At 60.6% G+C, this 109,546-nt stretch carries 121 protein-coding genes (2 of these 121 running past the window's edge); 68 read left to right on the top strand and 53 right to left on the bottom strand.

What is annotated here, in order from left to right; translation table 11 throughout:
* Together ACR0KW_RS14170 and ubiA are read right to left on the bottom strand one after the other, a co-directional pair.
* Positions 1-1,300 carry the 5' portion of an OmpA family protein gene (locus tag ACR0KW_RS14170; protein ID WP_480805554.1) on the bottom strand. Its footprint begins 617 nt before the window's first position, so only the first 1,300 of its 1,917 coding nucleotides appear in the window; its start codon is at positions 1,298-1,300; its stop codon lies beyond the left edge, outside the window.
* Between the two features lie 64 nt (positions 1,301-1,364).
* Complete coding sequence (gene ubiA / locus ACR0KW_RS14165; RefSeq protein ID WP_480805553.1) at positions 1,365-2,327, bottom strand: 4-hydroxybenzoate octaprenyltransferase; 963 nt, start codon at positions 2,325-2,327, stop codon at positions 1,365-1,367.
* 12 nt (positions 2,328-2,339) lie between these two features.
* On the opposite strand from ubiA, the gene ACR0KW_RS14160 reads away from it, so the two are divergent.
* The 8 genes from ACR0KW_RS14160 (at position 2,340) to pheT (ending at position 11,089) form a co-directional block, all read left to right on the top strand.
* Entirely contained in the window at positions 2,340-3,065 is a 726-nt protein-coding gene (locus tag ACR0KW_RS14160; RefSeq protein ID WP_480805552.1) for a 16S rRNA (uracil(1498)-N(3))-methyltransferase, read from the top strand.
* Positions 3,062-3,910, top strand: a complete 849-nt coding sequence (locus ACR0KW_RS14155; protein ID WP_480805551.1) for a GNAT family N-acetyltransferase — start codon at positions 3,062-3,064, stop codon at positions 3,908-3,910. Before ACR0KW_RS14160 ends, ACR0KW_RS14155 begins: the two co-directional genes overlap by 4 nt.
* On the top strand, positions 3,907-4,434 hold the full coding sequence (locus ACR0KW_RS14150; RefSeq protein ID WP_480805550.1) for a hypothetical protein: 528 nt from the start codon (positions 3,907-3,909) through the stop codon (positions 4,432-4,434). Before ACR0KW_RS14155 ends, ACR0KW_RS14150 begins: the two co-directional genes overlap by 4 nt.
* 65 nt (positions 4,435-4,499) lie before the next feature.
* The gene (locus ACR0KW_RS14145) at positions 4,500-5,870 is read left to right on the top strand and encodes a glutamate--cysteine ligase (RefSeq protein ID WP_480805549.1); all 1,371 of its coding nucleotides are present in this window, start codon (positions 4,500-4,502) and stop codon (positions 5,868-5,870) included.
* A 70-nt stretch (positions 5,871-5,940) separates the two neighbouring features.
* A complete protein-coding gene (pheS, locus tag ACR0KW_RS14140) occupies positions 5,941-7,014 on the top strand; it encodes a phenylalanine--tRNA ligase subunit alpha (RefSeq protein ID WP_170327268.1) in 1,074 nt (357 codons plus the stop codon).
* Between the two features lie 35 nt (positions 7,015-7,049).
* A complete protein-coding gene (locus ACR0KW_RS14135) occupies positions 7,050-7,586 on the top strand; it encodes a hypothetical protein (protein WP_480805548.1) in 537 nt (178 codons plus the stop codon).
* Between the two features lie 233 nt (positions 7,587-7,819).
* Positions 7,820-8,614, top strand: coding sequence for a CE1 family esterase (locus ACR0KW_RS14130; RefSeq protein WP_480805547.1), 795 nt, complete (start codon positions 7,820-7,822; stop codon positions 8,612-8,614).
* A gap of 78 nt (positions 8,615-8,692) precedes the next feature.
* The gene (gene pheT / locus ACR0KW_RS14125; RefSeq protein WP_480805546.1) at positions 8,693-11,089 is read left to right on the top strand and encodes a phenylalanine--tRNA ligase subunit beta; all 2,397 of its coding nucleotides are present in this window, start codon (positions 8,693-8,695) and stop codon (positions 11,087-11,089) included.
* A 76-nt stretch (positions 11,090-11,165) separates the two neighbouring features.
* Here the strand turns inward: pheT and ACR0KW_RS14120 are convergent, their stop codons facing one another.
* Positions 11,166-11,675, bottom strand: a complete 510-nt coding sequence (locus ACR0KW_RS14120) for a hypothetical protein (protein WP_480805545.1) — start codon at positions 11,673-11,675, stop codon at positions 11,166-11,168.
* Positions 11,676-11,888: 213 nt separating this feature from the next.
* Here ACR0KW_RS14120 and ACR0KW_RS14115 point away from each other — a divergent pair, with 213 nt between their 5' ends.
* Together ACR0KW_RS14115 and ACR0KW_RS14110 are read left to right on the top strand one after the other, a co-directional pair.
* On the top strand, positions 11,889-12,338 hold the full coding sequence (locus tag ACR0KW_RS14115; RefSeq protein ID WP_480805544.1) for a YtoQ family protein: 450 nt from the start codon (positions 11,889-11,891) through the stop codon (positions 12,336-12,338).
* Positions 12,339-12,514: 176 nt separating this feature from the next.
* Positions 12,515-13,321, top strand: a complete 807-nt coding sequence (locus tag ACR0KW_RS14110; protein ID WP_480805543.1) for a mechanosensitive ion channel family protein — start codon at positions 12,515-12,517, stop codon at positions 13,319-13,321.
* 192 nt (positions 13,322-13,513) lie between these two features.
* On the opposite strand, the gene ald is transcribed toward ACR0KW_RS14110, so the two are convergent.
* Positions 13,514-14,629 (bottom strand): alanine dehydrogenase, encoded by a 1,116-nt coding sequence (gene ald, locus ACR0KW_RS14105; RefSeq protein ID WP_480805542.1) that lies wholly within the window; start codon positions 14,627-14,629, stop codon positions 13,514-13,516.
* 137 nt (positions 14,630-14,766) lie between these two features.
* Here ald and ACR0KW_RS14100 point away from each other — a divergent pair, with 137 nt between their 5' ends.
* Positions 14,767-15,225: an Lrp/AsnC family transcriptional regulator gene (locus ACR0KW_RS14100; protein WP_170327260.1), complete on the top strand. Its 459-nt coding sequence runs from the start codon at positions 14,767-14,769 to the stop codon at positions 15,223-15,225.
* A 3-nt stretch (positions 15,226-15,228) separates the two neighbouring features.
* Here the strand turns inward: ACR0KW_RS14100 and ACR0KW_RS14095 are convergent, their stop codons facing one another.
* Positions 15,229-16,068, bottom strand: a complete 840-nt coding sequence (locus tag ACR0KW_RS14095) for a CPBP family intramembrane glutamic endopeptidase (protein WP_480805541.1) — start codon at positions 16,066-16,068, stop codon at positions 15,229-15,231.
* Between the two features lie 283 nt (positions 16,069-16,351).
* Between ACR0KW_RS14095 and ppk2 the strand changes: the two genes are divergently transcribed.
* Positions 16,352-17,269, top strand: a complete 918-nt coding sequence (gene ppk2, locus ACR0KW_RS14090) for a polyphosphate kinase 2 (protein ID WP_170446355.1) — start codon at positions 16,352-16,354, stop codon at positions 17,267-17,269.
* A gap of 143 nt (positions 17,270-17,412) precedes the next feature.
* On the opposite strand, the gene ACR0KW_RS14085 is transcribed toward ppk2, so the two are convergent.
* Both ACR0KW_RS14085 and rpsU read right to left on the bottom strand, forming a co-directional pair.
* Positions 17,413-18,450 (bottom strand): CAP domain-containing protein, encoded by a 1,038-nt coding sequence (locus ACR0KW_RS14085; protein WP_480805540.1) that lies wholly within the window; start codon positions 18,448-18,450, stop codon positions 17,413-17,415.
* Between the two features lie 294 nt (positions 18,451-18,744).
* Positions 18,745-18,951, bottom strand: a complete 207-nt coding sequence (gene rpsU, locus ACR0KW_RS14080) for a 30S ribosomal protein S21 (RefSeq protein ID WP_005614280.1) — start codon at positions 18,949-18,951, stop codon at positions 18,745-18,747.
* A 111-nt stretch (positions 18,952-19,062) separates the two neighbouring features.
* Here rpsU and ACR0KW_RS14075 point away from each other — a divergent pair, with 111 nt between their 5' ends.
* Together ACR0KW_RS14075 and ACR0KW_RS14070 are read left to right on the top strand one after the other, a co-directional pair.
* Entirely contained in the window at positions 19,063-19,755 is a 693-nt protein-coding gene (locus ACR0KW_RS14075; protein WP_170327255.1) for a COQ9 family protein, read from the top strand.
* Between the two features lie 56 nt (positions 19,756-19,811).
* Positions 19,812-20,798 (top strand): NAD(P)H-quinone oxidoreductase, encoded by a 987-nt coding sequence (locus tag ACR0KW_RS14070; protein WP_480805539.1) that lies wholly within the window; start codon positions 19,812-19,814, stop codon positions 20,796-20,798.
* Positions 20,799-20,832: 34 nt separating this feature from the next.
* Here the strand turns inward: ACR0KW_RS14070 and ACR0KW_RS14065 are convergent, their stop codons facing one another.
* Complete coding sequence (locus ACR0KW_RS14065) at positions 20,833-21,690, bottom strand: DUF2189 domain-containing protein (protein WP_480805538.1); 858 nt, start codon at positions 21,688-21,690, stop codon at positions 20,833-20,835.
* Between the two features lie 192 nt (positions 21,691-21,882).
* On the opposite strand from ACR0KW_RS14065, the gene ACR0KW_RS14060 reads away from it, so the two are divergent.
* Complete coding sequence (locus ACR0KW_RS14060; RefSeq protein ID WP_480805537.1) at positions 21,883-22,866, top strand: quinone oxidoreductase family protein; 984 nt, start codon at positions 21,883-21,885, stop codon at positions 22,864-22,866.
* A 51-nt stretch (positions 22,867-22,917) separates the two neighbouring features.
* Here ACR0KW_RS14060 and ACR0KW_RS14055 read toward each other — a convergent pair whose 3' ends face one another.
* From ACR0KW_RS14055 to ACR0KW_RS14015, 9 genes are all read right to left on the bottom strand, one after another.
* Positions 22,918-23,451, bottom strand: coding sequence for an outer membrane protein (locus ACR0KW_RS14055; RefSeq protein WP_480805536.1), 534 nt, complete (start codon positions 23,449-23,451; stop codon positions 22,918-22,920).
* Positions 23,452-23,720: 269 nt separating this feature from the next.
* Positions 23,721-24,194, bottom strand: a complete 474-nt coding sequence (locus ACR0KW_RS14050) for a YHS domain-containing (seleno)protein (RefSeq protein ID WP_480805535.1) — start codon at positions 24,192-24,194, stop codon at positions 23,721-23,723.
* 195 nt (positions 24,195-24,389) lie between these two features.
* Positions 24,390-24,659 carry a hypothetical protein gene (locus ACR0KW_RS14045; RefSeq protein ID WP_170327249.1) on the bottom strand — a complete coding sequence of 90 codons (270 nt, stop codon included), beginning with the start codon at positions 24,657-24,659 and terminating at the stop codon, positions 24,390-24,392.
* Positions 24,656-25,261, bottom strand: coding sequence for a glycerol-3-phosphate 1-O-acyltransferase PlsY (gene plsY, locus ACR0KW_RS14040; protein WP_480805534.1), 606 nt, complete (start codon positions 25,259-25,261; stop codon positions 24,656-24,658). The genes ACR0KW_RS14045 and plsY overlap by 4 nt, the downstream gene beginning before the upstream one ends.
* The gene (pyrC, locus tag ACR0KW_RS14035; RefSeq protein ID WP_480805533.1) at positions 25,261-26,541 is read right to left on the bottom strand and encodes a dihydroorotase; all 1,281 of its coding nucleotides are present in this window, start codon (positions 26,539-26,541) and stop codon (positions 25,261-25,263) included. The genes plsY and pyrC overlap by 1 nt, the downstream gene beginning before the upstream one ends.
* Complete coding sequence (locus tag ACR0KW_RS14030; protein WP_480805532.1) at positions 26,538-26,924, bottom strand: hypothetical protein; 387 nt, start codon at positions 26,922-26,924, stop codon at positions 26,538-26,540. Before ACR0KW_RS14030 ends, pyrC begins: the two co-directional genes overlap by 4 nt.
* Positions 26,909-27,427, bottom strand: coding sequence for a hypothetical protein (locus tag ACR0KW_RS14025; RefSeq protein ID WP_480805531.1), 519 nt, complete (start codon positions 27,425-27,427; stop codon positions 26,909-26,911). Before ACR0KW_RS14025 ends, ACR0KW_RS14030 begins: the two co-directional genes overlap by 16 nt.
* Complete coding sequence (locus ACR0KW_RS14020; protein WP_170327245.1) at positions 27,424-28,359, bottom strand: aspartate carbamoyltransferase catalytic subunit; 936 nt, start codon at positions 28,357-28,359, stop codon at positions 27,424-27,426. The genes ACR0KW_RS14025 and ACR0KW_RS14020 overlap by 4 nt, the downstream gene beginning before the upstream one ends.
* Before the next feature lie 59 nt (positions 28,360-28,418).
* On the bottom strand, positions 28,419-29,045 hold the full coding sequence (locus tag ACR0KW_RS14015) for a scavenger receptor class F, member 2 (RefSeq protein ID WP_480805606.1): 627 nt from the start codon (positions 29,043-29,045) through the stop codon (positions 28,419-28,421).
* 88 nt (positions 29,046-29,133) lie between these two features.
* Between ACR0KW_RS14015 and ACR0KW_RS14010 the strand changes: the two genes are divergently transcribed.
* The 6 genes from ACR0KW_RS14010 (at position 29,134) to ACR0KW_RS13985 (ending at position 36,631) form a co-directional block, all read left to right on the top strand.
* Complete coding sequence (locus ACR0KW_RS14010) at positions 29,134-29,898, top strand: uracil-DNA glycosylase (protein WP_480805605.1); 765 nt, start codon at positions 29,134-29,136, stop codon at positions 29,896-29,898.
* On the top strand, positions 29,898-30,497 hold the full coding sequence (locus ACR0KW_RS14005; RefSeq protein WP_480805604.1) for a metallophosphoesterase family protein: 600 nt from the start codon (positions 29,898-29,900) through the stop codon (positions 30,495-30,497). The genes ACR0KW_RS14010 and ACR0KW_RS14005 overlap by 1 nt, the downstream gene beginning before the upstream one ends.
* Entirely contained in the window at positions 30,494-31,114 is a 621-nt protein-coding gene (locus ACR0KW_RS14000; RefSeq protein ID WP_480805530.1) for a LysE family translocator, read from the top strand. Before ACR0KW_RS14005 ends, ACR0KW_RS14000 begins: the two co-directional genes overlap by 4 nt.
* Positions 31,115-31,120: 6 nt before the next feature.
* Positions 31,121-31,663 carry a molybdenum cofactor biosynthesis protein B gene (gene moaB / locus ACR0KW_RS13995; RefSeq protein ID WP_170402870.1) on the top strand — a complete coding sequence of 181 codons (543 nt, stop codon included), beginning with the start codon at positions 31,121-31,123 and terminating at the stop codon, positions 31,661-31,663.
* 106 nt (positions 31,664-31,769) lie between these two features.
* Complete coding sequence (locus tag ACR0KW_RS13990) at positions 31,770-33,224, top strand: efflux RND transporter periplasmic adaptor subunit (RefSeq protein WP_480805529.1); 1,455 nt, start codon at positions 31,770-31,772, stop codon at positions 33,222-33,224.
* Between the two features lie 5 nt (positions 33,225-33,229).
* Positions 33,230-36,631 (top strand): efflux RND transporter permease subunit, encoded by a 3,402-nt coding sequence (locus ACR0KW_RS13985; RefSeq protein WP_480805528.1) that lies wholly within the window; start codon positions 33,230-33,232, stop codon positions 36,629-36,631.
* Here ACR0KW_RS13985 and ACR0KW_RS13980 read toward each other — a convergent pair.
* Both ACR0KW_RS13980 and ACR0KW_RS13975 read right to left on the bottom strand, forming a co-directional pair.
* On the bottom strand, positions 36,628-37,047 hold the full coding sequence (locus ACR0KW_RS13980; protein ID WP_480805527.1) for an NUDIX hydrolase: 420 nt from the start codon (positions 37,045-37,047) through the stop codon (positions 36,628-36,630). The two genes, ACR0KW_RS13985 and ACR0KW_RS13980, sit on opposite strands and share 4 nt — an antisense overlap.
* Before the next feature lie 3 nt (positions 37,048-37,050).
* Entirely contained in the window at positions 37,051-37,863 is an 813-nt protein-coding gene (locus ACR0KW_RS13975; RefSeq protein WP_480805526.1) for a protein-disulfide reductase DsbD domain-containing protein, read from the bottom strand.
* 146 nt (positions 37,864-38,009) lie between these two features.
* Here ACR0KW_RS13975 and ACR0KW_RS13970 point away from each other — a divergent pair, with 146 nt between their 5' ends.
* On the top strand, positions 38,010-38,564 hold the full coding sequence (locus ACR0KW_RS13970; protein WP_480805525.1) for a YqgE/AlgH family protein: 555 nt from the start codon (positions 38,010-38,012) through the stop codon (positions 38,562-38,564).
* Here ACR0KW_RS13970 and ACR0KW_RS13965 read toward each other — a convergent pair whose 3' ends face one another.
* Positions 38,565-39,515: an L-threonylcarbamoyladenylate synthase gene (locus tag ACR0KW_RS13965; protein WP_480805524.1), complete on the bottom strand. Its 951-nt coding sequence runs from the start codon at positions 39,513-39,515 to the stop codon at positions 38,565-38,567. It abuts the gene before it with no gap.
* Positions 39,516-39,653: 138 nt separating this feature from the next.
* Between ACR0KW_RS13965 and ACR0KW_RS13960 the strand changes: the two genes are divergently transcribed.
* The 7 genes from ACR0KW_RS13960 to ACR0KW_RS13930 all read left to right on the top strand — a co-directional run bounded on the left by ACR0KW_RS13960 (position 39,654) and on the right by ACR0KW_RS13930 (position 46,167).
* A complete protein-coding gene (locus ACR0KW_RS13960; protein ID WP_480805523.1) occupies positions 39,654-41,357 on the top strand; it encodes an acyl-CoA dehydrogenase family protein in 1,704 nt (567 codons plus the stop codon).
* Positions 41,357-42,403, top strand: coding sequence for an MBL fold metallo-hydrolase (locus tag ACR0KW_RS13955; protein ID WP_480805522.1), 1,047 nt, complete (start codon positions 41,357-41,359; stop codon positions 42,401-42,403). Before ACR0KW_RS13960 ends, ACR0KW_RS13955 begins: the two co-directional genes overlap by 1 nt.
* Before the next feature lie 4 nt (positions 42,404-42,407).
* Entirely contained in the window at positions 42,408-42,860 is a 453-nt protein-coding gene (locus ACR0KW_RS13950) for a DUF6173 family protein (protein ID WP_170446306.1), read from the top strand.
* Positions 42,861-42,924: 64 nt separating this feature from the next.
* The gene (locus ACR0KW_RS13945; RefSeq protein ID WP_480805521.1) at positions 42,925-44,763 is read left to right on the top strand and encodes a glycerophosphodiester phosphodiesterase family protein; all 1,839 of its coding nucleotides are present in this window, start codon (positions 42,925-42,927) and stop codon (positions 44,761-44,763) included.
* Positions 44,750-45,301, top strand: coding sequence for a hypothetical protein (locus ACR0KW_RS13940; protein ID WP_480805520.1), 552 nt, complete (start codon positions 44,750-44,752; stop codon positions 45,299-45,301). Before ACR0KW_RS13945 ends, ACR0KW_RS13940 begins: the two co-directional genes overlap by 14 nt.
* 68 nt (positions 45,302-45,369) lie before the next feature.
* Complete coding sequence (locus tag ACR0KW_RS13935; RefSeq protein WP_170385673.1) at positions 45,370-45,504, top strand: aa3-type cytochrome c oxidase subunit IV; 135 nt, start codon at positions 45,370-45,372, stop codon at positions 45,502-45,504.
* A 30-nt stretch (positions 45,505-45,534) separates the two neighbouring features.
* Entirely contained in the window at positions 45,535-46,167 is a 633-nt protein-coding gene (locus tag ACR0KW_RS13930) for a hypothetical protein (RefSeq protein WP_480805519.1), read from the top strand.
* On the opposite strand, the gene ACR0KW_RS13925 is transcribed toward ACR0KW_RS13930, so the two are convergent.
* Together ACR0KW_RS13925 and ACR0KW_RS13920 are read right to left on the bottom strand one after the other, a co-directional pair.
* A complete protein-coding gene (locus ACR0KW_RS13925; protein WP_480805518.1) occupies positions 46,156-46,488 on the bottom strand; it encodes an AzlD domain-containing protein in 333 nt (110 codons plus the stop codon). The two genes, ACR0KW_RS13930 and ACR0KW_RS13925, sit on opposite strands and share 12 nt — an antisense overlap.
* Positions 46,485-47,201 carry an AzlC family ABC transporter permease gene (locus ACR0KW_RS13920; RefSeq protein WP_480805517.1) on the bottom strand — a complete coding sequence of 239 codons (717 nt, stop codon included), beginning with the start codon at positions 47,199-47,201 and terminating at the stop codon, positions 46,485-46,487. The genes ACR0KW_RS13925 and ACR0KW_RS13920 overlap by 4 nt, the downstream gene beginning before the upstream one ends.
* On the opposite strand from ACR0KW_RS13920, the gene ACR0KW_RS13915 reads away from it, so the two are divergent.
* The 6 genes from ACR0KW_RS13915 to ACR0KW_RS13890 are packed head-to-tail and all read left to right on the top strand — an operon-like array spanning position 47,200 to position 52,456.
* A complete protein-coding gene (locus tag ACR0KW_RS13915; protein WP_480805516.1) occupies positions 47,200-48,138 on the top strand; it encodes a formate dehydrogenase accessory sulfurtransferase FdhD in 939 nt (312 codons plus the stop codon). The genes ACR0KW_RS13920 and ACR0KW_RS13915 overlap by 2 nt on opposite strands.
* A gap of 5 nt (positions 48,139-48,143) precedes the next feature.
* The gene (locus ACR0KW_RS13910) at positions 48,144-48,665 is read left to right on the top strand and encodes a hypothetical protein (RefSeq protein ID WP_480805515.1); all 522 of its coding nucleotides are present in this window, start codon (positions 48,144-48,146) and stop codon (positions 48,663-48,665) included.
* Positions 48,662-49,306, top strand: a complete 645-nt coding sequence (mobA, locus tag ACR0KW_RS13905) for a molybdenum cofactor guanylyltransferase MobA (protein WP_480805514.1) — start codon at positions 48,662-48,664, stop codon at positions 49,304-49,306. The genes ACR0KW_RS13910 and mobA overlap by 4 nt, the downstream gene beginning before the upstream one ends.
* The gene (gene mobB, locus ACR0KW_RS13900; protein WP_480805513.1) at positions 49,303-49,794 is read left to right on the top strand and encodes a molybdopterin-guanine dinucleotide biosynthesis protein B; all 492 of its coding nucleotides are present in this window, start codon (positions 49,303-49,305) and stop codon (positions 49,792-49,794) included. Before mobA ends, mobB begins: the two co-directional genes overlap by 4 nt.
* Positions 49,791-51,866 (top strand): molybdopterin-binding protein, encoded by a 2,076-nt coding sequence (locus ACR0KW_RS13895; RefSeq protein ID WP_480805512.1) that lies wholly within the window; start codon positions 49,791-49,793, stop codon positions 51,864-51,866. Before mobB ends, ACR0KW_RS13895 begins: the two co-directional genes overlap by 4 nt.
* Positions 51,863-52,456, top strand: a complete 594-nt coding sequence (locus ACR0KW_RS13890; RefSeq protein ID WP_480805511.1) for a GNAT family N-acetyltransferase — start codon at positions 51,863-51,865, stop codon at positions 52,454-52,456. Before ACR0KW_RS13895 ends, ACR0KW_RS13890 begins: the two co-directional genes overlap by 4 nt.
* On the opposite strand, the gene ACR0KW_RS13885 is transcribed toward ACR0KW_RS13890, so the two are convergent.
* From ACR0KW_RS13885 to ACR0KW_RS13875, 3 genes are all read right to left on the bottom strand, one after another.
* On the bottom strand, positions 52,453-53,445 hold the full coding sequence (locus ACR0KW_RS13885; protein WP_480805510.1) for a hypothetical protein: 993 nt from the start codon (positions 53,443-53,445) through the stop codon (positions 52,453-52,455). The two genes, ACR0KW_RS13890 and ACR0KW_RS13885, sit on opposite strands and share 4 nt — an antisense overlap.
* 13 nt (positions 53,446-53,458) lie before the next feature.
* A complete protein-coding gene (gene greA / locus ACR0KW_RS13880; RefSeq protein ID WP_170327221.1) occupies positions 53,459-53,929 on the bottom strand; it encodes a transcription elongation factor GreA in 471 nt (156 codons plus the stop codon).
* A gap of 140 nt (positions 53,930-54,069) precedes the next feature.
* On the bottom strand, positions 54,070-54,450 hold the full coding sequence (locus ACR0KW_RS13875) for a VOC family protein (RefSeq protein ID WP_170402806.1): 381 nt from the start codon (positions 54,448-54,450) through the stop codon (positions 54,070-54,072).
* Between the two features lie 87 nt (positions 54,451-54,537).
* On the opposite strand from ACR0KW_RS13875, the gene soxR reads away from it, so the two are divergent.
* The 4 genes from soxR (at position 54,538) to ACR0KW_RS13855 (ending at position 59,403) form a co-directional block, all read left to right on the top strand.
* Positions 54,538-54,993 (top strand): redox-sensitive transcriptional activator SoxR, encoded by a 456-nt coding sequence (soxR, locus tag ACR0KW_RS13870; protein WP_480805509.1) that lies wholly within the window; start codon positions 54,538-54,540, stop codon positions 54,991-54,993.
* A 135-nt stretch (positions 54,994-55,128) separates the two neighbouring features.
* The gene (locus ACR0KW_RS13865) at positions 55,129-56,775 is read left to right on the top strand and encodes an electron transfer flavoprotein-ubiquinone oxidoreductase (RefSeq protein ID WP_170546295.1); all 1,647 of its coding nucleotides are present in this window, start codon (positions 55,129-55,131) and stop codon (positions 56,773-56,775) included.
* 104 nt (positions 56,776-56,879) lie between these two features.
* On the top strand, positions 56,880-58,592 hold the full coding sequence (locus tag ACR0KW_RS13860) for a tetratricopeptide repeat protein (RefSeq protein ID WP_480805508.1): 1,713 nt from the start codon (positions 56,880-56,882) through the stop codon (positions 58,590-58,592).
* Positions 58,582-59,403, top strand: a complete 822-nt coding sequence (locus tag ACR0KW_RS13855; protein ID WP_480805507.1) for a 4-(cytidine 5'-diphospho)-2-C-methyl-D-erythritol kinase — start codon at positions 58,582-58,584, stop codon at positions 59,401-59,403. The genes ACR0KW_RS13860 and ACR0KW_RS13855 overlap by 11 nt, the downstream gene beginning before the upstream one ends.
* Here the strand turns inward: ACR0KW_RS13855 and ACR0KW_RS13850 are convergent.
* The gene (locus tag ACR0KW_RS13850; RefSeq protein WP_480805506.1) at positions 59,396-60,394 is read right to left on the bottom strand and encodes a polyprenyl synthetase family protein; all 999 of its coding nucleotides are present in this window, start codon (positions 60,392-60,394) and stop codon (positions 59,396-59,398) included. The genes ACR0KW_RS13855 and ACR0KW_RS13850 overlap by 8 nt on opposite strands.
* A gap of 56 nt (positions 60,395-60,450) precedes the next feature.
* Here ACR0KW_RS13850 and ACR0KW_RS13845 point away from each other — a divergent pair, with 56 nt between their 5' ends.
* The 3 genes from ACR0KW_RS13845 (at position 60,451) to ACR0KW_RS13835 (ending at position 61,722) form a co-directional block, all read left to right on the top strand.
* Positions 60,451-60,666: a putative signal transducing protein gene (locus tag ACR0KW_RS13845; protein ID WP_170327214.1), complete on the top strand. Its 216-nt coding sequence runs from the start codon at positions 60,451-60,453 to the stop codon at positions 60,664-60,666.
* Entirely contained in the window at positions 60,663-61,436 is a 774-nt protein-coding gene (locus ACR0KW_RS13840; protein ID WP_480805505.1) for a tRNA1(Val) (adenine(37)-N6)-methyltransferase, read from the top strand. Before ACR0KW_RS13845 ends, ACR0KW_RS13840 begins: the two co-directional genes overlap by 4 nt.
* 121 nt (positions 61,437-61,557) lie before the next feature.
* On the top strand, positions 61,558-61,722 hold the full coding sequence (locus tag ACR0KW_RS13835; protein ID WP_170327212.1) for a YdcH family protein: 165 nt from the start codon (positions 61,558-61,560) through the stop codon (positions 61,720-61,722).
* Here the strand turns inward: ACR0KW_RS13835 and yddG are convergent.
* The 10 genes from yddG to ACR0KW_RS13785 form a co-directional block, all read right to left on the bottom strand.
* Positions 61,719-62,585: an aromatic amino acid exporter YddG gene (yddG, locus tag ACR0KW_RS13830; protein WP_480805504.1), complete on the bottom strand. Its 867-nt coding sequence runs from the start codon at positions 62,583-62,585 to the stop codon at positions 61,719-61,721. The two genes, ACR0KW_RS13835 and yddG, sit on opposite strands and share 4 nt — an antisense overlap.
* Positions 62,582-63,529: a transcriptional regulator GcvA gene (locus ACR0KW_RS13825; RefSeq protein WP_480805503.1), complete on the bottom strand. Its 948-nt coding sequence runs from the start codon at positions 63,527-63,529 to the stop codon at positions 62,582-62,584. Before ACR0KW_RS13825 ends, yddG begins: the two co-directional genes overlap by 4 nt.
* Positions 63,530-63,827: 298 nt before the next feature.
* Positions 63,828-64,550 (bottom strand): acetoacetyl-CoA reductase, encoded by a 723-nt coding sequence (gene phbB, locus ACR0KW_RS13820; RefSeq protein WP_480805502.1) that lies wholly within the window; start codon positions 64,548-64,550, stop codon positions 63,828-63,830.
* Positions 64,551-64,736: 186 nt separating this feature from the next.
* Complete coding sequence (locus ACR0KW_RS13815; protein WP_480805501.1) at positions 64,737-65,912, bottom strand: acetyl-CoA C-acetyltransferase; 1,176 nt, start codon at positions 65,910-65,912, stop codon at positions 64,737-64,739.
* A gap of 183 nt (positions 65,913-66,095) precedes the next feature.
* Positions 66,096-66,929 carry an EAL domain-containing protein gene (locus tag ACR0KW_RS13810; RefSeq protein WP_480805500.1) on the bottom strand — a complete coding sequence of 278 codons (834 nt, stop codon included), beginning with the start codon at positions 66,927-66,929 and terminating at the stop codon, positions 66,096-66,098.
* Between the two features lie 91 nt (positions 66,930-67,020).
* The gene (locus ACR0KW_RS13805) at positions 67,021-67,209 is read right to left on the bottom strand and encodes a hypothetical protein (protein WP_480805499.1); all 189 of its coding nucleotides are present in this window, start codon (positions 67,207-67,209) and stop codon (positions 67,021-67,023) included.
* Between the two features lie 92 nt (positions 67,210-67,301).
* The gene (locus tag ACR0KW_RS13800) at positions 67,302-68,273 is read right to left on the bottom strand and encodes a sterol desaturase family protein (protein WP_480805498.1); all 972 of its coding nucleotides are present in this window, start codon (positions 68,271-68,273) and stop codon (positions 67,302-67,304) included.
* Positions 68,270-68,656, bottom strand: a complete 387-nt coding sequence (locus ACR0KW_RS13795) for a hypothetical protein (protein WP_480805497.1) — start codon at positions 68,654-68,656, stop codon at positions 68,270-68,272. The genes ACR0KW_RS13800 and ACR0KW_RS13795 overlap by 4 nt, the downstream gene beginning before the upstream one ends.
* 59 nt (positions 68,657-68,715) lie before the next feature.
* On the bottom strand, positions 68,716-69,045 hold the full coding sequence (locus ACR0KW_RS13790; protein WP_170327203.1) for a hypothetical protein: 330 nt from the start codon (positions 69,043-69,045) through the stop codon (positions 68,716-68,718).
* A gap of 92 nt (positions 69,046-69,137) precedes the next feature.
* Positions 69,138-69,704 (bottom strand): TlpA disulfide reductase family protein, encoded by a 567-nt coding sequence (locus ACR0KW_RS13785; RefSeq protein ID WP_480805496.1) that lies wholly within the window; start codon positions 69,702-69,704, stop codon positions 69,138-69,140.
* Between the two features lie 21 nt (positions 69,705-69,725).
* On the opposite strand from ACR0KW_RS13785, the gene argH reads away from it, so the two are divergent.
* The 5 genes from argH (at position 69,726) to ACR0KW_RS13760 (ending at position 75,438) form a co-directional block, all read left to right on the top strand.
* Entirely contained in the window at positions 69,726-71,114 is a 1,389-nt protein-coding gene (gene argH / locus ACR0KW_RS13780; protein ID WP_480805495.1) for an argininosuccinate lyase, read from the top strand.
* Entirely contained in the window at positions 71,111-71,296 is a 186-nt protein-coding gene (locus ACR0KW_RS13775) for an argininosuccinate lyase (protein WP_480805494.1), read from the top strand. The genes argH and ACR0KW_RS13775 overlap by 4 nt, the downstream gene beginning before the upstream one ends.
* 81 nt (positions 71,297-71,377) lie before the next feature.
* Positions 71,378-71,527, top strand: a complete 150-nt coding sequence (locus tag ACR0KW_RS13770; RefSeq protein WP_480805493.1) for a hypothetical protein — start codon at positions 71,378-71,380, stop codon at positions 71,525-71,527.
* 65 nt (positions 71,528-71,592) lie between these two features.
* Entirely contained in the window at positions 71,593-72,858 is a 1,266-nt protein-coding gene (gene lysA / locus ACR0KW_RS13765) for a diaminopimelate decarboxylase (RefSeq protein WP_480805492.1), read from the top strand.
* A 36-nt stretch (positions 72,859-72,894) separates the two neighbouring features.
* Positions 72,895-75,438 (top strand): TIGR02302 family protein, encoded by a 2,544-nt coding sequence (locus ACR0KW_RS13760; protein ID WP_480805491.1) that lies wholly within the window; start codon positions 72,895-72,897, stop codon positions 75,436-75,438.
* Between the two features lie 18 nt (positions 75,439-75,456).
* Here the strand turns inward: ACR0KW_RS13760 and ACR0KW_RS13755 are convergent, their stop codons facing one another.
* Complete coding sequence (locus ACR0KW_RS13755) at positions 75,457-76,251, bottom strand: zinc-ribbon domain-containing protein (RefSeq protein WP_480805490.1); 795 nt, start codon at positions 76,249-76,251, stop codon at positions 75,457-75,459.
* Positions 76,252-76,434: 183 nt separating this feature from the next.
* Between ACR0KW_RS13755 and ACR0KW_RS13750 the strand changes: the two genes are divergently transcribed.
* The 4 genes from ACR0KW_RS13750 to ACR0KW_RS13735 are packed head-to-tail and all read left to right on the top strand — an operon-like array spanning position 76,435 to position 79,340.
* A complete protein-coding gene (locus ACR0KW_RS13750; protein ID WP_480805489.1) occupies positions 76,435-77,112 on the top strand; it encodes a cell division ATP-binding protein FtsE in 678 nt (225 codons plus the stop codon).
* Positions 77,109-78,008 carry a cell division protein FtsX gene (locus tag ACR0KW_RS13745; protein ID WP_480805488.1) on the top strand — a complete coding sequence of 300 codons (900 nt, stop codon included), beginning with the start codon at positions 77,109-77,111 and terminating at the stop codon, positions 78,006-78,008. Before ACR0KW_RS13750 ends, ACR0KW_RS13745 begins: the two co-directional genes overlap by 4 nt.
* Positions 78,008-78,748: a lysophospholipid acyltransferase family protein gene (locus ACR0KW_RS13740; RefSeq protein WP_480805487.1), complete on the top strand. Its 741-nt coding sequence runs from the start codon at positions 78,008-78,010 to the stop codon at positions 78,746-78,748. Before ACR0KW_RS13745 ends, ACR0KW_RS13740 begins: the two co-directional genes overlap by 1 nt.
* On the top strand, positions 78,735-79,340 hold the full coding sequence (locus tag ACR0KW_RS13735; protein WP_480805486.1) for a pyridoxamine 5'-phosphate oxidase family protein: 606 nt from the start codon (positions 78,735-78,737) through the stop codon (positions 79,338-79,340). Before ACR0KW_RS13740 ends, ACR0KW_RS13735 begins: the two co-directional genes overlap by 14 nt.
* A gap of 1 nt (position 79,341) precedes the next feature.
* On the opposite strand, the gene ACR0KW_RS13730 is transcribed toward ACR0KW_RS13735, so the two are convergent.
* The 12 genes from ACR0KW_RS13730 to mdh all read right to left on the bottom strand — a co-directional run bounded on the left by ACR0KW_RS13730 (position 79,342) and on the right by mdh (position 92,816).
* Entirely contained in the window at positions 79,342-80,190 is an 849-nt protein-coding gene (locus tag ACR0KW_RS13730; RefSeq protein WP_480805485.1) for a tellurite resistance TerB family protein, read from the bottom strand.
* A 161-nt stretch (positions 80,191-80,351) separates the two neighbouring features.
* Positions 80,352-81,740, bottom strand: coding sequence for a dihydrolipoyl dehydrogenase (gene lpdA / locus ACR0KW_RS13725; protein WP_480805484.1), 1,389 nt, complete (start codon positions 81,738-81,740; stop codon positions 80,352-80,354).
* Positions 81,741-81,813: 73 nt separating this feature from the next.
* Entirely contained in the window at positions 81,814-82,083 is a 270-nt protein-coding gene (locus ACR0KW_RS13720) for a hypothetical protein (RefSeq protein WP_170327189.1), read from the bottom strand.
* 2 nt (positions 82,084-82,085) lie between these two features.
* Positions 82,086-83,594, bottom strand: coding sequence for a 2-oxoglutarate dehydrogenase complex dihydrolipoyllysine-residue succinyltransferase (gene odhB, locus ACR0KW_RS13715; protein WP_480805483.1), 1,509 nt, complete (start codon positions 83,592-83,594; stop codon positions 82,086-82,088).
* A 3-nt stretch (positions 83,595-83,597) separates the two neighbouring features.
* The gene (locus ACR0KW_RS13710; RefSeq protein ID WP_480805482.1) at positions 83,598-86,555 is read right to left on the bottom strand and encodes a 2-oxoglutarate dehydrogenase E1 component; all 2,958 of its coding nucleotides are present in this window, start codon (positions 86,553-86,555) and stop codon (positions 83,598-83,600) included.
* Positions 86,552-87,094, bottom strand: coding sequence for a DUF805 domain-containing protein (locus ACR0KW_RS13705; RefSeq protein ID WP_480805481.1), 543 nt, complete (start codon positions 87,092-87,094; stop codon positions 86,552-86,554). The genes ACR0KW_RS13710 and ACR0KW_RS13705 overlap by 4 nt, the downstream gene beginning before the upstream one ends.
* Positions 87,091-87,687, bottom strand: coding sequence for a DUF805 domain-containing protein (locus tag ACR0KW_RS13700; RefSeq protein WP_480805480.1), 597 nt, complete (start codon positions 87,685-87,687; stop codon positions 87,091-87,093). Before ACR0KW_RS13700 ends, ACR0KW_RS13705 begins: the two co-directional genes overlap by 4 nt.
* A gap of 103 nt (positions 87,688-87,790) precedes the next feature.
* On the bottom strand, positions 87,791-88,672 hold the full coding sequence (sucD, locus tag ACR0KW_RS13695) for a succinate--CoA ligase subunit alpha (RefSeq protein WP_480805479.1): 882 nt from the start codon (positions 88,670-88,672) through the stop codon (positions 87,791-87,793).
* Positions 88,673-88,714: 42 nt separating this feature from the next.
* Entirely contained in the window at positions 88,715-89,104 is a 390-nt protein-coding gene (locus ACR0KW_RS13690; RefSeq protein ID WP_480805478.1) for a hypothetical protein, read from the bottom strand.
* A 6-nt stretch (positions 89,105-89,110) separates the two neighbouring features.
* On the bottom strand, positions 89,111-90,304 hold the full coding sequence (sucC, locus tag ACR0KW_RS13685) for an ADP-forming succinate--CoA ligase subunit beta (protein ID WP_480805477.1): 1,194 nt from the start codon (positions 90,302-90,304) through the stop codon (positions 89,111-89,113).
* 221 nt (positions 90,305-90,525) lie between these two features.
* Positions 90,526-91,713, bottom strand: a complete 1,188-nt coding sequence (locus ACR0KW_RS13680) for a DUF1963 domain-containing protein (RefSeq protein ID WP_480805603.1) — start codon at positions 91,711-91,713, stop codon at positions 90,526-90,528.
* 140 nt (positions 91,714-91,853) lie between these two features.
* Positions 91,854-92,816, bottom strand: a complete 963-nt coding sequence (gene mdh, locus ACR0KW_RS13675) for a malate dehydrogenase (protein ID WP_170333352.1) — start codon at positions 92,814-92,816, stop codon at positions 91,854-91,856.
* 160 nt (positions 92,817-92,976) lie between these two features.
* Here mdh and ACR0KW_RS13670 point away from each other — a divergent pair, with 160 nt between their 5' ends.
* Complete coding sequence (locus tag ACR0KW_RS13670; RefSeq protein ID WP_170327181.1) at positions 92,977-93,732, top strand: sulfite exporter TauE/SafE family protein; 756 nt, start codon at positions 92,977-92,979, stop codon at positions 93,730-93,732.
* On the opposite strand, the gene ACR0KW_RS13665 is transcribed toward ACR0KW_RS13670, so the two are convergent.
* Positions 93,729-94,028, bottom strand: a complete 300-nt coding sequence (locus ACR0KW_RS13665) for a hypothetical protein (RefSeq protein WP_170327180.1) — start codon at positions 94,026-94,028, stop codon at positions 93,729-93,731. The two genes, ACR0KW_RS13670 and ACR0KW_RS13665, sit on opposite strands and share 4 nt — an antisense overlap.
* A 169-nt stretch (positions 94,029-94,197) precedes the next feature.
* Between ACR0KW_RS13665 and ACR0KW_RS13660 the strand changes: the two genes are divergently transcribed.
* The 11 genes from ACR0KW_RS13660 (at position 94,198) to ACR0KW_RS13610 (ending at position 101,688) form a co-directional block, all read left to right on the top strand.
* On the top strand, positions 94,198-95,055 hold the full coding sequence (locus ACR0KW_RS13660; protein ID WP_480805476.1) for an HpcH/HpaI aldolase/citrate lyase family protein: 858 nt from the start codon (positions 94,198-94,200) through the stop codon (positions 95,053-95,055).
* A 6-nt stretch (positions 95,056-95,061) separates the two neighbouring features.
* Positions 95,062-95,607, top strand: a complete 546-nt coding sequence (locus ACR0KW_RS13655) for an NnrU family protein (RefSeq protein WP_480805475.1) — start codon at positions 95,062-95,064, stop codon at positions 95,605-95,607.
* Positions 95,608-95,619: 12 nt separating this feature from the next.
* Positions 95,620-95,826, top strand: coding sequence for a DUF1737 domain-containing protein (locus tag ACR0KW_RS13650; protein WP_170327177.1), 207 nt, complete (start codon positions 95,620-95,622; stop codon positions 95,824-95,826).
* Complete coding sequence (locus ACR0KW_RS13645) at positions 95,826-96,854, top strand: MaoC family dehydratase (protein ID WP_480805474.1); 1,029 nt, start codon at positions 95,826-95,828, stop codon at positions 96,852-96,854. The genes ACR0KW_RS13650 and ACR0KW_RS13645 overlap by 1 nt, the downstream gene beginning before the upstream one ends.
* Positions 96,855-96,909: 55 nt before the next feature.
* On the top strand, positions 96,910-97,572 hold the full coding sequence (locus tag ACR0KW_RS13640) for a DUF1194 domain-containing protein (RefSeq protein ID WP_480805473.1): 663 nt from the start codon (positions 96,910-96,912) through the stop codon (positions 97,570-97,572).
* Between the two features lie 213 nt (positions 97,573-97,785).
* Positions 97,786-98,169, top strand: a complete 384-nt coding sequence (gene sdhC, locus ACR0KW_RS13635) for a succinate dehydrogenase, cytochrome b556 subunit (RefSeq protein WP_170430486.1) — start codon at positions 97,786-97,788, stop codon at positions 98,167-98,169.
* A gap of 11 nt (positions 98,170-98,180) precedes the next feature.
* Positions 98,181-98,552 (top strand): succinate dehydrogenase, hydrophobic membrane anchor protein, encoded by a 372-nt coding sequence (locus tag ACR0KW_RS13630; protein WP_480592845.1) that lies wholly within the window; start codon positions 98,181-98,183, stop codon positions 98,550-98,552.
* A gap of 25 nt (positions 98,553-98,577) precedes the next feature.
* Positions 98,578-100,386, top strand: a complete 1,809-nt coding sequence (gene sdhA, locus ACR0KW_RS13625; protein ID WP_170327172.1) for a succinate dehydrogenase flavoprotein subunit — start codon at positions 98,578-98,580, stop codon at positions 100,384-100,386.
* A gap of 12 nt (positions 100,387-100,398) precedes the next feature.
* The gene (locus ACR0KW_RS13620; protein ID WP_480805472.1) at positions 100,399-101,178 is read left to right on the top strand and encodes a succinate dehydrogenase iron-sulfur subunit; all 780 of its coding nucleotides are present in this window, start codon (positions 100,399-100,401) and stop codon (positions 101,176-101,178) included.
* A gap of 137 nt (positions 101,179-101,315) precedes the next feature.
* On the top strand, positions 101,316-101,459 hold the full coding sequence (locus tag ACR0KW_RS13615; protein ID WP_480805471.1) for a hypothetical protein: 144 nt from the start codon (positions 101,316-101,318) through the stop codon (positions 101,457-101,459).
* A gap of 37 nt (positions 101,460-101,496) precedes the next feature.
* A complete protein-coding gene (locus ACR0KW_RS13610) occupies positions 101,497-101,688 on the top strand; it encodes a hypothetical protein (protein WP_480805470.1) in 192 nt (63 codons plus the stop codon).
* A gap of 31 nt (positions 101,689-101,719) precedes the next feature.
* Here the strand turns inward: ACR0KW_RS13610 and deoD are convergent, their stop codons facing one another.
* The 3 genes from deoD to ACR0KW_RS13595 all read right to left on the bottom strand — a co-directional run bounded on the left by deoD (position 101,720) and on the right by ACR0KW_RS13595 (position 104,860).
* Positions 101,720-102,433 (bottom strand): purine-nucleoside phosphorylase, encoded by a 714-nt coding sequence (gene deoD, locus ACR0KW_RS13605; protein WP_480805469.1) that lies wholly within the window; start codon positions 102,431-102,433, stop codon positions 101,720-101,722.
* A gap of 17 nt (positions 102,434-102,450) precedes the next feature.
* Entirely contained in the window at positions 102,451-102,768 is a 318-nt protein-coding gene (locus ACR0KW_RS13600; RefSeq protein ID WP_170327167.1) for an H-NS histone family protein, read from the bottom strand.
* Positions 102,769-102,892: 124 nt separating this feature from the next.
* Positions 102,893-104,860, bottom strand: coding sequence for a methylmalonyl-CoA mutase family protein (locus ACR0KW_RS13595; protein ID WP_480805468.1), 1,968 nt, complete (start codon positions 104,858-104,860; stop codon positions 102,893-102,895).
* Between the two features lie 146 nt (positions 104,861-105,006).
* On the opposite strand from ACR0KW_RS13595, the gene ACR0KW_RS13590 reads away from it, so the two are divergent.
* The 5 genes from ACR0KW_RS13590 to ACR0KW_RS13570 all read left to right on the top strand — a co-directional run.
* Entirely contained in the window at positions 105,007-106,395 is a 1,389-nt protein-coding gene (locus tag ACR0KW_RS13590) for a 1-acyl-sn-glycerol-3-phosphate acyltransferase (RefSeq protein ID WP_480805467.1), read from the top strand.
* Positions 106,396-106,507: 112 nt separating this feature from the next.
* Positions 106,508-107,794 carry a crotonyl-CoA carboxylase/reductase gene (gene ccrA / locus ACR0KW_RS13585; protein WP_170327164.1) on the top strand — a complete coding sequence of 429 codons (1,287 nt, stop codon included), beginning with the start codon at positions 106,508-106,510 and terminating at the stop codon, positions 107,792-107,794.
* A 206-nt stretch (positions 107,795-108,000) separates the two neighbouring features.
* Positions 108,001-108,219, top strand: coding sequence for a hypothetical protein (locus tag ACR0KW_RS13580; protein WP_170327049.1), 219 nt, complete (start codon positions 108,001-108,003; stop codon positions 108,217-108,219).
* A complete protein-coding gene (locus ACR0KW_RS13575) occupies positions 108,158-108,877 on the top strand; it encodes a helix-turn-helix transcriptional regulator (RefSeq protein ID WP_480805466.1) in 720 nt (239 codons plus the stop codon). Before ACR0KW_RS13580 ends, ACR0KW_RS13575 begins: the two co-directional genes overlap by 62 nt.
* Positions 108,878-108,961: 84 nt before the next feature.
* Positions 108,962-109,546 carry the 5' portion of an acyl-homoserine-lactone synthase gene (locus tag ACR0KW_RS13570; RefSeq protein ID WP_480805465.1) on the top strand. Its footprint extends 54 nt past the window's final position, so 585 of the gene's 639 nt are visible here — the first part of the coding sequence; the start codon lies at positions 108,962-108,964; its stop codon lies off the right edge, out of view.

Here is a 109,546-nt window from a genome sequence, read left to right as displayed (position 1 = left end):
GATCGTCCGGTGTGACGGTCAGCGCACCGTTATGCAGTTGGGCCAGCGCCTCAAGCCCGGTCAGAACGCGTACTGGCCACCCCATCGGCAGGCCCTCGGGCGCGATGCGGGTTGCGGTGTGGACCTGCTCGGAACCAAAGGCGGCACGGGCGTAGCTGTCGACCATGTCGCGTTGGGTATCGTCGCCCAGACGCCCGCGTATCTGCACCAAACCCTCGGGGCTGCGCGTGGCGGAGAATTCGGGGGGGCCTTCTGAGCCCTCGGTTTCGGGGGGTGGCAGGACGGCGTGCAGGGCAAAGACCGGGGGCAGGGCGTTCTCAAGCTCGCCCACCACGCGGTCAAACACCCCGGCATCTGTGCCTTGCGCCGCGGCCAGCGTGATATCCGCATCTGACATTGTCACTGATCCGCCACCCAATTCGGCCAGCGCGTTGATGCTCAGCACGGCAGCCTCGGACCAGCGGGGCGAGGGTACGCCCAGACCGATGGTGCAGCTATAGGTTCCTGCTAGGCCTGCCTCTTGCGTGGCGGCGATGATCGCGTCGCGCGCCTTTTCATCCTGCGCCGAGCAGGCATCGAACTGGCCGCCATTCTCGTCAATCAGGAAGCGCAGGGTAAAGGGCGTAATCACCGGGCGCGGGGCCGAAATCGACAGGCCGATCCGCAGGCTTGGCGGCGCGGCGCGGGTCAGGTCCTGTTCCAGATTTTCCTTTTCTTGCTGGCTGTCGGCAATCGCAGTGATCTTGACCAGCCCGGGGCTGGCCGAGATTTTGGCACGCGGCAAACGCTTCAATGCGTCAACGGCATAGGCGATCGCGGCATCCCACCCCTTGGGCTTGGGATAATCCGCGGTTTCCATCAGATCCGAAACCGGAGCACCACCGTCCAGATCGCTGAGCCGCTTCATCAGCGCCTCGCGATCTTCGCTGGCCGGGATCAGGCCGATCACCGAGATGCCGCTGTCGTTGCGCAGGATCTCGGCAGAAAACCGGGGTGCGGCCAGTTCGGTTGTGGGGGCGACCTCCATTTCGTCGATCACGCGCGAGGTGTCGACCTCGGTGCCCGCCGCGGTCAGCGCATTAAACCGCGTGGCCTCATCCGTTGCCGTGCCCGTCAGCACGACGCGCAAACCGTCGGAATGCACCTCGGCCCAGTCATGCCCTTTCAGGTCCAGCGCCCGGCGTACGGCAAACTCGGACGTTTCTTCGACCTTGGTCACTGCAAAGCTGGCGGCCAACAGGCACAGACCCGCCGATACGAGGAAGATAAGGGCAACGGCTAAGAAATAGGGCAAACGCATGTGCGGGTTATCGACTCCTCAAGCGATTGTGCGAACTCTTACAGAGCCGCGCGGTCAGGTGCAATCAGAGCAGCAGCGCAATGCAGAAGAAGATCAGCGGAATAAGGCCAGTGTCCCGGTTGGCGCGAAACAGTTGCAGCAGTTTCGCGTTGTCCTCGATATCCAGCCCGCGCAATTGCCACGCCATATGCCAGCCCATCGCCCACGGCCCGCCCAGGGCAACGGCCAAAGCCAGCATCGAAGTCTGCGCCAGCGCCCCGTCGATGATGGCCAGCCCCATCAGAAAAACCGTGGCTACAAGGAAGTATTTCAGCCAGCGTGCAGTATCTGTGCCAAACAGTCGGGCGGTGGATTTGATGCCGATCAGTTCATCATCTTCGGCGTCCTGATGGGCATAGATCGTGTCATAGAACAGCGTCCAGGCGATCCCGGCTAGATACAGCGTGATCGCGGGAACGCCGACCGTGCCCGTATGCGCCGCCCAGGCAAGCAGGATGCCCCAGTTGAAGGCCAGCCCCAAAAACACCTGCGGCCACCATGTGAAACGCTTGGCAAAGGGGTAGATCGTCACCGGCAACAGCGACAGCACACCCATGGCGATGGCGGCCTGATTGAAGCTCAGCAGAATCCCCAGCGCCAGCAGGCATTGCAGGCCCATCCAGATCACCGCCTGACGCACGCTGACCTGACCGGACGGGATCGGGCGCGACCGTGTGCGTTCCACCTGTCCGTCGTACTTGCGGTCGGTAATGTCATTCCACGTGCAGCCCGCACCGCGCATCAGGAAGGCACCGATGGCGCAGCCGACGGCGATCCACAGATCCTCCCACCTTGGGTTGCCATCGCTGAGGATCGCAAGCGCCAGCCCCCACCAGCAGGGAATCAGCAGCAGCCACGTGCCGATGGGCCGGTCCGCGCGGGAAAGCCGCAGGTATGGACGGGCAAAAGCGGGCGCGTGTGTGTCGACCCAGTTGCCGCGGACCGCATCTGCGACCTGACCGTCTGGTGTTGGGGCGTTGCCTTGCATATGTAACGTCTCATGAGTGCAAAGATCAGACTGTATGTAGAGCACCCTCTGGGTCAGGGGCAATCGGTAGATTTGACGCGCGAGCAGGCACACTACCTGTTTGGTGTCATGCGTCTGGCCGTGGGCGGGCAAGTGGCCCTGTTCAACGGCAAGGACGGAGAATGGCTGGCCGAAGTGGCCGAGGCCGGCAAGCGCGGTGGGGTTCTGGGCTGTGTGGAACAGACCAAACCGCTGCAGCTGCCGCCCGATCTGTGGTTTCTGTTTGCCCCGATCAAAAAGGCACGCACCGATTTCATCGTTGAAAAAGCGGCGGAAATGGGCGCGGCGCGGATCATGCCGGTGCAGACCGAATTCACCAACTCCGAACGCATTCGCCAGGACCGCCTGCAGGCCCACGCTGTTGAGGCCGCCGAGCAATGCGGTGGCACTTTCGTGCCCGAGGTCGCCGATCTGCAACGGCTGGACCGCGTGTTGGACGCGTGGCCCGAAGACCGCCAGCTGATGTTCTGCAACGAGGCCGAGGTCGGCTCGGCCCTGCGGCTGGCTGCGAATGAAAAGGGTCTGCCCTGGGCGATTCTGATCGGCCCCGAGGGCGGTTTCTCGGACCGTGAGCGTACGCGACTGACGGCGCTGCCCTATGCGCATGTTGTCAGCCTTGGCCCGCGCATCCTGCGGGCAGATACGGCTGCGGTGGCATCGCTGACCATGTGGCAGCAGGCGCTGGGGGATTGGTCTTGAATTGGAGACTCGCGGCGGATGCGGACGTGCCGAAGATCGACGCGTTGCTGTCGCAGCATATCCAGACCTCGATGTTTCCTTTGGCCAATTTGCGGGATTTTGGCCTGCGTGGCGATGATCCGCGATCCCTGAACATCTGGGTGATGGGCGATGGTCCGCGCGCTGTTTTCGCCATCACCAACGAAGGCATGGTGCTGGCGCAATGCCCCGATTGCTCGGATGCTGAGCTTGCCGCGGCAATTGCCCTGATCCGCGGGCGCAAGCTGTTCGGAGTGGCGTCCGAGGCGACACAGGCGCGCCGGATCATGCAGCTGGCTGGCTGGGAAGATCGGCCCGCCACCCTGAACAGCGATGAGCCTGGCTTTACCCTGCAATTGGACGACCTTGTCCTGCCGGACACTACTGGCGTGACCTTGGTGCCGTTGGGCGATGTTGATTGTTCTGTTTCCGAAGCCTGGCGCGAAAGCTATCTGGTCGAGGCAATGGATTTCGCCCCCGAACGCGCGCAGGTGCAGGCAAAAAAGGACATCGCGGCCTATATCCAGCGCGACTCGCACCGGGTTCTGCTGGTCGATGATCAGCCAGTTGCCATGACCGGGTTCAACGCCCGCTTGCCCGAGGTCGTGCAGATCGGAGGGGTCTATACCCCGCCCAACCTGCGCGGTCGCAGCTATGCCCGGCTGGCGGTCGCTTTGCATCTGATCGAGGCCCGCAACGGCGGGGCGTCCCGCGCAGTTCTGTTCGCGGCTTCCGATTCCGCGGCGCGTGCCTATATGGGTATTGGATTCAAACCCGCAGGACATTTCTCGCTGATCCTGTTCACCAACCCCGAGGACCCGGCATGAGTTTCATCCGACCCGAAGCCAAACTGACTCTGTGGCGCTGGCGCGAGGTGCTGGTGGCCGGGCTTGTGCTGCTGGTCGGCCTCAGCTGGATCAGCGGCCCCGGCGGGTTGTTGGGATGGTTGGGCTGGGTGCTTGTGGCTGTTTCCGTGGCGCTCGCTGTAATCGGCATTCAGCGCGCTAGGTTCCGCACCGGGGTCGGCGGCCCCGGAGTGGTGACCATCGACGAAGGCCAGATCACCTATCTCGGTCCGTTAGACGGCGGCATGGTCGCCACGCGGGAGATCGAACGTCTGGCGCTGGACCCGACCGCGTCGCCTGCGCATTGGGTGTTGGAGCAACCGGGCCAACCTTTGCTTCACATTCCTGTGAATGCCGAAGGGGCCGAGGCTTTGTTCGATGTCTTCTCGGCCTTGCCGGGGCTGAAAACCGAACAGATGCTGGCGGAATTGAACGGCGGCGCGGCCCATCCGGTGGTGATCTGGGAACGCACGCCGTCTCGTCCTGCGCACCTCAGGCTGCATTGACACTGGCGCGGTTTGCCCCCACGACTGACCAACTAAACAGACACATCAGGATCGGAGCGCGATTCATGTCCATCCCCCAATCCGGCGGCGGGCCGATCGAACGCCATGAGCAACTGGCCGAATATCTGGAATCGGGCTGTAAGCCCAAGCAGGATTGGCGCATCGGAACCGAGCATGAGAAGTTCGGCTATTGCAAAGACACCCTGAAACCGCTGCCCTTTGAAGGCACCCGCTCGATTGTTGCGGTGCTTGAGGGCCTGCGCGACCGCCATTGCTGGGCCGAAGTGCGCGAAGGCGACAAGTTGATCGGTCTGGAAAAGGACGGCGCCAATGTCAGCCTCGAACCCGGTGGCGCTCTGGAGCTGTCGGGTGCTCCGCTGGAGACCATCCACGAGACCTGCGATGAGGTGAACACCCACCTGCGCGAGGTGAAGGACATCGCCGATGAGATTGGCGTGGGCTTCATCGGTCTGGGCGCGGCTCCGATCTGGACCCATGACGAGATGCCGCTGATGCCCAAGGGCCGCTATCGGCTGATGAACGACTATATGGAGAAGGTCGGCACCATGGGCCGCGCCATGATGCGACGCACCTGCACGGTTCAGGTCAATATCGACTTCGGGTCCGAGGCCGACATGGTGCAGAAACTGCGCGTGGCACTGGCCCTGCAGCCGGTCGCGACGGCGCTGTTCGCCAATTCTCCGTTCTTCGAAGGTAAAGTGAACGGCCAGAAAAGCTGGCGCAGCTATATCTGGCGGCATCTCGACGATGCACGTACGGGCATGCTGCCGTTCGTGTTCGAAGAAGGCTTTGGGTTCGAACGCTACGTGCAATACGCGCTCGATGTGCCGATGTACTTCGTCTACCGCAATGGCGAGTACATCAACGCGCTGGGCATGTCCTTCCGCGACTTCCTGCAAGGCAAACTGCCCGCGCTTCCGGGTGAGACACCGACCCTGTCTGATTGGGCCGACCACCTGACCACCGCCTTCCCCGAAGCGCGTATCAAGAAATTCATGGAGATGCGCGGCGCCGATGGCGGTCCGTGGCGGCGCCTGTGCGCCTTGCCCGCCTTCTGGGTTGGTCTGACCTACGATCAAGGCGCGCTGGATGCGGCCTGGGATTTGGTTAAAGGCTGGGACGCGGAAACGCGCGAAGCCCTGCGGGTTGAAGCCGCCAAGGACGGGCTGCAGGCGCAGGTTGGCAACATCAATATGCATGACCTGGCGCGCGAAGTCGTTGCGATCTCTGAGGCTGGTCTTAAATCTCGCGCCTTCCCCGGTGCGGGTGGCCTTGTGCCCGATGAAACGCATTTCCTGAACGCGCTGAAAGATAGCCTCGAGTCTGGCAAGGTTCCGGCTGATGAGTTGCTGGAACACTACAATGGCGACTGGACTGGCGACCTGACGCGGGTGTTCCCGGAATACAGCTACTGATCCGCTCAGTCCGGGTTGCATTCGCGGGGCTGGCCCGCTAGCAGGTTCCCGACCAAATTCAGAGGGCGTCATGGACGATCTTAAGGCAAAATATCTGGGCCAAATCGCCGAGGCTGGCGACGAAAACGCGCTTGAGGCGATCCGCGTCGCCGCCGTGGGCAAAAAAGGCGAGGTCGCGCTGAAGATGCGCGAGCTGGGCAAAATGACGCCCGAGGAACGCCAGGTCGCAGGCCCCGCGCTGAACGCCCTGAAGGATGAGATCAACTCGGCCCTGTCCGCCAAGAAATCCGCGCTGGCCGATGCCGCGCTGGATGAGCGTCTGCGCACCGAATGGCTGGACGTCACGCTGCCGACCCGCGCGCGCCGTCAGGGCTCGATCCATCCGATCAGCCAGGCGACCGAGGAACTGACCGCGATTTTTGCCGAACTGGGCTTCTCGGTGGCCGAAGGGCCGCGGATTGAAGACGACTGGTACAACTTTGACGCCCTGAACATCCCCGGCCACCACCCCGCGCGGGCCGAGATGGACACGTTCTACATGCACCGCGCCGAGGGCGATAACCGCCCGCCGCACGTGCTGCGGACGCATACGTCTCCGGTGCAGATCCGCTCGATGGAGAAACAGGGTGCGCCGATCCGCGTGATCTGTCCGGGCGGCGTGTACCGCGCCGACTATGACCAGACCCACACGCCGATGTTCCATCAGGTCGAAGGTCTGGCCATCGACAAGGATATCTCGATGGCGAACCTGAAATGGGTTCTGGAAGAGTTCGTGAAAGCGTTCTTTGAGGTCGACGATGTCGAGCTGCGCTTCCGCGCCTCGCACTTCCCCTTCACCGAGCCGTCGGCCGAGGTCGATATCCGTTGTTCCTGGGACAACGGTCAGCTGAAGATCGGCGAGGGCGACGACTGGATGGAGATTCTGGGCTCGGGCATGGTCCACCCCAAGGTGATCGCCGCCGGTGGCATCGACCCCGAGGTCTATCAGGGCTTTGCCTTTGGCATCGGCATCGACCGTCTGGCGATGCTGAAATACGGTATTCCTGATTTGCGTGCGTTCTTTGATTCCGATCTGCGCTGGTTGCGGCACTACGGCTTCGCGGCGCTGGATATGCCGAATCTGCATGGTGGTTTGTCGCGTTGAAATTCCACTTTCTGAGCGTCAATCGCGGGAGGTATTTGTGCCGCGAATATGGGTCGTTTTGTGATAGCTCTGATGGATATCTGCAAAGCTGCCCGCTTTGTTCCAATCAAAGCTCCGGCGTTTGGGAGCAAAACCGGGTAGATCGCGCCTTGCAGATTTTAGGTAATATTCAAGCGAGATCTCAAAGGAGCCTTGCAGTCGCAACTGGATTGTTGGGTGTTGTCGGTTTGGCTGGTTTACTAGACAAATTTGCAGGTTTGGAAGCAACGGCACAATTGAACAGCTTCGTACCGGCTCTGCTTGTTGGTTTTTGCGCTTTGCTTGCGTCGGTTTTGTTTTTCATGCTGTCGATGAAACACATGGACGTGACCATGAATCGTCGCTTCAGGTCTCTTGAAATTGACCAGTGGGAAGCTCAGATTTCAGGGTTCATAGGACAGGTTGAAAGACATCATTCAATAGCAACTTTTTTTCTTGGCGCTGCCATTATGGTTATTGCCGCGGGGCTCTTAGCGCCACCATTGTGGAAAGAGTTAATTGCATTTGCGTCTTGGATTTGCGGATTGAAGTAAAATGCGCGGAGCAGCGGCCGACAGGCCGCCGCGCCATCGCCAGACCGCACGCACGGGTTGGCGAATTGTCTCCGCAAGCGCTCCGTTTGAACGTCACGCGAATTTGGCCAGCATAAATCGCCCACCATAACGCGAGGATCGCCACCCCGCCGGTCTGGCGACAGCGCGGCTTGTCACTCGCCCCCACGGGGTTGTTAAGTGACAGCGGGCGTGGGGGCGGTAGGCTCCGGCCTATGATGTACCGACTGATTTTCATTCTGATGCTGATGGCCTCTCCGGCGCTGGCAGCGCGGGAGTGTCATGGGGATGCCGCCTGCCTGTTGGGCGACCGCTCGTATCATGTGCTGGAACCCGATGGCTGGGACGGGCAAAGCCCTCTGCCCGTATTGCTGCATTTCCATGGCTGGTCGCGGCAGGGGACAGTGGTGGTGAACCATGAACGCATCGCAGGGGCGACAAAACTGCGCGGCGTGTTGTTGGTGGCCCCCAACGGGTTGGGTAAAAGCTGGAATTTCTGGTCGGCGGATACCGGGGATGTGCCTTTTGCCGACCGGGTGCTGGAGGATGTCGCCAAGCGTTATCCGGTTGATCCGAAGCGCATCTATGTCTCGGGCTATTCCTTTGGCGGCGCGATGGCGTGGCGCTATGTCTGCCAGTCGGGCAATGACACGGCGGCGCTGCTGGCCGTTGCGGGCAGTATCCGCCAGACGGAAGCCTGCCCCGAAGCTCCGCGCGAGGTGCGCCATGTGCATGGGCTGGACGATACGGTGATGGATTTCCCCTTTGGTCCCGGTGGGGATACGACTTATCCGGTAGCGCTGTGGCGCGAGAAATACAATTGCAACGGTGCCACCCCGCGCGGGGATTGGAGCGTGAAGCCGTTCCTGACGCTCAGCCGTGTGGAGTGGACCGATTGCGCGCAGGGGCAGGTGGTGCTGGACACCCATCCCGGCGGGCATTTCATCCCTCATGGCTGGATCGGCTGGCAATTGGACGAGCTTTTGGGCCGCACCCCCACCTATCCGTGACGCGCAGCGCTTGCACCCCGGCGCAATCTTTGCCATTGCCTGTGCCGACTGGATGTTTGCCAAAAAAGGCCCCGTGCAATGAAATTCACTCTGTCCTGGCTGAAAGACCACCTCGACACTGATGCTTCGGTTGATGAGATCGCTGAAGCGCTGACCGATCTCGGGCTTGAGGTCGAAGAGATCGTGAACCCGGCGGACCGGCTGGCGGGCTTTACGCTGGGCTACGTGAAACACGCCGAGAAACATCCTGACGCCGACAAGCTGCGCGTCTGCAAGGTGGACACGGATGAGGGTGAGCTGCAGATCATCTGCGGTGCCCCCAACGCGCGCGAAGGCATCACCGTCGTGGTCTGCAAGCCCGGCATGTATATCCCCGGCCTGGACCTGACCATCAGCGTCGGCAAGATCCGCGGTGTCGAAAGCTTTGGCATGATGGCGTCCGAGCGCGAGCTGGAGCTGTCGGACGAGCATGACGGCATCATCGAGCTGCCCTCGGGCGAGGTGGGTGACAAGTTCATCGACTGGCTGGCCGAGAATGAGCCGTCCAAGGTCGACCCGATGATCGAGATCGCGATCACGCCGAACCGCCCGGATGCGCTGGGCGTGGCAGGCATTGCGCGCGATCTGGCGGCCCGTGGTGTGGGGACGTTGAAAGAGCGTGACTATGTGCCGGTGCCCGGCGATTTCGAAAGCCCGATCAAGGTCACCATCGACGAGGATACTCTGGACGGCGCGCCGCATTTCACCGGCCGTCTGATCAAGGGTGTCAAGAACGGCCCCAGCCCGCAATGGCTGCAGGATCAGGTGAAGGCAATCGGTCTGCGTCCGATCTCGGCTTTGGTGGATATCACCAACTACATGACCTTCGACCAGAACCGCCCGCTGCACGTGTTCGATGCGGACAAGGTACAAGGCAACCTGCGCGTTCACCGCGCCAAAGGTGGCGAGAAACTGGTGGCGCTGGATGAGAAAGAATACACCCTGCAGCCGGGCATGATGGTGATTTCGGATGACAAGGGTCCCGAATCCATTGCCGGTATTATGGGCGGTGAGGAAACCGGCTGCACCGAGGACACGGTGAACGTGTTCCTTGAAAGCGCGTTCTGGGATCATGTGCAGATCGCGCTGACCGGTCGTGCGCTCAAGATCAACTCGGATGCGCGGTACCGGTTCGAACGTGGTGTCGATCCGGAATACACGCTGGAAGGGTTGGAGCAGGCGACGCAGATGATCCTGGATATCTGCGGTGGTGAGGTGTCGAAGGTGGTTGAGGCGGGCAAAGCCCCAAACCACGCGCGCGCCTACAAGCTGGATGCGGAACGTGTGCAGTCCCTGGTCGGCATGGATATCCCCGAAAGCGAACAGCGCCAGACCCTGACCCGTCTGGGCTTCCGTCTGGAAGGTGAGATGGCCCATGTGCCCAGCTGGCGCCCCGATGTGATGGGTGAGGCTGATCTGGTGGAAGAGGTCGCGCGGATCGCGTCCCTGACCAAGTTGCAAGGTAAACCGCTGCCGCGTATTTCCGAAGGTATCCCGAAACCGGTGATGACCCCGACACAGCGCCGTCAGTCGATGGCGCGGCGTACCTGCGCGGCGCTGGGCTACAACGAATGTGTGTCCTATACCTTTATCGATCAGGCCTCGGCGGCTCTGTTTGGTGGTGGGGATGCGGCGACACAGCTGGAAAACCCGATCTCATCCGAGATGAGCCACATGCGCCCGGATCTGCTGCCCGGTCTGCTGCAGGCGGCTGCCCGCAATCAGGCGCGCGGCTACGCAGATGTGGCCCTGTTCGAGGTCGGCCCGGTCTTCCACGACGGAGAGCCCGGCGATCAGAAAACCCAGATTACCGGCCTGTTGGTCGGTCGCAATGGCCCCAAGGACGTTCATGGGGTCTCGCGCTCGGTTGATGTATTCGACGCCAAGGCCGATGCCGAGGCCGTGCTGGCCGCCATCGGTGCGCCCGCCAAAGTGCAGATCCTGCGTGACGGGGATGCCTGGTGGCATCCGGGCCGTCACGGCAAGATTTGCCTCGGCCCGAAAAAGGTGCTGGGCGTGTTTGGTGAACTGCACCCGCGCATTCTGCAGGCGATGGACATCAAAGGCCCGGCGATGGCGTTCACCATCTGGCCGGACGAGGTGCCTCTGCCCCGGAAATCCGGTGCCACCCGGGCGGCGCTGGAACTGCGCGACCTGCAAGCGGTCGAGCGTGACTTTGCCTTCGTCGTCGACGAGGGTGTCGAGGCGCTGGCGCTGGTGAATGCTGCAGCGGGGGCCGATAAAGCGTTGATCGAGGATGTGCGCGTCTTTGACGAATTCATCGGTGGCAGCTTGGGTGAGGGCAAGAAATCTCTGGCCATCACGGTACGTCTGCAACCGACCGACACGACGCTGAAGGAAAAAGACATCGAAGCGGTGGCCGAGAAGATCATCACCAAAGTCACCAAGGCGACGGGCGGAGTGCTTCGCGGTTAAGCTGACTGTTTACATGACCTATCAAAGAAGAAGGGGCTCCGCATTCGGAGCCCCTTTTAGTTTTGTAGACACCTGATCAGTACGAGATTTTCCCGTGTAGAAAGTCTTTCCAGTTATCAATGTGGGTCCATTTTTCGGCAAATCGCTCACCAAACGTGTTTGCAAAGGCTTCAAGGTAGGCGTGATCAGCAGACGGCATTGCCTCTCCTTTGCGATCACCCGAAGGTATGCGCAATGTATCCGGGTCTTTGTAAGCGGGCGTGCGTGCTGGGTTGTTGCTTCCGTTGTCTTGGTAGATTTGATCCAATAACGACATTAAGTACTGAGTACGCGCTTCGTCGGCCAATCGATGGCATTCTCTTTTGTCGATGCTGTAGCGTAAATCCAAAACTTCTTGTTGAAGATTGTGTATCTCTTCCCGAAGCTCCTCATTCGTCGCGGTTTCAGCGTTGATGCGCTCTTGCTGCGCAACCGCGTGGGCAACGACCTGACCAATCCCCTTGGCCATGTCTTTCATATCCCGGTTGTTCTGATTTAACTTGGTGATCGATGCCTGCCGAACAAACCCGTCAAAAAAACCGCCCATAGTACCGTCCTTGCCATACGCTCCGTTGTTGCCACCTGAAGGTGGTCTCGGAAACTGTTTCAAATCATTGCTTTACCCGAACTCTGTCGAAAATTGCGAGAGTGGTCAACGACCGCTTCAACTTTTGCGGTTTCGGTCCGTTTATCCGATCCCTCTCTTGGGTTGTCGCAGCAATAGCACTAGGGTCGCCGCAAAAGGTTAAAGGAGACACGCATGGGCCTGAACGTTTACCTCTCTGGCGAAATCCATACCGACTGGCGCGAACAGATCATCGACGGCGCGCAGGGGTTGGATATTACTTTCAACAGTCCTGTAACGGATCACGATGCCAGCGATGATTGCGGCGTGGCCATTCTGGGGGCTGAGCCGAACAAGTACTGGCATGACCACAAAGGCGCGATGGTCAACGCGATCCGCACCCGCAAGGGCATCGCGGATGCAGATGTGGTCGTGGTCCGGTTTGGCGAGAAGTACAAGCAGTGGAACGCGGCCTTTGACGCGGGCTATGCGGCGGCGCTGGGCAAGTCGCTGATCGTGTTGCACGGCCCCGATCACCAGCACGCGCTGAAAGAGGTGGATGCCGCCGCGCTGGCCGTGGCCGAAGAACCGAACCAGGTTGTTGAGGTGCTGCGTTATGTGCTGACCGGAAAGCTGCCCGGTTAGGAAAAAACAAAAAGGATCATAATCGCCTGCGCGAGCGGGAGTGGTTATGTTGACCCTGTTGCTCGACGGGGAAAACCGGGGAAACTGACACCTAGACCAATGCCCGGTTTTTGCTAAAAGCTTCGGCAAATCCCGCGCGAAAGACGCGGGTTTCTTATTGTGGAAAGGAAAGTCGCGTGGATGAGGTCGTAACACAGGTGAATGCGTTTGCGCCGCTGATCATTAATGCGGTCAAGGCGCTGATCGTTCTCGTTCTGGGCTGGATCGTGGCCGGAGCGGTCGGAGGTTTTGTGCGTCGTCGGATCAACGCGACCCCGCATATTGACCCGACGCTTGGCAATTTTATGGCCAGCTTGGTCAAATGGGCCATTCTTGCGATGGTTCTGGTCGCCGTACTGGGGATTTTCGGAATCCAAGCCACCAGCATCGTTGCCATTCTGGGTGCCGCATCGCTGGCCATCGGTCTGGCGCTGCAAGGGACGCTCAGTGATTTGGCGGCCGGTGTCATGTTGGTGGTCTTCCGCCCGTACAAGCTGGGTCAATACGTTGATATTGGCGGTACAGCAGGGACGGTGAAGGACCTGAACCTTTTCACCACAGAACTGGTGACGCCGGACAATGTGCAGATCATCGTACCCAATGGCCAAAGCTGGGGCTCGATCATCACCAACTATTCGGCCCATGACACGCGGCGTGTCGATCTGGTGTTTGGCATCGACTATGGCGACAGCGCGGACGAGGCGATGAAGATCATTCTGGACGTCGCCAAGGCGGACCAGCGAATTCACAGCGACCCCGAGCCTTGGGTGCGCGTAACCAATCTAGGCGACAGCTCGGTCGACCTGACCGCGCGCCTGTGGTGTGCTGCAGCGGATTATTGGGACGTGAAGTTCGAAATCACCAAAGCGGTGAAAGAGGGGTTCGATGCCAAAGGTGTGTCGATCCCGTATCCGCATTCGGTGGAGATCCACAAACAGGCGTAAGCCTCCCGCCCGTCGATCGGGCATTGAAATGCCCTCCTCCGGTTGGGCCCGGCGCCGCGCTGATCGCGCGGCGCCGTTTCGTTTGTGAGACCGTTGGGTCAGACACAACAACGCCGCGCTTTTGGCGCGGCGTTATGCCCAAGCCTGTAAAGCGCCCTTTGGAAAAGGACGCTATTTGAGGCGGGAGTGCTATTAGTTCAGCAGAGTTGTCGGATCGACAACGTCGATGTTGAGGGCGGTGCCAACGGCTTCGTAGGTCAGCTTACCGGCGTGGACGTTCAGACCTGCCAGCAGGTGAGCATCGTCCATGCAGGCCTGTTTCCAGCCCTTGCTTGCCAGCGACAGCATGAACGGCATGGTAGCGTTGCCCAGTGCGATGGTGGACGTACGTGCAACCGCGCCGGGCATGTTGGCGACGCAGTAGTGCATGATGCCGTCAACTTCGTAAACCGGCTCGGCGTGAGTTGTCGCCTTGGAGGTTTCGAAGCAGCCGCCCTGGTCGATCGCAACGTCAACCAGTGCCGCGCCGGGTTTCATGGTCGACAGCTGTTCACGCGAGATCAGCTTGGGAGCAGCAGCGCCCGGGATCAGAACCGCACCGATGACCATGTCGGCATCCTGGATCAACTCAGCGGTCGCACCGGCTGTCGAGTACTGGTTCTTGAACTGACCGCCAAACACGTCGTCCAGATAGCGGAGGCGCGGCAGCGAGCGGTCCAGAACAGTGACATCTGCGCCCATGCCGGCTGCGATTTTGGCTGCGTGCGTGCCGACAACACCACCGCCAATCACGATCACCTTGGCTGGACCCACGCCCGGCACACCGCCCATCAGAACGCCGCGTCCGCCATTGGCCTTTTGCAGAGTCCACGAGCCGACCTGAGGCGCCAGACGACCGGCAACCTCGGACATCGGCGCCAACAGGGGCAGGCCGCCATTTGCATCGGTCACGGTTTCATAGGCAATCGCGGTACAGCCCGATTCCAGCAGGTCATGTGTCTGATCCGGGTCCGGTGCCAGGTGCAGATAGGTGAACAGCAACTGGCCTTCGCGCAGCATCTTGCGCTCGACTGCTTGCGGTTCCTTGACCTTGACGATCATGTCGGCGGTGGCAAACACCTCTTCCGCCGTGTCGATGATCCGCGCGCCTGCGGCGATATAGGCGCCATTGTCAAAGCCCGAGCCGATCCCGGCATTGGTTTCGATCAGGACCTCATGGCCGCGTGCAACGGCCTCTTGCGCGGCGTTGGGTGTCATGCCGACGCGGAATTCCTGGGGTTTGATTTCCTTGGGGCAACCGATTTTCATTTTTGCTCCTCCATTCATAAACTGCTTAAATAATGGGCACTCCCGGGCGCAATTTCTGTGAAACTCTGCCCGCGATTTGACTTTTCTTTGGGAGAATTTCCGCTAAATTGCCAAATCTCTGCAAAGGAATTGCGTCAATGAGCGTAGATACGACGGATAGAAAGATTTTGGCGGCCCTTCAGCGTGACGGTCGCATGTCGAATGCGGAACTTTCCGAGCAGGTGAATCTGTCTCCATCGGCTTGCCATCGGCGGGTGCAGCGGCTGGAGGCCGACGGGTATATCCGCAATTACGTGGCGCTGCTGGATGCGCGCAAGATGAATGTGCCGACGACGGTGTTCGTCGAAATCACGCTGCAGGGACAAGCCGAAGAGCTTTTGGACGCGTTCGAAAAGGCCGTGGCCCGTATTCCCGATGTGTTGGAATGCCATCTGATGGCGGGTACGGCGGATTACATCCTGAAGGTCGTTGCCGAAAATACCGAGGATTTCGCCCGCATCCACCGCCAATACCTGTCACGCTTGCCGGGGGTGGCGCAGATGCAAAGCTCATTCGCGTTGCGCACGGTGTTCAAGACCACTGCTTTGCCGGTGTGATGTTCAGACCGGACCGGGATAGGTGAACAGGGCCAGATGCAAGGCGTTGAAGCCGAAATGCATCAGAACCGGGACCCAAAGCCGTCCGGTCGCAAAGTAACCCAGCCCGCAGGCCGCCCCGAGGATCGAAGCGAACACCACCAGCGCCGGGCCACCGCCCGCGTGGGCCAGGCCGAATAACAGGCCGGCCGCTGCGATCCCGAAGGCGGCCCCGGTTTTTGAGGTTATGATCGATTGCAGATAACCGCGAAAAAAGGCCTCTTCGGTCAGGCAGGTCAGAAACAGGTTCGATAATGCGAAAACCAACCACCACGGGGGCAGGCCGACCTCGGGCCGCACCGCGCCTGTGGCAAGCCCCAACAGGAGCAGCGAGGGCAGCAGTAGCAGGCCGACCACCAGTGGTGCGGGTTTGGTCGGCTTTGCACCTTGGATCATTGTGGGCCAAACCAGCAGGACGGCGAACAGAACCAGCGATTTGTCCAGATTCAGATACATGGTGAAGGCGGTGCTGCCCGCCCCGGCCTGAACCTGATCCAGGACCAGCATGTTGTGAAATCCGGGAACCAGGTGCGCGCCCAAAGCAAGACACCACAGGATCAGCGCCAGATGCCCCGCCAGAGCCGCAGGCCCGGACAGGTGTCGCAGTCCTGCAGCCCCCAGCAATCCAAGGCTTGCAATCCCCGCCGCCAGCGGTGTGACCAGCCCAAGTGCCAGAGCGATGCATCCGAGCATGGCCAGCAAAGTCAGGCCCAGCCCCCGTCGACCTGACACTGCGCCCGTTTGCGCGGCAATCAGGATGAGCCAGGGCCAAATAACGGGTAGAAGGGACAGAAAATGCGTCACGGTCGTCTCATGCTTTGACGGGCCAGTTTTGCCGTTGGATTGTGGTCCGTGGCAAGGGTGGAAACGGCAGCTTTACGCCAACCCGTTGGCAATGCGTCAATTCTGACGCTTGTATCCCACCGCTTGCGCGTTCAAATAGGGGAAGGCCGAACGCCCGCCTGCGTTGCATGTATCAGCGTCCGCAGCGCGTAATTGGCGAGGGTTTCATCAATTTCTCTGATGACATCAGGCGGTTACACGCGCCCTGTACGGTCCGGACCCGATAGACGATAAGGATGTAACCTTGGCTTACGAAAACAATGATGCCCCCAAAGACTGGCTGGAAGCCGAGTTGGAAGACACGCTGGACGAAGATTTCGAAATTGAGTTCAGCGAGCCCATGCTCTCGATGGAAGTCCGTAAGATCTATAAAGACCAGCATCCAGACATGCTGGATCGCAAAGTCTATTTCCGAAACCTGCTGCGACTGCAGGCTGAGCTGATCAGAGTTCAGGATTGGGTGCAACACACTGGTGCCAAGGTGTGCATCCTGTTCGAAGGTCGCGACAGTGCGGGCAAAGGCGGCGTGATCAAGCGCATCACTCAGCGCCTGAACCCGCGGGTGGCCCGCGTGGTCGCCCTGCCTGCGCCCAGCCGTCGCGAGCAAAGCCAGTGGTATTTCCAACGCTATGTCCCGCACCTGCCGGCAGCGGGTGAGATCGTTCTGTTCGACCGCTCGTGGTACAACCGCGCCGGGGTCGAACGGGTGATGGGTTTTGCCAGCGACGATCAGGTCGAGCAGTTCTTTCAGGACGTTCCCGAATTCGAACGGATGCTGGTGCGGTCGGGGATCATCCTGCTGAAATACTGGTTCTCGATCACGGATGAAGAACAGCAGTTGCGATTCCTCATGCGTATCCATGACCCGATGAAACAGTGGAAGCTGTCACCGATGGATCTGGAGTCCCGCATCCGCTGGGAGGCCTACACCAAGGCCAAGGAAGACATGCTCTTCCGCACCAACATCCCCGAGGCGCCGTGGTACATTGTCGAAGGCAATGACAAGAAGCGCGAACGCCTAAACTGTATCGAGCATCTGCTGACCAAGATCCCCTACACGGATGTGCCGCAGGAAAAGGTCAATCTGCCGGACAGGCGCTACAACCCGGAATACGAACGCCGTGTTCTGCCGGATGAGTTGCACGTGCCCAAGATTTACTGATCACAAATAAATACGCCCCCGAGTTCGAGGGCGTTTTTCGTTTGGTGCGTTGATATTAAGAAAGCAATCAAAGAAGCGCAAACTCATCGTTTCTACGCGTCAGATCGGGGCGCTGTTGCAGCGCCCCGCAGTTGTGCGCGTGCTTAGATGAAGTCCACCACGCACATAGAGTCGAAGGACGCGAAGTTGAAAATATCGTCCTGCATTTCCGAACCCGTATCCGTTGAGGTGTCAGGATCGAACGGAGAGTCATCGAATTTGCCCCAGCTCCACTGAAAGTCAATCTCGACAGCTTTTGTTTCTTTCAACGTTGAAGCGTTCAGTTTGAATTCATCGGCCATGTCCCGCAAGTCATTGACCATTGCCTCGATCTCAGCAAGAAACTCACCTACGTCAAAATAATCGCCTGCCGGGGTTTCAGCAATGTCTGTTTCAGGCGCTTCCTCTACCGGTTCCTCGGTTTCAGTGACGTCTGTTTCGGGTGCTTCCTCTACCGGTTCCTCGGTTTCGGTGACGTCTGTCACGGGTGCTTCCTCTACCGGCTCTTCGGTTTCGGTGACGTCTGTAGCGGGCGCTTCCTCTACCGGCTCTTCGGTTTCGGTGACGTCTGTTTCAGGTGCTTCTTCCACCGGCTCTTCGGTCTCGGTGACGTCTGCAACAGGCTCTTGCACCACGGGCTCTTCTGCAACAGGTTCTTCTACCGGCGGGATTGGCGCGGCGCCGTTGTCCAGCACCACAGTGCCGTCGGTAGTGGCAAAGTTCTGGGTCACCATGACGGCGTCCCAACCGTTGTATTCGCCTTCTACGATCCCGATGCCAATGTATTCGAAATCAGGGTTCAGGATATTTGCTCGGTGGCCCGGGCTGTCCATCAGGCTCTGGTGCAACTGCTCTACATCATCGCTGATGCCCGCCGCGCCGCGCTCTGACTGCCATGCGATGTTTTCACCCGACCGCCAGCTGCCGGAAAAGTCAAAGCCAGCGTCCCGCATGCGCTCGGTCGCGCTGGAACCGTTCGATCCGGTGTGGCTGAATGTATCGGTGTCCAGCATCCAGGTGCTGTGATCCTCTGCCGAATCGTTCAGGCGGGTTTCAAGTTTGAGTGGGTTCAAGCCGCGAGATGTTCGCTCTTCGTTGATCAACGCCAGCATTTCTTGCTCGAATGTACTTGCAGTCGACATGGTGCCTCCAGTTTGAGTGGTCGTCTGTGCAGACGGGGCCAATTACAGGGGGCACTGGATGGACTAACAGGGAGAGCATTTAATTAGGCGAAATCCGGCAAGCGTGTGCTGCCTGTACAAGATTCGCTGCGCTGCTATTTGCCGGTCAAAACGCCAACACGCCGAATGTGGCAGATAACCGCTTATGTCGGTGACTTTGTCGGCGGCATGTAACTTCTGCCTGAAACGACAAACCCCCGGGCGGAGCCTCGGGGGTCGTCAAATAGTGTCATCCAAAGCTGGACGAGGAAAGTCTTAGAGCAGACCTTCGCGCTGGGCTTTCTTGCGTGCCAGTTTACGGGCACGGCGGATCGCTTCAGCTTTCTCGCGCGCTTTTTTCTCGGACGGTTTCTCGAAATGTTGCTTCAGCTTCATTTCACGGAACACGCCTTCGCGCTGCAGCTTTTTCTTCAGGGCACGAAGCGCCTGATCGACGTTATTGTCGCGAACACTAACCTGCATGTGGTTGTCACCACCTTTCTAGATAGAGTTGCAAGGAAATTGCAGGAGTTGGCCGTATAGCAAAGCCGATGTATCTTGTCTAGTACTGGCCCCGAGAACCGGAGAACCGCCATGACCCTTACCTATGAAGATGCAAAACAACAGCTTTTGGACGCGATGCTGATCCATGTGCCGTTTGATGGCTGGTCCGAGGCCAGCTTTCGCGCCGCGATCACCGATTGCGATATGGATGAGGGTCTGGCGCGGGCAATCTGCCCGCGTGGGGCGGTCGATCTGGCGCTGGCCTTTCACGCGCGGGGCGATGCGGCGATGGTGGAACGCCTGAAATCCACCGACCTAAGCGAGATGAAGTTCCGCGACCGTGTGGCCGCCGGCGTCCGGTTCCGGCTTGAGGCTGTGCCCGACAAGGAACTGGTGCGCCGGGGGATGACGCTGTTTTCCCTGCCAACCCATGCGGCGGACGGGGCCAAGGCGCTGTGGCAGACCTGCGACCTGATCTGGGACACGCTGGGCGATACCTCGGACGATGTGAACTGGTACACCAAACGCGCGACCCTGTCGGGGGTATATTCCTCGACCTTGTTGTTCTGGCTGGGCGATGATTCTCCGGATCACGAAAAAACGTGGGAGTTTCTGGATCGCCGCATCGACAACGTCATGCAGTTCGAAAAGCTCAAAGCGCAGGTGAACGACAATCCGCTGTTCAAGCCGTTCCTTGCGGTGCCGAATTGGTTCGCCAGCCAGGTGAAGCCACCAATGAAAATGCGCGCTGATCTGCCCGGGATGCTGAACCCGCGCAAGTAAGCATCTGGGCCTTCCGGAAATTGCCTGCTAGGCATTGGGCAAAGGAGGATTTGCCCATGACCCAGACGATGCGCGCCGTAGAAATCTCGCAGCCCGGCGGCCCGGATGTTCTGCAACTGACCGAACGCCCGATCCCCGAGCCGCAAAACGGCCAGGTGATCCTCAAGGTCGCTTGTGCGGGGGTGAATCGCCCCGACGCGTTGCAGCGAGCAGGGGCCTATGATCCGCCTCCGGGCGCCAGTGATCTGCCGGGGCTTGAGGCGTCGGGCGAAGTGGTTGCCGTAGGCACCGGGGTCGAAGGGTTTTCGGTTGGCGATCAGGTCTGCGCGCTGTTGCCCGGTGGCGGATATGCCGAATACGTAGCCACTCCCGCCGCGCATTGTCTGCCGGTTCCAAAGGGCATGGGAATGAAAGAGGCTGCTTGCCTGCCCGAGACCTTCTTTACCGTCTGGTCCAACGTCTTCATGCGTGGTGGGCTGAAGGCTGGTGAGCGGTTTCTGGTGCATGGTGGGTCCAGCGGCATCGGTACAACGGCGATCCAACTGGCCCATGCCTTTGGCGCCCGGGTCTTTGCCACCGCCGGATCGGACGAGAAATGCGAGGCCTGCGTCAAGCTGGGCGCCGAGCGGGCGATCAACTACCGCGATGAGGATTTCGTCGGGGTCATGAGGGCCGAAGGCGGCGCAAACCTGATCCTTGATATGGTGGGCGGCGATTATATCCCCCGCAACGTCAAAACGCTGGCCGAGGATGGCCGTCTGGTGCAGATCGCCTTTCTGCAGGGGCCGAAGGTCGAGCTGAACTTTGCCCTGATGATGGTCAAACGCCTGACCCTGACCGGCAGCACCTTGCGCCCGCAAAGTGATCTGGCCAAGGCGAAAATCGCTCAGGAACTGCGCGAGGCGGTCTGGCCGTTGCTGGAGGCCGGGAAGGTAGCCCCCGTCATGGACAGCGAGTTCGAACTGGCGGAAGCCTCAGCGGCACATGCGCGGATGGAAAGCTCGGGCCATATCGGCAAGATCGTCCTGAAGGTCGCGGGTTAATCGGGCTGCGCGGGCTTGTCCCGCGCGCCTTCCGTCAGGCCACCGCGCGGCGATACAGGTGCCATGTGGCGTGACCCAGAACCGGCATCACCACGATCAGTCCCAGCATCATTGGGATTGCGCCAAGGACCAACAGGGCAGCGACGATGAAGCCCCATGCCAGAATCACTCCGGGATTGTGGCGCAGCACCCGAACCGAGGTCACGACCGCCACCGGCAGTCCCACCTTGCGGTCGAGCAGCAGCGGAAAGCTGACCACGCTAATGGCCAGCGCGACCAGTGCAAACAGGAACCCGACCGCGTTGCCGAAGATGATCATTGTCCAGCCCGCGCCGGTGGTGAAGACCTGCGTGACAAAGGCACCGACGGATGTGGGCAGGTCGGGGCCCAGCGTGTGGACATAGATGCTCTGCGCGACCATCAGCCAGATCAGCAGCCACATGACCAGATAAAAGCCCAGCATCAGGATTGCGCCGAAAGACGGTGACTGGAACACTCCGAACGCGTCCAACCAATGGACCTCACCCCCCTGTTCGCGTTTGCGGCTGATTTCATACAGGCCGACCGCTGCGACCGGGCCAATCAGGGCAAACCCCAGAATCAGCGGTGCCAGCAGCGGCACCATGTTGCGGTTCAGGCCGAACCCGAACATCAGCAACCCCGCAATGGGGTAGATCAGCACGATGAATATGGCATCGGCCCTTGTTTCCAGAAAATCGTTATATCCTGCCCTCAGACAGGCGCGCAGGTCCTGCATCGTCAAGGTCTGTACCTTTGGCAGGTGCTTGGTATCCGCGCTGCCGATACGGTTCACACTTTCTGCAATATGATCGCCGGTCGCCCCGATGTGCTGGGCGGCCCAGCTGATCGGATTTCCAATCGTTTTGGCCATCGTCATCCCCTCCCTTTGCGTGTCTGCGCAGCAGGGTGATTCCGGCATCGGTTGCCCTTGGCCGGACCAGCCGGCAACGCCTGAACGCCAGTATAGCACATTTTTTCGCGTTGCGGTTGCGTGGCGCGGAATCGTGCCGATTGCCCTTATTTTCAGGCGTGTTAGCTTGGGTTCAGGCAACAGGAGGTGAGCATGCAGCAAACGGCAAGAACGGTCGTCATAAAAAAACATGGCGGCCCTGAAGTTCTGAAGATTGAAGATCGAGTTTTTGGCAACCCCGGACCTGGAGAAGTTCGCATCCTCCAACGCGCCTGCGGATTGAATTTCATAGATGTCTACCAGCGCACGGGGCTGTATCCAATGGAACTGCCGCACGCTTTGGGCATGGAAGCTTCAGGTGTGGTTGACGCCGTCGGTGAGGGCGTCACGCATCTGGAATACGGTCAGCGCGTCGCGTATGCCGCAGCACCGTCCGGTGCTTATACCGAGGCACGTGTTATGCCCGCCGCGCAGGTTTGCCCTCTGCCCGATGGGATTCCTTATGATGTGGCGGCGGCGGCGATGCTTAAGGGGATGACGGTGGAATACCTGTTTCACCGCACCACGCCGCTGAAACGCGGGGATACAGTGCTGTTTCACGCGGCGGCGGGGGGTGTGGGGCTGATTGCCTGCCAATGGGCCAAATCCGAGGGGATCACCCTGATCGGCACCGCCGGAACCGATGAAAAATGCAGTCTGGCAAAGTTCAACGGTGCCGCCCATTGTATCAATTACCGCACCGAAAACTTTGCCGAACGCGTGGCCGAGATCACCGGCGGCCAGAGGGTGGATGTCGTGATGGACTCGATCGGGGCGGATACGTTCACCGGGTCGCTTGACAGCCTCAAGCCACTGGGGATGATGATTTCCTTCGGCAACGCTTCGGGGCCGGTGCCGTTGATGGATATCGGGATGCTGGCCAAGAAGGGTTCGCTCAAGATCACCCGGCCGACCCTGTTCACCCATATATCCGATCACGCGGTCTGTCAGGCGATGGCCCGGCGCCTGTTCGGCAAGGTCGAGGGCGGAGAGGTCAAAATCCATATCGACCAGCGATTTCCGCTGGATCAGGTCGCCGAAGCCCACCGCGCGCTTGAGGCGCGACAGACCACCGGCAGCACGGTTCTGGAACCCTAGCGAACAGGACCCGGCCTATGGGGTCGGGTCCGGTGAACGCCTATCCTTCGATCAGAACCTGTAGGCCGCGCGCACCTGCACGGTGGTTGCGTCAACGTCGATGCCGGTACGATCGAAATTGCTGAACTCGTGATAGAGAATCTCACCGCCAACGCTGATGTTCGGAGCAACGATCTGTTCGTAGCCTGCCCCGATGAACCAACCATCTTCGCTGCCCAGGTTGTCGGTTCCAGCTTCGGCAAAGCCGCCGACACCGTACAACAATCCCTTGGAGGTTACCTTGTAGCCCGCGCGCGCCTTGACGCGCCAGACGTCCTCGACCTTGACGCCGGGGGCCAGCCCGATACTAGTCCAGTCATAGTCGAAACCAAGGCCGACAACCCAATCGCTCAGGTCGTAGTCGTAGCCGAGGATGATACCGCCGATCACACCGTCGCCGTCGACACCCGAGACATTGGTGTCAATATCGGCGTAACCCAACTGCAAACCACCATAGAAACCGGTCCAGTTGCCCGAGGACTGCGCCGTTGCCGCTCCTGCGGAAAGGGCCGCAATAATTGAGACGAGAAGAAACTTACCTTTCATGCTTTGTCCTTTCATCGGAAATGGCCTGCAGCAAATCCGCGCTGCCTGTGTGTCTGTATTGATCACTACGGTCCGGTTTCACGACCGGATCACAGTTTGTTCGAATATTCCGACCCGAAAAATGCGCCACATTCGTAATCCGTGGCGGCACAGGCCCGTTGAAACTGGGCACGTCCTTTCCTTTAAATGTAGGTCTGCAAAAAGAGTGTTTCAAACGACAATCGGCGGCAGAGTGATCCGCCGCCGATCTGACTGGTTCTGTCAGCAGTTTATTGCTGCAATTCTGCCGGAGATTTGTCGGCAATGGTTTCCCAGTTGGTGCTGGCTTGCTCGATAAAGCCGGGGATGTCGCCTTCCCAGCGTTCCTGAATGTCCTGCGACAGGTTCAGGTACAGTTTGTTGTCAACGATTTTCCAATAGGTCGGGTCACCGTCGAACTTGAAGCCCATCGCGGCACCAAAGGCGCAATAGCCACCGTAGGCAGGCAGGTAGGCTTCGGGGTTTTCTTCGAACGCGACTTTGTTTTCCTCAGTGGCAAAGCGGTACAGCGCGTCATTGTGCAGCGCGGTGATGCGGTAATCGCCCTTGGTCGGCTCACCCGCGGTGAAATAGGCAACCGGGTCGTAACCCTGCATCGCCAAACCGGTCGAGCTTGCGTTCAGCTCAACACCTGCGGCCAGGGCCGAGCTTGCGATTGCAACGGACAGCGCGACGCCGCCAATGATGGATTTGATCTTGTTCATTGTTTTCACCTTTCGTGAAACGGGTGGTCCGGCGGCGCCGAAATTGCGCCAGGACACCCCTTGGGATTTTTGTCAGTGCGACCGGTAATTGGCCGTCACGCAACCGAAGTGGGCAATCCCGCCATCACGTTCAAAACAATCAATCGTGAATGTGCGGCGACGAAGGGGCGCTGTTCAAAATTGCGCATTTCCGCCTCAGGTGTCGGGCTCGAACGCAACCACGAAAGCTATGACTTTCTCGGCGGGCATCTCGCAGGGGCGTAACAACGCGCCACTGCTGTCGGTCAGGTAGAGGTTCAGGCTGATGTAATCGCCGCCGCCCAATTCATGCGCAACCAGCTTATGGGATTTACCGCCAGCCAATTCCGTCCGACTGACGATATACCGCCTGCCTTGGCTCTGCCCGATGGACGAGCCAAGTGGGATGGCAAAAAACGCGGATAGAAATTCGTCCGGGGCGATCAAGACTGGCCGATTTTGGGTTCGGTCCCGGCCTTGATCCGCGCCAGGTTCGCGCTGTGGCGCCAATAGACCAGCATGGTCAGGATGATGCCCAGGAAAAAGGTCGAACCATCCGTCAGCAGTAGCACCCAGAGGGTCGACGTTGCCGCGGCGACCAACGCGCCCAGCGAGGAAATCCGCCAGATAGCGGCGGCGACCAGCCAGCTCAGGCAGCAGGCCACGCCCACGCGCCAGTCCAGCGCCAGCCACAGGCCCAGAAAGGTGGCCACGCCCTTGCCGCCTTTGAATCCCAGCCAGACTGGGAAGCAATGGCCCAGAAACGCGGTCAGGGCGGCGATCTGGGCGGCGTCCTCTCCAGCCAGCGCACGGGCCAGCAATACGGCGGCCGCACCCTTGGCGGCATCAAAAACCAGCGTCAGCGCGGCGGCGGGCTTGTTGCCGGTGCGCAAGACATTGGTAGCCCCGATATTGCCCGATCCGATATTGCGCAGGTTGCCCAGCCCCATGACCTTGGCAATGATCATGCCGAACGGGATCGACCCCATCAGATACCCAATCGCGGCCCAGAGGATCAGCTGCGTCATCGTGCTGTCGAGTAGGGGCATCAGGTTCTCCGGTAAACTTCTTGGCCTGCCACATAAGTTGCGGTGACCTTACCCTGCATCCGCTGGCCGTCAAACGGGGTGTTCTGCGATTTCGATTTTAATGAAAACCGGTCAAGCACAAAGGGCACATCCGGGTCGAACAGCACCAGATCTGCGGGCGCGCCCTCGGCCAGACGGCCGGCGTCCAGCCCCAGCCGTTTTGCCGGGTTCAGAGCCATGGCGCGGAACAGGGTGGGCAGGTCCAACTGGTCCGAGTGATACAGCCGCAGCGCCGCAGGCAGCAGCGTTTCCAGCGCCACCGCGCCCGAGGCTGCCTCTTCAAACGGCAGGCGTTTGCTTTCCTCGTCCTGCGGCGTGTGCATCGAGCTGATGATGTCGATCAGCCCGGACCGTACTGCGTCGATCACCGCCTGCCGGTCGTCTTCGGACCGCAGCGGCGGTTTGACCTTGAAGAAGGTGCGATAGTCGGCGACGTCCAACTCGTTCAGGGTCAGATGGTGGATCGAGGTTCCGGCGGTGATGTCCAGCCCGTTGCGCTTGGCGCGCTCCAGCGCGGGCAGGGCGCGGGCAGTGGTGATCTGGTCGGCGTGATAGGCAGCTCCGGTCATTTCCAGCAGCGCGATGTCGCGGTCCAGCCCCATGCGTTCCGCCATCGGTGACACCGCAGGCAAACCCCGCAGGGCGGCGAACTTGCCGCTGGTGGCCGCCGCGCCATTGCTCAGGCCCGGTTCCTGCGGGTGCGCAATGACCAGCGCACCGCAGGACCGTGCATAAGTCAGCGCGCGGGAAAACACCTTGGTATTGGCGATGACGTGATCGCAATCGGTGAAGGCGACGGCCCCGGCATCCTGCAGAAAGCCGATCTCGGTCATTTCGCGCCCTTCGCGGTTCTTGGTCAGGGCGGCCATGGCCAGCACGTTCACCGGCGCATCCGCCTGCGCGCGCCGGGTTGCGAATTCCAGCGTTTCAGGCGTGTCGACGGCAGGCAGCGTATCGGGGCGGGTGACGATTGTGGTCACCCCTCCGGCAGCGGCGGCCAGACCGGCGGATTTGTAGCTTTCCTTGTGGCGCTCGCCCGGTTCGCAAACCTTGACGCCGATATCGACGATCCCGGGGGCCAGACAGTGGCCGCCGCAGTCAATGACCTGCGCGTCCAGGGCCGGGGCATCGCCTTCACCGCGCGCGGCAATCCGGCCTTCGGCCATCTGCAGCCAGCCGATGCTGTCCGTGCCGGATTCCGGGTCGATCAGGCGGGCGTTGGTAAAGATCAGATTGCTCATGCCATGGCCCTTTCGATTGCGGCTTTGGTGGCGGCCGGGTCCGCCTGGTATTTGATCAGTTGTTTGTCTCCGCCCTTGGTGACGATCTGGACGAAGCTTCCAATGGTGTTGACCGTCTGTATCTGGTTCAGCGCCACTTTGCGCGGACCGGGGCCGGTGAGGGTGGTGTCGGTCATCTCCCACGTGGCGACCAGCTCTTCGGAGGCTAGGTACCACGCGCGAATGCTGATGGCCGCAAGGCCTGCGGGCGCGCCGGTCCAGGGATAGGGGTTGCCGATCAGCCAGAGAATGATCATCGCGCCTGCCATTGCAAAGGCGGCCAGCCATGCGTTGGTGCGGAAATAAGCGCCTTTGTCGGGGGCGAAGGTCACAGGATCAGCCACAGGGCACCTCCGATAGCCAGCAGGATCACCAGCGCCAGAATGGCCGAGCCGATGCGGCGGGGCCGGTCATCTTGTGGCACAGCTTGCGGCGCCGAGAACGGCTTGGCGCTTTCAGTTTCAATCGGGCCGCCAGTCCAGTTGGTGGCCTCTTCCGTGTAAAGACCGGCCAGGTGCAGCCTCGGGTCCGGCGTCAGCGTTGCAGCTCGGTCGCCAAAGGCGGCGCTGCGCACGACCATGACCCAGCCTTCGATGGCCTCCAGCGCGCTGCGGTCCAGTTGATCGGCCGAGACGCCGCAGCCCTCGTTAAGGTAGCCATAAAGCCCAAGGTCTTCGAGGTCCGAGACCGGAAAGACGTCGATCTGGCCCGGGTCAAGCCCTGCCACCCCCAGAGCCTGACCGGCAGCGCCCGGTTCGCGCAGGAACTTTGCCTCTTCCGGGCGCATATCCAGCGTGAACAGGCGGATCACGCCGCGTTCATGGGGGGCGACGGTCAGATCGCTCATGCGGCGTCTCGCAGGTTGCGGGCCAGCAATTCCATCGCGGCCATGCGGACGGCCACGCCCATCTCGACCTGTTCCTGAATGACCGATCGATTGATGTCATCTGCCAGCGTGCCGTCAATCTCGACCCCGCGGTTCATCGGGCCGGGATGCATGACGATGGCGTCGGGCTTGGCCAGCGCCAGCTTGGCGGCGTCCAGACCGTAGCGGTGATAGTATTCGCGTTCCGAGGGAATAAAGCCGCCGTCCATCCGCTCTTTCTGAAGCCGCAGCATCATGACGACATCGACGTCTTTCAGCCCTTCGTTCATGTCGTCGTAAATCTCGGCGCCGAAGTCGGCGAACTGGCCGGGCACCAGCGTCGGCGGGCCAATCAGACGGATACGGTTTTCCATCTTGCCCAGCAGGATCAGGTTCGACCGTGCGACGCGGGAATGTGCAACGTCACCACAGATCGCGATGTTCAGACGGTGCAGACGCCCCTTGGCCCGGCGGATGGTCAGCGCGTCCAGCAGGGCTTGCGTCGGGTGTTCGTGCCGCCCGTCGCCTGCGTTCAGCACAGCGCAGTTCACTTTCTGCGCCAGCAGATCGACTGCGCCGGAATGCGGATGCCGGACCACCAGAAGATCGGGGTGCATCGCGTTCAAAGTCATTGCCGTGTCGATCAGGGTCTCGCCCTTTTTGATCGAACTGGCCTGCATCGCCATGTTCATCACATCCGCGCCCAGCCGCTTGCCCGCCAGTTCGAAACTGGCCTGCGTCCGGGTCGAGTTTTCAAAGAACATGTTGATCTGTGTCAGCCCCGACAGCACGTCGGAATGCTTGGTCGACTGGCGGTTCATGTCGACGTATTTCTCGGCCAGATCGAGGATGGCGGTGATATCGGACTGCGACAGATGCTCGATGCCAAGAAGGTGACGATGGGCGAAACGCATGGGCGGGCTCCTGTCTGACAATCGAGCCGCTTATAGAAAGCCCCGCGCGCGAGGGCAACCTAAGGTTCAGACCCTTCGGGCAGTTTCTCGCATCCGCCTTCGGGCAAACACTGCTCACCGGGTTTGCACCACTTGCCATAACCGCAATCCACGGCCTTGATCGGCACGCAGCCCTGATGCTCGGAACATTTGAAGCCGGGGCGGCATTGCGAGTCGGTTTCCTCGCACAAAAACCAGCCGGGCCGCGAGCATCCGCCGCCCGGCAGGCAGGACGTGCCCGCTGCGCAGGACTGGCCGTCGTCACATAGCGAGGGCAACCCTTCGATTGCGGTATTCGGGTCAAACTCGGGTGAGGTCCGTTCGCATTCGCCGCGCGCGTTGCAGAAGGTGCCTCCGGGGCAATCCAGCCGCGAATAACATTTGTTGGCCCCCGCAGGGGCGCAGCGGGTGCCCCCGGCCACGCAGCGTTCGAACGGTCCGCAGGTGCGCCCGCCGCCGCAATAGGTGCCGCCCAGGGGGATGCAGTGGCCATCAAAGCTGCATCTTTGTCCGCCGGAACAGCAGCGGGTGCCGCACTGGAACTGACCGGGGCGGCATTGGCCGTTGCGGTCGAAAAGCTGTGCAAAGGACGGACCGCTGAGCGGGATCAGCAGCAGGGAAATCAAAAGGAATCGCAACAGGACCATCATGAATGCCGTAATGGTCGGTGCGATGAACGGTCCGATCAAGGCCTATTCGCTTTCCCTCGATCAAAAGCTGGTTAGATTGAGGGGTATGGAATCGGCTTTGGACTATCATACTGCGCGGGCGCTGCTGGACTGGCAGATCGAACTGGGCGCAACGGACGCGATCGGTGATGCGCCGGTCGACCGGTATGCGCTGCCCGATACTGCGCCCAAGGCCAAGAAGCCCGCTGCAGTGCAGGCCGCGCCCGAAAAGCCGAAAAAGGTTGATCCGGCCGCGGTGGCAAAGGCTGCCGCCCAAAGCGCCGAGTCGCTGGACCAACTACGGGCTGCAATGGACGGTTTCGATCATTGCGAGTTGAAACGCGGTGCCCGGCAGTTGGTGTTTGCCGATGGCACGCCGGGCGCGCGGGTGATGATCATCGGTGAGGCCCCGGGCCGCGAGGAAGACCGCGAAGGCAAGCCTTTTGTCGGCCGCGCCGGGCAATTGCTGGACCGGATGCTGGCGGCGATTGATCTGGATCGAAGCCAGAACGTCTATATTACCAATGTTCTGCCATGGCGGCCGCCGCAGAACCGCGACCCCAAACCCGAAGAGATCGGGATGATGAAGCCCTTCCTCGAACGCCACGTGGCACTGGCCAAGCCCGAGGTTCTGGTGATCATGGGCAATATCAGTTGTCAGGCAGTGCTGGGCAAACGCGGCATCACAAGGCTGCGCGGGCAATGGGATCAGGCGCTGAACCTGCCGGTCATCCCGATGTTCCATCCCGCCTATCTGCTGCGCCAACCGCAGATGAAGCGCCATGCCTGGGCCGATCTGCTGGAGCTCAGGGCCAAGCTGGAGGGGAAATGATGCGCATTCTGGCCTTTTCCGATTTGCATATGGCCCGCAACCGCGCGGCCGAGGTCGTCGCCGCGAGCGCCGAGGCCGAACTGGTGATCGGAGCCGGAGATTTCTGCAACATGCGGCAGGGGCTGGAGGAGGCGATGGCGATGCTGTCCGGTATATCTGCGCCCTTCGTCATGGTACCCGGCAATGCGGAAAGCGCGCAGGAATTGGCTGACGCCGCGCCCGAGGGCGGCCATGTGCTGCACGGCACCGGCATGACCTTGGACGGGTTGCGCCTGTTCGGGCTGGGTTACGGCGTGCCGGTCACGCCGTTTGGCGACTGGTCCTGCGACCTGACCGATGCCGAAGCCGCCGAGTTGCTGGACCGCTGCGACGGCGCCGACATTCTGATCGCGCATTCTCCGCCCAAGGGGTATGGCGATGTCACGTCGAGGGGCGACGCCGTCGGCTCGGTCGCCGTGCGCGACGCAGTGGAACGGCTGCAGCCTCAATACGCGCTGTGCGGTCATATCCATGATAGCTGGGGTTATCGCGGCACAATCGGCCGCACACAGATCGCCAATCTGGGACCCAAGGTAAACTGGTTCGAGGTCACCTTATGATAGAAACGGTCACTCTGCTGGCGTTCATCCCGGCAGCTCTGGCGCTGAATTTCACCCCCGGCGCCGATATGATGTTCTGTTTTGGTCAGGGTCTGCGGTCCGGGGCCAAACCGGCGATTGCAGCAAGTGCCGGGATTTCGGTCGGAGCGATGGTTCACGTGCTGGTGGCCGGGCTCGGTCTGGGGGCAGCCGTGGCAACTATGCCGTGGCTGTTTGACGTGATCCGCTGGATGGGCGTGGCCTATCTGCTGTATCTGGCATGGGGTGCCATTCGGTATGGGGCGGTATCTGCCGATGCGCCCGCGAAACCCACAGTCCATGCGTTTCGCGACGGGATGGTGGTGAACCTGACCAACCCAAAGGTCATCCTGTTCGTGCTGGCCTTCATCCCACAATTCGTGAACCCCGTGACCGGACCGATCCTGCCCCAATTCCTGATCTTCGGCGCGATCATCGCGCTGGGCGGGTTTGTGGTGAACGGGCTGGTGGGTATTTTTGCCGGTGGCGCGGGCAAGGTTCTGATCTCGAACCCGCGCGCCTCTCGTATCATGGGCTGGGTGACGGGGGGGATATTCACCGCCCTTGCCGTCCGGCTTGCCATCATGGAAAGGGCCTGACGCCAAATGTCACGCATTGATGAAAGCAAAGAGTTCATTCCGGTTCGGATCGCCGTTCTGACCGTCTCGGACACACGGTCGCTGGACGAGGACCGCTCGGGTCAGACGCTGGTCGACCGGATCGAGCGTGCGGGCCATTCGGTGGCCGATCGCAAGATCATCCGGGATGAACGGGGCGAGATCGCAGCCCAGCTGCGGCTGTGGGTTGGTGATCCCGAGATTGACGTGGTGATTTCGACCGGGGGCACCGGCCTAACGGGCCGCGACGTGTCGGTTGAGGCGCATCGCGACGTCTATGAAAAGGAAATCGAGGCGTTCGGCACCGTTTTCACCATCATTTCAATGGAAAAGATCGGCACCTCAGCGGTGCAGTCCCGCGCCACCGGTGGCGTGGCGGGCGGCACGTATCTGTTCGCGCTGCCCGGTAGTCCCGGCGCCTGCAAGGACGCTTGGGACGGAATTCTGGAAAAACAGTTCGATTACCGGCACCGGCCCTGCAATTTCGTGGAAATAATGCCCCGATTGGACGAACATCTGCGACGGAAGTAAACTGGTTGCACGTATAACTGTTCGTAACCGCTTTGTGGCTTGGCATTTTTCTGTGCCCGGCTACCATTTGCGCATGGCAGCCTGAAGCGACCGGGGTGAAGGATTGATGCGATTTCTGAGGCAAAGCCTTGTTGGTGTCTTTCTGGCGTTTCTGACGCTGGCCCTGCTGTTTGTCGCGATGCAACTGATCACCGGTGCGGTGCAGGATGCGTTGACGCGCGAAAACACTCCACCCGAGGCACGCGAGCGCATCTTTGCCGTCAGCGTGCGCCCGGCGGAGCTGGAGACCGTCACCCCGTATCTTGAGGCTTTTGGCGAGGTGCAAAGCCGCCGCCGTTTGGAACTGCGCGCGGCGTTGGGCGGGCGTGTGGTCTCTCTGGCTGAGGATTTTGAGGATGGTGGTGTTGTCACCGCTGGCGAGGTTCTGGTCGAACTGGACCCGGCGGATGCGCAATCGGCGCTGGATCGCGCCAAATCCGATCTGCTGGATGCGCAATTCGAGGAACGCGACGCAGAACGATCGCTGCTGCTGGCGCAGGATGAGTTGAACTCGGCCGAGGCGCAGGCCGCCCTGCGTGGGCGTGCCTTGCAGCGCCAAAAAGACCTGCAGGGTCGCGGAGTCGGAACCCCCGCTGCCGTGGAAGAAGCGGAACTGGCCGAGGCGGCAGCGCAACAATCAGTTCTGGCCCGCCGCATATCGCTGGCCCAGGCGGAATCGCGGGTCGATCAGGCGACCACCTTGCTGGCCCGCGCCCGCATTGCGCTTGAAGCTGCCGAACGCGATCTGGATGACATGACCGTCCGCGCGCGGTTTGCCGGAACGCTGACAGATGTGACGCTGGTCGAAGGGCGGCTGGTCTCGGCCAATGAAAAGCTGGCGGAACTGGTTGATCCCACCGCGCTTGAGGTTGCTTTCCGCGTCTCGACCGCGCAGTTCGTGCGCCTGCTGGACGCCGAAGGCGACCTGATCAACGCGCCGGTTACCGTATCCCTTGAGGTCACGGGCACCGATCTGATGGCCCATGGCCGCATCAGCCGCGACAGCGGTTCCGCGGGCGAAGGCCAGACCGGGCGGCTGATCTATGCAAGGCTGGAGGACGCACCGGGGTTCAAGCCCGGCGATTTCGTAACCGTAACGGTCGAGGAACAGCCTCTGGACAACGTGGTGCGCCTGCCCTCATCGGTTCTGGATGCGGCGGGAACGGTGCTGGTGCTGGGCGCCGATGACCGGCTCGAGGCTCTGCCGGTGCAGCTGATCCGCCGTCAGGGCGATGAGGTGTTGCTGCGTGGGCAGGGTCTGGTCGGGCGCGAGGTTGTGATCGGCCGCACGCCGCTGTTGGGCGGCGGGGTGCGTGTGCGCCCGTTGCGGGATGAGGCCAACGCCGGGGCCGATCCGGGCATGGTCGAACTGTCCGACGAACAACGCGCCCAACTGGTCGCTCAGGTCGAGGCCAGCGAACAGATGTCTACTGAAGCCAAGGCCAGCGCCCTGAGCCAGCTGAGCGCGCCCAAGGTTCCAGCCTCTCTGGTGCGCAGCATCGAAAACCGGGCAGGGGGCTAGGCGCCATGATGCGCGAGATCCCCGGCGCGGCGGGCGGTATCCTCAGCTATTTCACCCGCCACAGGACGGTCGCCAACCTGCTGCTGCTAGTGATGCTGGTTCTGGGCGCGGCGGCGATTCCGGCGATGCGGGCGCAGTTCTTTCCGGACGTGATCCTTGAGCGCGTGGATGTGGATATCAAATGGGAAGGCGCCGGTCCCGAGGATGTAGATAACGGTATCGTTCAGCTGCTGGAACCAGCCCTGCTGGCGGTCGAAGGGGTTGCCAGCACGACCTCGACCTCGCGCGAGGGGCGGGCCAATATCCGGCTGGAGTTCGAGCCCAACTGGGACATGTCGCGCGCCGTGGACGAGGTTCGGACTGCCGTCGATGGTGTGACCAACTTGCCCGAAGATGCCGAAGAGCCCTCGATCAAGCGCGGGGCGTGGCGGGATCGGGTGACGGATGTGGTGGTGACCGGTCCGGTCGATCCGGACCAGCTGGCGAAATTCACCGACGAATTGATCAACCGCCTGTTTGCGGTCGGGGTGACCCGCACCACGATCCGGGGCATTGCTGCACCCCGCGTGGTGGTCGAGGTGCCAACAGCGCAGCTGATTGCCAATGACGTCACCCTGTCGGAAATCGCGCAGGCCGTCGCGGCCGAGGCGATGGCCAACCCGGCAGGAGATGTGACCGGCGCCAATGCCCGCATCCGCACCGGCACTGAAAAACGCACCCCCGAAGAGATCGAGGGCATCGCGCTGCGCAACTACCCCGACGGCTCCAAGCTTTTTGTGGGCGATGTGGCGGAAATTCGGGTCGAAGGGGTCACCCGCAACCGCAGCTATTTTGTCGGCGAAAACCCAGCCATGTCCGTGCGCGTGGACAGGTCCAATCTTGGGGATGCCATCAAGATTCAGCACACGGTCGAGGACGTTGTGGCCGAACTGCAGGCCAGCCTGCCCGAAGGCGTGACCATCGAGCTGATCCGCACCCGAGCACAGGCCATTACCGAACGTCTGGATATTCTGGTTGATAACGGGCTGGTGGGTCTGGGCCTGGTGGTCTGCCTGCTGTTTCTGTTCCTGAACGCGCGTATCGCCTTCTGGGTTGCGGCGGGCATTCCGGTGGCGATGTCCGCGGCGATTGCGTTCATGTATATCGGCGGGCTGTCGATCAACATGATCTCACTGTTCGGGCTGATCATCACGCTGGGCATCGTGGTGGATGACGCCATCGTTGTGGGCGAACATGCAGATTTCCGCGCACGGCGGCTGGGTGAGGCCCCGGTCGTGGCCGCCGAACGCGCCGCGCGACGCATGGCGATGCCGGTCTTTGCCGCCACCCTGACCACCGTCATCGCTTTCTTCGGCCTGACCGCCATCGGTGGCCGGTTCGGAGAGTTGATTGGCGACATCCCCTTTACCGTGATCGCGGTGCTGCTGGCCTCGCTGATCGAATGTTTCCTGATCCTGCCCAACCATATGGCCCATGCAATCACGCATTCGGCCAAGGAACACTGGTATGACTGGCCCAACCGCGTGGTCAATCGCGGGTTCCGCTGGGTGCGGGACCACCTGTTCCGCCAGTTGATCGCCTGGGTTGTTTGGGCGCGCTATGTGGTTGTGGCGGTGATGGTGGTGATTCTGGCCAGCCAGATTGCCCTGTTCATAAAGGGCGACGTGACCTGGCGGTTCTTCAATGCGCCCGAGCGCGGCTCGGTCACCGGCAATTTCATCATGGTCGAAGGCGCCACCCGCGAAGACACGCTGGAAATGATGCACCAGATGCAGCGCGCCGCCGAAGAGCTGGGCCGGATTTACGAAGAGCGCCACGGCCGCAATCCCATCGACTATATTCTGGCCGAAGTCGGCGGTAATGCCGGGTGGTTCAACCTGAGTGCTGCGGATGGCAAGGACAAGGACCTGCTGGGCGGAGTTTCGATCGAACTGATCGACTCGGACCTGCGCCCCTATTCCAGCTTTGAGTTCGTGGGCGAGTTGCAGGACTTCGTGCCGCGCCATCCCAAGGTCGAGCTGCTGACCTTCCGCGGCTGGCGCTCCGGCCCGGGTGGCGATGCGATTGATGTGCAGTTCTATGGGGCTGACGTGAACACGCTCAAGGCCGCGTCCGAGGATTTGCAGGCCGAGCTGTCGAAATACCCCGAGGTGTCGGCGCTTGAGGACAATCTGGCCTATGACAAGGAAGATTTCATTCTGGACCTGACGGCCAAGGGGCAGGCGCTGGGCTTCCGCATGGAAACGCTGGGCCGGGTGCTGCGCGACCGGCTGAACGGGATCGAGGCCGCCACCTTCCCCGACGGCCCGCGCAGCGCCGAGATTCGCGTGGAACTGCCCGAGGGCGAACTGACCGCCGATTTCCTGGAACGCACGCTGATGCGCACGCCTGACGGAGTCTATGTGCCGCTGGCGGATATCGTTTCGGTCGAGCGTAAATCGGGTTTCGCGTCCGTTCGGCGCGAAAACGGCCTGCGGGTGCTTTCGGTGATCGGCGATATTTCCGAGGATGACCCGGCCCGCGCGGAAGAAATTGCCCGCGCCCTGAGCGAAGAGATTCTGCCCAATATCGCAGCCGAACGGCAGGTCGAATGGCAGATGGCGGGCCTGAGCGAGCAGGAGGACGAGTTCCTGACCGAAGCTCGCACCGGCCTGATCCTGTGCCTGACCGGGATTTATCTGGTGCTGGCTTGGGTGTTTGCCAGCTGGACCCGGCCTGTGGTGGTGATGGCGATCATTCCGTTTGGCTTGGTGGGCGCGATCTGGGGCCATTACATCTGGGACGTACCACTGAGTATGTTCACCGTGATCGGCCTGTTGGGGATGACCGGGATCATAATCAACGATTCGATTGTTCTGGTGACGACCATCGACGCCTATCAGCAGGACCGGGGGCTGGTGCCGTCGATTGTCGAGGGTACGGCGGACCGGTTGCGCCCGGTTATGCTGACGACACTGACCACGGTTCTGGGGCTGACCCCGCTGCTATACGAGGGCTCGCAACAGGCGCAGTTCCTCAAACCCTCGGTGATCACGCTGGTTTACGGGCTGGGCTTCGGCATGTTGCTGGTGTTGCTTCTCGTGCCTGCGCTGCTGGCCATTCTCAACGACCTGGCGCGCCCGATGACGGCGATGCGCCGGGCGCTGCGGGCACCGGACCGGGTGGTGCAGGGCGCGGTGACAGCCACTGGACTGGCGCTGCTTGTCTGGTTCGGTGTGACGATGGTCTGGCCTGCGATTTCGGGCGCGCCGGTTGGCCTGTTGTCGGGTCTCTATCCGGGTGAAGGGGGTGTTGCGGTCCTGCAAATGGGGCTGGGGGCATTTATCGCCGGTGCCGTGCCGATCCTTGTTCTGAGCGTCGTGCTGTCCGGCTTGCTCTACGTGCGCCTCAGACGGCGGGTTGCCTAAGCACGGCGTAGGGCTGTATCCAACAGGTCGGTAACGCGGTCGCTCATGGGCAGATCGCCCCGGCGTATCTGATCGACCGGAAACCAGCGGGCGTCCAGCGCATCATCCCCGGCCAGCGGAGACCCCGAGCGATACTGACAAGCGACCCCGACCAGCAGGTAATGTGACTGCACAGCGCCTTGCGCGTCGTGGCGCAGCAGGTCAAGATTGTCGAGATAGTGCAGCGGTTCGGCGATGACCGCGGTTTCTTCGCGCAACTCCCGCTGCGCCGCCTGCATGACGGTTTCACCCCATTCGACGTGACCGCCAGGGAAACCCCAAAGTCCCGCGCCAGGTTGTTTGCTGCGCTGCACCAGCAGCACGTTTGCGTCATGCACAACAACGGCCAGAGCGCCGATCTTCGGGGTTTTCTCCATCAATCAGCCCGCGCTGCAGCCCCGAATGTCGACCGCATGGTTGGCACCCAGTACCGTGATTCGAATCTCGGACCGGTCCAGCGCAAAAGGCTGGCCCGAGGCGCTGATCACTTCAGATGTGGCCACCAAAGTATCGCCCTGCCGCGTGGTTTCCGGCTGCGAGGCCCAGAGTGCGAGGTTGCCCGGTTCGATCACGGCAACCTCGCGCCCTCCGGCCGAAGGCATTTTCACGCGGGCTTCGATCTGCATCCCGTCTGAGGTCGGGGTCAGGTGACAGCTCGCCGCACTCACGCGTGCCTCTTTCGCGGAATAGGGGCGCTGGGCCAGAGCCGCAGCGATAGCAGGGTTACGACCGGCATCGGCGTTCAGCGTATGGTCGAAATCCAGCCGCTCGGGGATGCAGACATCCTTGCAGACACCCAGATCCATATCACCGCGCAGCCGCACCGGTTTGGCGGGGTTCTTGGGCGTGATCTCGACCGGTAACACCAGTTGATTGGCATAGCCGATGGATTGCAGGCCGTTCTGAACGAACACTTCGGGCGCGGGCCAGGTGATCGACACATCACCCACATTCTGCGAGCCGCGCCAGTCAAACTGCGGCGGGATACCGGCATCGCCGGGTGCGCGCCAATAAGTTTTCCAACCGTCCTTCAGTGTCAGCCGCAACGCGCCCAGATAGGTGCCGTTGGCCGTGCGCCCGCCATCCAGCACGTCCAGTTGCACAACCCCGTCCACGTCCTGCGCCTGCGCAGGGGCGGTCAGGGCGAAACAGGCGGTCAGGGCGGCCGCGGTCGACTTCAAAAAACGCTTCATACCTCATAAATGCGCTGTGCAGGCCGGGATTCCAAGTCACGTTCCGGTCACCCGGATGAAATCTGGCGAAATGTGGCCTCTTCCCTTGCCAATCCCCATGTACCGGGGCCATTGTTGAAGGGGGACGAAGCAAGAGATGTAAATCCATGGACCTGACCGGAAAACTGTTGATTGCGATGCCTGGCATGGGTGATCCGCGCTTCGATCATTCGGTGGTCTACATGTGCAGCCATGGGGATGATGGGGCGATGGGCCTGATCATCAACAAACCCTCGGACTTGCGGATCAAAACTCTGCTGGAACAACTGAATATCGCCTGCCGCATCCCGATTGTGGGCGAGCGTCTGGTGCATTTCGGTGGCCCGGTCGAGATGTCGCGCGGCTTTGTACTGCACAGCTCGGATTACGAGGCCAACCTGCACTCGATGCAGATATCGGACGATTTCAGCATGACTGCGACGCTGGATGTGCTCGAGGATCTGGCCTCGGGGCGCGGACCTTTGAATTCGACTCTGGCGCTGGGCTATTCCGGCTGGGGTCCCGGCCAGTTGGAGGATGAGATTGCCATGAATGGCTGGCTGACCACCGATGCGAACCAGAAACTGGTGTTCGATGTGCCCGATGATGAGAAATGGGAGGCCGCGCTGGCGACGCTGGGCGTTGACCCATTGACCCTGTCGGCCAGCGCCGGACGCGCCTGATCAGCTGTCGCGCGGTGCTGCGGCGCGGCGCAGGCGGTCGTTGATGGCTGCACCCAGGCCCTGATCGGGAATCGGTGACACCGCAATTGGGCGCCCCGTGGCGTTCAGCGTGTGCAGGGCCGAAAACAGGTTGGCGGCGGCTTCGGTCAGGTTCCCCTTTTCTGACAGGTTCAGATCGCAATCGACCGGACCAAAGCCCAGCAACACCTCATCTCCTTGCCGATTCGCTGCATTCAGCCGAACCGGTGCGTCCGGCGCGTAGTGCGATTGCAGCTGTCCCGGCGCGGTCAGCAGGTCTCCGGCCTGATGGACATGCAGTTCTGTGCCCAGAACGGATTCGACCTGATCCAGCGCCACACCGCCCGGACGCAGCAGAGAGGGCTCTCCGGCCAGTCCGACGATAGTGGATTCCAGCCCGACACCGCACGGACCGTCATCCAGAATCGCCGCAATGCGCCCGTCCAGCCCGGCACGTACGTGATCGGCTGTTGTGGGGCTGATCTGGCCAGAAAGGTTGGCCGACGGGGCCGCTACCGGTCCGTCGAACGCCGCCAGCAATTCCCGCGCAGTGCTGTGCGCGGGCACGCGCACCGCCAGCGTGTCCAGCCCCGCGGTGACCAGTGGAGAAATCCCATGCCCGTCGCGCAAGGGCAGAACCATCGTCAGCGGGCCGGGCCAGAAGGCTGCGGCCAAAGCTTCGGCCCGGTCGGACCATTCGACATAACGCTGCGCCGCCTCGACTGAGGCCACATGCGCGATCAGCGGGTTGAAGCTGGGCCGTCCCTTGGCCGCGTAGATGCTGGCCACCGCCTCGCCATTGCGGGCATCGCCGCCCAGCCCATAGACGGTCTCGGTCGCGAAAGCGACCAGCAGTCCCTGCCGCAGCAAGTCTGCCGCCTGTGCGATTCCGCCGGGATCGGCGGACAAATTCAATGTGCCGTTAGGGATCATATCTGGTGACGCCGCGTTTTGATTGCTTGTACCATTTGGCTGGCTAGGTAATCGAATTGATCAAGGATGCATAAAGGTGGGCATTGCAATTTCCAACCCCACCCGCGAAAAACCATACAGTTAGCCCCGAGGGAACTCATGCCATACCGCGCACCCATTTCCGACTATGAACTGCTTTTCCGCCACGTGGTCGGGTTCGATCAGATTGCCGCGACCGAGAAGTTTTCGGAAGCCAGCGAGGATGTCGTCGGAGCGATCCTGACCGAGGCCGGCAAAATGTGCGAAGAGGTGATGGCTCCGCTGCAGCGCCCCGGCGATCTTGAGCCCGCGCGGTTGGAAAACGGTGTGCTGCGGACATCGCCCGGTTATGCCGACGGCTGGAAGGCAATTGCCGAAGGTGGCTGGATCGGGATGAGCGGTGATCCCGAATATGGCGGCATGGGCCTGCCGATGACCCTGACCACTGCGGTGAACGAGATGATGTCGGCCGCCTGCCTGTCGCTGCAACTGGCGCCGCTGATGACGCAGGGCCAGATCGAGGCGTTGGAACACCATGCCAGCGACGAACTGAAGGCGCTGTACCTGCCCAAGATGATGTCGGGCGACTGGGCTGGCACCATGAACCTGACCGAGGCACAGGCCGGGTCGGATGTGGGGGCTTTGTCCTCGAAGGCCGAGGCGAATGGCGACGGCACCTATTCGGTAACGGGGCAAAAGATCTTCATCTCGTGGGGGGACAACGACTTTACCGAGAATGTCTGCCATCTGGTGCTGGCGCGCCTGCCCGACGGTGTTCCGGGGACCAAGGGGATTTCGCTGTTTCTGGTGCCCAAGTATCTGCCCGATGACAACGGCAACCCTGGTGTAGCGAACGATCTGAAGGTTGTGTCGGTCGAACACAAGATGGGTCTGCACGGCTCGCCGACCTGCGTGATGCAGTATGACGGCGCCAAGGGCTGGCTTGTGGGCAAGGAACATGGCGGTATGGCCGCGATGTTCACCATGATGAACAACGCTCGTCTGGGTGTTGGCGGACAGGGTGTTGGCGCTGCTGAGGGCGCATATCAGCACGCGCTGGCCTATGCGTTGGAGCGCAAGCAGGGCAAGACGCCCTCGGGCACGATCATAGATCACGCGGATGTGCGCCGGATGCTGATGAGTATGCGCGCAGATACCTTTGCCGCACGGGCGATCATGCTGGCCAATGCAGCCGCGATCGACATGGGCAATGCCACCGTTGATCCCGAGTGGAGCGCGCGCGCCGCGTTGCTGACACCGATCTGCAAGGCTTTCGGAACCGAGACCGGGATGCGGGTCTCCGAGACCGGCGTGCAGGTGCATGGCGGCATGGGCTTTATCGAAGAAACCGGTGCGGCCCAGTATTACCGCGATGTCCGCGTCACAGCGATCTATGAGGGCACCAACGGCATTCAGGCCATGGACCTTGTGGCCCGAAAAATGATGGACGGCGGCGAGGCAGCTTCGCGTCTGCTGGATGAGATCGAGGATCACGCCGAAGAAGCCCGCGTGATGATGCCCGATTTGGCGGGTCCCGTCTGGGAGGCCACCGAAAGCCTGCGCGAAACCACCGAGTGGATCGTGGCGCAGTCCGACATGAATGCCCGCTTTGCCGGGGCCGTGCCCTATCTGCACGCCTTCGCCCGGGTTCTGGGCGCGCATTACCACCTCAAGGCCGCATTGGCTGAACCCAATGGTCCGCGCTTTAAACTGGCGCGGTACTACATCAACGCGCTGCTGCCTGAATATGCCGGTCTGCTGGTGCAGGCTCAGAACGGGGCCGGGGACCTTTATGCCCTCAGCGCCGAGGAATTGGCGGTATAATGGACGGGGACACTCCTTTGGCGATCAGATACCCCTGGCCCGAGCCTCCGGCACCGGGTGAGGCCATTGAGGTCGCCGAGGGTGTGCTGTGGATGCGCCTGCCGCTGCCCATGGCGCTGGACCACGTCAACGCCTACGCGCTGGATGACGGCGATGGTTGGACGGTAATTGATACCGGTATTTCGTCGAACAAGACACGCCGGGTTTGGGAAACGCTCATGGCCGGGCCGTTGGGTGGCAAACCGGTGAACCGCGTGGTGGTCACGCATCACCACCCCGATCACGTCGGCAATGCGGGCTGGTTCCAGTCCGAGCATGGCGCTGAGCTGGTCACGACCCGCACCGCCTGGCTATTTTCGCGGATGCTGCAACTGGATGTGCAGGAAACCTGGCCACAAGAGACGCTGGACTATTATCGCAGTGCGGGGATGCATCCTGACGTGCTCGCCAAACGCATGACCGAACGCCCGTTCAACTTCTGCGACACGGTCTTTCCGATGCCGCTGGGCTTTACCCGCATCAAGCAGGGCAGCGTGATCCGCATGGGCGGGCGCGACTGGGACGTGCATATGGGCAACGGCCACGCCCCCGAGCACGCCACGTTTTGGAGCCGCGATGACAATCTGGTGATCACCGGCGATCAGATACTCAGTTCGATCAGCCCCAATCTGGGCGTCTATGTCACCGAACCGATGGCCGACCCGGTGGCGGAATGGCTGGAGGCCTGCGAGCGGCTGCAGGGCTTGGCGCGGCCGGATCATCTGGCGCTGGGCGGGCACAAGCTGCCCTTCACCGGGTTGCCGCTGCGGATGAAGCAACTGATCGACAATCACCACGGCGCGCTGGATCGCTTGCAGGACTATCTGGATACACCGAAAACCGCCGCCGAGTGTTTCACCCCGCTGTTCAAACGGCAGATTGGCGAGGGCGAATATGGGCTTGCGCTGGTCGAGGCGGTTGCACATCTGAACCATCTTTACCACATTGGAACCGTAACCCGGACGCGGCGCGCGGACGGGGCGTGGGAGTTTCAGCGCAAAGGGTAAAGCCATGCAGGACCAGATCGAAACATCGGCCGAGGCGGCAGAAGCGGCGGCATTGCCCAGGTGTTACGAGTTCCATGCGAACCCCAACGCTGAGTCCGCGGCCAAGAATCTGCCCGAACCACTGCAAAAACCGGTTCAGACCAAAAGTCCGGCGCAATGGGCCTATGAGCGGTTGATCCTTTATATCCAGAACTTCGAAAAGACGCTGACCGGCGATCAGGAGGTCGCCATGGGCTTTACCGGCGGCGATGCCGGGGTCATGCGGATTGAGGGCATGGGTTATTTCGATCCCGATGTCATCACCTTTTACGGTTCGGATGCGACCGGGGCGCGGACCCAATTGGTGCAGCATGTCAGCCAGTTGAATGTGATGCTGCGCGCTCTGCCGAAATCGGTCGAGGACAAGCCCGCCAACCGAATCGGTTTCCGGCTAGCGAAGGATCTGGAAGAAAGCTGACCGCCTGACTTGCATTTCACGTCTGCGCAGCCTTGAATGAGTGCACCGTTCAAGGGGGTGCCACGTGTCCGATTTCTCAGCCGTTACAAGTGCCTACAAGGGCGCGTGGGCGCGTCGTCGCGTCTTTGTGCCGATCTATATCGCGGTGCGCCTGCTGCTGGTCGCCCTGATCGCGCCGGGCGTGGCGATTACTGTCAATTTGGCCGTATCGCTGTCGAACCAGACCGCACTGACGGATCAGGCCATCGCCGCCTTTATCCTGTCGCCGGTGGGCTTTGTCGCGGCGATTGCCGTGCTCAGCCTGTTTCTGCTGGCCGAGGTGTTCGTGTTCTCGGTCATGGCCGGATCGCTGCGGATGGGCGAATCCGATCCGTGGCGCGCGGGCAGTTCGGCCATTGGTCTGATCCTGTCGCGGCTGCCGGCGCTGTTCGGCTTTGCGGTGCGCTTTGTGCTGCGGGTTTTGGTGCTGATCCTGCCCTTTGCAGCCGTTTCCGCCGTGATCGCGTGGTGGACGCTGACCGAATATGACATCAACTACTATCTGACCTTCCACCCACCTTCCTTCTGGATTGCGGTGGTTTTGATCGGGGCCGTGGTTCTGGTCATGGCCTGGGTGCTGATCCGTCGGTTGTCGGCTTGGGCGCTGGGTCTGCATCTGGTCTTGTTCGAGGGTGTTCACCCCGCCCACGCCTTCAACATCAGCACCACCCGAATGGAGGGCAAACGCGGGCGCCTCAAGATTGAGCTGGCGATCTGGCTGATCCTGCGCGTGATCATTGCCGGTCTGATCGCCTGGGTGGCGGGGCTGCTGTTTGCCATCGTGCCGCTGCAGGGGGCCAGCCATCTGCGGCTGGCGCTGATCTACAGCCTGTTGGTGGCCGGTCTCTGGTCCGTGGCTGGCCTCGTGCTGGCGGCCACAGCGTTGGGGGCGCTGGCGGTGCTGCTGGACGGGTTCTTCGAGATCAGGACCGAGGAACCGCCGCATCCCGAACCCGGAAGCCTGCGTATTCCATTGTTTGCTATTTTGGGTGCGGCAGCGGTGGCCGTGTTGATCGGGCTCTGGTTCGGGCAGCACTTGTTGGAACGCATACAGGCCCCGGACCGGGCCGAGGTGATCGGCCACCGGGGTGCTGCAGCGCTGCGGCCTGAAAACACTATGGCCTCGGTGTTAAAGGCGATTGAGGACGGGGCCGATTGGGTCGAAATCGACGTACAGGAATCTGCGGATGGTGAGGTCATCGTCGCCCATGACAGCGATTTCATGAAACTGGCGGGCGTGAATCTCAAGGTCTGGGATGCCACGATGGAGGATATCGCCCAGATCGATATCGGCAGCTGGTTCGGTCCCGAATATGCCGACGAACGCACGCCCACCCTGCGCGAGGTGCTGGAGGCCGCGAAGGGCAAATCCAAGGTCATCATCGAACTGAAATACTACGGTCATGACGTCGATCTGGAGAACCGGGTGGCGGTGATTGTGGAAGAGCTGCAGATGCAGGACGACATCGCCACCATGTCGCTGAAATACCCGGCAGTGCAAAAGATGAAGAAACTGCGCCCCGACTGGCGGGCCGGGGTTCTGGCCGCCACAGCCGTGGGCGATCTGACAGGGCTGGAAGGTGATTTCATCGCCGTCAACGCCGCGCTGGCAACGCCAGGGCTTGTGCGCTCGGTTCATGCGGCGGGCAAGGATATCTATGTCTGGACGGTGAACGACCCGCTGCAGATGTCGGCCATGGCCTCGATGGGGGTAGACGGGCTGATCACCGACCGCCCCGCGATGGCCAATGAGGTGCTGCGGGTGCGTGCCGAAATGGGTCCGGCCGAGCGTCTGCTGCTGTGGTTGGCGACCACCTTCGGCATGTCCGTCGACACACAGGCGATGCGTGATGAAAGTCCGTAATCTGGGCGTGGCCCTCGCGTTGGTGGTGACCCCGGTGGCGGCGCAGGATTTCATGCGCAACATCGAGTTGCCCGCCCACCGTGCCCTGATCGCGCAGCGGGAGGATGCGGAACTGATCCCATTCGAAACCGATGGCTGTTCCGGTGGTCTGTCGACCAGCTGGCGCTTTGTGGCCGAGACCTTCCCCAAGTTTCGCGCGCTCTACGAGGAGCACCCGCCGTGGGAATATTGCTGCGTGACTCATGACCAGGCCTATCACAACGCAGGTGGGGCGACGCAGGCCGAGGACAGCTATGATGCACGCCTGTCCGCGGATGATGCGTTGCGGGTTTGCGTCAAGCAGCACGGAGAAGACAACGCCGACGTCTATGCAGAACGCTATGACATGACGCCCGACCAGATTCGCACGGCGCATTCCGTCACGGCAGAAGCGATGCACGCGGCAGTACGGTTGGGCGGCGGGCCCTGCTCCGGACTGCCGTGGCGATGGGGTTTCGGGTATCCGGGCTGTTCGGTGTTTCTGCCTACGCGCGAATGACGTGGTGACAGGCCGTGGAATTTCGATTATCCAACATCTTAAACACGCGAACTGGGAATCTCTGAACAATGGCTGAACACAAGCACGGCGAAATGGACATCACCGTCCAGGAAAAAACCTTCCACGGCTTTATCAAGGCCACCACATGGTGTGTGGTAGCCATCGCCTTCCTGTGCCTGTTCCTGGCGGTCTTCGCCTCTTAATCCAACTCTTAGTCCAAGACGGGGCTCACCGTGATCAGGATTTTGCTTGCCTGTCTTCTGGCAGTAACCGTGGCGGGCTGCACTGGTTCGCAGCGCCCACAGGCAGATCGGTCGGAAGTCGTGGCTCGGTCCTACCGCGACCCAGGGCCGTCGACGCTGACCCTGTATACCATGATCAATACGCGGACGGGTTCAGGCGCTCACACTTCGTTAATGATTAGCGGCAGCGAACGGGTGATTTTTGACCCGGCGGGTTCATTCCGAGCGGATATCGTGCCGGTGAAGAATGACGTGCTGTACGGGATTACTCCGGCTGTGGAACGTGCCTATCGCAGCAGCCACGCGCGCGAGACGCACTATGCGCGGATTCAAACCATCGAGGTTTCCCCACAACAGGCCGAGGTTGCGCTACAGCTGGCTAAGCAGATGGGGCCGGTGGCCAGCGCCTACTGCGCCAACTCAACCGCTCGGCTGTTGCAGCAGGTGCCCGGCTTTGAACAGATCGGCACCACTTTCTATCCGGTCAAACTGTCCGAGCAATTTGGCGAGATACCGGGGGTGGTCACCACGGAATACCGTGAAAATGACGACGCCGACCTGCAAAAGGGGCTGGTGGCGAACAACGCCATCCTGAACCAACAGAACGTGGCCTTACCCCAATAGGTACAGCAACCCGTAAAGGGTACCGGCGCCGGAAAAAATGGCCGCCAGCACGTTTTTCGTGACAAGCCCGACAACCAAAGCAACGGCGGCCGCAGCCATGCGCGGCGCGTCTGGCTGCCCGCCGGTTGCGGTGGGCCAGACCACCAGCGGCGCAATCAGCGCCGGCAGGATGGCCACGGCGGTATAACGCAGGTGGCGCAGCAACCAGGGGGGCATTGGGCGGTCTCCGACCAGACCAATGAAGACAAAGCGCAGCGCATAGCTGCCAACGGCAAGCCCGATGATGATCGTCCAGACCGTAACGGGATCAGGATGGGTCATGCGTCGACCTTTCTGCGCTCGGCGATCAGTTCAGCCTGTGCGCCCGCGACCATTCCCGCGCAACCGGCGATTAACAGGCCCAGATTGTACGGAATTCCGACCGTCAGCAGTGATACGATAATGGCAACCAGCGCGGCGACCACATGGGGTAGGGTCCGCATCATCGGGCCGATCATGGCCAGAAAGGTGATCGGCAAGGCGAAGTCCAGCGCCCAGCTTTCGGGAATGCGCGTCCCCAGAACGGCACCCAGGTAGGTGGCCAGAATCCAGAGCGGCGTAATCGGAGTGACCGAACCCACGAAATAGGCCATGCGTTGGGGCACGGTTATCTTCGGCTCTTTCTCGAACTGCACGATCGAGCAGGCGTAGGACTGATCGACCGTCAGATAGGCCGCGCATGCCCTCTGCCATAGCGGGGCGGCCCCCAGAAACGGCGTCAGTGACGCCGAATACATCGCCATCCGCAGGTTCACCGCCAGCGCCGAGATCAGAATGATGGCCGTAGGCGCCTGGTCCTGCAACAGCTGCAACGCCGCGAACTGCGCCGCCCCCGCAAAGACGGTCGAGGTGAGCGTCATGGTCTGGACGATATCCAGCCCAGCCTCGGCCGCGAATACGCCGAACAGGGTGCCGAAGGGGACTGCGACAAAAATGAACGGGGTCCCGTCGCGAAAACCCTTCCAATAGTACGACTTGGATGTGGTGTCTGCCATGGCTAAATCCTATGGTGTTGCCCGCAGCACTAACGGTCTTGGGAAAGGGTTGCAATTGGCCGCGGAACTGGATCTTTCGGAATACATCATCGCCCCTGACCCCGGCGCGGAACGCCTGACCCGCGCAGTCGAAGGCGTGGACCAAAATGGCGAGGTCAACCAGATCTCGGTGGTCGAAGAACGCCCGCTGACGATTTTCCTCAATTCTCAGGAAATCGTGACCGCGATGACCATCGGCGATTACCCCGAATATCTGGCGCTGGGCTTCCTGCGCAATCAGGGGATGCTGCTGGCTGATGACGAGATTACCCGCGTGGATTACGATGATGATCTGGAAACCGTAATCGTCCGCACCGCGCGCGAGACGTCCTATGAGGACAAGCTGAAGAAAAAGACCCGCACCAGTGGTTGCGCGGTCGGCACGGTGTTCGGCGATATGATGGAGGGGCTTGAGGACGTGCGCTTGCCACAGGTTCAGGTGCGGACCTCATGGCTGTATGACCTGGCCGCCAAGATCAATCGCACCCCGTCGCTGTATCTTGAGGCCGGAGCCATTCACGGCACGGTGCTGTGTCGCGAAAACCGACCCTTGGTCTATATGGAGGACGTGGGCCGCCACAACGCTGTCGACAAGATCGCGGGCTGGATGCTGTCCGAGGGTGAGGCGGCAGAGGACAAGATCCTCTACACTACCGGCCGTTTGACCTCGGAAATGGTGATCAAGACGGCGATGATGGGCATCCCGGTGCTGGCGTCCCGCTCGGGCTTCACCGCCTGGGGTGTCGAGATCGCCCGCGAGGTCGGCCTGACCCTGATCGGCCGCATGCGCGGCCAGCGGTTCGTGTGCCTGTCCGGTGAAGACCGGCTGCTGCGCGACGTAGACCCGGCGACGGTGGCGGTTGAGGACAAGAAACATCGCAGGAAGAGTGCGGGATAATGTTCGTGGCTTACCTCCCCGTGTTCATATTAATCGCGCCAGCAATAGCGCTGATGTTTGTTGCATTTAGAAGCTACGAAAGAAGTAAACGGGCCGTCATAGAGGGAATGGCGAAACTCGATCAAGGCCACCTTGATAAACTGGGATGGACACCAAGAACTTATATCAGCGTATGGGATTTTCGCAGCTCTTTCAAACAGGGATGGCAGTCTTGGGGGCTGTTGGCGCAGCAACAGAACGTCGCCCTTCAACGGGTTTTACTTCACGGTTTGCACAACTCTTTGGAAGTATCTGAAGAGACTCAAAAATCGGCGCGCAGATTCCGGCGTTACTTTTGCGCCGTTTTTGTTGTTGGGGCTGTGGTCGTTTTTCTGCCTGCCTATTATCGCTTAAGCCGCGTTCTGGCCGAATTAACAGGGGTGGCCACAAGCATTTGGTACATTCTGTTCGGGCTCTGCATCGGTTCTTTAGTTTTTCTTCCGCTGGAAAAGTTCAAGAAATGGCCTGTAATCGAGGATACACTATGACCAAACCTTTCGGAGTGATCCTCGCAGGGGGTCTGGCCACCCGGATGGGTGGCGGCGACAAGGGCCTGCTGCAGATCGGTGGGCAGAGCTTGCTGTCCCATGTGATCGATCGACTAACCCCGCAGGTCGACGGGCTGGCGCTGAACGCCAATGGTGATCCCGAACGGTTCGCTGATCTGAACCTGCCCATTCTGCCTGACACGATCGAAGGGTTCGCTGGCCCTCTGGCGGGTGTTCTGGCCGGGCTCGACTGGGCGGCAGAGCAGGGGGCGGACAGTATCGTCACCGCCGCCGCCGACACGCCGTTCTTCCCGCGCGATTTGGTGACACGTCTGATGCAGGCCGCCGATGGGCAAAAGCACCCGCTGGTGCTGGCAACCACGCCGCGCACCGGGGATGAAATGCTGAAGTCCGGCGGCGGAAAACGCATCAACCGGCATCCGACATTCGGCCTCTGGCCCGTGGCGCTGCGAGACGATCTGCGCGATGCGCTGAACGACGGGCTGCGCAAGGTGGTGCTGTGGACCGACAAACATGACGGGCGCGAGGCTCTGTTCGACGCCGAACCGTTCGATCCCTTCTTCAACGTCAACACGCCCGACGATCTGGCGCGGGCGGAAAAGCTGCTGGAGCAGGCATGAGGGTCTACGGCGTCACCGGTTGGAAAAACGCGGGCAAAACCGGGTTGATGGAGCGGTTGGTGACCGAGATCACCGGGCGGGGTTTCACCGTTTCGACCCTCAAACACGCCCATCACAGCGTCGACGTAGATCAGCCGGGCACCGACAGCTATCGCCACCGCATCGCGGGCGCGTCCGAGGTGCTGCTGGCCTCGGGCCAGCGCATCGCCATCATGCAGGAACTGCGAGGCGCGCCCGAGCCGTCTCTGGATGATTTGCTCGCGCGGCTGTCACCTGTTGATCTTGTGTTGATCGAGGGATTCAAGCGCGAAGCCCATCCCAAGGTCGAGGCGTTTCGGGTCGAGGCCAAAAACGCTTTGATGGCACCCGAGAACGCCACCATTCGCGCCGTGGCCAGCGATACACCGCTGACTGTGAACTGCCCTGTCTTCGATCTGGATGACACAGCAGCCATCGCGGATTTCATCCTGCGCGAGGTTGGTTTGTGATCGGTTTCGACAGTTTTGCAATTGTCGATTGGTCAAGTGGCAACGACACCGGGCCCCGCCCGTGCAAGGATGCAATCTGGGCCTGCGTGGTGCGCCCGGGCAAGGTAGAGGAACCGGCTTACCTTAGAAACCGCGAGATGGCCGAGCAATGGCTACACGATATGATCGCGGGTGAAATTGTAGCTGGACGTCGGCTTTGTCTGGGGTTCGATTTCCCGTTCGGCTACCCTAAAGGCTTCGCCCGCGCACTCACCGGATCGGACGATCCGCTGCGATTGTGGGAGTGGTTTGAGCAGCGGATTGAGGATTCACCTAAAGCAAACAACCGTTTCGATCTGGCTGGTGAAATCAACCGGCGTTTTGGCGGCAAGGGGCCGTTCTGGTTCAACGGTCTTCAACGGGACATCGACGGTCTGCCCAAAGACAAATCCGACTATCAAACACTTTTCCCCGAGCGGCGTGCCGTCGAATTGACACCCGAAGCGAAGGGTAGCTTTACCTGCTGGCAGATGGGGGGGGTCGGAGCGGTCGGTGGTCAGCTGATGACCGGATTGCCGGTCCTGACACGCTTGCGCCGTGCTTTTGCGGGGCAGATATCGGTTTGGCCGTTCGAGGCGCTGGACACACCGGTCGCCTTCGTGGAAGTCTGGCCTTCGCTCACTTTGGGGGCTGCGCCGGAAGATCGGATCAAGGATGCTTGGCAGGTCGAACAGGTTGCGCTGTCCCTCGCCGGTATGCCAGCCGAGGAGTTGGCGCGACATCTGAATGTCAGCGAAGTAGAGGAAGGTTGGATTTTGGGAGTGTCACAACACAAACCGGACATCGCCCCTCCGCCCCTGCGCAACGATTGTTTTGCGCTGCCTGGCGGGGTGAACTGGACTCCGGTGGACGATGCGTTGGCCCTGCTGCGGCAGCGGTTGACGGTGAGGATGGGTGCCGAAACCCTGCCGTTGGAACAGGCAACCGGGCGCATTTTGGCCGAGGAAGTCATCGCCAAACGCTCCAACCCGCCGCTGCCGAACACGGCGGTGGATGGCTATGGTTTTGCCGGAGCTGCACCCGAGGGCCCGCAGGTGATGCCCTTGCATCCGGGACGCGCCGCGGCGGGTATTCCCTTTGATGGCGCGGTGCCCGACGGCCACGCGCTGCGCGTGCTGACCGGTGCGGCCCTGCCTGCGGGCGTGGATACCGTCATTCTTGAAGAAGACGTCACCGTTCAGGAGGGCCACATCGCCTTTCACGGCCCTTTGAAACATGGTGCCAACACACGCCGCGCCGGTGAGGACGTGGCCGAGGGCGACCCGGTTCTGTCCGCCGGGCGCAGGCTGACGCCCGCCGATCTGGCCTTGCTGTCTGCGACGGGTCTTGCCCAAGTCTCGGTCCGGGAAACGCTGCGGGTGGCCGTTTTGTCCACTGGGGACGAATTGGTCGAACCCGGAGAACCTGCCGGCCCGGGACAGATATTCGACGCCAACCGACCGATGCTGCTGTCGCTGATCGCGCGCATCGGGTTTCAGCCCGTGGATATGGGGCGCGTTTCGGATGATCGTGACGCCCTGCGCGACAGCTTGAACCTGGCGGCAGAGCTGGCGGATGTGATCCTGACCAGCGGCGGGGCGTCAGCCGGGGACGAAGATCACGTCTCGGCCCTGCTGCGGCAGGCGGGCGCGATGCAGGAATGGCGGATCGCGCTGAAACCTGGGCGGCCTCTGGCGCTGGGCATGTGGGACGGAACACCGGTCTTCGGCCTGCCGGGCAATCCGGTGGCGGCCATGGTCTGCACGCTGATCTTTGCCCGCCCGGCGCTGGGCCTGATGGCGGGTGAAGGCTGGCAGGATCCGCAAGGCTTTGACCTGCCCGCCGCGTTCGAGAAACGTAAGAAACCGGGCCGCCGTGAATACCTGCGCGCCCGTGTCCGTGATGGCCAGGCCGAGGTGTTCGCTTCGGAAGGGTCGGGCCGGATCAGCGGGCTCAGCTGGGCCGAGGGGCTGGTCGAGATCGAGGACGGCGCGCGCCACATCAAACCGGGCGATATGGTCCGTTTCATCCCCTATGGAAGCTTTGGGTTGTGACTGTCAGGATTGAACAGGGTTTCACCGAGGCGGAGCGGCCAAAGGCCGCAGCCCTGTTCTGGCAGGCTTTCGCAGCCAAGCTGCACAAGGTCATGGGGCCGGACGAAATGGGTCTGGCCTTCATTGAAAACACTATAAACCCGAAGTTTGCTCTGGTCGCGCGAGACAGTTCGAACCGGATGCTGGGGCTGGCCGGTTTCAAAACCCAGGATGGCGGACTGGTCGAAGGCGGTCTGTCCGATATGGCAAAAATCTACGGCTGGTTTGGTGGCGCATGGCGCGGATTGGTGCTGAGCGTTCTGGAACGCGATCTGCAACCCGGCGTGTTCCAGATGGACGGTATCTTTGTCGCCGCAGAGGCGCGCGGGCAGGGGGTTGGCACCGCGTTGCTGTCCGCGATCAAGGATGAGGCCCGCAAATCGGGCATGGCTGAAGTGCAGTTGGATGTGATTGATACAAACCCCCGCGCAAAAGCCCTGTATGAGCGCGAGGGCTTCAGGGCCGTCAGCAGGGAAAAGACCGGGCCGTTTCGGTATCTTTTCGGATTCAGCAGCGCGACGCGCATGAGCTGGGCCGTCACCGCGCCTTAGTCGAACGTCCCGGCCACACGCCCCAGCAGCATGAAGGCCCGTGCCGTGCGGGTTTCACCAAGGGCGGTCAGGTCGGCGTCGCTGGCCTCGGGTTCAAAGACCACAATCATATGGTCAAAACGGCGCAGGAAATGATGTGCGGCATCGCGAAAGATCGGGTCCTGTTTCATCCGCGCCGCCGTAAGCGCCAGCGAGGACCGGTCGCGGATACCGCCCAGAGCAGCCACCGAACGCCCGCGCGCGCCTTGTGCGAACTGACGCCAGACTTCGGGCCGGGCCATGTCGGGGCGCAGGTCATCCATATAGATACCTTCCTGGCTGAGCAGGGTCAGAACGTCCTGAGAAGCCTGCACCAGCTGCGCGGTCTTTCGGTCCTTCAGCGCCAGACGCAGGGCGTTGAACCCTTCTGTGTCGTCCTGCGTTTCAGGAAAGTTCAGCGCCCGGATGAAGATATCGGTGCCCAGCGGTGGTGCGATGTCCTCGGCCTGTGTCCCCAGTTCCAGTGTTGTCTGATCACCTGTGCCGTTTGGCGCTGCTGCGCGCGGTGCCTCGATTCGCTTGGTCGAAAACGTCGCCAGCGCACTCTCGGTCTTTTTGGTGGCTTCGGCGATTTCGTCCAGTTTTTTGCTGACAGTCGGCTCGTACGTGCTGGCCGCACGCTGTTGCTGGATGACATAGGTCTGTCGGATCGCGTCGATCGCGGTCTGCAGGCGTTCGCTTTCTTCGCGCATCACGCGGCTGGCGCGCATCGCGGTGGCGGCAACCCAGATCATCGCCACCGGCATGAATACCGCCAACAGGGTCACAACGAACCCACCACCCTGCGTCTGTCCTGGCAGCACCAGAAACACCACAGACACCACCAGCCAGATCACGCTGAGCACAATGGCCGCGATCTCGATCTCGGTCACCGCCGGGCGCGAGGGCTTGTCGTAGATGCCCAGTGAGGTCGGTCGCTCGGTTTCCTGTTCAGGCGTGGGCTCGGACATGGGAACGCTCCGGTCAGGCGTACTCGATGTTCAGAACTTCGTAGGACCGCACGCCGCCGGGGGTGCGTACCTCGACACTGTCGCCTTCGTCCTTGCCGATCAGGGCGCGGGCCATGGGCGACTTGATGTTCAGCAGGCCGTTTTCGATATTGGCCTCATACTCACCCACGATCTTCCAGGTCTTTTCCTCGTCGGTGTCCTCATCGACCAGTGTGACCTTGGCGCCAAACTTGATCGCGCCCGACAGCTTGGCGGGGTCGATCACATCGGCCAGCGACAGGATGCCTTCCAGCTCTTTGATGCGCCCTTCGATAAAGCCCTGCTTCTCGCGCGCCGAATGGTATTCGGCGTTTTCCTTCAGGTCGCCCAATTCGCGCGCTGTTGCGATTGCTTCGATGATCGCCGGGCGTTCAACGGATTTCAGGTTTTTCAGCTCTGCCTCGAGCGCGGCATTGCCCGCAGGCGTCATTGGAATCTTTTCCATACTCTTATCGTCCACGCAAAAAGTGATGCGCCCCGCCGCATGGAACCAGCGTCGGGGCGATTTGATGGGTTGGCAAATACCTGACCCAAATGGAGCGTGAAATGCAAGAGGGCATGGCCATGCACCGGGCGGATTACAGCCTAAGCGTAGCTAATCACCTCGAATTCGATGCCATTGTCGTCGTCGAAGTAGAACCGCTTGCCCGGTTCATAATCGGCGTGGGATTTGGGGGTGAAACCTGCGTCGATCACTTTCTGCTCGGTGGCGTCGATGTCTTCGACCAGCACACCCACGTGGTTCAGGCCGCCAACGATGTCATAGCTGCTTTCGCCCGAGGGTTTCGGATCGCTGGGCGCATAGAGCGCCAGATAGGTATGCTTGCTGCCCACATGCACCGTGTATCCACCCGCAATGGCCGGGCCTTCCCAGCGGGTTTTCCAGCCAAACACCTTGTGCATCCACGCGGCCGAAGCCTGCGGGTCGCGGACGGTGAAGTTGGTATGTTCAAGCGTCGCCATCATGGGGTCTCCTTTGCGAATTGAGGCTTGTCCCGACTCACCGTAATTTCTAAACCTAACTTTAGGTCAAGGTATTTTTGAGAGGGCGATATGGTAGTATCCGAAGGGTTGGCAATTGGTGCCTTGGCGCAGCGCACCGGGTTAGCGGTGTCCGCCATTCGGTACTACGAGGCACAGGGGCTGATCGCGCCCTGGCGCAACGCGGGCGGGCAGCGGCGCTATCAGCGCGCCGATATAAGGCGGCTGAGTTTCATCATGATCGCCCAGCAATTCGGCTTGACCCTGCCCGAGATTCGCGAGGTGCTATCGGGCTTGCCGGGGAACCGCACGCCGACGCCGAAAGACTGGCAAAAGATCAGCATCGGCCTTCGGTCCCATCTGGACCAGCGAATCGATACCCTGATGCGATTGCGCGACAATCTGGACGGCTGCATTGGCTGCGGCTGCCTGAGCCTGCCGAAATGTGCCCTATACAACCCTGATGACCGCGCCAAATCCCATGGTAGCGGTCCCAGATACCTCATGGGGGACACTCCCGAGGCATAACTGCCGCATTGCAGCAATGTTACGCCGTGTTTTGATTGACCAAGGTCTTTCAGACCATGTAATCAGCCGTGAAACAATATTGCGCAGACCACGCAGTGAAAGCGCCAATTCGGAAAGTTAGCTAAGGAGCCCGCGATGGCCGAGATTGAACGCGAAGCGATGGAATACGATGTGGTGATCGTGGGTGCAGGCCCCGCGGGCCTGTCGGCGGCCATCCGTCTGAAACAGCTGGACGCGGACCTGAACGTCGTCGTTCTGGAAAAGGGTTCGGAAGTGGGCGCGCATATCCTGTCGGGTGCGGTGCTTGATCCCTGTGGTCTGGACGCGCTGATCCCGGACTGGAAGGAAAAAGGCGCGCCGCTGAACGTGCCGGTGCACGAAGACAATTTCTACATGCTGGGTGAGGCCGGTAAAATCCGCATCCCCAACTTCCCGATGCCGCCGCTGATGAACAACCACGGCAACTACATCGTGTCGATGGGCAATGTCTGCCGCTGGATGGCCGAGCAAGCCGAAGAGCTGGGCGTGGAAATCTTCCCGGGCATGGCTTGTTCCGAGCTGGTTTATGGCGAGAACGGCGAAGTCAAAGGCGTGGTTGCCGGTGTATTCGGTCTGGAACCCGACGGGTCCTATGGTCCGGGCACCGAGCCGGGCATGGAGCTGCACGGCAAATATGTCTTCCTCTCGGAGGGCGTCCGTGGCTCGCTATCCAAGGAAGTGATTGCCAAGTACGACCTGTCTGCCGGCAAAGAGCCCCAGAAATACGGCGTCGGCATGAAAGAGATCTGGGAGATCGACCCGGCCAAGCACAAGGAAGGCTCGGTCACGCACACCATGGGTTGGCCTCTGGGCAGCAACGCGGGCGGCGGGTCGTTCATCTATCACCTTGAAAACAATCAGGTCTATGTCGGCTTCGTGGTTCACCTGAACTACAAGAACCCGCACCTGTACCCCTACATGGAATTCCAGCGCTTCAAGCACCACCCGATGGTGGCCGAGCTGCTGAAAGGCGGCAAGCGCGTGGCCTACGGTGCACGTGCGATCACCGAGGGCGGCCTTCAGTCGATGCCGAAACTGGTCGCGCCGGGCGTGGCGCTGCTGGGTTGTTCTGCGGGCATGGTCAACGTGCCGCGCATCAAGGGCAACCACAACGCGATGCTGTCCGGTAAGGCCGCGGCTGAGGCCGCCTTTGACGCCATCAAGGCCGACCGTTCGGGCGATGAGCTGACTGCGTACGAGACCGACGTGCGCGACGGTGCCATCGGCAGCGACCTGAAGAAGGTGCGCAACGTCAAGCCGCTGTGGTCGAAATACGGCCTGACCGCCAGCCTGGTCCTGGGTGGCATGGACATGTGGACCAACACGCTGGGCTTCTCGCTGCTGGGCACGTTGGGTCACGGCAAGAACGACGCGCAGTCGACCGAAGAGGCCAGCAAGCATCAGCCTATCGACTACCCCAAACCCGATGGCACGCTGTCCTTCGACCGTCTGACCAATGTCTCGTTTGCAATGACGAACCACGAGGAAAGCCAGCCCTGCCATCTGAAACTGACCGATCCGGACATTCCGGTGAAGGTCAACCTACCCAAGTTCGACGAACCGGCGCAGCGTTATTGCCCGGCGGGTGTGTACGAGATGGTCGAGGATGAAGATGGTCCGCGATTCGTGATCAACTTCCAGAACTGCGTCCACTGCAAAACCTGCGATATCAAGGACCCCAGCCAGAACATCACCTGGACCACGCCGCAGGGCGGGGATGGCCCGAACTATCCCAACATGTAAGCGAAAATCCGGGCACTGGCAGGGTCGTGAAGGCTCTGCCATTGCCTCTTGCCAGCCAAAGCCCTAGCTTGTTGCGCAGACAAGAATAGCAAGGCAGGATTTTGGTGGTTTCTCTGGTTCGTCGCGCAGCGCTGGCTGTGCTGTTCACTTCGTCTTTTGTACTTCCGGTTCAAGCGGATAATGGGTCCGGCGCCTATCTGGCCGGCCGTCAGGCGATTTACGAGAACGACTATACCGCAGCCGAGAAATACTATGCCCGCGCCCTGAAGGCAGATCCCGAAAATGCGACCTTGTTGGAAAGCGTTGTCGTCGCACGCCTGTCCCTGGGCGAGGTGCAGCGCGCCCTGCCTGTTGCGCAGGCGATCGCGGATATGGACCTGCCCAGTCAGGCGGCGCGGATGGTGATCACTGCCAATCTGGGGGCCGAGGGCAAGCTGGACGACCTGTTGGCGCTGGATCCCGAAACACAGGGCGTGGGGCCTCTGGTCGACGGTCTGATGGCGGGCTGGGCCTATATCGGTCAGGGTGCCATGACCAGCGCCATGGAACAATTCGACGAGGTTGCCACGCAGGACGGGCTGCGGGACTTTGCGCTGTACCACAAGGCGCTGGCCCTGGCGTCGGTGGGTGATTTTGAAGGCGCCGAAGAGGTGTTCTCGGCGAACAATGGCGCTGTGTCCCGATTTTCGCGCCGCGCGGCTCTTGCCCGGGCCGAAGTCCTGTCGCAACTGGACCGCCATGAAGAGGCGTTGCAGTTTCTGGCGGAGGTCTTTGTCGCTGGCAGCGATCCATCCATCGAGGGTTATGTCGCGCGTCTGAGCGCCAGTGAAACGCTGCCGTTCACCCATGCGCAATCGGCTCAGGACGGAATGGCCGAAGTGTTCTTTTCCGTCGGCGCCGCGCTCAGCAACGATGCAGCTGAGAACTACGTCCTGCTATATGCGCGCATCGCCACATTCCTGCGGCCCGATCACGTGGACGCGGTCCTGCTGAGCGCCGAGCTGTTGGACGAGCTGGAGCAATATGATCTGGCGGTGGACGCCTATCGAATGGTGCCTCCCAGCAGCAGCGATTACCACGCCGCCGAACTTGGCCGGGCCGAGGTGCTCAGCCGGTGGGGCAAAAAAGATGCAGCCGCCGAAGTGTTGCAGACGCTCGCCAGCCAGAGCCCGGACCTGCCCAGCGTGCATGTGGCACTGGCCGATCTGCAGCGCCAGCAAGAGGAATACGCGAGCGCCATCGGGTCTTATGACAGGGCGATAGAGCTGACTGAGAGCGGCACGGGCGGCAACTGGTTCCTGCATTATGCCCGCGGTATCTCGCATGAGCGGTTGAAGAACTGGGATCAGGCCGAGGCCGATTTCCGCCGCGCATTGGAGCTGAACCCGGATCAGCCGCAGGTGCTGAACTATCTGGGCTATTCGCTGGTTGAACGGCAGGAAAAGTTGGATGAGGCGCTTGAGATGATCGAACGCGCCGTCGCCGCGCGACCCGACAGCGGCTATATCGTCGACAGTCTGGGCTGGGTCCTGTTCCGTCTGGGTCGCTATGACGAAGCAGTCGAGCATATGGAGCGCGCGGTCGAGCTGATGCCGGTCGATCCGGTGGTGAATGACCATCTGGGCGATGTGTACTGGGCCGTGGGTCGTGGGCGTGAGGCCGAGTTCCAGTGGAGCCGCGCCCTGTCCTTCATCGACCCGTCTGACACGGATGGCGAGGCCGACCCCGAACGCATCCGCCGCAAGCTGGAGATTGGGCTGGACGCGGTTCTGGCCGAAGAAGGTGCCGAGCCGCTGAAGGTCGCCAATGGCCATTAAGGCCTTCGCACCCGCCAAGATCAACCTGACCCTGCATGTAACCGGCCAGCGGCCGGACGGCTACCACCTGCTGGATTCGCTGGTGGTATTCGCAGAAGTCGGCGACACGTTGGAGTTCACCCCCGGCCCCACATTGTCGATGGCTGTCACCGGTGAACATGCCGAGGGCGTGCCCACGAACAATCGCAATCTGGTCTGGAAAGCCGCCGAGTCTGCGGGCTGGGCGGGGCATATCGATCTGAACAAGGTGCTGCCCCACGGCGGCGGGATCGGCGGGGGCTCATCCGACGCTGCGGCGACGCTGCGGATGATTGCGGATCAGGGTGGGGCTGTCTCGCCGGATGCCGCTTTGTCTTTGGGGGCGGATGTTCCGGTGTGCATGTTGGCGTCTGGTGCACGGATGCGCGGTATCGGTGAGCAGTTGGACCCGATCACATTGCCCCCATTGCCCGCCCTGCTGGTCAATCCCGGCGTCGAAGTGCCGACAGGCGCGGTGTTCTCGGCATTGGCCAGCCGTGACAACCCGCCCATGCCGGGCGTGGTCCCAGCCTTCAACACGCCTCAGGACTGTGCCACGTGGTTGCAGGATCAGCGCAATGATCTTGAGCCGCCCACCACCGGGCTGGCCACGGAGGTGGCCCGTGTGCTTGAGGAGCTGGCAGATACCAAGAATAGTCTGCTGGCCCGGATGTCAGGCTCAGGTTCGACCTGTTTTGCGTTATACCCAACGATGAAAGACGCGCATTTCGCGGCTTATGAGATTGGCGCGGCCCATCCCGATTGGTGGTGCCGCGCGACTCAGCTTAATTGAGGCGCGAGACCACGTAGTCGGCCAGATCGCGCAGCAGGGTGCGGATCTCGTGATCGGGCAGGGCGTCCAGCGATGCCTTGGCCTTGGCAGCCCATCCGAACGCATCCGCGCGGGTGGCGTCCAAAGTGCCGTATTTGCCCATCAGACCCAGCGCATGGTCCAGATCGCTGTCTTCCTGACGGCCCCTACCAATGGTGCGCTCCCAAAAAGCGTGTTCGTCGGGGGTTGCCTGCGCCACAGCTTTGATCACCGGAAGGGTCAGCTTACGCTCGCGGAAATCGTCGCCGACATTCTTACCGGTGGCTTTGCTATCGCCCTGATAATCCAGCAGATCATCCGCGATCTGGAAGGCGATACCCAGCGCATCGCCATAGTCATACAGCGCCTTGACCTGCTCTTCCGAGGCGCCAGCGATCACACCGCCGACCTCGGTCGCAGCCGAGAACAGCGCGGCGGTCTTGCCGCGCACGACCTGCAAGTAGATCGCCTCATCCGTGCCCAGATCGGTGGCGGCTGTCATCTGCAGCACTTCGCCCTCGGCAATGGTGGCCGAGGCATTGGCCAGAATGTCCAGAACCCGCAGCGATCCGGTCTCAACCATCAACTGGAAGCTGCGGGAAAACAGATAATCGCCGACCAGAACGCTGGATTTGTTGTCCCACAGCAGGTTCGCCGTAGGCCGTCCGCGCCGCTGGGCGCTTTCGTCCACCACGTCGTCATGCAGCAGGGTGGCGGTGTGGATGAACTCGACCGTTGCGGCCAGCCTAACATGGTGGTCGCCCGGATAGCCGAACAACCGCGCGGCCGCCAGGGTCAGCATCGGACGCAGGCGCTTACCACCGGCCTCAACCAGATGTGCGGTCACTTCGGGAATGCGCGGCGCATGTTCCGAGGCCATGCGCGTGCGGATCAGCTCATTGACCGCGTCCATTTCGCCAGCCAGAATTTCCGCCAGCCGCTCATGCGGTTTTGTGATCGTGTCGATATCCATCACACTCCTGATACAAGGCTCGACTTTCGGCGGTCCTTGCCCTTACATCCATCCCCATGAAAGAACTTTTGCGCAGCACCGATCCAACGATCCTAGCCTTTGCTTCGGCCCTTCTTGAGGGAGAGGATATAGACTGCTTTCAGATGGACGTAAATATGAGCATCCTCGAAGGCGGCATCGGAATTTTTCCCCGCCGCCTGATGGTGCGGGCGGATGACCTGATCCGGGCGGAACGGGTGATGCGCGACAATGACATTCCGCTGGGACGATGAGCCTGTTTTCCGATACAGAATTGACCTGTAACGATTTTTTGGACGGGCGTGTACGCTTGTGGCAACCGCGTGCCGGCTATCGTGCTGGGGTGGACCCGGTGCTGCTGGCGGCATCAGTTCCGGCGACACGTGGTCACACCGTGCTGGAATTGGGCTGCGGAGCCGGTGCAGCGATCCTGTGTCTGTTGGCCCGCGTGTCGGGGCTGCAGGGGGTCGGGGTGGAGCTGCAGCCTGCTTATGCCGATCTGGCGCGCCGGAACGCAGTCGAAAACGGGGCGTCGTTGGAGGTGATCGAAGCAGACCTGAACGCGCTGCCTGCCGACCTGAAACAAAGGCAGTTCGACCACGTGATCGCCAATCCGCCTTATTACCGTGCTGGGGCGCATAGCCCGGCTGCGGATAAGGGGCGCAGCGTGGCCTTGGGAGAGGAAACACCTCTGACGGACTGGTTCGACGTCGCAGCCAAGCGCCTCGCGCCACGCGGGTATCTTCACATGATCCAAAAGGCCGACCGTCTGCCTGACATGCTGGCGGGCTGCGCCGGGCGTCTGGGCTCGGTCGAGGTGCTGCCGCTGGCCGCGCGTACCGGTCGCGCCGCTGAACTGGTGATTTTGCGGGCCAGAAAGGGCGGTAAGGCGGCGTTTCGGCTGCACGCGCCGCTGATTTTGCACGCGGGCGAACGTCACGAAAAAGACAGTGAAAGCTATACGCCACAGGTCTCAGCCGCACTGCGCGGCGGGGCCGCGATCTGCGGCATTTTCGACCGATAGGCAGTAACCAGCCGAAATTGTCGGATTTATGACATTTTCTGTGCGTCTGCAGCGTGACAGGGTGGAAACGATGTGGTCAACTTCTTACGTGAAACTCAGACACCAACAGAGGAGTATCGCCATGAGCGTGAGCGCACACCTGACCGAACTGAAGAAAAAGCACGAATCTCTCGGTCTTGAAGTAGAACAAGCCCAACGCTCGCCTGGCATCGACGATCTCCACATTGCTCAGCTTAAAAAGCAGAAGCTTAGGCTGAAAGAAGAGATCGAGCGACTGTCGAACTAGCGTCTCATACTGGCCCGCGCGGCAATCGCCGCGCCGCCTGTGATGAACACGGCCGCGATCGCCAGACCCCAGGATGGGGCGGCGATCCCGGCCAAAACCAAAGCCAGCGTAGACAATAAGGGTGCCGCATAGGACGCCGTGCCCAGCATCTGAATGTCGCCCTGCTTGACCCCGATATCCCAGACATAGAACGCCAGCCCGACCGGTCCCAGCCCAAGTGCCGCGACTGATATCCAGCCGATTGCATCCTTCGGCCAGACGGTGTCTTCGACCGCCAGATGCAGCAGGCCCGAAGCGAAAGCGGCGGCGATGCAGAATACGGCGACCGAACTGGTCGGCGTATCGCCCAGTCGCCGCGACAGGACCGAATAGCCCGACCATGTCAGCGCGCAGAGCAGCGCCAGCCCATAACCCGGCAGGTGATCGGCCTGAAACCCCATGCTGCCGCCACCAGCAATGATCACGGCCGCCCCGGCAAAGCCAAGGCAGGCGCCGATCAGATGTCCGAGGCGCAGGGTCTCACCCGGCAGAAGCCCGGAAAACAGCACGATCAGAAGCGGCCAGAGGTAGGCGATCAGCCCGGCCTCAGCCGCCGGGGCCATGCGCAGGGCCGAAAAATACAGCGCGTGGTATCCGAACAGCCCGGCGGTGCCGAACAGATATGTCGTGATGGGTACTGCGCGCAGTTGGCGCAACCCACCGTTGGCCCTGGTCCAGATCAGGCCTAGCGTGCCGCCAATCGAAAAGCAGATGGTGTTCAGCAGCAAGGGCGGGGTCGGAGACGACCCAACGGTGAACAGGGCCAGCAAAGACCACAGCAAAACGGCGATAAACCCGATGGCTGTTGCGCGTGTTTTGGTCATGGGGTTGGGATGTCTTCCACCGGGATGATCTTGAAATCGTCCGAGATATGCGCGGTTTTCTCGATCTCGGCAACGAACCAATTGCGAAAAGCGGCGATCTGGGGCCGGTTTTCGGCACCGGGCAGGCACAGAAAGCGGAACCGCCCGCGGGTCTCGATGGCGACCTTGAAGGGGGCAACCAGCCGCCCCTCGGTCATGTCCTTCAGGATCATGGCGCGGCGGCCCAGCACTACGCCAACACCCGCAACGGCGGCATCGATCGCGTGATCGGCATTCGAGAACCGCGCGCCATGCTCGGGCGTGAATTCGATCCCCACGGCTCGGAACCAGGTGGGCCAGTCGCAACGGGGCCGCAGAAACGCAATCGAGTCGTCGTGGATCAGCGGCGCGTCCTTCAGACTTTCGACGGTCGGAAACTGTTCAGCCAGTTCGGGGGTCATAACCGGGGTCAGCCATTCTTTGCGGACGGGGACGGAATACATCCCCTCATCCGGGCCATAGCCAAAGCGGATGGCCACATCCACATCGTCGCGTTCCAGGTCCACGATCCTCAGGGTGGCCGAAAACTTCAGGTCAATCTCGGGATACGACCGGGCAAAGTCATAGAGCCGCGGCGCCAGCCACTTGGCCGTCAGCGCAGGGCCTGCGGTCACTGTCAGACTGGTGTCATTGCCCTGCCGCCGGGTCGCCTGCCACGCGGCCTGCAACGTGGCAAACCCTTCGGCCGCACCAGGGGCGAGGGCGCGCCCGGCCTCGGTCATCTCCACCGCGCGGTTCAGGCGGTGAAACAGGGGGCGGCCCAGATGTTCCTCGAGGGATTTGATCTGAAAAGACAGTGCAGCGGGTGTCACATGCAACTCGTCTGCCGCCTTGGCAAAGGACATGTGCCGTGCGGCGGCATCAAAGGCACGCAGGGCGGTCAGAGGGGGAAGTGCGCTGCTCATATCGTCAAGAAATTCTTATCTGATGGCGGAAAAAAGCTCGTTTGTCAGTCGCTAGCTTAAGGTTCACATTCAATGCAAGTCAAACAAAACTGAATTGAAAGGATACTTGCATGTTCGAGGTCACCAGCAACACCGCAATGGCCCGCGCCTTTCAGCGCGCGCACTTGGAACGGTCCCGCGCAATCAACAATGCCCTGAAATGGCTGTTCGGTTCCCGCTGAGCGCAGCGCGCGCGTTCTTACGGGATAAAAAAGGGCCGGTCCAAAAGGACCGGCCCGATTTCTTGCGGATCGTCTAATTAGACGAAGAACTGTGCACCGTTGGCCGAAATGGTCGAGCCGTTGATGAACTGAGAATCGTCGGACGCCAGGAACGCCACGCAGCGGGCGATTTCCTCGGGCTCACCCAGACGACCGGCCGGGATCTGGCCAATGATGGATTCACGAACCTTTTCCGGAACCGCCATGACCATCTCGGTCGCAATGTAACCGGGGCAGATCGCGTTGGCGGTGATGCCTGCGCGTGCGCCTTCCTGCGCCAGCGATTTGACGATGCCCAGATCGCCCGCCTTGGTCGCGGCATAGTTCACCTGCGCGAACTGGCCCTTCTGACCGTTGATCGAGCTGATGACGATCACGCGGCCGAACTTGCGTTCACGCATGCCGGGCCAAATGGGGTGGACGGTGTTGAACACGCCGGTCAGGTTGGTGTCGATCACGTCTTTCCACTGATCCGGGGTCATCTTGTGGAACGGCGCGTCGCGGGTGATGCCAGCGTTGGCAACCACGATGTCGACCGGACCGACCTCGGCTTCGACTTTTTCGATGCCTGCTTTGGATTCGTCATAGTCGGCCACATTCCACTTGTAGGTGGCGATGCCAGTTTCCTCGGTGAATTTTGCCGCCGCTTCGTCGTTCCCGGCATAGGTGGCTGCAACATTATACCCTTCGGCCTTGAGCGCCTTGGAAATTGCTGCGCCGATGCCGCGGGAGCCGCCGGTTACGAGTGCTGTACGTGCCATTGAGGATTCCTCCAATTTAGTCTGCTTGGTAATTCTGTTACTCTGAGAGAGATTGCTGCGCAATATCGTTTCGTGATCGATTTCGTTTTTCTGTCCGGTGATATTGTCGCATCTATCGGGTAAGGGGTAATTGTAACAAAAAAGGGCGCCCGTCGGACGCCCTTTTATGTTTAATTGTCAACGCACTTAGTCGCGCTCCACGCAGAGGGCGACACCCATGCCGCCGCCGATGCAGAGGGTCGCCAGACCCTTCTTCGCGTCGCGGCGCTTCATTTCGAACAGCAGCGTGTTCAGAACGCGGCAGCCGGATGCGCCGATCGGGTGACCGATGGCAATCGCGCCGCCGTTCACGTTCACGATCGACGGGTCCCAACCCATGTCCTTGTTCACGGCACAGGCTTGCGCGGCAAAGGCTTCGTTGGCTTCGACCAGATCCAGATCGTCAACCGACCAGCCTGCTTTCTCCAGCGCCTTGCGCGAGGCATAGATCGGGCCGACGCCCATGATCGACGGGTCCAGACCGGCGGTTGCGTAGGACGCGATGCGGGCCAGAGGCTCAATCCCGCGCTTCTCGGCGTTTTCAGCCGACATCAGCAGGGTCGCTGCCGCGCCGTCGTTCAGGCCGGATGCGTTTGCCGCAGTGACCGAACCGTCCTTGGTGAAGGCGGGGCGCAGCTTGGCCATCGCCTCCATGGTTGCGCCGTGGCGGATGTACTCGTCGCTGTCCATCACGATGTCACCCTTGCGGGTCTTGATGGTGAAGGGTGTGATCTCATCCGCGAACTTGCCAGCCTTCTGCGCAGCTTCGGCCTTGTTCTGCGAAGCAACGGCGAATTCGTCCTGCATGTCACGGCTGATTTGCCATTTCTCGGCCACGTTCTCGGCGGTCTGACCCATGTGATAGCCGTTGAAGGCATCCCACAGACCATCGCGGATCATGGTGTCGATATACTTCATGTCGCCCATCTTGTGACCGGCGCGCAAGGCGGCGGCGTGGGGCGAGAGGGTCATGTTTTCCTGACCACCGGCGGCGACGATTTCAGCATCGCCCAGTTGGATGTGCTGGGCACCCAGAGCGACGGCACGCAGGCCCGAACCACAGACCTGGTTGATGCCCCAGGCCGCGCTTTCCTGCGGCAGGCCGGCATTGATATGCGCCTGACGCGCCGGGTTCTGACCCTGAGCCGCAGTCAGCACCTGACCCATGATGGTTTCGCTTACCTCGCCCTTTTCGACGCCGGCACGTTCGACGACGGCCTCAAGAACGGCGGCACCCAGATCATGTGCGGGTGTGTTTGCAAACGAGCCGCCAAAACTGCCGACACCGGTGCGTGCTGCGGATGCGATTACTACGTTGGTCATATAGACAATCCTTTACCATCAAGGTCCTGTGGGAACCGTAACGGCGCGGATCGCAAAGGCAAGGCCCCTGTGAACCAGAGCGCCTCCTGATCCCCCGCTCCAACTGAACATGGCATAGCGCAATGCTGCAATTGCAGCAACGGTCACCTTGTCTCAGGGTGCCCTAGGGGCAGTTTTGCGTGGTTAGCTGCCGGTTTGCTGGGTTTTCACGTCTTTCCAGGGGGCCGAAACGGTAGGGGCGCCGAACAGGAACCCCTGCAAACAGTCCACGCCATTGGCCACAAGGAATTCGGCGTCTGCCTTGGTTTCCACCGATTCGGCCGTCACCAGGATTTCGAATTCCCGCGCCACGGCGACCAGTGCGCGGACCAGCGCCTGATTGTCGGGGTTGTCGCTGATGCCGCGCACGAACTGGCCGTCGATCTTGGCGGCATCGAACAGAAACTCTCGGAAATGGCGGAAACTGAAATTGCTTGCGCCGAAATCATCCAGCGCAAAGGCGACGCCGCGCGGTTGCAGCCGGTCCATGAAATCGATCACCAGTTCCGGCACCGTCATGGCCGAACTTTCCGAAATTTCTAGGATCAGCCGTTCGCCTATACCGGCATCTTTTTTCAGAAACCGCTCCAGCACCCGCGAATACCGCGCATACCCGATCGAGCGTGCGGACATGTTGATCGACAGGCGGATGTCGGGGTTTCTGGCCAGTGTCCGCAGCCCCATCTCCAGCGCGACGCAATCCAGGTCCCGCCCGATGGGGGTGTTTTCTAGCTGCGGCATGAACTCCCGCGCGGGAATGACCCGCCCGGTCTCGTCCAGCACCCGGATAAACCCTTCGTAAAAGGCCACGCCAAACGGGGGATGAGCTTGCATGATGGGTTGAAAGGCCAGCTTGCATTGTTTGTGCTTTACCGCCTCGGTCGCCATCTGAACCGTGGAGGTGTCGCGAGATGCAACGGCCGCATTCAGTGGGTTTTCGGCACCCTCGGGCACATCTGCCTGTTCTTTTCCCCGCATAGCCTTGCCATTCCCATTACGTTGCCGCTCGGGGTCTGATTTCAGGACAAAACTATGAAAGTGCGGTTAAAGAGTGTGAAATTGATGCGGTTCAGCGCGCCGTTTCCCATACGCGGCCCAAGGCGGTCGCTGCGCCGATCACGGCGCCCATGAAGCCCAGTGCGAGCATGACAAATCCCACCGCAATGATGCTGGGCGCGCCACCTGCCAATGCCGTCAACATGGCCAGAACCAGACCCGCCAGACCAAGAATGGTTGATAAGCTCGTCAATCTGGACATGTCGGCCTCCGACTACTTGATACGGGTCACATCCGCTGAATATGGAATGTGATTTTCCGCTTTCAAGGAATGGGGGTGCCGGGTCGGCGGGTTTAAGCCTGTTTTGCTTGCGTATTGGGCGTTTTGGTCTCGAATTGCTCGAATCCGGGCGTTCCGTGATCTTCCGGATGGCGGGCCAGGTGTTTGGCTTTGATCTGCTCAGAACTGTCACGGCTGCCGTCATGGCTGTAGCCCGGTGGCGCAAAGCAATAGGCCAGACGTTCGCGCAGGGTCAGCCCCGGTTGGCTCGCGTCGCGCCAGATGCTGACCCATTCGTGAAAGGCCACGCGCAACGGGTTGAAGGTGCCGATATTGTGGACCAAGCCGTAATCGACGCGGTCATCCTCCTGCTCGGGAACAAATGTCCCGAACATCTTGTCCCAGATGATGAAGACGCCAGCATAGTTGCAATCCAGATAGCGCGCGTTGCGGCCGTGGTGCGCGCGGTGGTGGCTGGGCGTGTTCATCACCGCCTCGAACCAGCGGGGCATCTTGCCGATGGCTTCGGTGTGAATCCAGAACTGGTAGATCAGGTTCAGCCCGCCGCAGAACAGCACCATCGCCGGGTGGAAGCCCAGCAGGATCAGCGGTGCGCGCACCACCATCATGAAAGTGAAGGTGTAGGTCCAAGTCTGCCGCAGCGCGGTCGTCAGGTTGTAGTGTTGCGAGCTGTGGTGATTCACATGGCTGGCCCAGACCCAGCGGATGCGGTGGCCAAAGCGATGCACCCAGTAATAGCGCAGATCGTCCAGCACAAAGCACAGGATGATCACAGGGATCGAGGTGCCAAGGTTCAGTGGCGTGATCTGCCACAGCCACATGAAGAAGGCATAGGCGATGAACCCCAGCAAAAAGCCCGAGGCGATATTCCCGGCCCCCATCACCAGCGAGGTCACGGCATCGCGCGTCTCATACCGGCCGCCTTTTCCCTTGATGGCGATCCACAGGAACTCGGCCAGAATGGCTGCGATAAAAAACGGCACTGCCCATTGCACGGCATCGGGAAAGGTCACTTGGTCGGTCATGAGGGGTCCATCAGATGTTCCCAATGCGGGCGTTCGAAGTCGTCCAGGCGGACGATGGCTTTGGGAGTGCCAAATTCGTGGAACTGGATCTCAATCCCTTCGGGGTGATCCAGCCAGTCGAAATCCAGCAGATGACGCGCCACGGTATCGGCGCCGAAAGACCACAGCAATCCGTTGCTGGTCTCGGTCCGGATCAGGGCCGAGTGTTTGTCATGTGTAATAGTGATGTCGATGATCTCATCGTCGGGCGCGTGACGCAGCCATTCCGAGCGGGCGGTTTCGGGCGTCAGTTCGCGCACCCGTGACCGCCCGGTAAAATGCAGCAGCACCGTCACACCGACGATGCCTCCGACAACCAGAACCAGCAGTATTTCAAGCGGCATTCCGTCCTCCCGCCCGCACAGTGCAGAGCGGTCAGGAAGCTGTCAAAGGTAGCGTTGCGTCAGCCTGCCTCGAGCGTGTCGAGTATTTCGTGTTGCACGACTCGCTGGACAAAGGGCACCAGGCCATCGGGGCCAGAGGCGCGATCCTTGAGGTGAATGCAGATATCCGGCCTGCGTGCGGCGATGATGCCGACCAACTCGCCGCGTATCTTGTCATCCAGACCGGCACCCATGATGGCGCAGACAATCCGGGGCTCGGCATCCAGTTGCCGCCGGACCTCGTCGGGGTCATGTGCACCCAGCCATTGAATCGGCATGTGATCCAACTGCCGCGCCACGTCGCCGATGACGTTGGGCAAGCGGCCAATCAACAGAACGACGGGTTTCATAGTCGCCTCCCTTCCAAAAGGTAACAAACGAAAAAACCGGCCCTTCGGGGCCGGTTCCAGTCTAGCACAGATTGCCGGGAATGGCGTATTCCTTAGCTTTCAGCGCCCACCAGTGTTGAAATAATCGCCTTTGCGCTGTCCGAATTCCATTCGGCGTCCCCGATCAGCCGGGCGATCTCATTGCCGTCGGGATCGAGGATCACCGTGATCGGTAGCGCGATAACGCCGAATTCCCGTGCCACGGCCGAGCCCTTGTCCTGATGGCGGGGCAGGTTTTCGATGCCGTTCTCCTCGAAGAACTTCTTGATGCCAGCAGGGGAATTGCGTCCGGTGGCAAGGGTCAGGACCTCGAACTTGTCGCCACCGAACTCTGTCTGCAATTCGGCGATCTGGGGCATTTCCTTGCGGCAGGGGGCGCACCACGTGGCCCAGAAGTTCAGCAGAACGTATTTGCCTTTGTAATCCGCGAGCGTTGCGGTACCGCCGTCATCTTCAAGCTGAAACTCGACCAGTTCGTGAGATTTGGGTTCCTTATGCAGGATCAGCCGTTTCAGCGTACCCTCGCGCAGCGGGCCCAGAGTTTCCGCATCCGTGGCCAAAGCCGCGTTTGCACCCAGCGCAAGGGCCATATAAAGGGGGATCAGACGAAATAGGCGCATATCAACTCCGGGTTTTCTTACATGACCGATCAATCCTCGAACCAGATGTGGGGCGGCCGCTTTGCCGCCGGTCCAGACGCGATCATGGAGGCGATCAATGCCTCGATCGGGTTCGATCAGCGGATGGCAGCCCAGGACATCGCAGGCTCGCGCGCCCATGCCGCTATGCTGGCAGCTACAGGCGTTATTACTGATAGTGACGCTGAAGCTATTCGGGAAGGGCTGCTCACCGTTTTGTCAGAAATCCAGAACGGAGAATTTCAGTTCTCGACCGCGCTGGAAGACATTCACATGAATGTCGAAGCGCGGCTGAAAGAGGTGATTGGCGAGCCCGCCGGCCGTTTGCACACGGGCCGGTCGCGAAATGACCAGGTGGCGACCGATTTCAAGCTGTGGGTGCGTGATCAACTGGACGCGGCTGAGAGCGGCCTGTTGGCCCTGATCCGCGCGCTTTTGGCGCAGGCCGAAGCGGGCGCCGATTGGGTCATGCCGGGCTTTACCCACCTGCAAACCGCGCAGCCGGTGACATGGGGCCACCACATGATGGCCTATGTCGAGATGTTCGGCCGCGACCTGAGTCGCGTCCGCGACGCCCGCGCCCGGATGAACGAATCCCCCCTTGGTGCAGCCGCGCTGGCTGGCACGTCCTTCCCCATCGACCGCCAGATGACAGCAGAGGCGCTGGGCTTTGATCGCCCCGCCGCGAACTCGCTGGATGCAGTCAGCGACCGCGATTTTGCGTTGGAGTTCCTATCCACCGCGTCGATCTGCGCCGTCCACCTGTCGCGCTTTGCCGAGGAATTGGTGATCTGGTCTTCGGCCCAGTTCCGGTTCGTCACGCTGTCCGACCGCTTCTCGACCGGATCGTCGATCATGCCGCAGAAGAAGAACCCAGACGCGGCCGAGCTGATCCGCGCCAAGGTGGGTCGGATTTACGGCGCGAACACTGCGCTGATGATGGTGATGAAGGGCCTGCCGCTGGCCTATTCAAAGGACATGCAGGAAGACAAGGAACAGGTCTTTGACGCCGCCGACAACTGGATGCTGGCGCTGGCGGCGATGGAAGGCATGGTCAAGGACATGACCGCGAACCGCGAAAGCCTGGCCGCCGCCGCCGGGTCGGGGTTCTCGACCGCGACCGATCTGGCTGACTGGCTGGTCCGCGTTCTGGGCCTGCCATTCCGCGATGCACACCATGTCACCGGATCGCTGGTTGCTATGGCTGAGAGCAAGGGTTGTGACCTGCCCGACCTGACGCTGGAAGACATGCAGTCGGTCCACGCGGATATCACCGATGATGTCTATTCTGTCCTTACCGTCCAAAACTCGGTAAACTCACGCCAGTCCTACGGTGGCACAGCACCCGATCAGGTGCGTGCCCAGATTGAGCGGTGGAAGGCGCTGGTATGATGCAATTGCTTCGTGTGGTTTTGCTTATTGCGGCCGGGTTTACCCTGGCCGCCTGCGGTGCCGATGGCGAACCGATCCAGCCAACGGCTAGCCTGGGTGTCGGCGTTGGCAGCAGCGGTACTCATGTCGGTGGGGGTGTTGGGTTCCGACGCGGCGGTCTGGGAGTCTATCTGGGTGTGTGACACCTTTGCAATTTGATTACCACGCCCCTATCTGCATTGTATAACCGGCCTTGCGCCAACCCCTAAGCATAAGACGATACTATGAAATTTTTCGGCCTGATCCTGTCCCTCGCCGTGCTTGCGGCCTGTGATCCTTCTTACACTCCCAGTTCCGAGCCCGAGGCGAATTCGGATCGCTCGGGCGTCTCGGTCTCGGGCTACGCGCGGGTTGGTGTGTCGACAACCAACTGACGGAACGCTTCGGGCCGTGCAGAATCCATTGATCCGGCGGGCGGTTTTGGTCTAAGCGCGCAGTTATGGATCACTTTCTCTACCGCGACGGCGCGCTTTTCGCCGAGGATGTCCCAATCTCCGAAATCGCAGCCGCGGTCGGAACTCCCTTCTATGTCTATTCGACGGCGACCCTGTTGCGGCATTTCCAGCTGTTCGATGACGCGCTTGAGGGCGCTGATCACCTTGTCTGCTACGCGATGAAGGCCGCCAGCAATCAGGCGATCCTGAAGACCTTGGCGCAGGCAGGCGCGGGGATGGATGTGGTCTCTGGCGGGGAGTACTTGCGCGCCAAGGCTGCGGGTGTTCCGGGCGACAAGATCGTGTTTTCGGGGGTCGGTAAAACGGCGGACGAAATCCGCACCGCGCTGACCGGAGGCATCCGCCAGTTCAACGTAGAATCCGAGCCCGAGATGGAAGTGATCAACGCGGTTGCGTTGGAGCTGGGTGTTGTCGCGCCGATCACCGTGCGGGTGAACCCGGACGTCGACGCCAAGACCCACGCCAAGATCGCCACCGGCAAGTCCGAGAACAAGTTCGGGATTCCCATCGCCCGCGCATCCGAGGTTTACGCTCACGCCGCCACCCTGCCGGGGTTGGAGGTGATCGGCATCGACGTCCATATCGGCTCGCAACTGACCGAGTTGGAGCCATTCGAGCTGGCCTATACCAAGGTCGCCGAGTTGACCGAGCAACTGCGCGCCGAGGGCCACAACATTCGCCGTCTCGATCTGGGCGGTGGCTTGGGCATTCCCTATACCCGTGCCAATGACGCACCGCCGCTGCCGGTGGAATATGGCGCTCTGATCAAGAAAACGCTGGGCCATCTGGGTTGTGAGATCGAGATTGAGCCGGGCCGCCTGGTTGCGGGCAATGCCGGTCTGATGGTCAGCAAGGTGATCTATGTGAAATCCGGCGAAGGTCGCGATTTCCTGATCCTCGACGGGGCCATGAACGACCTGATCCGTCCCGCGATGTACGAGGCGCATCATGATATCGTAGCTGTTCAGGAACCCGAGCCGGGCGTTGAGCAACAGCCCTATGATATCGTCGGCCCGGTCTGCGAAACCGGTGATACTTTTGCCAAACAGCGCAACATGCCGCCGCTTGTCGCTGGTGATCTGGTCGCCTTCCGAAGCGCCGGAGCCTATGGTGCGGTGATGGCCAGCGAATACAACACCCGGCCCCTGATCCCAGAGGTTCTGGTGCATGGGGATCAATTTGCCGTAATTCGTGAACGGCCAAGCTTTGACGAAATCATAAACCGCGATACCATACCTACGTGGCTTTGACGCGATAACCGCGCGGGCCTGTTCAGGAGGCCCGCCTTGACCGCAAGACCGACCCTGCCGATCCCAAGACTGTCTCTGTGGCTGACGCACGCAGGGATGCTGGCCGAGCAGGTTTTGCGCGCGTTTTGGCCGTTTTTCACGATTTCCATGGCGATTCTGGCGGCTTTGATGCTTGGGCTGCAGGATCTTGTGGGTGTGGAAATCGTTTGGATTGTCGGCGCATTGGCCCTGTTGGGGCTGCTTGCGGCGCTGGTACTGGGCGCGAGGCGATTCCATGTGCCATCACGAACCGAGGCGCTGATGCGGCTGGATGCCTCTCTGCCGGGGCGTCCGATTCAAGCGTTGATGGATGATCAGGCCATTGGTGCGATGGATGCGGATTCGGTTGCCCTTTGGCGTGCGCACCAGACCCGTATGGCGCAGCGTGCGGCGCAGGCCGAACCGGTCAAACCTGATTTGCGGCTGGCCGACCGCGACCCTTACGCTCTGCGCTATTCCGCCCTGTTGGCGCTGGTGATCGCGGGGCTGTTCGGGTCGTTCTGGCGCATCGGATCGGTGGCCGAAATGGCCCCCGGCGCAGCCATCGCAGGCCAAGGGCCCAGCTGGGAGGGTTGGGTCGAACCACCGCGCTATACGGGCCTGCCGACGCTTTATCTTGCCGACCAGACCGACCCAACGCTGTCGATCCCGCAGGGCAGCCGCATCACCCTGCGTTTCTACGGAGAGGTTGGCGCCCATAGCCTGACGGAAACGTCCACGCCGTTGGGAACGGAGGGCGCGACCGAACCGGAGCAGGAGTTTGTTGTTGAACAGTCAGGTCGGCTCAGGATCGCGGGCCCGTCCGGGCGTGACTGGGCGCTGGATGTGGTTCAGGATACCTCGCCCAGCATCAGTGTTGCGGATGTGGCCGAGGCCGAAGCGGGTGGGCAGATGAAGCTGCCCTTTGCCGCCAGTGACGACTATGGCGTGGTGTCCGGCAGCGCCACGATCAACTTGGACCTTGCTGCGGTGGAACGCCGCTATGGTCTGACCGTCGCCCCCGAGGCGCGCGAGGCAATCGAGGTGGAACTGCCCATGCCGATCACCGGTGATCGGGCCGATTTCACCGAGGATCTGATCGAGGATTTCTCGCAGCACCCCTGGGCGCATCTGCCGGTGACAATCACCCTGACCGCACGGGACGCGGCAGATCAGGAAAGCCAGTCAGAACCCTACATGACCAAGCTGCCCGCGCGGCGTTTCTTTGATCCGCTGGCCGCTGCGGTAATCGAACAGCGCCGCGATCTGCTGTGGTCGCGGGACAACGCGCCACGGGTTGCTCAGTTGCTGCGCGCGGTGTCGCATTTGCCCGAAGGGTTCTTCCGCTCGGACACTGCCTATCTGCGCCTGCGCGTCACCCTGCGACGGCTGGAGGCGTTTACCAAATACGACCTGATGCCCAAGCAGCAGGAAGAGATCGCACAGGCCCTGTGGGATTTGGCGGTCATCATCGAAGAAGGCACGCTGGCCGATGCGCTGGAGCGGATGCGCCGGGCGCAGGAACGTTTGTCTGAGGCGATGAAGAACGGCGCATCGGACGAGGAAATCGCCGAGTTGATGCAGGAACTGCGCGAGGCGACGCAGGACTATTTGCGCCAGCTGCAGCGCTTGGCGCAGGAAAACGGCGAGTTTGACGAGAACCAGCAAGGCCAGAACGGTGAAACCTTGCAGATGACGCAGGACGACCTGCAGCGGATGATGGACCGCATTCAGGAGTTGATGGAACAGGGCCGCATGGCTGAGGCGCAGCAGGCGTTGGAAGAGTTCCAGCAGATGATGGAGAACATGCGCGTCACCCAAGGCCAGGGTCAGGGCCAGCAATCCGAAGGTCAGCAGGCCATGGAGGGGCTGGCTGAAACTCTGCGCGAACAGCAGGGGCTCAGCGATCAGGCCTTTCGCGATCTGCAGGAACAGTTCAACCCGGGCGCACAGGCCGGCGAGAGCGAAGGCAATGAAGGCCGCAGCGGTGGTCTGGGTCGGGGTCAGAGCCACGAGGGTCAAGGTGGTCAGGGGCAGGGTTCGGATCAGGCTGAGGGCAACCAGCAGGGGCAGGGATCGCTGGCCGACCGCCAGCAAGCTCTTCGCGATGAGCTGGGCCGTCAGCAGCAAAGCCTGCCCGGCGCGGGAACACCCGAGGGCGAAGCTGCGCGCGATGCGCTGGGCCGCGCAGGTCGCGCCATGGACGAGGCTGAAGAGGCGCTGCGCAGTGACGATCTCGCCGAGGCCATCGACCGCCAGTCCGAGGCAATGGAAGCCTTGCGCGAAGGGATGCGGTCATTGGGCGAGGCTCTGGCTCAGAACCAGCAGAACCAACCCGGTCAGGGCTCGCAGGACGGGGATATGCAGGCCAACAACCGTGATCCGCTGGGCCGCAATCCGGGCACGAACGGGTCGATCTCGACCGATGACAACATGCTGCAGGGCGAGGACGTTTATCGCCGTGCCCGCGAATTGCTGGACGAAATCCGCCGCCGGACCGGCGAGACGGATCGTCCTCAGATCGAGTTGGAGTACCTTAAGCGACTGCTGGAGCGGTTCTAGCGCCGCCCCGCAACCGGATCAGTTCTGCGCGGGTCCCGAGGTTTGCGCCTCGAGCCACAGCCGCGCCTGATCCACCAACGTCACATAGGGTTCAAGGATCGGTTCGGCCTGTGGAACAGCTTGGCCGATTTTCTGCGCGTTGCTGTAGACCAGCATCAGCACAATTCCGATGATCAGGATCAGGGCAAATCCGCGCATGAACCCACCGGATTTGCGCGGCGCGTTACCCTCTGCTGCGGTGACATCGCTGCGTAGGCTGGAATTGATCGCCTCGACATCCGGCAGCGCGTCCTTCTGGCCCGCATCTTCTGCGGTCTCGGTGGCTGTCAGGTCTTTGATGGCACGTTCCGTGTCGGGTTCGGGCTCGGTCGGGGATTCCAGCGCCAGATCGGGCTGGGTCTCAAGGCTGCCGCCTTCCTGAGCGCGCAGATCGGCCTCGCGGGCGGCCTCTTCCTTGAGGATGTTGGCAACCGCTGGGTCGATATTTCCGGCCGCCGCAGGTTTTTCTTGTTTCACGGCGGCTGCGGGTTCGGGCGTGGGCGCAGGTTTGGGAGGCGGAGCAGGTTTCTTGTCTACCTTCACCTCGGTAACACGCGCAAACGCTGCCTCGGCAGCCTCTGCGGGCTTGGGCTCTGCCTCGGCAGGCGTGTCCTCGACAACAGGCTCGGCCGCCGCAGGGGCAGGCTGGTCCGGGTACTTGGCCTGAAACCAGGTATTCTCGCAATTCGAACACTGCACGTCGCGGCCTTCTTCGGGAATGACCTCGTCTGGCACCTCGTATTGGGCGCTGCAATTCGGACAAGTAAGACGCATACTGCCTCCTGGTCGGGCCCTGGACCCGATAGTAGTTTTTTCAGGGATGATATTCCGTTAAAACCTGACCGCAAAGGGTGTTTTCGGTTTCACGGCCCATGTGTCACTAATTCGACCCGGTGCAGGCATTGAAACCACCACCGCGCTCGGGCAAGAAGGGCGGCAACTAGAACGGGGGCCCCTGTGATCGAGCTGGAAAATGTCAGCTACACCTATGGTGGTGGCGAACTGCTGAGCGACGTGTCTCTGCAGCTGCAACCGGGGTCTTTTCACTTTCTGACCGGCCCGTCGGGCGCGGGCAAGACCACGTTGCTCAAGCTGTGTTATGGAGCGTTGCTGCCCACATCCGGGCGGCTGAGCACGTTTGAACAGGACGTTGCCCGGTTGGATCGGGATCAGATGGCCCTGCTGCGCCGCCGGATCGGTGTCGTGCATCAGGATTGCCGGTTTCTGGATCACATGACGGTGGCGGAAAACGTTGCCCTGCCGCTGATGGTATCCGGACAGGCAGAGACTGCAAAGCGAGAGGATTTGAGCGAGTTGCTGTCCTGGGTTGGTCTGGGCGCGCGCCTGGATGCCCATCCTCCGGAATTGTCGGGTGGCGAACGCCAACGTGCTGCCCTCGCCCGTGCAGTGATCCTGTCGCCCGATGTGGTGTTGGCGGATGAACCCACCGGCAATGTGGACTGGGAGATGTCGCAACGCCTGCTGCGCCTGCTGGTCGAGCTGAACAAGATGGGCAAGACCGTTCTGATCGCCACCCATGACCTGAGCCTGATCCGCGCCGCCAAAAGCCAGGTGCAGGCGCGCGTGCTGCGGATCTCGCAGCGTCAGGTGCAGCTTGCGGGGGCGGATCTATGAGCAAGGGTATGATCCGGAACCTGTTGCAACGGGATGCGCGCGCCGACCGGGTCGTGCCACCCACCGGCTATACCGCGCATCTGACCCTGTTCGTGTCGGGCGCGATGGCCTTTCTGGCGGTGTTTGCGCTGGCGTTGTCGCTGGCCTCGGGGCGGTTGGCGGATCGCTGGGCGAGTGAACTGGCCGGGGCCGCGACCCTGCGCATCAATGCCCCCGCCGACCAGCTTGCGGCCCAAACGGAGGCCGCCCTGGCTGTGCTTGGTCAGACCCCCGGCGTCGCCTCGGCCCGGGCGCTGACGACCGAGGAGCAGGCCGCGCTGTTGTCGCCTTGGTTCGGCCCCGACCTGCCGCTGGACACGCTGCCCATACCGCAACTGATCGAGATTATCGAAGGTGAGCCCGGGCTGGACGCGACCGGCCTGCGCCTGCGGCTGGGGGCCGAAGTGCCGGGCGCGGTGCTGGACGACCACACCCGCTGGCGCGAACCGCTGGTGGATGCGGCAGTGTCGTTGCGGCGGTTGGGTTGGGTCTCGATCCTGCTGATCGGTGGCGCTACGGCGGCCATGATCACGCTCGCCGCCAATGCCTCGCTGGCAGCCAATGCCCAGATTATCGAGGTTCTTCGCCTCGTCGGTGCCCGCGACAGCTTTATCGCCCGCGCTTTTGTGCGGCGCTTTACCTATCGCGCGTTTTTTGGTGCGGTTGTCGGGGTTCTGTTGGGCATGACCGGGGTGCTGCTGTTGCCCGAAGCCTCGGACGAGGGGGGCTTTCTGACCGGTCTGGGATTTCAGGGTGCAGGCTGGCTGCTGCCCGCGTTGATCCCCGTGCTGGGTGCCGCCGTCGCCTTTTTGGCCACCTGGACCGCCGCCAGCCGCAAATTGAAGGAGCTTTCGTGATGGCCACAGCGTTTCAATGGATCCGTTCGCTGATCTTCATGATCGTAATCTACGCTTGGATGTTGATCCTGGGCATCGTGTTTGCCCCCTATGCCCTGCTGACCAAACGCGGTGCGCTGCAAGCTTGCAAGACCTATGCCCGCACAACCATGTGGCTGGCCCGCTGGATGGTCGGCATCCGCACCGAGGTCCGCGGCACAGTGCCCATGGACGAGGTGGTCGTCGGTGCCAAGCACCAGTCCTTCCTCGATATCATCATAATTTTCGATGCGGTGCCGCACGGCAAGTTCATCATGAAGAAAGAGCTACTCTGGACCCCGGTCATCGGCATGTACGCACGCCGCCTTGGCTGTATCCCGGTGGATCGCGGTAAAAAGGGTGCGGCTGTGGCCAAGATGGTCAAGGACGTCTCGAAGGAATTCACGGAACCCGGCCAGTTGGTCATCTACCCGCAGGGCACCCGCGTCGCGCCGGGGGTGCATCGTCCCTACAAGGTGGGCACGGCGGTTCTGTATGAAGGCCTCGGGTTTCCCTGTGTTCCAGTGGCGACCAATGCCGGTGTTTTCTGGCCGCGCACGGGCGTTTTGCGCAAACCCGGGCTGGCAATTGTCGATTTCCTCGATCCGATCGAACCGGGCGTTGGCCGCAAGGACTTCTTGCAACGGCTGGAAAACGTGATCGAGACACGCTCTGATGCATTGATGAAAGAAGTGGGGTTTGACCCGGATGCAGTTCATTGAAGATATCGAAACGCTCGAAGGATTGTATGGCAAGCCCGCAGCGCCCTCTTTGCGCAAGGTGGCACACAGCCTGACGCCGCTCTACCGCAAATGGATCATGGCCTCGCGCCTGTGCATCCTCAGTACGGTCGGCCCCGAAGGCACCGATGGCAGCCCGCGCGGGGATGATGGTCCGGTGGTGCTGGAACTTGATCCCAAGACGCTGGCCCTGCCGGATTGGCGCGGCAACAACCGTCTGGATTCCCTGCGCAATATCGTGCGGGACCCGCGCGTGGCGCTGATGTTTCTGGTGCCCGGCTCCGACAATGTCGTGCGTGTAAACGGACAGGCGCGGCTGACGGCGGACGCCGACCTGCGCGCCCGGTTCGAGAAGAACGGAAAACAGCCGGCCACCGTTGCGGTCATCGAAATCTCTGAGATCTACACCCAATGCGCCCGCGCAATGATGCGTGCCCGCACTTGGAGCGCGGGCGACGAAAGTGCCAACCTCCCCACCATGGGCGAAATACTGGCCGAGGCGAGTGCGGGCGAAGAAGGCGGCGCGCGTTACGATTCCGAGTGGGGGGCACGCGCCGCAAAGACCATGTGGTAAATCAGGCCGGATTGGCGTTGATGGCCTGAAACATCGTCATGAATTCGTCCACATTGATCCCCAGCCCGCGCGCCAGTTTCTGAGCGAAAAGGGCCTCATCATCATCCATATGGCCGTCTGCGGCTGCGATCATCAGCGTGGCCTGCAGTACCATGCGTTTCTGATCCGAGGTCAACCCGGTGCCAAATGCGGCGAACTGGGCCTCGGTCGGTTTGGCCTCGGCCATGTCGAACATGCGGCGGATGCGGGCCTCGTCAAAGGTTTCACCGGTCATTTGCTTGGCAATATCGGCCATCAATGCAATCTCAGATGGGTCCAGCATACCATCCGCTTTTGCCGCGTGGCACATCGCATCCAACGCCCGCAGGGCCGCCGGATGCACATTGCCCATCTCTGCATGCCGCTGCGCCGTGCGCTTGGCCTGAACAGCAGACTTCAATCCGGCAACGATCAGAAACACCGCAACGACGCCCAAACCCCAAAACCCCGAGATCATGTCGGCGATTGACATCGAGGGTTGATCCGGCAGGTCCGCAGGGTAAGTGCCTACCACTTTGCCCATCGACAGCTGTTCCGCATTGACCGAGTAGTAGCTGTCGCTGTCACAATTGTTCGGGGCCATGACATAGCCGATCGAACTGCGCCACACGCCTGCAAACATGATGTGAGTCTTTTTGGTCAAATGACACAGCGCCAGTTGTCGGCCGGATTTGTCCGTGACATCGGTCGGTGCAACAAGGCTCATCTGTTCGGCCGTGCCCCAGACGCCACCGGCACGGCCCGCTTGCGCGTCCTGACCTGAGAACATGGTGAATAACAACGCTACAGCGCAGAGAAGGGCGAACCGCATATCAACCTCAATAAATGTTACGTTTCAATCGTCTGTGCCGGATCAGGCCCGGCAATCACGTTGGATTGATCAACTTATACGGTAACAAAACTAAGGCGATGCAACGGCAGAAAAAAGGCGGGCTGCTGGGCCCGCCTTTCTGGTTTCCTTTTGCGGCAGGATCAGCTGTGGATCGGACCGTCGCCGCAGGCCAGCGCAGCCTCGCGCACCGCTTCCGAATAGGTCGGGTGGGCGTGGCATGTCAGAGCCAGATCCTCGGCCGAGGCACCGAATTCCATTGCGACGCAGACCTCGTGGATCAGGTCGCCGGCTGCCGGGCCGATGATGTGGCAGCCCAGGATGCGGTCGGTTTCCTTGTCGGCCAGAATCTTGACGAAACCGTCGGCGGCAAAGTTGGCCTTGGCGCGGCCATTGCCCATAAACATGAACTTGCCGACCTTGTAATCGCGGCCCGCGGCCTTGAGCGTTTCTTCGGTTTCGCCCACATTCGCCACTTCGGGCCAGGTGTAGATCACGCCCGGGATGACGCCATAGTTGACGTGGCCATGCTTGCCCGCAACCTGCTCGGCGGCGGCCATGCCTTCATCCTCGGCCTTGTGCGCCAGCATCGGACCTTCGGTGACGTCGCCGATGGCATAGATGCCCGGCACGTTGGTCTGCCAGTCGGCACCAACCTTGATCTGACCATGCGGGGTCATCTCAACGCCCAACGCCTCAAGCCCCAGCCCGTCCGAGAACGGCTTGCGCCCGGTGGCGACCAGAACGGTGTCTGCGTCGATCACATGCTCGCTGTCATCTTTGCGCAGTTTGTACGTGACCTTGGCCTTGGTCTTGGTGGCCTCGGTCTTTTGAACCGCCGCACCCATGACGAATTTCAGGCCCTGTTTCTTGAGGATGCGCTGGAAGGTCTTCTGCACTTCGGGGTCCATGCCCGGGGTGATCACGTCGAGGAATTCGATCACGGTGACCTCGGCCCCCAGTCGCTGATAGACCGAGCCCAGTTCCAGGCCGATCACACCTGCGCCGATGACCACCATCTTTTTCGGGATCTTGCCCAGTGACAGCGCACCGGTCGAGGTCACAACGACCTTTTCGTCCACTTCAACACCCGGCAGCGAGGCCGGCTCGGACCCCGATGCGATGATGATGTTCTTGGCCGAGTGGATCTCATCACCCACTTTCACCTGACCGGCTGCGGGGATCGAGCCCCAACCCTTGAGCCAGTCGATCTTGTTCTTCTTGAACAGGAACTCGATGCCTTTGGTGTTGCCCTCGATGGTTTCTTCCTTGTAGGCCTGCATCTGTTTCCAGTCGACCGAAGGCGATTTGCCCTTCAGACCCATCTTGGCAAAGTTGTGCTCGGCCTCATGCAGCTGATGGCTGGCGTGCAGCAGTGCCTTGGACGGGATACAGCCCACGTTCAGACAGGTGCCGCCCAGGGTTTCACGCCCTTCGACAACGGCCGTTTTCAGTCCCAGCTGGGCGCAACGGATGGCGCAGACATAGCCGCCGGGGCCGGCGCCGATTACGATGACGTCATAGTTTGCCATTATACTCTCCTAAATCGACCGGATGGACCGGTGGTCGCATGATCCAGTGTGACCGGATCATGCGGTGCTTTCTTCAAACCGGTTCCAGCAGCTTGATCGTGATATGCGCAATGCCGCCCCGTTCGTGGTGCATCGCCAGCTCTTCCGAGCCGAAAAACGCCCGCGCCTTGTCCAGGTTCGTCACCTCGAACATGGCGATGGCATGGTCACGCTGGTCCGGGTCGCGCCAGACGTGCAGGTCGCGGATGCCCGCGGCCTTGCGCATCGGTTTGTCCTCGCGGAACACTTTCAGCCAGGCATCGAAATCGGCCACATCGGCCTGCCACAATACATGAGTTGCCATGATTACAGATCCATCAACAGGCGGCGCGGATCTTCCAGCGCCTCTTTTACACGAACAAGGAAAGTCACGGCGCCTTTGCCGTCAACGATCCGGTGGTCATAGGACAGCGCCAGATACATCATCGGACGGATCACAACCTGACCGTTGATCGCCATCGGACGGTCCTGAATCTTGTGCATCCCCAGAATACCCGACTGCGGGGGGTTCAGGATCGGCGACGACATCAGCGAACCGTAAACACCACCGTTCGAGATGGTGAAGGTGCCGCCCTGCATCTCGGCCATGGACAGCTTGCCTTCGCGGGCGCGCTTGCCTTTTTCGGCGATGGCTTTCTCGATCGCGGCAAAGGACATCGAATCCGCATCACGGATGACCGGAACCACCAGGCCGGTGGGCGTACCGGCGGCAACGCCCATGTGGACGAAGTTCTTGTAGACGATGTCGGTGCCGTCGATCTCGGCGTTCACCTCGGGCACTTCCTTCAGCGCGTGGCAGCAGGCCTTGGTGAAGAAGGACATAAAGCCCAGACGCACACCGTGCTTCTTCTCGAACTGGTCCTTGTACTGGTTGCGCAGGGCCATCACCTCGGTCATGTCCACCTCGTTATAGGTAGTCAGCATGGCGGCGGTGTTCTGGCTGTCTTTCAGGCGCTTGGCGATGGTCTGGCGCAGGCGGGTCATCTTGACCCGTTCCTCACGCGCCGAATCCTCGGCTGCAACAGGCGCGCGCGGTGCAGGCGCGGGCGCCGGAGCGGCAGCTGGGGCCGGAGTGGCTGCGGTTGCCACGGCGCGGGCCACATCCTCTTTCATGATGCGGCCATCGCGTCCGGTGCCGGTGACCTGATCGGCGGACAGACCGGCCTCGGCCATCGCTTTTTCGGCCGACGGCGCATTGGCTACGTCTTTGCCTGTGGCTGCTGGCGCCGGAGCGGCTGCTGCTGCCGGAGCAGCGGCAGGGGCGGCAACAGCGCCTGCGCCGGAGATGACGGCCAGTTTGGCCGAGGCATTCACCGTGGCCCCTTCCGGAGCCACGATTTCCGCCAGAACGCCAGCGGCTGGGGCCGGAACCTCGACCGAGACCTTGTCGGTTTCCAGCTCACACAGCATTTCGTCCTGCGCGACGGCATCGCCAACCTGTTTGAACCAGGTTGAAACGGTGGCTTCTGTGACCGACTCGCCCAGGGTGGGCACCATCACATCGACGCTGCCTGCGCCTGCGGCCGGGGCTGCCTCTGCTGCGGGGGCAGCAGCGGCAGGGGCGGGGGCGGCGCCTTCACTTGCGGCGATGGTTGCCAGCAGGGCATCGACGCCAACGGTTTCACCTTCTCCGGCCACGATCTCGCCCATCACACCCGCTGAGGGCGAGGGAACTTCGACGGTCACTTTGTCGGTTTCAAGCTCACAGAGCATCTCGTCCACGGCCACGGCATCACCGGGTTTCTTGAACCAGGTCGCAACCGTGGCTTCGGTAACAGATTCGCCAAGCGTGGGAACACGAACTTCAATGGTCATCGTTTACTTTCCTTCGATGCTCAGCGCTTCGTTCACGAGCGCCTCTTGTTGGGCTTTGTGTTGGCTGGCCAGACCCGTGGCGGGCGAGGCCGAAGTGGCGCGACCGACATAGAGCGGCCGTGTGTGTTTGGCACCGATGCGGGTCAGCACCCATTCGATATTGGGTTCGATAAAGGTCCAGGCACCCTGGTTTTTGGGCTCTTCCTGACACCAGACCATTTCGGCCCCCTTGAAACGCTCAAGCTCATTGATCAGCGAGTGGGCGGGGAAGGGGTAGAACTGCTCGATCCGCATCAGGTAGACATCGTCGATCCCACGGGCGTCGCGTTCTTCCAGCAGGTCATAGTAGACCTTGCCGGAACACATCACGACCCGTTTGATCTTGTCATCCTTAACCAGCTTGGTGTCCGAATTGCCATGTTGCGCATCGTCCCACAATACGCGGTGGAAGCTCGAACCGGTGGTGAACTCATCGGCCGTGCTGACTGCCAGCTTGTGGCGCAGCAGCGATTTCGGGGTCACCAGGATCAGCGGCTTGCGGAAGGTCCGGTGCAACTGACGGCGCAGGATGTGGAAATAGTTCGCAGGCGTCGTACAGTTCGCCACGATCCAGTTGTCCTGACCGCACATTTGCAGGAACCGCTCCAGACGCGCCGAGGAGTGCTCGGGTCCTTGCCCTTCGAACCCGTGCGGCAACAGGGTCACCAGACCCGACATCCGTAGCCATTTGCTTTCGCCCGAACTGATAAACTGGTCGAACATGATTTGTGCACCGTTGGCGAAGTCACCGAACTGGGCCTCCCACAGGGTCAGCGCGTTCGGTTCGGCCAGCGAATAGCCATATTCGAAGCCCAGCACCGCGTATTCCGACAGCATCGAGTCGATCACTTCGTATTTCGACTGGCCCGCGCGGATATTGTTCAGCGGGTAATACCGCTCTTCGCTTTCCTGGTGGACAAAGCCCGAGTGACGTTGGCTGAACGTGCCGCGCGTCGCGTCCTGACCGGACAGGCGGACCGGGAACCCTTCGGTCAGCAATGAGCCAAAAGCCAGCGCTTCACCGGTTGCCCAGTCAAAACCATTGCCACTGTCGAACATCTGTTTCTTGTGGTCCAGAAGACGACCCACGGTCTTGTGCAGGGCAACATCTTCAGGCGCGTGCGTCAGCGCCTTGCCGATCTCGGCCATGGTTTCCGGCGTGATCGCGGTTTCGCCGCGCACGTATTCCTCTTTGTTCTTGTCCAGATGCGACCAACGCCCGTCCAGCCAGTCGGCCTTGTTGGGCTTGTAGTCCTTGCCGGCCTCGAACTCATCGTTCAGATGCGCCTGGAAGGCAGCTTTCATGTCCTCGATCTCGCCCTCGGGGATCAGGCCGTCTTTGACCAGACGTTCGGTGTACAGCGACAGCGTGGTCTTATGCGTTTTGATCTTCTTGTACATGATCGGGTTGGTGAACATGGGCTCGTCGCCCTCGTTGTGACCAAACCGGCGATAGCAGAAGATGTCGATAACCACGTCCTTGTGGAACTTCTGGCGGAACTCGGTCGCAACCTTGGCGGCGTGCACCACGGCCTCGGGGTCGTCGCCGTTCACGTGGAAGATCGGCGCCTCGACCATCAGCGCGATATCCGTGGGATATGGGCTGGAGCGCGAGAAGTGCGGCGCGGTGGTGAAACCGATTTGGTTGTTCACGACGATATGCATGGTGCCGCCGGTCTTGTGACCGCGCAGACCCGACAGGCCAAAGCCTTCGGCCACAACACCCTGACCGGCAAAAGCCGCGTCGCCGTGCAGCAGGATGCCCATCACTGCGGTACGGTCGGTGTCGTTCAACTGATCCTGTTTGGCACGGACCTTACCCAGCACCACCGGGTTCACCGCCTCAAGGTGCGAGGGGTTCGCGGTCAGCGACAGGTGCACGGAGTTGCCATCAAACTCACGATCGCTGGAGGCGCCGAGGTGGTATTTCACGTCGCCCGATCCATCCACGTCTTCGGGCTTGAAGCTGCCGCCCTGGAATTCGTTGAAGATCGCGCGATAAGGTTTGCTCATCACGTTGGCGAGGATGTTCAGGCGGCCCCGGTGCGGCATCCCGATGACGATGTCCTTGATCCCCAATGCGCCGCCGCGCTTGATGATCTGCTCCATCGCGGGGATCAGCGCCTCACCGCCGTCCAGCCCGAACCGCTTGGTGCCCATGTATTTGACATGCAGGAATTTTTCGAAGCCTTCGGCCTCGACCATCTTGTTCAGGATCGCCTTGCGGCCTTCCTTGGTGAACTGGATTTCCTTGCCGTATCCTTCAATCCGTTCCTTCAGCCACGCGGCCTGTTCGGGATCAGAAATGTGCATGTATTGCAGCGCGAAGGTGCCGCAATAGGTCCGTTTCACGATCTCCACGATCTGGCGCATCGAGGCCATCTGCAAGCCCAGAACGTTGTCGATAAAGATCGGCCGGTCCATGTCGGCTTCGGTAAAGCCATAGGTTTTGGGGTCCAGCTCTGGGTGCGTGCTGGCGGCGCGCATACCCAGCGGGTCCAGATTGGCGGCCAGATGGCCCCGGATCCGATAAGCCCGGATCAGCATCAACGCCCGCAGGCTGTCCAGCACCGCACGCTTGACCTGATCTTCGCTGACCTGAACGCCCCTGTCCGCAGCCTTGTCCTTGATCTTCTTGCCCGCCGCTTTGGCGTCGATCTCGGCCCATTCACCGGTCAGCGCGCCGGTCAGATCATCCGCCGGCATCGGCGGCCAGTCGGTGCGCGCCCAGGACGGCCCCTCGGCCTCGCGCTGAACGTCCGGAGATGCGTCTCCCATGGCCTTGAAGAACTCGGCCCAGGCGGCATCTACCGCACCGGGGTTCTTGGTGTACTGGGCATAAAGCTGCTCCAGATACTCGGCATTGTGCCCCTGCATAAAGCTTGAGGCGTGAAACGCGGAATTGGGCGTATGTTCGGTCATTGGGCTACCTCATATGGGTTGGGACCGTATTGGTTGGTGCCTGGTTGAGACGGGCGGGTCAGCCACCACAGAACCAGGAGGGGCGACACAAACAGGATCAGCAGTGTCGGAAGAACGACCAGCAAAGTGGCGCGGGTGAACAGGATGTCCAGATTGCCACCATGCTGGAAACTGGAGGCAAGGCCGATGCCAAAGACCAGAACGGCCCCGGCGCCAAGGATCAACAGGATCGGCAGCAGAGCGTAAAGCCCGCTGCGCCCGGTATCATGCATCCGCCGCCACGCGACGGCCAGATGCGGGATGAACACGATCAGGCTCACGATGCTTTGCACTGGTGCTGAGGACGTGGCGGTGACGGATTTCACCTCATCGCTTTCGCTGACCGAGACCTGCGTGAAAAACTGTGCATCGATGATCCCGGCGAGGATGCTCCAGATCACGATGAACAGGAAAAAGAACCAGTATTCGGGCCGCGAGGCACGACCCGAGAAGGTGAAGAACTTGGAGAAACACGTGCGGATGGCGTCGGAGAAGGTCATGCCGCAACCTCTTCTTCGGCAATCGGAGGATCAAACCGGTTGCGATTTGGTTCTGATCGGCGCGCCAACCAGACAATCACGCAAATAATGCTGACAACACCGATGAGCCAAGCAATCAGAAACAATGCGCCGTTTTGTGGCATACTAACAGTGCCCGATACACCAAACTCCGCTGGAATAGAGCTATGATCTATTGGAACTGGTTGCGATGTTAGAAAAATAATTAGGAATGAAAGCGCAAACGCAGGAACCGGCAAAAACATGTGCCAGCCTGGGCGGCCAATGTCGTGCATTCGACGCCAAGCTGCCGAAAGCAGTGGAACAGCCGTGGCAATTTGGAATACAACTCCCATCCATCCACCGTCATATGTGCGGTGGTTTACAAGACTTTGGGTCTGTTCACCTTGAGAGTTAATTGACACCTTCAAAACCTGAGTTTCGGTAGGTCCGAAAAGCACTGAGCTGAGTATTGTGACAACAATCGATGCCAGCATAAGAAACAGCACAAATTTCCAAAATTCGGGTCGAGAGGCTCTCCCCGAGAAGACAAAGTACTTTGAAAAACAAGTGCGTGTGGCTTCAACAATAGTCATGAGGCTTCCTTGCGGGCACTTTTATGTCAAGCAGGGCGGACGTTGAACGTCCACCCTGAAATCTGAGCACTACTCTCAGAGCATATGCCCGGTAAGCGATCACTTACCCAATCGCTTCCAGCACAGCCTCACCCAGCTGGGCGGGGCTTTCGGCCACGACGATACCGGCCGAGCGCATGGCTTCGATCTTGTCCTCTGCACCGCCCTTGCCACCGGCGACAATTGCGCCCGCGTGGCCCATGCGGCGGCCCGGAGGGGCTGTGCGGCCTGCGATGAAACCGGCGGTCGGCTTTTTGCGGCCCTTCTTGGCCTCATCCGCCAGGAACTGCGCGGCTTCTTCCTCGGCCGAGCCACCGATCTCACCGATCATGATGATCGACTCGGTTTCGTCATCGGCCAGGAACCATTCCAGCACGTCGATATGCTCGGTGCCTTTGATCGGGTCACCGCCGATGCCCACGCAGGTGGACTGGCCCAGACCGACATCGGTAGTCTGTTTGACGGCCTCATAGGTCAGGGTGCCCGAGCGGGACACAACACCGACCGAGCCGCGCTTGTGGATGTGGCCGGGCATGATGCCGATCTTGCAGGCGTCGGGCGTGATGACACCGGGGCAGTTCGGGCCGATCAGGCGCGATTTGCTGCCTTCCAGCGCGCGCTTCACCTTCATCATGTCCAGAACCGGGATGCCTTCGGTGATGCAGACGATCACCTCCATCTCGGCGTCAATCGCTTCGAGGATCGAGTCAGCCGCGAAGGGCGGCGGAACATAGATCACCGAGGCGTTGGCTTCGGTCACATGCTTGGCTTCGTGGACCGAGTTGAACACGGGCAGGCCCAGATGGGTCATCCCGCCTTTGCCGGGGGTCACACCGCCGACCATCTTGGTGCCGTAGGCGATGGCCTGCTCGCTGTGGAATGTGCCCTGCGAGCCGGTAAAGCCCTGACAGATCACTTTGGTATTTTCGTCGATGAGGACTGCCATTTTTAGGAGTCTCCTGAAATTGCCGCGCCGTGAGCGCGAGTGTTAAGCCTCCGAGGCGATAACCGCCCCTCCAAGTTTTTTTCCTTCGGCTTTGCCGCGATGGGAGTGATGCAAACGAATGACTTCAAATCGTTCTGCACCATTTGATTGAACAAACACGGAGTCGATCTTGGCGCGGTTCATGGACTTTTCGATTTCGGCCATTGCGTCTCTCCAGTGATCGAAGAGTCCCAAGTCTCGATAAAGGTTGCCGGATTGTCTGATTAGCGCTGCGGAGACAGGGCCATCTTTCAATGTGCAAACTTCTCGCATTTGAGAAACAAAGATTGTGTCTGTTCTATTTGGATCGGCCAAACGATTCTCCTTCGCAACAAAGACCACGATGACCAATGCAGCGAAGGCTAACAGCGCGATGGCTTCTCCCACTCCCATGTTGGTTTAACCCTTAACCGCCTTCACGATCTTCTCGGCACCGTCTTTCAGGTTGTCCGCCGCGATCACGTCCAGGCCAGAGGTGTTGATGATCTCTTTGCCTTTCTCGACATTCGTGCCTTCCAGACGCACGACCAGCGGAACTTGCAGGCCGACCTCTTTCACCGCGGCGACAACGCCCTCGGCGATGACGTCACAGCGCATGATGCCGCCGAAGATGTTGACCAGAATGCCTTTGACCTGCGGGTCCGAGGTGATGATCTTGAACGCTTCGGTCACTTTCTCTTTGGTGGCACCGCCGCCCACGTCGAGGAAGTTGGCAGGCTCGGCACCGTAGAGCTTGATGATGTCCATGGTTGCCATCGCCAGACCGGCGCCGTTCACCATACAGCCGATCTCACCATCCAGTGCGATGTAGTTCAGGTCGTATTTGGAGGCTTCCAGTTCCTTGGGGTCTTCCTCGGTCGTGTCGCGCAGTTCGGCGATGTCGGGGTGGCGGTAAACCGCGTTGCCGTCGAAGCCGACTTTGGCGTCCAGCACCTTGAGGTCGCCTTTGTCCGAGATGATCAGAGGGTTGATTTCCAGCATCTCCATGTCCTTCTCGACGAAGGCTGCATAGAGCTGGCTCATCAGTTTGACGCATTGCTTGACCTGCGCGCCTTCCAGACCCAGCGAGAAGGCGATGCGACGGCCGTGATAGGGCTGATAACCGGTTGCAGGGTCGACCGAGAAGGACAGGATTTTCTCGGGCGTCGCTTCGGCCACTTCTTCGATGTCCATGCCGCCTTCGGTCGAGCACACGAACGAGATGCGGCTGGTTTGGCGATCCACCAACAGGGCCAGATACAGTTCACGCTCAATGCCGGAACCGGCTTCGATATAGATGCGGTTGACCTGCTTGCCGGCGGGGCCAGTCTGATGCGTGACCAGCGTGCGGCCCAGCATCTTTTTGGCTTCTTCAGCGGCTTCTTCAACCGACTTGGTCAGACGGACTCCGCCTTTTTCACCGGCATCGGCCTCTTTGAAAGAACCCTTGCCGCGGCCACCCGCGTGAATTTGGGCTTTGACAACCCACAGAGGGCCATCCAGTTCACCGGCTGCGGTTTTGGCTTCCTCGGCGCGCAGAACCGCGCGACCTTCGGAGACCGGAGCGCCATAGCTGCGAAGAAGAGCTTTGGCCTGATATTCGTGAATGTTCATCGAAACTGTCCTGTCTGACTACGATTACACCGTTATAGAAGTGTCTAGGGGGCATATATAAAGGGTTTTTTTGCGCCAACGCGGTTTTTAGTGAAGATTTTCAACATTTGTGATCACAGGTTTTTTGGGTGTGATCACAAACCCGCAAATCAGCCCCGTCGGCATGGCAATCTAGGGTCGGCGCGGTTGCCAGCTTTGCGAATCTTGCAATTTGGCTGGCGTTAGTGGCATTCGAACATGAATTCGCTCTGCGCCCATTCTCGTGTTTTCAAATGCTCAGGTCTGATCCACCACGTCATGATACCAACATCGCCGGACCACAGCGACCCGAAACTGTCATAGGACAGTTGCAGAAGCAGCAGTTGATTGAGGCGTTCGTAAACACCGGCTTGAACCATTCTGCCCTGACCAAACATCTGGTGGCGCTCTGGATCGTCGCCCGGGGCGAGTTCGTGATTGTTGATGTGTTCCCGCACAGGTTCTGGCAGAGCCAGCCAGGCCTCATCACCGCCAGTTACCGCATGTTTCACGGTGTCGCGCGCCAGTTTCTCAGCTCCGCCCAGTCCAACGGAATAGAGGCTTCGTGTGTCAGGTGCAAACCGACGGAACTCCTCGTCGAGCCTCTCGGTTGATTGCCAAAGGCGTTTACGGTCTTCGTCGTGCAACTCTGCCCAAGCAGGTTGTTCCTGAGACCAAGCCCACAAATCCAAGACGAATTTGCGAAACGGCTTATACCCCTTTGTCCAGCGTAACGGCGTATGCTTGATCCAAGCGCGTTGCGCCCGGGATTTCATAGTGTCCGGTAAAATCTGCGCCAACAGAGTTTCGCGGCACGTGGAAAGTTCCCGCATGAGATGCCCGGCTAGTATCTTAACACTGGCATGCCAAACAAACCCGGTTTCCCTTAGCGCGGCATCAGGGGCGAGTTTGTGTTCGATCAAGAGGTCCACCAACCGTGGCCTGCAAAACTCAGGGTTGGCAGCTTCCAACTCTAACGGGTCGTTGCCATCGTCGACTTCCTCCTCACAAGGGGCGGGGTGGAATTCCACAGGCCAGCGCGGCAGTGTATGGGCCGCGCGCAGCGGATTGTCGTGATTGAGAAGGCTTCGCCCGTAATATTCCCCAAAGGCGTGTGGCGTTCGCGCGGGTGGCTGCCGAAGTGAACCTGCAGTTCCAAGATATACGACACTGCCGTGCTGGTTTTGGACAGTATCGCAGAAAAAAAGAAGCAAACCTGTTTGTGGCAGACCTGTATCAGGGCGCAAAGCGGTTACAGTTTCCAGATCTATCTGGGCACAGAAAGTAAGGGGTACGCCAGCAGGTGTGCGCGGCCAGGGGTGTTCGCCCAGCATTGGCAGACCCCCTATATAGCTGTCCGTTTCGTTCCAGTTCACACAGCCAAGGGGCATCCTTGACACGACGATTGGGTCAATTTTGGGCAAGTCAATTCTCGCTGAGATCGTGGCTAGAATGGTAGGCAGCTACTTAGAAACGAAAAGAGCGCCCGAAAGGGCGCTCTGGAAATGTTAAATTTTCAACGCATTGAGCTTTAGGCCAGCGAGCTGTCGATGCCTTTGCACGCTTCGATCAGGCCCTTTACGGCGTTGACCGAGTTGTCGAAACCGGCCTGCTCTTCTTCGTTCAGCTTGATGTCGACGACACGCTCGATGCCGCCCGCGCCGATCACAGTGGGCACGCCGACATACATGCCTTCGACACCCAGTTCGCCATCGCAATAGGCGGCGCAAGGCAGAACGCGCTTCTGGTCTTTCAGATAGGCTTCGGCCATTTCGATTGCTGAAGTGGCAGGCGCATAGAAGGCTGAACCGGTTTTCAGCAGGCCAACAATCTCGGCGCCGCCGTCACGGGTGCGCTGTACGATGGCGTCAAGCTTTTCTTGCGTGGTCCAGCCCATCTCGACCAGATCGGGCAGCGGGATACCGGCAACGGTCGAGTAACGAACCGACGGCACCATGGTGTCGCCGTGGCCGCCCAGAACGAACGCGGTCACGTCGCGCATGGACACGTTGAACTCTTCCGACAGGAAGTGTGCGAAACGGCCCGAGTCCAGAACGCCAGCCATGCCGCAGACCTTGTTGTGCGGCAGACCCGAGAACTCACGCAGAGCCCAGACCATCGCGTCCAGCGGGTTGGTGATGCAGATGACAAATGCATTGGGTGCGTTGGCGGCGATGCCTTCGCCAACCGATTTCATGACCTTCAGGTTGATGCCCAGCAGGTCGTCGCGGCTCATGCCCGGCTTGCGCGGCACACCGGCGGTCACGATGCAGACGTCGGCGCCGGCGATGTCCTCATAGGACTGCGTGCCTTTCAACTTGGCGTCAAAGCCTTCCGACGGGCCGGATTCAGCGATGTCCAGCGCCTTGCCTTCCGGGGTGCCTTCGGCGATGTCGAACAGGACAACGTCACCAAGTTCTTTCATTGCTGCGAGGTGGGCGAGCGTGCCGCCGATCTGACCTGCGCCGATCAGCGCGATCTTGGGTCTGGCCATTTGGAAAATCTCCGGTCGGTTTTGAAATCGCGGTTGTGCTAGTCGGTAAATGGCTTTCGCGCAAGAGTTATGCGGCGTGGCATACAACCGCATACCGTTTGTATGGTGCCAGGGTTTGCGCTAAACGGCCTGATAGACAAGCCTATTCACGGGATGCCACATGTTCGAATTGGACCTGATGTTTTTTGCTGTGGCGATCCCTGCGGTGATCTTTGCCGGCATCTCGAAGGGTGGGTTTGGCTCGGGTGTGGCGTTCGCGTCGTCGTCGATTCTGGCACTGATCCTCACGCCCGGACAGGCGTTGGCGTTGATGCTGCCGATCCTGATGGTGATCGATGTGGCAACCCTTGGCCCATACTGGAAGCGCTGGAGTTGGCCGGATTCACGCCTGTTGATCCTGGGCGCTGTGCCGGGTGTTGCGCTGGGCGCGTGGCTGTATCGCGCGACAGATGACGACCTTTTGCGGTTGTTGATCGGAGGGATCTCGGTCGGTTTCGTGATCTGGCATATGGCGCAGAGCAAGGGCCTGATCCGAGGTTTTGCAAACCGCCTGCCATCCCCAGCCGGGCTGTTCGCAGGTCTGGTCGCGGGCTTTACCAGCTTCGTCAGCCACGCGGGCGGTCCGCCTGCTGCCGTATACCTTCTGTCTCAACGCCTGTCGAAGACCGAGTTTCAGGCGTCCACTGTGCTGGTCTTCTGGGTCATCAATAGTGCAAAGTTTATCCCTTACGCCTATCTCGGCTTGTTCACGTGGCACACGGCGCTGGCCGATCTTCTTCTGACCCCATTCGCCATCCTCGGCGCATGGTTAGGCGTCCGGGCGCATTTCATGCTGTCCGAGCGCCTGTTCTTCGGTATCGCCTATGTGCTGCTGACCATGACCGGCAGCAAACTGATCTGGGATGCGCTGACCTAGACGTTGGGGGGCAGAGCCTCGGCCATCTGTTCAAAGGCCTGTCCCGTGGCGATCAGGCAGGTCATTCCGTCGGGTAGGGTTACCGTAATGGTCCAGCTGCCTGTCTGGTCCGAGGCATAGACCTCCATCACTGCACCCTGCCGGGCAATGCCAATGCCGCGGCGTGTCTCGCCGTAGGTCTCGGCCAGCCGTTTGACCACATCCTCGCGCGGGGCGCAGGTGCGGGCCTGTACCTGTTGCGCGGCCAGAACCATGATTCCAAGGCCCATCGTCATTTTGAAAAGCGTCTTTTTCATCTCTCACCCCTTTCGATTCCATCTGCAAACAGGGTGCGGGTGGGGTGCAGAAATCTGGTTAAAACTCCGCGCGTTGCGTTACGTATGCTGCGTTGCGGCAAATTTCCTCTTGAACTTTCCGGCAAAAAATGGCCCATTCCGCGCAACATTCTTACAAAGGGAGAGGCCAATGGACCCCCGTCAGCGCCCCTATCGTTCCGTTCTCTATATCCCCGGCTCACGTGACCGGGCGCTGGATAAGGCGCGCACCTTGCCGGTGGATGCGATCATCTTTGACCTCGAAGACGCGGTTTCGGCGGACGAAAAACCCAATGCGCGTGAAACTCTCAAGGCGGCTCTGGCAGCTGGGGGCTATGGTTCACGGGTCAAGATCGTTCGTATCAACGGGCTGGATACCGAGTGGGGCCGCGCCGACGCCGAAGCCGTGCGCGAGATGGATGCGGATGTGGTACTGTTGCCCAAGGTGAATTCCGCCGCCGATGTGGACGCGCTGGCAGAAATCACCGGTGACATGCCGATCTGGGCGATGATGGAAACCCCGCGCGGGATGTTGAACGCGGCCGAGATTGCCGCGCACCCCCTGATGGCCGGGTTCGTCATGGGCACCAACGATCTGGCCAAGGAACTGCAGACCCGTTTCCGCCCGGATCGATTGCCGATGATGACCTCGCTGGGACTGTGCCTGCTGGCCGCCAAGGCCGAGGGTCTGATCATTGTCGACGGCGTCTATAATGCCTTCAAGGATGGCGAAGGTCTGGCCGCTGAATGCGAACAAGGCCGCGATATGGGCTTTGACGGCAAGACCCTGATCCACCCGGCGCAGGTGGATATCACCAATGCAGCCTATGCCCCGTCGGATACCGAAATCGACCTGGCCCGCCGCCAGATTGCGGCCTTTGAAGAGGTCGAGTCGCAGGGGCAGGGTGTCGCTGTCGTGGATGGGAAGATTGTTGAAAATCTGCATGTTGTAACTGCCCGCGAAATTCTGGCAAAAGCGGAGGCGATTTCAGCTTTGCAAGCGGGGTAAGCCAGCATGGGCTTTGTTCTTCTGATCCTTGGGGTGGCGCTTTGGTGGGCCGCTCATCTGTTCAAACGTGTGATGCCTGCGCAGCGCGCGGCCATGGGCAAAGGCGCGGTGGCGCTGGCGCTGGTCGCGGCGGTGCTGCTGATGATCTTCGGCTATCGCATGACCGATTTCATCCATGTCTGGTCGCCGCCTTCCTCCATGATCCACATCAACAACCTGCTGGTGCTGATCGCCATCTTCATGATGAGCCCCGCTGGTCAGAAGGGCCGCCTGCTGAACAAGATGCGCCACCCGATGCTGGCCGGTTTCCGGGCATGGGCCTTTGCGCATCTGCTGGTGAATGGCGATCTGGCTTCGATCATCCTGTTTGGCGGACTGTTCCTGTGGGCCATGGTCGAGGTGGTTGTGATCAACCGCGCCGAACCCGAGTGGGCCCCGGCTGAACCCGGCACCTATGGCAAAGACGCGATGTTCTTTGTGGCCTCGATCGTGCTGTTCGGGATCATCGGCTACATTCACGGGCTGATCGGTCCGTCTCCGTTCCCGTCGTAAGGATCTGGCACAATGGCAAAACTCTATCGTCTGTTGACCGAAGAAGACACATCCGCTTTCTGCCACAAGGTGTCGGATGCACTGGCAAAGGGTTGGGAGCTGTATGGCGACCCGTCCTATGCCTATGACGAAAACAGCCGCATGATGCGCTGTGCGCAGGCCGTGACCAAAGAGGTCGAGGCCGACTATTCCCCCGAAATGAAACTGGGACAGCAATAATGGCAAAAACCAATCCGGGCCGCTTTTTCGAGGATTATTTCGTCGGGCAGGTACTGCATCACGCAGTGCCACGCACCGTAACCGACGGCGAGCGTGCGTTGTATCACGCGCTCTATCCGGCGCGGCACGCGCTTTATTCCTCGGACGAGTTCGCCCGGAATTGTGGCCTGCCGCAAAGCCCGATCGACGATCTGGCGGCGTTCCACGTGGTTTTCGGCAAAACCGTTCCCGATATCTCGCTGAACGCGGTTGCCAATCTGGGTTATGCCGAGGGGCGCTGGCTGAAACCGGTCTATTCCGGTGACACGCTGCGCTCGGAATCCGAGGTAATCGGGGTCAAGCAGAATTCGAACGGCAAGACCGGCGTGGTCTGGGTGCGTACGCGCGGCCTGAACCAGCGCGACGAGGTGGTGATCGAATATGTGCGTTGGGTGATGGTGCGCAAAGCGGATATCGACGCCCCAGCGCCCGAGGCGGTGGTGCCGAATCTGAAGAACGTACTGGAGCCAGGCGATCTGGTTGTGCCCGAGGGCCTCGATTTTTCGAACTATGATTTTGTTCAATCCGGTGAGACCCATCGTTGGGGCGATTACGAGGTCGGTGAAACCATTGACCACGTTGACGGTGTGACTGTCGAAGAGGCCGAGCATATGCTGGCCACTCGTCTGTGGCAAAACACGGCCAAAGTGCATTTTGACCTGACCTTCCGCCCCGACGGCCGGTTGATCTATGGCGGGCACGTGATTTCGATGGCGCGAGCCCTGTCGTTCAACGGCCTGGCCAATGCGCAGATGATCGTAGGCCTGAACGGCGGTGCACACGCCAACCCGTGCTTTTCAGGCGATACGATCAAGGCCTGGTCCGAGGTTCTGGACAAGGCCGAAACTGGTGTTCCCGGCGTTGGGGCCATCCGTCTGCGTCTGGTCGCAACCAAAGGCGGCGCACCGTTTGAGCTGAAGGGTGAAGATGGTCGGTACAAGCCCGAGGTTCTACTGGACCTGGACTATTGGGCGTTGATGCCGGTCTGACATCACCCCACATTGATTTGATCGCAGCCTGCGACATTCATGCTAGGCTGCGGTCATGGTCCTGTTTCGCTCACTTGCTGCCTGCTTGTTTCTGACGCCGCCCGCGCTGGCCTGCGATCTTGCGCTGGCCTTGGCGGTGGACGTGTCCGGGTCGGTCGATACAAGCGAATACCGCATTCAGATGGATGGTCTGGCTGCCGGTCTGCGCGATCCTCTTGTGTCCGAGGCGTTGGTGCGCGGGCAGGCGCAGTTGATGCTGGTGCAGTGGACCGGAGCCTCACGCCAGAAGATCACGATACCATGGACCCGGATCGACAGTTTCGAAACGCTCGAACGGTTTGCCGATCAGGTGGCGGCCGACCGCCGAGTCTGGCGCAACTTCTCGACCGCGATCGGTGAGGCGCTTGAAATGACCCTGTCCAGCTTTGACGAAGTATCCGACTGCACGCGCCACCTGATCGACATCTCGGGCGACGGGGTGTCGAACGAAGGGGTCGAGCCGACCGAGGTCCACGGCGTGTTGCGCAATCGGGGTATCACGGTCAACGCCATCGCAATCGAGGAAAGCGAACCCGACCTGACCGCATATTTCTTTGAGAACGTCATTGTGGGCGAAGGGGCATTCGTTGTTTCGGCCGCCGGTTTTGCGGACTATCCCGAACGGATACGAAAGAAGCTTTTGCGCGAAGTGACGCAACAATCTGCTGCTTTAAAGTGAGCGTCGCAGATTCGTGATCACAACGATTGCAGCCTGAAGGCGCTAACATTGATTTGGCAGGATAAGTTTTGTGATCACGGTAATATTTTGTGTGATCACAATTTTCCAAAATCGGCGGTTTTGTCCCCATTTTACCTGTTTTTGCGCTCGCAGCACGTGACAGATTGGCAAAAACAGGTAAAACGACGGGTAGCCAACGAAAGAGGAGCCGACATGGCCGATGTCAATCGGGGCAACCGCCCGCTCTCGCCACATATTATGATCTATCGCCCCCAGATGACGTCCACGTCTTCTATCATGGTTCGTTTGACCGGGATCGGGGTGTTTGCCGTTGCCATTCTGGTCGTCTGGTGGCTGCTGGCCGCATCGACTTCGGAAAGCGCATTTGCGGGGATCGACGGGTTTATGCGCAGCTGGTTCGGAGACCTCATCCTGACGGCTGCGACCTGGGGGCTGTGGTATCACACGCTGGGCCGACTGCGGCACGTCATCTGGGATTTCGGCTACTGCCTTGACATCGAGACCGCCGAGAAACTGGGCCTGGGCATGTTCGTTGGTGCGACCGTCCTGACCCTGATCACCGTACTTGTGGTTTAAGGAGACGGCACATGCGATATCTGACTGACCGCAAGCGCGCGCAGGGTCTGGGCGCAGGTAAATCCGGCACACTCACACACTGGCGGACCATGGTTCGGGCGATGATCCTGACCGTGTTGATTCCGATTTTCATCTTCACATTCGGCGCTGGCATTGGCGGAACCCACGAAGAGGTGGTGGCCTATTTCAGCCGTCCGTTCCCTGCGCTTGTCACGGCGCTCACGCTGATCGTGGGGCTGCTGCAACTGATGTACGAGGCGCAGGAAGCGATTGAGGACTATGTGCACGGCGTCATGGAGAAAGTCTCTCTCGCTGCAATGTGGGCCCTGGGCTACACGCTGATGGCGGCCGGGCTGTTTGCCCTGGTCAAGCTGGCCCTGTGATGATGCGCGGTAAGGAACAAGAACAATGACAGCAGCATATGAATATGAAACCCACGAATACGACGTCGTTGTCGTAGGCGCTGGTGGTGCAGGTCTGCGGGCGACGCTGGGCATGGCGGAACAGGGCCTGCGCACGGCTTGTGTGACCAAGGTTTTCCCAACCCGCTCGCACACGGTTGCGGCGCAGGGCGGTATCGCCGCCTCGCTGTCCAACATGGGCCCCGACCACTGGCAGTGGCACATGTACGACACCGTCAAGGGCTCGGACTGGCTGGGTGACACCGACGCGATGGAATACCTCGCGCGCGAAGCACCCAAAGCCGTCTATGAGTTGGAGCACTACGGCGTGCCCTTCAGCCGGACCGAAGAAGGCAAAATCTATCAGCGTCCCTTCGGCGGCCACACCACAGAGTTCGGCGAGGGCCCTGCGGTGCAGCGGACTTGTGCTGCCGCTGACCGGACTGGCCACGCGATCCTGCACACGCTGTATGGTCAGTCGCTGAAGAACAACGCCGAGTTCTACATCGAATATTTCGCCATCGACCTGATCATGTCCGAGGATGGGCAGTGTCAGGGTGTTGTCTGCTGGAAGCTGGACGACGGCACGATGCACGTCTTCAACGCCAAGATGGTGGTGCTGGCGACCGGCGGGTACGGTCGTGCCTATTTCAGCGCAACCTCGGCGCACACCTGCACCGGTGACGGCGGCGGCATGGTGGCCCGTGCAGGTCTGGCGCTGCAGGATATGGAATTCGTTCAGTTCCACCCGACCGGCATCTATGGTTCGGGCTGCCTGATCACCGAGGGTGCCCGTGGTGAGGGTGGCTACCTGACCAACTCGGAAGGCGAGCGTTTCATGGAGCGCTATGCGCCCCAGTATAAAGACCTCGCGCCGCGCGACTATGTCTCGCGTTCGATGACCATGGAGATCCGAGAAGGTCGTGGCCATGGTGACAATGGCGACCACATCCACCTGAACCTCAGCCACCTGCCGGCCGAAGCACTGGCCGAGCGTCTGCCGGGGATTTCGGAATCGGCGCGTGTTTTCGCAGGTGTCGACGTCACCAAGGAGCCGATCCCGGTTCTGCCGACCGTGCACTATAACATGGGCGGTATCCCAACGAACTATTGGGGTGAGGTTCTGAACCCGACCGCCGACAACCCGACCGGTGTTGTGCCGGGCCTGATGGCTGTGGGTGAAGCCGGCTGTGCCTCGGTCCACGGTGCGAACCGTCTGGGTTCGAACTCGCTGATCGACCTTGTGGTGTTTGGCCGCGCGGCTGCGATCCGGGCGGGTGAGGTTGTTGATGCCAAGGCGCCGAACCCGGTTCTGAACCAGGCGTCGGTCGACAAGGCGTTTGATCGCTTTGACGCGGTGCGCAACGCCAGCGGCGCGATCCCGACTGCCGATCTGCGTCTTGAGATGCAGCGGACAATGCAAGAAGACGCAGCTGTGTTCCGGACCGCCAAGACCATGGCCGAGGGCGTCGAGAAGATGACGGTGATTGCCGCCAAAATGGACGACCTGAAGGTTACCGACCGGTCGCTGGTCTGGAACAGCGACCTGATGGAATCTCTGGAACTGACCAACCTGATGCCAAGCGCTCTGGCCACCATCGTCGGGGCTGAGGCGCGCAAGGAATCCCGCGGTGCCCACGCGCACGAGGACTTCACCGAGCGTGATGACGAAAACTGGCGCGTTCACACCGTCAGCCGGGTTGAGGGCAACAAGGTAGACCTCAGCTATCGCCCGGTCATCGTTGACCCGCTGACCACCGAAGACGAAGGCGGCATCAGCCTCAAGAAAATCGCGCCCAAGGCGCGGACGTTCTAAGGAGAGGAACTTATGGTACAACTGACCCTCCCCAAGAATTCGCGCATCACCACGGGCAAAACCTGGCCCAAGCCGGAAGGCGCGACCAATGTACGGAAATTCCAGATCTATCGCTGGAACCCGGAAGACGGCAAAAACCCGCAGCTCGACACCTATTTCGTCGACATGGACAGCTGCGGCCCGATGGTTCTGGACGCGCTGATCAAGATCAAGAACGAGATTGATCCGACCCTGACCTTCCGCCGATCGTGCCGCGAAGGCATCTGTGGCTCTTGTGCGATGAATATCGACGGGATCAACACGCTGGCCTGTATCTATGGCATGGATGAGATCAAGGGCGACGTGAAAGTTTACCCGCTGCCGCATATGCCGGTGGTCAAGGACCTGATTCCTGATCTGACCCACTTTTACGCCCAGCACGCATCCATCATGCCGTGGCTGGAAACCAAGACCAACCGCCCCGCGAAAGAGTGGAAGCAGTCGATCGAAGACCGCAAGAAACTGGATGGTCTCTATGAATGCGTGATGTGCGCCAGCTGCTCGACCTCGTGCCCGAGCTACTGGTGGAACGGTGACCGTTACCTTGGGCCTGCCGCGCTGCTGCACGCCTATCGCTGGATCATCGACAGCCGGGATGAGGCTACTGGCGAGCGTCTGGATGAGCTGGAAGATCCGTTCAAGCTGTATCGCTGCCACACCATCATGAACTGCGCCAAGACCTGCCCGAAAGGTCTGAACCCGGCCAAGGCGATTGCCGAAATCAAGAAGATGATGATCGAACGCGGCGTTTAAGCGACGCCTAAAAGACAGCACTTGCCGCGTTGCGGCAGGTGCATGACGAGTTTGCAAAACTATGCAATGCAAACTGTCCTGTTCAGGTCTAACTTGCCTGCAGGGAGGAGTGATGGAACCGAAACGGGATCGCTCCGATGCAAGAACAAAAAGCAGAAAACACCAAGGCAGCCGAAGCTCTGGCTTTGTTGGAACAGGCTTGGGCCTATTACACGCCAGAGGCAGTACAGGTTTCCGAAGAGCACGAACCAGAATTGTTCGAATACGCAAACGCCGCCTGACGCTTGAATTCACGCAGAGATTGGGCAATGCATAGACATGCCCATTCTGTTGCTTTTACTGGCCGCTGGCGTGTTCGCCTATTTCGTCTGGCGGTCGCGGACATCCTCTTTGACGCGCGACTGCCGATGGCGGCAGCACCGTAAGGAAGGTGTCTGGGTTTGCGCTTATTGCGGGGCGCGGCAAGAGGGGGTGACCTCTCCGACAACCTGTCTGCAGGGCAAACAGTAAACAACAGGGCGATGTCACGCCCTGTTTTTGTTTATGTGGCGTCGGGAAAAGCTGCCTGCAGGGCAATCTCGACCATGTCGCCAAAGCTGCTTTCGCGCTCCGACGATGGCAAAGCCTCACCCGTCAGCAGGTGATCGGACACGGTCAGAACGGCCAGAGCCCGGCAATTGTGACGCGCGGCGAGGATGTAAAGCTCGGCGGCTTCCATCTCGACTCCCAGAATGCCGTGCCGCACCATCTGTTCATTCAGATCGGGGCGTTCGTCGTAGAAGACATCCGACGAATAAATCCCACCGACATGAGTGGGTGTGCCTTTGGCTTCGGCAGCCTTGGCCGCGGCCTGCAAAAGGCCCCAATCGGCGCAGGGAGCGAAGTTCAGCTCTTTCAGGATGCCGCGCGATGGCGTGCTGAGCGTAGTCGACGTCATCGCCAGAATCACATCGCGAATTTCGACGCTGTCCTGCATCCCGCCGCACGACCCGATGCGGATCAGGGTCTTGGCGCCATAGTCGCGGATCAGCTCATTGGCATAGATCGAAAGCGACGGCATCCCCATGCCGCTGCCCTGAATGGTGACCGGGTTCCCCTTCCAGGTTCCGGTATAACCCAGCATGCCGCGCACGTTATTGACCAGTTCCGCATCCTGCAAAAACGTCTCGGCCGCCCATTTCGCCCGATACGGATCGCCGGGCATTAAAACGGTTTCAGCGATTTCGCCTTTTTCAGCACCAATATGAATTGTCATATTCGACCCATTTTCCGTCAGATTTCCAAATCTGCGATATCAGCGCCGGCATTCAATGCCTCGTGAACCCATTGCGGTTTGCGTCCACGGCCTGACCAGGTTTGTTCCGGGTTGGCCGGATTTTTATATTTCGCTCTGGTTTTTGCGCTTTTGGACGGCTTGGCTGCGCCATCCGAGAGTTCCGAAAGAGAAAACCCAAATTCCGCGGCGGCTTTTTCTGCGGCTTGCAGCGCCTCTTTACGCTCGCGCTTTTCCGCGCTTTTGAGTGCAGCTTCTACCTGGTCACGCAATTCCAGCAGTTCTTTGCGTGACATTTTCTCAAGGCTGATCGCCATTTCTTTCTCCATTCCGAAAAACGCCACGAATGGGCGTAATAGTCCACCGTATGTTCAAATCCGGTTTTTATCCATCCCTTACTAAAGGGCAATAGATTTGAAGGTGAAAATGGAAATGCGGCCGTTATTCGGCCGCAATATTCTGTGGATCGACCAGAGTCACGATATCGCCCATGATTGAATTCAGCTCAAAATTCTTGGGCGTATAGATTTTGGAAACGCCCATTGCTTTGAGTTTTGCTGCGTCTTCATCGGGAATGATCCCACCGACAACCACGGGAACATCGTCCAGACCGGCCTCGCGCAAGCGGTTCATAACATCCTGCACCAACGGGATATGGCTGCCGGACAGGATCGAAAGGCCAATCACATGGGCTTTGTCCTCGATCGCGGCAGCGATGATTTCGTCGGGCGTCAGGCGGATACCCTCATAGCTGATGTCCATGCCGCAGTCGCGGGCGCGGAAGGCGATCTGTTCGGCGCCGTTGGAGTGACCGTCCAATCCCGGTTTGCCCACCAGGAATTTCAGGCGCCGCCCCAGCTTGTCGCTAACCGCATCGACGGCGGCACGCAGGTCGTCCAGACCCTCGGTCTTGTTCGAGACAGATCCCGACACGCCGGTCGGACCGCGGTAGGTGCCGTACGCCTTGCGCATTTCTTCCGCCCATTCGCCGGTTGTGACGCCAGCCTTGGCGGCGGCAATTGAAGGCTCCATGACATTGGCTCCGGTCTGAGCTGCCTCGCGCAGCGCGGCCAGAGCGGCCGAAACGGCCGCATCGTCACGCTCTGTCCGCCACTCGTTCAGCCGGGCGATCTGTTCCTGTTCCACCGCCGGGTCGACAACCATGATGCCGCCATCTTCGGTCTGCAGCGGCGAGGGCTCACCCTCGGTCCATTTGTTCACGCCGACAACCACGGTTTCATTGCGTTCGATCCGGTTCAGACGTTCCGCATTCGAATCGACCAGGCGCGATTTCATGTATTCGATCGAGGCAACCGCACCACCCATCGAATCCAGATTCGCCAACTCGGCCCGTGCGCCTTCTTTCAGTTCCTCGACCTTGGCATCCACGGCCGGGTTGCCGTCAAACAGGTCGCCGTACTCCAGCAGGTCGGTCTCATAGGCCAGGATCTGTTGCATCCGCATCGACCATTGCTGATCCCACGGGCGGGGCAGGCCGAGCGCTTCATTCCATGCGGGAAGCTGCACCGCGCGAGCCCGCGCCTTTTTCGACAGGGTCACGGCCAGCATCTCGATCAGGATGCGGTAGACGTTGTTTTCCGGCTGCTGTTCAGTCAGACCCAGCGAGTTCACCTGCACCCCATAGCGGAAGCGGCGGAATTTGGGGTCTTCGACGCCGTAGCGATCTTTCAGAATCTCATCCCAAAGGTCCACGAAGGCGCGCATCTTGCACATCTCGGTGACGAAACGGATACCGGCGTTCACGAAGAACGATATCCGGCCGCAGAGCGCCGGGAAATCCTCGGCCGGGACACGGGGGCGCAGTTCGTCCAACACGGCGATGGCGGTGGCAAGCGCGTAAGCCAGCTCCTGCTCGGGTGTCGCGCCAGCTTCTTGCAGGTGATAGGAACACACGTTCATCGGGTTCCACTTGGGAACGTTGGTATAGCAATACTCGGCCACGTCCGCGATCATCTTCAGCGATGGTTTCGGCGGGCATACGTAGGTACCTCGGCTGAGATACTCCTTGATCAGGTCGTTCTGAACCGTGCCCTGCAGCTTGGACACATCCGCGTCCTGTTCCTCGGCCACCGCGATATACAGCGCCAGCAGCCACGGTGCTGTGGCGTTGATCGTCATCGAGGTGTTCATCTGCTCCAACGGAATCTGGTCGAACAGAACCCGCATGTCGCCCAGATGGCTGATCGGCACGCCCACCTTGCCGACCTCGCCCCGTGCCAGCGTATGGTCGCTGTCATACCCGGTCTGAGTCGGAAGATCGAAGGCCACCGACAGACCCGTCTGACCCTTGGCCAGATTCCCGCGATACAGCGCGTTCGACGCTTTGGCGGTGGAATGACCGGCATAGGTTCGAATGAGCCAGGGGCGATCTTTCTGCGTCTGCGTCATAGCGGGTCCTCGTGCATTGCGTGGGCAAGAAAATTACGTTCAAGGGTTCTAAAGCGCAATTTTCGGGATATGTCAATTCGCTGCGTCGCGGCATATATATGGTTCTTCAGATTGTAGGTGCCACGGTTTGGTGGCAGGGTGCGCGCATGACTCAGACCGTGGAACTTCCGCTTTGGCTGTTTTTGCTGATCCTGGTGTTTGCCGCGGTCACGCTGGCTTCGCATTTTCTGTTCCCATCGGTGCGCTGGTTTTTCCGCCGTCGTCTTGAACGTGCGGTCAAGCGCCTGAACAAACGTTTGCAGCGGCCGATTCAACCGTTCAAGCTGGCGCGGCGGCACGACATGATCCAACGGCTGATCTACGACCCGCAGGTCGGGCAGGCCGTTCAGAATTTTGCGCGCGAGGAACGTGTACCCGAGGCCGTGGCCTTTGAAACTGCCCGCCGCTATGCGCGCGAGATCGTTCCGTCCTTTTCCGCCGTGGCCTATTTCAGCGTCGCCATTCGTCTGACCCGGTTGCTTAGCAACGCGTTCTATAATGTGCGGCTCAGCTACATGGATGAGCAGGCACTGAGGGAAATCGACCCCGATGCCACCGTCGTGTTCGTCATGAATCACCGCAGCAACATGGACTATGTGCTGGTCACCTATCTGGCGGCGCAGCAATCGGCCTTGTCCTATGCAGTAGGCGAATGGGCGCGGGTCTGGCCGCTCAGCCGCCTGATCCGGGCAATGGGAGCTTACTTTATCCGCCGTAAATCGGGCAGCGAGCTGTATCGGCAGGTGCTGGCCTGTTACGTGCGCCACGCGACCGAGGCGGGGGTGACGCAGGCGATGTTCCCTGAGGGCGGCCTCAGCCTGACCGGCGCGCTGGCGCGACCCAAGCTTGGTCTGCTGAAATACATTATCGACGCAAGCGACCCCGACGGGCGCGACGTGGTCTTTGTGCCGGTTGCCCTGAATTATGATCGGGTGCTTGAGGATACGATCCTGACCAAGGCGGCCTTGGGCAATGAACGCCGGTTTCGCGCCCGCATCGGGGTGATCACGTGGTGGATCCTCAAACAGATCGGGCGACGATTGGTTGGACGCTATCAGCGATTCGGCGTGGCCTCGGTGCGGTATGGGCGGCCTGTTTCACTGCGAGCTTTCCGGGCGGATCACGACTCCAATTTGATGACGGATTTGGCGCGCGATCTGATGGTGGGCATCAAGGCGGCGATTCCGCTGGTTCCTGGGCCCGCTGCGTGCTGGCTGGTGCGCGAGAAGGGTGAGATCCCCGAAGAAGACGCCGTGCAGTTGATCGATCAGCTTTTACGACGCAACGGAACTTCGGCACCGTTGGAGCGCACAGCAATCGAGGCTGGCATCCAGAAATTGGTCGATCGACGCATTCTGAAACGCGAGAACGGGAAAATATCCTCGTCCGGTCAAAGGGTTGACCTTCTGGACTATTACGCAGCCTCGGCACCATTGGACGCGAAAACGGCTCTTGCTGCGCCCGCAAAAGAAATTTCTGCACCCGCTGGGTCATAAAATTACAAAATACACTCAAAAAATGTTGCAATATTTCTCTGCGGCCAATATCTCATCGGGTAGAGCACGCGATTCTGCATCGCGGCAATGAGTTTGAATAAAGGAGGCCAACATGGCTCTGGACACCGACAGCGGTATCGCGACTTACGACGCGCCGGAAAAAGACCTCTATGAGATGGGTGAAATCCCTCCGATGGGGTTTGTGCCCAAGAAAATGTACGCATGGGCGATCCGTAAAGAACGCCACGGCGAGCCGGACACCGCCATGGTGCAAGAAGTGGTGGACGTCCCCGAACTGGACAGCCACGAGGTGCTGGTGTTGGTGATGGCCGCGGGCGTGAACTACAACGGTGTCTGGGCCTCGCTGGGCAAGCCGATCTCGCCGTTTGACGGCCACAAGGCCCCTTATCACATCGCCGGTTCGGATGCGTCGGGCATCGTCTGGGCGGTAGGTTCGAAAGTAACCCGTTGGAAAGTCGGTGATGAGGTCGTCATCCACTGCAACCAGGATGATGGCGACGACGAAGAATGCAACGGTGGCGACCCAATGTATTCGCCCAGCCAGCGGATCTGGGGTTATGAGACGCCGGACGGGTCGTTCGCGCAGTTCACCAACGTTCAGGCGCAGCAGCTGATGCCGCGTCCCAAGCATCTGACCTGGGAAGAAAGCGCCTGTTACACGCTGACGCTGGCAACGGCCTACCGGATGCTGTTCGGTCACGAACCGCACGACCTGAAGCCGGGTCAGAACGTTCTGGTCTGGGGCGCGTCGGGCGGTCTGGGGTCTTATGCAATCCAGCTGATCAACACCGCAGGCGCCAACGCGATTGGTGTGATCTCGGATGAAAGCAAGCGCGACTTCGTCATGGGTCTGGGTGCCAAAGGTGTTCTGAACCGCAAGGACTTCAACTGCTGGGGCCAGCTGCCCACGGTCAACACGCCGGAATATGCCGAGTGGTTCAAAGAAGCCCGCAAGTTCGGCAAGGCCATCTGGGATATCACCGGCAAGGGCGTGAACGTCGATATGGTGTTTGAGCACCCGGGCGAAAGCACCTTCCCGGTCTCGACCTTCGTGGTGAAAAAGGGCGGCATGGTCGTCATCTGCGCCGGCACCACCGGCTATAACCTGACCTTCGACGTGCGGTACATGTGGATGCACCAGAAGCGCCTGCAGGGCTCGCACTTTGCGCACCTGAAACAGGCCGCCGCCGCCAACCAGCTGATGGTCGAGCGTCGCCTGGACCCCTGCATGTCGGAAGTGTTCTCGTGGAACGAACTGCCCGAGGCGCACATGAAGATGATGCGCAATGAGCATAAGCCGGGCAACATGTCGGTTCTGGTTCAGGCCCCGCAGACCGGAATGCGCACTCTGGAAGAGGTTCTGGACGCCCGCGGTTGAATCGCAGACAAATAAATTTCCGGCGCCCGCGAATCGTTTTATCGGCTCGCGGGCGTTGCTTTTTGAACAATAGGCCTATTCTTTTCAGCCGCTTAGCGACGCTAACCCCACTGTTTTTGGGGAGTAGAAACCAGTGAATAGCCTAAAAAACATTGCACATGTTATGGTTGTGTTAACCCTTCGTTAACCGTTTCGGAGAGACCCTGATGGCGCAGAATGAGTGGATACTGGACGTGTTGTCGGACCTCAACGCCTTCGCTGTTGAGAACGGTTTGATCGCGCTGGCCGAGCAGTTGGATGACACCAAGCTGATCGCCGCAGCCGAGATCGCGTCCAAGAAGGCTGAGGTACGGACGCCGGCGGATGGGAACAAAACTCGATATGAGCCAAGTCCTGGAGGGCTTGGAAAACACCAGCACGCTTGAAGAACTAAGCACCGTTGCTGTCCGATTGCGCGACAGGCTGAAGGTCGAACACCTCATTTACCATTGGGTCGATGGCGCCGGAGATCAATACGGCTATACGACCTATCCCGATGCCTGGGCCGAGCGCTATCAAGAGAGAAATTACCACCGGATCGATCCGGTCATTCTGGGCTGTTTTCAGCGGTTTCACCCGGTTGATTGGAAAACGCTGGACTGGTCCGGAAAGGTGGCCAAAGCCTTCCTAAAGGATGCGCAAAGTCACGGGGTAGGCAACCAAGGTTACTCGATCCCGATCCGTGGGCCGAAGGGGCAATTTGCCCTGTTCACCCTGAACCATTCTTGCGACGACGAAGCCTGGCAAAAATTCATCGACCAGTATGGTCGCGAACTGATTCTGATCGCGCATTACTTCAACCGCAAAGCGCTGGAATTCGAAAGTGATCGTCAGCCCGATTCCTCACGTGGCCTATCGCCGCGCGAAGTGGATGCGATGACCCTGCTTGCACTGGGCTACAGCCGGGCGCAGGTTGCCCATTCGCTGTCCATTTCCGAGCATACGCTGCGCGTTTACATCGAAAGCGCCCGCGCCAAACTTGGGGCGCAGAACACCACCCACGCCATCGCCACGGCGCTCAGCCGGGGATTAATAGTGGTTTAACAGGCGTACGCCCCACGAACCGGAAATTAACCGTGACTTTGTACCCCCTTCGTTCCTGCACAGGACGACAAGGGGAAAAAAGTCATGTTGCGCTATCTGTTTGCTGATGAGCTGTACAAGTTTCCGGACCTGGCCGACGGAATGTTCCGCGACCGCGCCGACCAGTTCAAAACCCGGCTGGGCTGGGATGTCCACGTTAACGAAAAAGGAGAGGAGCGGGATCAGTATGACGATCTGAACCCTCTGTACGTGATCTGGGAAGAAGAGGATGGGAGCCACGGCGGGTCCATGCGCGTTCTGCCGACGACCGGCCCTGTGATGGTGAATGAAATCTTCGGTCACCTGACCGGGGGCAAACCGATCTGCAGTCCTCTGATCTGGGAGGTAACCCGCTTTTGCCTGTCCCGCACGGCCAGCCCACATACGGCAGGGGCGATCATGCTCAGCGGTGGCGAGATGATGGAAGGGTTCGGCCTGACCCATATCGCCGGCGTCTTTGATGCGCGCATGATCCGGATTTACCGTCTGATCGGGTCTTCGCCTATTGTTCTGGGCTCTGAGGGGAAGGGGCGCGATCAGATTTCGGTGGGGCTGTGGCCCTATTCTGCCGACGATTGCAACCGTGTTGCCGAACGTGCGGGCATCCCGCGCGAGCTGTCGCGGCTGTGG

The sequence above is a fragment of the Ruegeria sp. CG11 genome (assembly GCF_056537245.1).
This window is presented reverse-complemented; position numbering and strand designations above follow the sequence as displayed.

Coding starts and splice junctions, on each gene's coding strand:
- ACR0KW_RS13805 (WP_480805499.1), bottom strand. CDS start 67,209: ATGTCCAGATTGACGAGCTTATCAACCATTCTTGGTCTGGCGGGTCTG.
- ald (WP_480805542.1), bottom strand. CDS start 14,629: ATGAAAATCGGTTGCCCCAAGGAAATCAAACCCCAGGAATTCCGCGTC.
- soxR (WP_480805509.1), top strand. CDS start 54,538: ATGGTAGTATCCGAAGGGTTGGCAATTGGTGCCTTGGCGCAGCGCACC.
- ACR0KW_RS13850 (WP_480805506.1), bottom strand. CDS start 60,394: ATGGATATCGACACGATCACAAAACCGCATGAGCGGCTGGCGGAAATT.
- ACR0KW_RS13650 (WP_170327177.1), top strand. CDS start 95,620: ATGGCAAAACTCTATCGTCTGTTGACCGAAGAAGACACATCCGCTTTC.
- ACR0KW_RS13810 (WP_480805500.1), bottom strand. CDS start 66,929: ATGCGGGGAAAAGAACAGGCAGATGTGCCCGAGGGTGCCGAAAACCCA.
- ACR0KW_RS13770 (WP_480805493.1), top strand. CDS start 71,378: ATGAAATTTTTCGGCCTGATCCTGTCCCTCGCCGTGCTTGCGGCCTGT.
- ACR0KW_RS13595 (WP_480805468.1), bottom strand. CDS start 104,860: ATGACGCAGACGCAGAAAGATCGCCCCTGGCTCATTCGAACCTATGCC.
- ACR0KW_RS13670 (WP_170327181.1), top strand. CDS start 92,977: ATGTTCGAATTGGACCTGATGTTTTTTGCTGTGGCGATCCCTGCGGTG.
- ACR0KW_RS14075 (WP_170327255.1), top strand. CDS start 19,063: ATGACCCTTACCTATGAAGATGCAAAACAACAGCTTTTGGACGCGATG.
- ACR0KW_RS13620 (WP_480805472.1), top strand. CDS start 100,399: ATGGTACAACTGACCCTCCCCAAGAATTCGCGCATCACCACGGGCAAA.
- ACR0KW_RS13855 (WP_480805507.1), top strand. CDS start 58,582: ATGGCCATTAAGGCCTTCGCACCCGCCAAGATCAACCTGACCCTGCAT.
- ACR0KW_RS14115 (WP_480805544.1), top strand. CDS start 11,889: ATGGGCCTGAACGTTTACCTCTCTGGCGAAATCCATACCGACTGGCGC.
- ACR0KW_RS13815 (WP_480805501.1), bottom strand. CDS start 65,912: ATGACCAACGTAGTAATCGCATCCGCAGCACGCACCGGTGTCGGCAGT.
- ACR0KW_RS13575 (WP_480805466.1), top strand. CDS start 108,158: ATGGGAACAAAACTCGATATGAGCCAAGTCCTGGAGGGCTTGGAAAAC.
- ACR0KW_RS13615 (WP_480805471.1), top strand. CDS start 101,316: ATGCAAGAACAAAAAGCAGAAAACACCAAGGCAGCCGAAGCTCTGGCT.
- sucC (WP_480805477.1), bottom strand. CDS start 90,304: ATGAACATTCACGAATATCAGGCCAAAGCTCTTCTTCGCAGCTATGGC.
- rpsU (WP_005614280.1), bottom strand. CDS start 18,951: ATGCAGGTTAGTGTTCGCGACAATAACGTCGATCAGGCGCTTCGTGCC.
- ACR0KW_RS14160 (WP_480805552.1), top strand. CDS start 2,340: ATGAGTGCAAAGATCAGACTGTATGTAGAGCACCCTCTGGGTCAGGGG.
- pheS (WP_170327268.1), top strand. CDS start 5,941: ATGGACGATCTTAAGGCAAAATATCTGGGCCAAATCGCCGAGGCTGGC.
- ACR0KW_RS13925 (WP_480805518.1), bottom strand. CDS start 46,488: ATGACCCATCCTGATCCCGTTACGGTCTGGACGATCATCATCGGGCTT.
- ACR0KW_RS13920 (WP_480805517.1), bottom strand. CDS start 47,201: ATGGCAGACACCACATCCAAGTCGTACTATTGGAAGGGTTTTCGCGAC.
- ACR0KW_RS14050 (WP_480805535.1), bottom strand. CDS start 24,194: ATGAACAAGATCAAATCCATCATTGGCGGCGTCGCGCTGTCCGTTGCA.
- ACR0KW_RS13690 (WP_480805478.1), bottom strand. CDS start 89,104: ATGGGAGTGGGAGAAGCCATCGCGCTGTTAGCCTTCGCTGCATTGGTC.
- ACR0KW_RS13785 (WP_480805496.1), bottom strand. CDS start 69,704: ATGCGCCTATTTCGTCTGATCCCCCTTTATATGGCCCTTGCGCTGGGT.
- ACR0KW_RS13590 (WP_480805467.1), top strand. CDS start 105,007: ATGACTCAGACCGTGGAACTTCCGCTTTGGCTGTTTTTGCTGATCCTG.
- ACR0KW_RS13955 (WP_480805522.1), top strand. CDS start 41,357: ATGGACGGGGACACTCCTTTGGCGATCAGATACCCCTGGCCCGAGCCT.
- ACR0KW_RS13610 (WP_480805470.1), top strand. CDS start 101,497: ATGCCCATTCTGTTGCTTTTACTGGCCGCTGGCGTGTTCGCCTATTTC.
- lysA (WP_480805492.1), top strand. CDS start 71,593: ATGGATCACTTTCTCTACCGCGACGGCGCGCTTTTCGCCGAGGATGTC.
- mobA (WP_480805514.1), top strand. CDS start 48,662: ATGACCAAACCTTTCGGAGTGATCCTCGCAGGGGGTCTGGCCACCCGG.
- deoD (WP_480805469.1), bottom strand. CDS start 102,433: ATGACAATTCATATTGGTGCTGAAAAAGGCGAAATCGCTGAAACCGTT.
- ACR0KW_RS13660 (WP_480805476.1), top strand. CDS start 94,198: ATGGACCCCCGTCAGCGCCCCTATCGTTCCGTTCTCTATATCCCCGGC.
- sdhA (WP_170327172.1), top strand. CDS start 98,578: ATGACAGCAGCATATGAATATGAAACCCACGAATACGACGTCGTTGTC.
- ACR0KW_RS14145 (WP_480805549.1), top strand. CDS start 4,500: ATGTCCATCCCCCAATCCGGCGGCGGGCCGATCGAACGCCATGAGCAA.
- ACR0KW_RS13745 (WP_480805488.1), top strand. CDS start 77,109: ATGAGCAAGGGTATGATCCGGAACCTGTTGCAACGGGATGCGCGCGCC.
- yddG (WP_480805504.1), bottom strand. CDS start 62,585: ATGACCAAAACACGCGCAACAGCCATCGGGTTTATCGCCGTTTTGCTG.
- ACR0KW_RS13740 (WP_480805487.1), top strand. CDS start 78,008: ATGGCCACAGCGTTTCAATGGATCCGTTCGCTGATCTTCATGATCGTA.
- ACR0KW_RS13735 (WP_480805486.1), top strand. CDS start 78,735: ATGCAGTTCATTGAAGATATCGAAACGCTCGAAGGATTGTATGGCAAG.
- moaB (WP_170402870.1), top strand. CDS start 31,121: ATGTCACGCATTGATGAAAGCAAAGAGTTCATTCCGGTTCGGATCGCC.
- ACR0KW_RS13790 (WP_170327203.1), bottom strand. CDS start 69,045: ATGAAACCCGTCGTTCTGTTGATTGGCCGCTTGCCCAACGTCATCGGC.
- ubiA (WP_480805553.1), bottom strand. CDS start 2,327: ATGCAAGGCAACGCCCCAACACCAGACGGTCAGGTCGCAGATGCGGTC.
- ACR0KW_RS13800 (WP_480805498.1), bottom strand. CDS start 68,273: ATGACCGACCAAGTGACCTTTCCCGATGCCGTGCAATGGGCAGTGCCG.
- ACR0KW_RS13985 (WP_480805528.1), top strand. CDS start 33,230: ATGATGCGCGAGATCCCCGGCGCGGCGGGCGGTATCCTCAGCTATTTC.
- ACR0KW_RS13655 (WP_480805475.1), top strand. CDS start 95,062: ATGGGCTTTGTTCTTCTGATCCTTGGGGTGGCGCTTTGGTGGGCCGCT.
- ACR0KW_RS13645 (WP_480805474.1), top strand. CDS start 95,826: ATGGCAAAAACCAATCCGGGCCGCTTTTTCGAGGATTATTTCGTCGGG.
- ACR0KW_RS14010 (WP_480805605.1), top strand. CDS start 29,134: ATGGAATCGGCTTTGGACTATCATACTGCGCGGGCGCTGCTGGACTGG.
- phbB (WP_480805502.1), bottom strand. CDS start 64,550: ATGGCACGTACAGCACTCGTAACCGGCGGCTCCCGCGGCATCGGCGCA.
- ACR0KW_RS13710 (WP_480805482.1), bottom strand. CDS start 86,555: ATGACCGAACATACGCCCAATTCCGCGTTTCACGCCTCAAGCTTTATG.
- ACR0KW_RS14060 (WP_480805537.1), top strand. CDS start 21,883: ATGCAGCAAACGGCAAGAACGGTCGTCATAAAAAAACATGGCGGCCCT.
- ACR0KW_RS14015 (WP_480805606.1), bottom strand. CDS start 29,045: ATGGTCCTGTTGCGATTCCTTTTGATTTCCCTGCTGCTGATCCCGCTC.
- sdhC (WP_170430486.1), top strand. CDS start 97,786: ATGGCCGATGTCAATCGGGGCAACCGCCCGCTCTCGCCACATATTATG.
- ACR0KW_RS13965 (WP_480805524.1), bottom strand. CDS start 39,515: ATGATCCCTAACGGCACATTGAATTTGTCCGCCGATCCCGGCGGAATC.
- ACR0KW_RS13885 (WP_480805510.1), bottom strand. CDS start 53,445: ATGTCCGAGCCCACGCCTGAACAGGAAACCGAGCGACCGACCTCACTG.
- ACR0KW_RS14020 (WP_170327245.1), bottom strand. CDS start 28,359: ATGCGTTTCGCCCATCGTCACCTTCTTGGCATCGAGCATCTGTCGCAG.
- ACR0KW_RS13665 (WP_170327180.1), bottom strand. CDS start 94,028: ATGAAAAAGACGCTTTTCAAAATGACGATGGGCCTTGGAATCATGGTT.
- mobB (WP_480805513.1), top strand. CDS start 49,303: ATGAGGGTCTACGGCGTCACCGGTTGGAAAAACGCGGGCAAAACCGGG.
- ACR0KW_RS13640 (WP_480805473.1), top strand. CDS start 96,910: ATGGTCCTGTTTCGCTCACTTGCTGCCTGCTTGTTTCTGACGCCGCCC.
- ACR0KW_RS13970 (WP_480805525.1), top strand. CDS start 38,010: ATGGACCTGACCGGAAAACTGTTGATTGCGATGCCTGGCATGGGTGAT.
- ACR0KW_RS14025 (WP_480805531.1), bottom strand. CDS start 27,427: ATGAGCGATCTGACCGTCGCCCCCCATGAACGCGGCGTGATCCGCCTG.
- ACR0KW_RS14100 (WP_170327260.1), top strand. CDS start 14,767: ATGAGCGTAGATACGACGGATAGAAAGATTTTGGCGGCCCTTCAGCGT.
- argH (WP_480805495.1), top strand. CDS start 69,726: ATGACCGATCAATCCTCGAACCAGATGTGGGGCGGCCGCTTTGCCGCC.
- ACR0KW_RS13720 (WP_170327189.1), bottom strand. CDS start 82,083: ATGGCAACTCATGTATTGTGGCAGGCCGATGTGGCCGATTTCGATGCC.
- ACR0KW_RS13825 (WP_480805503.1), bottom strand. CDS start 63,529: ATGAGCAGCGCACTTCCCCCTCTGACCGCCCTGCGTGCCTTTGATGCC.
- ACR0KW_RS13950 (WP_170446306.1), top strand. CDS start 42,408: ATGCAGGACCAGATCGAAACATCGGCCGAGGCGGCAGAAGCGGCGGCA.
- ACR0KW_RS14000 (WP_480805530.1), top strand. CDS start 30,494: ATGATAGAAACGGTCACTCTGCTGGCGTTCATCCCGGCAGCTCTGGCG.
- pyrC (WP_480805533.1), bottom strand. CDS start 26,541: ATGAGCAATCTGATCTTTACCAACGCCCGCCTGATCGACCCGGAATCC.
- ACR0KW_RS13960 (WP_480805523.1), top strand. CDS start 39,654: ATGCCATACCGCGCACCCATTTCCGACTATGAACTGCTTTTCCGCCAC.
- ACR0KW_RS14070 (WP_480805539.1), top strand. CDS start 19,812: ATGACCCAGACGATGCGCGCCGTAGAAATCTCGCAGCCCGGCGGCCCG.
- greA (WP_170327221.1), bottom strand. CDS start 53,929: ATGGAAAAGATTCCAATGACGCCTGCGGGCAATGCCGCGCTCGAGGCA.
- ACR0KW_RS13580 (WP_170327049.1), top strand. CDS start 108,001: ATGGCGCAGAATGAGTGGATACTGGACGTGTTGTCGGACCTCAACGCC.
- lpdA (WP_480805484.1), bottom strand. CDS start 81,740: ATGGCAAACTATGACGTCATCGTAATCGGCGCCGGCCCCGGCGGCTAT.
- pheT (WP_480805546.1), top strand. CDS start 8,693: ATGAAATTCACTCTGTCCTGGCTGAAAGACCACCTCGACACTGATGCT.
- ACR0KW_RS13980 (WP_480805527.1), bottom strand. CDS start 37,047: ATGGAGAAAACCCCGAAGATCGGCGCTCTGGCCGTTGTTGTGCATGAC.
- ACR0KW_RS14055 (WP_480805536.1), bottom strand. CDS start 23,451: ATGAAAGGTAAGTTTCTTCTCGTCTCAATTATTGCGGCCCTTTCCGCA.
- ACR0KW_RS13940 (WP_480805520.1), top strand. CDS start 44,750: ATGAAAGTCCGTAATCTGGGCGTGGCCCTCGCGTTGGTGGTGACCCCG.
- ACR0KW_RS13935 (WP_170385673.1), top strand. CDS start 45,370: ATGGCTGAACACAAGCACGGCGAAATGGACATCACCGTCCAGGAAAAA.
- ACR0KW_RS14150 (WP_480805550.1), top strand. CDS start 3,907: ATGAGTTTCATCCGACCCGAAGCCAAACTGACTCTGTGGCGCTGGCGC.
- ACR0KW_RS13600 (WP_170327167.1), bottom strand. CDS start 102,768: ATGGCGATCAGCCTTGAGAAAATGTCACGCAAAGAACTGCTGGAATTG.
- ACR0KW_RS13845 (WP_170327214.1), top strand. CDS start 60,451: ATGAAAGAACTTTTGCGCAGCACCGATCCAACGATCCTAGCCTTTGCT.
- ACR0KW_RS13835 (WP_170327212.1), top strand. CDS start 61,558: ATGAGCGTGAGCGCACACCTGACCGAACTGAAGAAAAAGCACGAATCT.
- ACR0KW_RS14130 (WP_480805547.1), top strand. CDS start 7,820: ATGATGTACCGACTGATTTTCATTCTGATGCTGATGGCCTCTCCGGCG.
- ACR0KW_RS13840 (WP_480805505.1), top strand. CDS start 60,663: ATGAGCCTGTTTTCCGATACAGAATTGACCTGTAACGATTTTTTGGAC.
- mdh (WP_170333352.1), bottom strand. CDS start 92,816: ATGGCCAGACCCAAGATCGCGCTGATCGGCGCAGGTCAGATCGGCGGC.
- ACR0KW_RS13705 (WP_480805481.1), bottom strand. CDS start 87,094: ATGACCTTCTCCGACGCCATCCGCACGTGTTTCTCCAAGTTCTTCACC.
- ACR0KW_RS13990 (WP_480805529.1), top strand. CDS start 31,770: ATGCGATTTCTGAGGCAAAGCCTTGTTGGTGTCTTTCTGGCGTTTCTG.
- ACR0KW_RS14065 (WP_480805538.1), bottom strand. CDS start 21,690: ATGGCCAAAACGATTGGAAATCCGATCAGCTGGGCCGCCCAGCACATC.
- ACR0KW_RS13975 (WP_480805526.1), bottom strand. CDS start 37,863: ATGAAGCGTTTTTTGAAGTCGACCGCGGCCGCCCTGACCGCCTGTTTC.
- ACR0KW_RS13775 (WP_480805494.1), top strand. CDS start 71,111: ATGATGCAATTGCTTCGTGTGGTTTTGCTTATTGCGGCCGGGTTTACC.
- ACR0KW_RS14005 (WP_480805604.1), top strand. CDS start 29,898: ATGCGCATTCTGGCCTTTTCCGATTTGCATATGGCCCGCAACCGCGCG.
- ACR0KW_RS14085 (WP_480805540.1), bottom strand. CDS start 18,450: ATGTCGACTGCAAGTACATTCGAGCAAGAAATGCTGGCGTTGATCAAC.
- sucD (WP_480805479.1), bottom strand. CDS start 88,672: ATGGCAGTCCTCATCGACGAAAATACCAAAGTGATCTGTCAGGGCTTT.
- ACR0KW_RS13680 (WP_480805603.1), bottom strand. CDS start 91,713: ATGCCCCTTGGCTGTGTGAACTGGAACGAAACGGACAGCTATATAGGG.
- plsY (WP_480805534.1), bottom strand. CDS start 25,261: ATGCCCCTACTCGACAGCACGATGACGCAGCTGATCCTCTGGGCCGCG.
- ACR0KW_RS14120 (WP_480805545.1), bottom strand. CDS start 11,675: ATGGGCGGTTTTTTTGACGGGTTTGTTCGGCAGGCATCGATCACCAAG.
- ACR0KW_RS13915 (WP_480805516.1), top strand. CDS start 47,200: ATGGCTAAATCCTATGGTGTTGCCCGCAGCACTAACGGTCTTGGGAAA.
- odhB (WP_480805483.1), bottom strand. CDS start 83,594: ATGACCATTGAAGTTCGTGTTCCCACGCTTGGCGAATCTGTTACCGAA.
- ACR0KW_RS13730 (WP_480805485.1), bottom strand. CDS start 80,190: ATGCGGTTCGCCCTTCTCTGCGCTGTAGCGTTGTTATTCACCATGTTC.
- ACR0KW_RS13630 (WP_480592845.1), top strand. CDS start 98,181: ATGCGATATCTGACTGACCGCAAGCGCGCGCAGGGTCTGGGCGCAGGT.
- ACR0KW_RS13795 (WP_480805497.1), bottom strand. CDS start 68,656: ATGCCGCTTGAAATACTGCTGGTTCTGGTTGTCGGAGGCATCGTCGGT.
- ACR0KW_RS13700 (WP_480805480.1), bottom strand. CDS start 87,687: ATGACTATTGTTGAAGCCACACGCACTTGTTTTTCAAAGTACTTTGTC.
- ACR0KW_RS13865 (WP_170546295.1), top strand. CDS start 55,129: ATGGCCGAGATTGAACGCGAAGCGATGGAATACGATGTGGTGATCGTG.
- ccrA (WP_170327164.1), top strand. CDS start 106,508: ATGGCTCTGGACACCGACAGCGGTATCGCGACTTACGACGCGCCGGAA.
- ACR0KW_RS13755 (WP_480805490.1), bottom strand. CDS start 76,251: ATGCGTCTTACTTGTCCGAATTGCAGCGCCCAATACGAGGTGCCAGAC.
- ACR0KW_RS13875 (WP_170402806.1), bottom strand. CDS start 54,450: ATGATGGCGACGCTTGAACATACCAACTTCACCGTCCGCGACCCGCAG.